The 106,999-nt window shown below is 53.7% G+C and carries 103 protein-coding genes; 40 read left to right on the forward strand and 63 right to left on the reverse strand.

What is annotated here, in order from left to right:
- Both RAC90_RS18395 and RAC90_RS18400 read left to right on the forward strand, forming a co-directional pair.
- The coding region (locus RAC90_RS18395) for an efflux transporter outer membrane subunit (protein WP_375124633.1) at positions 1-937 on the forward strand (937 nt) is incomplete at its 5' end.
- Between the two features lie 214 nt (positions 938-1,151).
- Complete coding sequence (locus tag RAC90_RS18400) at positions 1,152-1,730, forward strand: TetR/AcrR family transcriptional regulator (protein ID WP_054634153.1); 579 nt, start codon at positions 1,152-1,154, stop codon at positions 1,728-1,730.
- A 4-nt stretch (positions 1,731-1,734) separates the two neighbouring features.
- Here RAC90_RS18400 and RAC90_RS18405 read toward each other — a convergent pair whose 3' ends face one another.
- The 3 genes from RAC90_RS18405 to RAC90_RS18415 all read right to left on the reverse strand — a co-directional run bounded on the left by RAC90_RS18405 (position 1,735) and on the right by RAC90_RS18415 (position 4,009).
- Complete coding sequence (locus RAC90_RS18405) at positions 1,735-2,298, reverse strand: TetR/AcrR family transcriptional regulator (RefSeq protein ID WP_054634154.1); 564 nt, start codon at positions 2,296-2,298, stop codon at positions 1,735-1,737.
- A 133-nt stretch (positions 2,299-2,431) separates the two neighbouring features.
- Complete coding sequence (locus RAC90_RS18410; protein ID WP_054634155.1) at positions 2,432-3,631, reverse strand: FAD-dependent oxidoreductase; 1,200 nt, start codon at positions 3,629-3,631, stop codon at positions 2,432-2,434.
- 114 nt (positions 3,632-3,745) lie between these two features.
- Entirely contained in the window at positions 3,746-4,009 is a 264-nt protein-coding gene (locus RAC90_RS18415) for a hypothetical protein (RefSeq protein ID WP_054634156.1), read from the reverse strand.
- Between the two features lie 859 nt (positions 4,010-4,868).
- On the opposite strand from RAC90_RS18415, the gene RAC90_RS18420 reads away from it, so the two are divergent.
- The 6 genes from RAC90_RS18420 to RAC90_RS18445 are packed head-to-tail and all read left to right on the forward strand — an operon-like array spanning position 4,869 to position 11,363.
- Positions 4,869-5,423 carry a LuxR family transcriptional regulator gene (locus RAC90_RS18420; RefSeq protein ID WP_241492891.1) on the forward strand — a complete coding sequence of 185 codons (555 nt, stop codon included), beginning with the start codon at positions 4,869-4,871 and terminating at the stop codon, positions 5,421-5,423.
- 23 nt (positions 5,424-5,446) lie between these two features.
- Positions 5,447-5,986, forward strand: coding sequence for a fimbrial protein (locus RAC90_RS18425; RefSeq protein WP_375124634.1), 540 nt, complete (start codon positions 5,447-5,449; stop codon positions 5,984-5,986).
- A gap of 59 nt (positions 5,987-6,045) precedes the next feature.
- A complete protein-coding gene (locus tag RAC90_RS18430) occupies positions 6,046-6,804 on the forward strand; it encodes a fimbria/pilus periplasmic chaperone (RefSeq protein ID WP_375124648.1) in 759 nt (252 codons plus the stop codon).
- Positions 6,755-9,334 (forward strand): fimbrial outer membrane usher protein, encoded by a 2,580-nt coding sequence (locus RAC90_RS18435; protein ID WP_375124635.1) that lies wholly within the window; start codon positions 6,755-6,757, stop codon positions 9,332-9,334. The genes RAC90_RS18430 and RAC90_RS18435 overlap by 50 nt, the downstream gene beginning before the upstream one ends.
- A 3-nt stretch (positions 9,335-9,337) precedes the next feature.
- A complete protein-coding gene (stbD, locus tag RAC90_RS18440) occupies positions 9,338-10,669 on the forward strand; it encodes a fimbrial usher protein StbD (protein ID WP_375124636.1) in 1,332 nt (443 codons plus the stop codon).
- On the forward strand, positions 10,635-11,363 hold the full coding sequence (locus RAC90_RS18445) for a fimbrial assembly chaperone (protein WP_054687910.1): 729 nt from the start codon (positions 10,635-10,637) through the stop codon (positions 11,361-11,363). Before stbD ends, RAC90_RS18445 begins: the two co-directional genes overlap by 35 nt.
- 112 nt (positions 11,364-11,475) lie before the next feature.
- Here the strand turns inward: RAC90_RS18445 and RAC90_RS18450 are convergent, their stop codons facing one another.
- From RAC90_RS18450 to icd, 3 genes are all read right to left on the reverse strand, one after another.
- Complete coding sequence (locus tag RAC90_RS18450) at positions 11,476-11,847, reverse strand: hypothetical protein (protein WP_375124637.1); 372 nt, start codon at positions 11,845-11,847, stop codon at positions 11,476-11,478.
- Positions 11,848-12,948: 1,101 nt separating this feature from the next.
- Positions 12,949-14,031, reverse strand: coding sequence for a glycosyltransferase family 9 protein (locus RAC90_RS18455; protein WP_054687912.1), 1,083 nt, complete (start codon positions 14,029-14,031; stop codon positions 12,949-12,951).
- Positions 14,032-14,300: 269 nt separating this feature from the next.
- Positions 14,301-15,551, reverse strand: coding sequence for an NADP-dependent isocitrate dehydrogenase (icd, locus tag RAC90_RS18460; RefSeq protein ID WP_033737532.1), 1,251 nt, complete (start codon positions 15,549-15,551; stop codon positions 14,301-14,303).
- Positions 15,552-15,661: 110 nt separating this feature from the next.
- Between icd and rluE the strand changes: the two genes are divergently transcribed.
- From rluE to RAC90_RS18500, 8 genes are all read left to right on the forward strand, one after another.
- Complete coding sequence (rluE, locus tag RAC90_RS18465) at positions 15,662-16,321, forward strand: 23S rRNA pseudouridine(2457) synthase RluE (protein WP_054687913.1); 660 nt, start codon at positions 15,662-15,664, stop codon at positions 16,319-16,321.
- A 48-nt stretch (positions 16,322-16,369) separates the two neighbouring features.
- Positions 16,370-16,843 carry an NUDIX domain-containing protein gene (locus RAC90_RS18470; protein ID WP_033737534.1) on the forward strand — a complete coding sequence of 158 codons (474 nt, stop codon included), beginning with the start codon at positions 16,370-16,372 and terminating at the stop codon, positions 16,841-16,843.
- Positions 16,844-16,882: 39 nt separating this feature from the next.
- Positions 16,883-17,995, forward strand: coding sequence for a tRNA 2-thiouridine(34) synthase MnmA (gene mnmA, locus RAC90_RS18475; RefSeq protein WP_283787221.1), 1,113 nt, complete (start codon positions 16,883-16,885; stop codon positions 17,993-17,995).
- A gap of 34 nt (positions 17,996-18,029) precedes the next feature.
- Complete coding sequence (gene hflD / locus RAC90_RS18480) at positions 18,030-18,671, forward strand: high frequency lysogenization protein HflD (RefSeq protein WP_054687916.1); 642 nt, start codon at positions 18,030-18,032, stop codon at positions 18,669-18,671.
- A gap of 43 nt (positions 18,672-18,714) precedes the next feature.
- Positions 18,715-20,085: an adenylosuccinate lyase gene (gene purB / locus RAC90_RS18485; RefSeq protein WP_039341046.1), complete on the forward strand. Its 1,371-nt coding sequence runs from the start codon at positions 18,715-18,717 to the stop codon at positions 20,083-20,085.
- A 106-nt stretch (positions 20,086-20,191) separates the two neighbouring features.
- Positions 20,192-20,860 (forward strand): two-component system response regulator PhoP, encoded by a 669-nt coding sequence (gene phoP / locus RAC90_RS18490; RefSeq protein WP_033737538.1) that lies wholly within the window; start codon positions 20,192-20,194, stop codon positions 20,858-20,860.
- 2 nt (positions 20,861-20,862) lie between these two features.
- Positions 20,863-22,332 (forward strand): two-component system sensor histidine kinase PhoQ, encoded by a 1,470-nt coding sequence (gene phoQ / locus RAC90_RS18495; protein ID WP_033737764.1) that lies wholly within the window; start codon positions 20,863-20,865, stop codon positions 22,330-22,332.
- Positions 22,333-22,389: 57 nt separating this feature from the next.
- Positions 22,390-23,514 carry a cupin domain-containing protein gene (locus RAC90_RS18500; RefSeq protein ID WP_054634165.1) on the forward strand — a complete coding sequence of 375 codons (1,125 nt, stop codon included), beginning with the start codon at positions 22,390-22,392 and terminating at the stop codon, positions 23,512-23,514.
- A gap of 71 nt (positions 23,515-23,585) precedes the next feature.
- Here the strand turns inward: RAC90_RS18500 and pepT are convergent, their stop codons facing one another.
- The 5 genes from pepT to lolC form a co-directional block, all read right to left on the reverse strand.
- Positions 23,586-24,815, reverse strand: a complete 1,230-nt coding sequence (gene pepT, locus RAC90_RS18505) for a peptidase T (RefSeq protein WP_039341051.1) — start codon at positions 24,813-24,815, stop codon at positions 23,586-23,588.
- A 589-nt stretch (positions 24,816-25,404) separates the two neighbouring features.
- Positions 25,405-26,238, reverse strand: coding sequence for a Sir2 family NAD+-dependent deacetylase (gene cobB, locus RAC90_RS18510; RefSeq protein WP_033737540.1), 834 nt, complete (start codon positions 26,236-26,238; stop codon positions 25,405-25,407).
- Between the two features lie 121 nt (positions 26,239-26,359).
- Positions 26,360-27,604 (reverse strand): lipoprotein-releasing ABC transporter permease subunit LolE, encoded by a 1,245-nt coding sequence (gene lolE, locus RAC90_RS18515; RefSeq protein WP_033737541.1) that lies wholly within the window; start codon positions 27,602-27,604, stop codon positions 26,360-26,362.
- Complete coding sequence (gene lolD / locus RAC90_RS18520; RefSeq protein WP_033737542.1) at positions 27,604-28,308, reverse strand: lipoprotein-releasing ABC transporter ATP-binding protein LolD; 705 nt, start codon at positions 28,306-28,308, stop codon at positions 27,604-27,606. The genes lolE and lolD overlap by 1 nt, the downstream gene beginning before the upstream one ends.
- Positions 28,301-29,500: a lipoprotein-releasing ABC transporter permease subunit LolC gene (gene lolC / locus RAC90_RS18525; RefSeq protein WP_033737765.1), complete on the reverse strand. Its 1,200-nt coding sequence runs from the start codon at positions 29,498-29,500 to the stop codon at positions 28,301-28,303. Before lolC ends, lolD begins: the two co-directional genes overlap by 8 nt.
- Before the next feature lie 408 nt (positions 29,501-29,908).
- Between lolC and mfd the strand changes: the two genes are divergently transcribed.
- Positions 29,909-33,358 carry a transcription-repair coupling factor gene (mfd, locus tag RAC90_RS18530; RefSeq protein WP_054687919.1) on the forward strand — a complete coding sequence of 1,150 codons (3,450 nt, stop codon included), beginning with the start codon at positions 29,909-29,911 and terminating at the stop codon, positions 33,356-33,358.
- Positions 33,359-33,496: 138 nt separating this feature from the next.
- Here the strand turns inward: mfd and RAC90_RS18535 are convergent, their stop codons facing one another.
- From RAC90_RS18535 to hinT, 9 genes are all read right to left on the reverse strand, one after another.
- Positions 33,497-34,801, reverse strand: coding sequence for an MFS transporter (locus RAC90_RS18535; RefSeq protein ID WP_375124638.1), 1,305 nt, complete (start codon positions 34,799-34,801; stop codon positions 33,497-33,499).
- 425 nt (positions 34,802-35,226) lie between these two features.
- Complete coding sequence (locus RAC90_RS18540; protein WP_033737545.1) at positions 35,227-35,769, reverse strand: glycine zipper 2TM domain-containing protein; 543 nt, start codon at positions 35,767-35,769, stop codon at positions 35,227-35,229.
- Between the two features lie 276 nt (positions 35,770-36,045).
- Positions 36,046-37,350, reverse strand: a complete 1,305-nt coding sequence (locus RAC90_RS18545; protein WP_039341063.1) for an NAD(P)/FAD-dependent oxidoreductase — start codon at positions 37,348-37,350, stop codon at positions 36,046-36,048.
- Between the two features lie 202 nt (positions 37,351-37,552).
- Positions 37,553-38,095: an alpha/beta hydrolase YcfP gene (ycfP, locus tag RAC90_RS18550; RefSeq protein WP_006118847.1), complete on the reverse strand. Its 543-nt coding sequence runs from the start codon at positions 38,093-38,095 to the stop codon at positions 37,553-37,555.
- 39 nt (positions 38,096-38,134) lie between these two features.
- Positions 38,135-39,175, reverse strand: a complete 1,041-nt coding sequence (gene nagZ, locus RAC90_RS18555) for a beta-N-acetylhexosaminidase (RefSeq protein WP_039341068.1) — start codon at positions 39,173-39,175, stop codon at positions 38,135-38,137.
- 39 nt (positions 39,176-39,214) lie between these two features.
- Positions 39,215-40,027 carry a thiamine kinase gene (gene thiK, locus RAC90_RS18560; RefSeq protein ID WP_375124639.1) on the reverse strand — a complete coding sequence of 271 codons (813 nt, stop codon included), beginning with the start codon at positions 40,025-40,027 and terminating at the stop codon, positions 39,215-39,217.
- Entirely contained in the window at positions 40,011-40,613 is a 603-nt protein-coding gene (lpoB, locus tag RAC90_RS18565; protein ID WP_324028636.1) for a penicillin-binding protein activator LpoB, read from the reverse strand. The genes thiK and lpoB overlap by 17 nt, the downstream gene beginning before the upstream one ends.
- 10 nt (positions 40,614-40,623) lie before the next feature.
- Entirely contained in the window at positions 40,624-40,992 is a 369-nt protein-coding gene (locus RAC90_RS18570; RefSeq protein ID WP_033737550.1) for a YcfL family protein, read from the reverse strand.
- 20 nt (positions 40,993-41,012) lie between these two features.
- Positions 41,013-41,363 carry a purine nucleoside phosphoramidase gene (gene hinT / locus RAC90_RS18575; RefSeq protein WP_006118842.1) on the reverse strand — a complete coding sequence of 117 codons (351 nt, stop codon included), beginning with the start codon at positions 41,361-41,363 and terminating at the stop codon, positions 41,013-41,015.
- Positions 41,364-41,979: 616 nt separating this feature from the next.
- On the opposite strand from hinT, the gene RAC90_RS18580 reads away from it, so the two are divergent.
- Complete coding sequence (locus tag RAC90_RS18580) at positions 41,980-43,554, forward strand: methyl-accepting chemotaxis protein (RefSeq protein WP_324028637.1); 1,575 nt, start codon at positions 41,980-41,982, stop codon at positions 43,552-43,554.
- Positions 43,555-43,668: 114 nt separating this feature from the next.
- On the opposite strand, the gene ptsG is transcribed toward RAC90_RS18580, so the two are convergent.
- From ptsG to yceD, 14 genes are all read right to left on the reverse strand, one after another.
- On the reverse strand, positions 43,669-45,105 hold the full coding sequence (gene ptsG / locus RAC90_RS18585) for a PTS glucose transporter subunit IIBC (RefSeq protein ID WP_006118840.1): 1,437 nt from the start codon (positions 45,103-45,105) through the stop codon (positions 43,669-43,671).
- A 290-nt stretch (positions 45,106-45,395) separates the two neighbouring features.
- A complete protein-coding gene (locus RAC90_RS18590) occupies positions 45,396-46,187 on the reverse strand; it encodes a metal-dependent hydrolase (protein ID WP_039341084.1) in 792 nt (263 codons plus the stop codon).
- 11 nt (positions 46,188-46,198) lie between these two features.
- A complete protein-coding gene (gene holB / locus RAC90_RS18595; RefSeq protein WP_324028638.1) occupies positions 46,199-47,188 on the reverse strand; it encodes a DNA polymerase III subunit delta' in 990 nt (329 codons plus the stop codon).
- Positions 47,185-47,820: a dTMP kinase gene (tmk, locus tag RAC90_RS18600; RefSeq protein WP_039341090.1), complete on the reverse strand. Its 636-nt coding sequence runs from the start codon at positions 47,818-47,820 to the stop codon at positions 47,185-47,187. Before tmk ends, holB begins: the two co-directional genes overlap by 4 nt.
- Positions 47,810-48,829 (reverse strand): cell division protein YceG, encoded by a 1,020-nt coding sequence (gene yceG, locus RAC90_RS18605; RefSeq protein ID WP_006118836.1) that lies wholly within the window; start codon positions 48,827-48,829, stop codon positions 47,810-47,812. The genes tmk and yceG overlap by 11 nt, the downstream gene beginning before the upstream one ends.
- The gene (gene pabC, locus RAC90_RS18610) at positions 48,826-49,641 is read right to left on the reverse strand and encodes an aminodeoxychorismate lyase (RefSeq protein ID WP_375124640.1); all 816 of its coding nucleotides are present in this window, start codon (positions 49,639-49,641) and stop codon (positions 48,826-48,828) included. Before pabC ends, yceG begins: the two co-directional genes overlap by 4 nt.
- A gap of 121 nt (positions 49,642-49,762) precedes the next feature.
- Positions 49,763-51,004, reverse strand: coding sequence for a beta-ketoacyl-ACP synthase II (fabF, locus tag RAC90_RS18615; RefSeq protein WP_033737555.1), 1,242 nt, complete (start codon positions 51,002-51,004; stop codon positions 49,763-49,765).
- Positions 51,005-51,089: 85 nt separating this feature from the next.
- Entirely contained in the window at positions 51,090-51,326 is a 237-nt protein-coding gene (gene acpP, locus RAC90_RS18620; RefSeq protein ID WP_003849865.1) for an acyl carrier protein, read from the reverse strand.
- Between the two features lie 152 nt (positions 51,327-51,478).
- Entirely contained in the window at positions 51,479-52,213 is a 735-nt protein-coding gene (gene fabG, locus RAC90_RS18625; RefSeq protein ID WP_006118833.1) for a 3-oxoacyl-ACP reductase FabG, read from the reverse strand.
- Between the two features lie 10 nt (positions 52,214-52,223).
- On the reverse strand, positions 52,224-53,156 hold the full coding sequence (fabD, locus tag RAC90_RS18630) for an ACP S-malonyltransferase (RefSeq protein WP_006118832.1): 933 nt from the start codon (positions 53,154-53,156) through the stop codon (positions 52,224-52,226).
- A gap of 16 nt (positions 53,157-53,172) precedes the next feature.
- Complete coding sequence (locus tag RAC90_RS18635) at positions 53,173-54,126, reverse strand: beta-ketoacyl-ACP synthase III (protein ID WP_006118831.1); 954 nt, start codon at positions 54,124-54,126, stop codon at positions 53,173-53,175.
- Positions 54,127-55,167 carry a phosphate acyltransferase PlsX gene (plsX, locus tag RAC90_RS18640; protein ID WP_033737556.1) on the reverse strand — a complete coding sequence of 347 codons (1,041 nt, stop codon included), beginning with the start codon at positions 55,165-55,167 and terminating at the stop codon, positions 54,127-54,129.
- A gap of 25 nt (positions 55,168-55,192) precedes the next feature.
- Positions 55,193-55,363 (reverse strand): 50S ribosomal protein L32, encoded by a 171-nt coding sequence (rpmF, locus tag RAC90_RS18645; protein ID WP_003849870.1) that lies wholly within the window; start codon positions 55,361-55,363, stop codon positions 55,193-55,195.
- 14 nt (positions 55,364-55,377) lie between these two features.
- Complete coding sequence (gene yceD / locus RAC90_RS18650) at positions 55,378-55,899, reverse strand: 23S rRNA accumulation protein YceD (protein ID WP_006118829.1); 522 nt, start codon at positions 55,897-55,899, stop codon at positions 55,378-55,380.
- Between the two features lie 140 nt (positions 55,900-56,039).
- Between yceD and RAC90_RS18655 the strand changes: the two genes are divergently transcribed.
- Positions 56,040-56,627, forward strand: a complete 588-nt coding sequence (locus RAC90_RS18655) for a nucleoside triphosphate pyrophosphatase (RefSeq protein WP_006118828.1) — start codon at positions 56,040-56,042, stop codon at positions 56,625-56,627.
- Positions 56,628-56,639: 12 nt separating this feature from the next.
- Here the strand turns inward: RAC90_RS18655 and rluC are convergent, their stop codons facing one another.
- On the reverse strand, positions 56,640-57,596 hold the full coding sequence (gene rluC, locus RAC90_RS18660) for a 23S rRNA pseudouridine(955/2504/2580) synthase RluC (protein WP_039341117.1): 957 nt from the start codon (positions 57,594-57,596) through the stop codon (positions 56,640-56,642).
- A gap of 571 nt (positions 57,597-58,167) precedes the next feature.
- Between rluC and rne the strand changes: the two genes are divergently transcribed.
- Positions 58,168-61,437 carry a ribonuclease E gene (gene rne / locus RAC90_RS18665; RefSeq protein ID WP_375124641.1) on the forward strand — a complete coding sequence of 1,090 codons (3,270 nt, stop codon included), beginning with the start codon at positions 58,168-58,170 and terminating at the stop codon, positions 61,435-61,437.
- 300 nt (positions 61,438-61,737) lie between these two features.
- Here rne and flgL read toward each other — a convergent pair whose 3' ends face one another.
- The 11 genes from flgL to flgB form a co-directional block, all read right to left on the reverse strand.
- Positions 61,738-62,700 carry a flagellar hook-associated protein FlgL gene (gene flgL / locus RAC90_RS18670; RefSeq protein ID WP_039341120.1) on the reverse strand — a complete coding sequence of 321 codons (963 nt, stop codon included), beginning with the start codon at positions 62,698-62,700 and terminating at the stop codon, positions 61,738-61,740.
- A gap of 14 nt (positions 62,701-62,714) precedes the next feature.
- On the reverse strand, positions 62,715-64,355 hold the full coding sequence (gene flgK / locus RAC90_RS18675; RefSeq protein WP_375124642.1) for a flagellar hook-associated protein FlgK: 1,641 nt from the start codon (positions 64,353-64,355) through the stop codon (positions 62,715-62,717).
- 123 nt (positions 64,356-64,478) lie between these two features.
- Positions 64,479-65,423 (reverse strand): flagellar assembly peptidoglycan hydrolase FlgJ, encoded by a 945-nt coding sequence (gene flgJ / locus RAC90_RS18680; RefSeq protein ID WP_375124643.1) that lies wholly within the window; start codon positions 65,421-65,423, stop codon positions 64,479-64,481.
- Positions 65,423-66,532 (reverse strand): flagellar basal body P-ring protein FlgI, encoded by a 1,110-nt coding sequence (locus RAC90_RS18685; protein ID WP_006118822.1) that lies wholly within the window; start codon positions 66,530-66,532, stop codon positions 65,423-65,425. Before RAC90_RS18685 ends, flgJ begins: the two co-directional genes overlap by 1 nt.
- Before the next feature lie 9 nt (positions 66,533-66,541).
- The gene (locus RAC90_RS18690; RefSeq protein WP_170317968.1) at positions 66,542-67,246 is read right to left on the reverse strand and encodes a flagellar basal body L-ring protein FlgH; all 705 of its coding nucleotides are present in this window, start codon (positions 67,244-67,246) and stop codon (positions 66,542-66,544) included.
- A 65-nt stretch (positions 67,247-67,311) separates the two neighbouring features.
- A complete protein-coding gene (gene flgG, locus RAC90_RS18695) occupies positions 67,312-68,094 on the reverse strand; it encodes a flagellar basal-body rod protein FlgG (protein ID WP_006118820.1) in 783 nt (260 codons plus the stop codon).
- A gap of 17 nt (positions 68,095-68,111) precedes the next feature.
- Complete coding sequence (locus RAC90_RS18700; RefSeq protein ID WP_033737560.1) at positions 68,112-68,870, reverse strand: flagellar basal body rod protein FlgF; 759 nt, start codon at positions 68,868-68,870, stop codon at positions 68,112-68,114.
- Positions 68,871-68,890: 20 nt separating this feature from the next.
- Positions 68,891-70,138: a flagellar hook protein FlgE gene (gene flgE, locus RAC90_RS18705; protein ID WP_039341129.1), complete on the reverse strand. Its 1,248-nt coding sequence runs from the start codon at positions 70,136-70,138 to the stop codon at positions 68,891-68,893.
- Between the two features lie 26 nt (positions 70,139-70,164).
- Positions 70,165-70,836, reverse strand: coding sequence for a flagellar hook assembly protein FlgD (gene flgD / locus RAC90_RS18710; protein WP_006118817.1), 672 nt, complete (start codon positions 70,834-70,836; stop codon positions 70,165-70,167).
- A gap of 12 nt (positions 70,837-70,848) precedes the next feature.
- Positions 70,849-71,253 carry a flagellar basal body rod protein FlgC gene (gene flgC / locus RAC90_RS18715; RefSeq protein WP_006118816.1) on the reverse strand — a complete coding sequence of 135 codons (405 nt, stop codon included), beginning with the start codon at positions 71,251-71,253 and terminating at the stop codon, positions 70,849-70,851.
- 2 nt (positions 71,254-71,255) lie between these two features.
- Positions 71,256-71,669, reverse strand: a complete 414-nt coding sequence (flgB, locus tag RAC90_RS18720; protein ID WP_006118815.1) for a flagellar basal body rod protein FlgB — start codon at positions 71,667-71,669, stop codon at positions 71,256-71,258.
- A 153-nt stretch (positions 71,670-71,822) separates the two neighbouring features.
- On the opposite strand from flgB, the gene flgA reads away from it, so the two are divergent.
- From flgA to RAC90_RS18735, 3 genes are all read left to right on the forward strand, one after another.
- A complete protein-coding gene (gene flgA, locus RAC90_RS18725; protein ID WP_033737561.1) occupies positions 71,823-72,482 on the forward strand; it encodes a flagellar basal body P-ring formation chaperone FlgA in 660 nt (219 codons plus the stop codon).
- A 102-nt stretch (positions 72,483-72,584) separates the two neighbouring features.
- Entirely contained in the window at positions 72,585-72,887 is a 303-nt protein-coding gene (gene flgM, locus RAC90_RS18730) for a flagellar biosynthesis anti-sigma factor FlgM (RefSeq protein WP_006118814.1), read from the forward strand.
- A 5-nt stretch (positions 72,888-72,892) separates the two neighbouring features.
- The gene (locus RAC90_RS18735) at positions 72,893-73,324 is read left to right on the forward strand and encodes a flagella synthesis protein FlgN (RefSeq protein WP_006118813.1); all 432 of its coding nucleotides are present in this window, start codon (positions 72,893-72,895) and stop codon (positions 73,322-73,324) included.
- A 266-nt stretch (positions 73,325-73,590) separates the two neighbouring features.
- Here the strand turns inward: RAC90_RS18735 and RAC90_RS18740 are convergent, their stop codons facing one another.
- The 5 genes from RAC90_RS18740 to rimJ all read right to left on the reverse strand — a co-directional run bounded on the left by RAC90_RS18740 (position 73,591) and on the right by rimJ (position 79,622).
- Positions 73,591-75,285 (reverse strand): methyl-accepting chemotaxis protein, encoded by a 1,695-nt coding sequence (locus RAC90_RS18740; RefSeq protein ID WP_054687929.1) that lies wholly within the window; start codon positions 75,283-75,285, stop codon positions 73,591-73,593.
- A gap of 505 nt (positions 75,286-75,790) precedes the next feature.
- Complete coding sequence (gene murJ, locus RAC90_RS18745; RefSeq protein ID WP_375124644.1) at positions 75,791-77,329, reverse strand: murein biosynthesis integral membrane protein MurJ; 1,539 nt, start codon at positions 77,327-77,329, stop codon at positions 75,791-75,793.
- A 121-nt stretch (positions 77,330-77,450) separates the two neighbouring features.
- Complete coding sequence (locus RAC90_RS18750) at positions 77,451-78,371, reverse strand: Gfo/Idh/MocA family protein (protein WP_054687930.1); 921 nt, start codon at positions 78,369-78,371, stop codon at positions 77,451-77,453.
- Positions 78,372-79,016, reverse strand: coding sequence for a YceH family protein (locus tag RAC90_RS18755; protein WP_375124645.1), 645 nt, complete (start codon positions 79,014-79,016; stop codon positions 78,372-78,374).
- 15 nt (positions 79,017-79,031) lie between these two features.
- Positions 79,032-79,622, reverse strand: coding sequence for a ribosomal protein S5-alanine N-acetyltransferase (rimJ, locus tag RAC90_RS18760; RefSeq protein ID WP_033737566.1), 591 nt, complete (start codon positions 79,620-79,622; stop codon positions 79,032-79,034).
- 408 nt (positions 79,623-80,030) lie between these two features.
- Here rimJ and RAC90_RS18765 point away from each other — a divergent pair, with 408 nt between their 5' ends.
- From RAC90_RS18765 to RAC90_RS18800, 8 genes are all read left to right on the forward strand, one after another.
- Entirely contained in the window at positions 80,031-80,594 is a 564-nt protein-coding gene (locus RAC90_RS18765; RefSeq protein WP_006118807.1) for a lipoprotein, read from the forward strand.
- Between the two features lie 157 nt (positions 80,595-80,751).
- Positions 80,752-81,795 carry a dihydroorotase gene (gene pyrC, locus RAC90_RS18770; RefSeq protein ID WP_006118806.1) on the forward strand — a complete coding sequence of 348 codons (1,044 nt, stop codon included), beginning with the start codon at positions 80,752-80,754 and terminating at the stop codon, positions 81,793-81,795.
- 62 nt (positions 81,796-81,857) lie between these two features.
- Positions 81,858-82,103, forward strand: coding sequence for a DNA damage-inducible protein I (gene dinI / locus RAC90_RS18775; protein ID WP_375124646.1), 246 nt, complete (start codon positions 81,858-81,860; stop codon positions 82,101-82,103).
- Between the two features lie 142 nt (positions 82,104-82,245).
- A complete protein-coding gene (locus RAC90_RS18780) occupies positions 82,246-82,518 on the forward strand; it encodes a hypothetical protein (protein ID WP_006118803.1) in 273 nt (90 codons plus the stop codon).
- A 245-nt stretch (positions 82,519-82,763) separates the two neighbouring features.
- Positions 82,764-83,018, forward strand: a complete 255-nt coding sequence (bssS, locus tag RAC90_RS18785; protein WP_006118802.1) for a biofilm formation regulator BssS — start codon at positions 82,764-82,766, stop codon at positions 83,016-83,018.
- 96 nt (positions 83,019-83,114) lie between these two features.
- Positions 83,115-84,233 carry an N-methyl-L-tryptophan oxidase gene (gene solA / locus RAC90_RS18790; RefSeq protein ID WP_164483127.1) on the forward strand — a complete coding sequence of 373 codons (1,119 nt, stop codon included), beginning with the start codon at positions 83,115-83,117 and terminating at the stop codon, positions 84,231-84,233.
- 291 nt (positions 84,234-84,524) lie between these two features.
- Complete coding sequence (locus tag RAC90_RS18795) at positions 84,525-85,100, forward strand: cytochrome b (RefSeq protein WP_324028648.1); 576 nt, start codon at positions 84,525-84,527, stop codon at positions 85,098-85,100.
- A 1-nt stretch (position 85,101) separates the two neighbouring features.
- Positions 85,102-85,677, forward strand: coding sequence for a YceI family protein (locus RAC90_RS18800; RefSeq protein WP_006118799.1), 576 nt, complete (start codon positions 85,102-85,104; stop codon positions 85,675-85,677).
- A gap of 39 nt (positions 85,678-85,716) precedes the next feature.
- Here the strand turns inward: RAC90_RS18800 and RAC90_RS18805 are convergent, their stop codons facing one another.
- Positions 85,717-86,766, reverse strand: a complete 1,050-nt coding sequence (locus RAC90_RS18805) for a rhodanese-related sulfurtransferase (RefSeq protein ID WP_058701398.1) — start codon at positions 86,764-86,766, stop codon at positions 85,717-85,719.
- A 260-nt stretch (positions 86,767-87,026) separates the two neighbouring features.
- Between RAC90_RS18805 and RAC90_RS18810 the strand changes: the two genes are divergently transcribed.
- The 3 genes from RAC90_RS18810 (at position 87,027) to RAC90_RS18820 (ending at position 89,039) form a co-directional block, all read left to right on the forward strand.
- Positions 87,027-87,950, forward strand: coding sequence for a Kdo(2)-lipid IV(A) acyltransferase (locus RAC90_RS18810; RefSeq protein ID WP_006118797.1), 924 nt, complete (start codon positions 87,027-87,029; stop codon positions 87,948-87,950).
- A 170-nt stretch (positions 87,951-88,120) separates the two neighbouring features.
- A complete protein-coding gene (locus RAC90_RS18815; protein ID WP_006118796.1) occupies positions 88,121-88,471 on the forward strand; it encodes a DUF3147 family protein in 351 nt (116 codons plus the stop codon).
- 166 nt (positions 88,472-88,637) lie between these two features.
- Positions 88,638-89,039 (forward strand): MysB family protein, encoded by a 402-nt coding sequence (locus RAC90_RS18820; protein ID WP_033737574.1) that lies wholly within the window; start codon positions 88,638-88,640, stop codon positions 89,037-89,039.
- On the opposite strand, the gene RAC90_RS18825 is transcribed toward RAC90_RS18820, so the two are convergent.
- The 3 genes from RAC90_RS18825 to RAC90_RS18835 form a co-directional block, all read right to left on the reverse strand.
- On the reverse strand, positions 89,030-89,254 hold the full coding sequence (locus RAC90_RS18825; protein WP_033737575.1) for a YceK/YidQ family lipoprotein: 225 nt from the start codon (positions 89,252-89,254) through the stop codon (positions 89,030-89,032). The two genes, RAC90_RS18820 and RAC90_RS18825, sit on opposite strands and share 10 nt — an antisense overlap.
- 158 nt (positions 89,255-89,412) lie before the next feature.
- A complete protein-coding gene (gene mdoH, locus RAC90_RS18830; RefSeq protein WP_033737576.1) occupies positions 89,413-91,965 on the reverse strand; it encodes a glucans biosynthesis glucosyltransferase MdoH in 2,553 nt (850 codons plus the stop codon).
- Positions 91,958-93,496: a glucan biosynthesis protein G gene (locus RAC90_RS18835; protein ID WP_172677658.1), complete on the reverse strand. Its 1,539-nt coding sequence runs from the start codon at positions 93,494-93,496 to the stop codon at positions 91,958-91,960. Before RAC90_RS18835 ends, mdoH begins: the two co-directional genes overlap by 8 nt.
- 280 nt (positions 93,497-93,776) lie before the next feature.
- Here RAC90_RS18835 and mdoC point away from each other — a divergent pair, with 280 nt between their 5' ends.
- A complete protein-coding gene (gene mdoC / locus RAC90_RS18840) occupies positions 93,777-94,901 on the forward strand; it encodes a glucans biosynthesis protein MdoC (RefSeq protein WP_033737578.1) in 1,125 nt (374 codons plus the stop codon).
- A 32-nt stretch (positions 94,902-94,933) separates the two neighbouring features.
- Here the strand turns inward: mdoC and RAC90_RS18845 are convergent, their stop codons facing one another.
- Positions 94,934-96,394: a phospholipase D family protein gene (locus tag RAC90_RS18845; RefSeq protein ID WP_033737579.1), complete on the reverse strand. Its 1,461-nt coding sequence runs from the start codon at positions 96,392-96,394 to the stop codon at positions 94,934-94,936.
- 156 nt (positions 96,395-96,550) lie between these two features.
- Between RAC90_RS18845 and RAC90_RS18850 the strand changes: the two genes are divergently transcribed.
- Entirely contained in the window at positions 96,551-97,711 is a 1,161-nt protein-coding gene (locus RAC90_RS18850; RefSeq protein ID WP_033737580.1) for a beta-glucosidase, read from the forward strand.
- On the opposite strand, the gene RAC90_RS18855 is transcribed toward RAC90_RS18850, so the two are convergent.
- The 6 genes from RAC90_RS18855 to RAC90_RS18880 form a co-directional block, all read right to left on the reverse strand.
- Positions 97,702-97,875 (reverse strand): hypothetical protein, encoded by a 174-nt coding sequence (locus RAC90_RS18855; protein ID WP_006118789.1) that lies wholly within the window; start codon positions 97,873-97,875, stop codon positions 97,702-97,704. The genes RAC90_RS18850 and RAC90_RS18855 overlap by 10 nt on opposite strands.
- A 32-nt stretch (positions 97,876-97,907) precedes the next feature.
- Entirely contained in the window at positions 97,908-98,051 is a 144-nt protein-coding gene (locus RAC90_RS18860; RefSeq protein ID WP_006118788.1) for a hypothetical protein, read from the reverse strand.
- 115 nt (positions 98,052-98,166) lie between these two features.
- Positions 98,167-99,585: an efflux transporter outer membrane subunit gene (locus RAC90_RS18865; protein ID WP_375124647.1), complete on the reverse strand. Its 1,419-nt coding sequence runs from the start codon at positions 99,583-99,585 to the stop codon at positions 98,167-98,169.
- Positions 99,582-100,676 carry an HlyD family secretion protein gene (locus tag RAC90_RS18870; protein WP_033737581.1) on the reverse strand — a complete coding sequence of 365 codons (1,095 nt, stop codon included), beginning with the start codon at positions 100,674-100,676 and terminating at the stop codon, positions 99,582-99,584. The genes RAC90_RS18865 and RAC90_RS18870 overlap by 4 nt, the downstream gene beginning before the upstream one ends.
- A 2-nt stretch (positions 100,677-100,678) precedes the next feature.
- Positions 100,679-102,358, reverse strand: a complete 1,680-nt coding sequence (locus RAC90_RS18875; protein ID WP_033737582.1) for an MFS transporter — start codon at positions 102,356-102,358, stop codon at positions 100,679-100,681.
- A gap of 2 nt (positions 102,359-102,360) precedes the next feature.
- Positions 102,361-102,789 (reverse strand): MarR family winged helix-turn-helix transcriptional regulator, encoded by a 429-nt coding sequence (locus tag RAC90_RS18880; RefSeq protein ID WP_033737583.1) that lies wholly within the window; start codon positions 102,787-102,789, stop codon positions 102,361-102,363.
- Positions 102,790-102,951: 162 nt separating this feature from the next.
- Here RAC90_RS18880 and RAC90_RS18885 point away from each other — a divergent pair, with 162 nt between their 5' ends.
- The 4 genes from RAC90_RS18885 to RAC90_RS18900 all read left to right on the forward strand — a co-directional run bounded on the left by RAC90_RS18885 (position 102,952) and on the right by RAC90_RS18900 (position 106,513).
- Positions 102,952-103,797 carry an AraC family transcriptional regulator gene (locus tag RAC90_RS18885; RefSeq protein ID WP_033737584.1) on the forward strand — a complete coding sequence of 282 codons (846 nt, stop codon included), beginning with the start codon at positions 102,952-102,954 and terminating at the stop codon, positions 103,795-103,797.
- Positions 103,798-103,833: 36 nt separating this feature from the next.
- Entirely contained in the window at positions 103,834-104,241 is a 408-nt protein-coding gene (locus tag RAC90_RS18890; RefSeq protein ID WP_033737585.1) for a DUF2000 domain-containing protein, read from the forward strand.
- 372 nt (positions 104,242-104,613) lie between these two features.
- On the forward strand, positions 104,614-104,874 hold the full coding sequence (locus RAC90_RS18895) for a biofilm/acid-resistance regulator YmgB/AriR (RefSeq protein WP_058708512.1): 261 nt from the start codon (positions 104,614-104,616) through the stop codon (positions 104,872-104,874).
- 133 nt (positions 104,875-105,007) lie between these two features.
- Positions 105,008-106,513, forward strand: coding sequence for a SulP family inorganic anion transporter (locus tag RAC90_RS18900; protein ID WP_283787298.1), 1,506 nt, complete (start codon positions 105,008-105,010; stop codon positions 106,511-106,513).
- Positions 106,514-106,548: 35 nt separating this feature from the next.
- On the opposite strand, the gene RAC90_RS18905 is transcribed toward RAC90_RS18900, so the two are convergent.
- Positions 106,549-106,746, reverse strand: coding sequence for a DUF6404 family protein (locus tag RAC90_RS18905; protein ID WP_006118780.1), 198 nt, complete (start codon positions 106,744-106,746; stop codon positions 106,549-106,551).
- Positions 106,747-106,999: the final 253 nt, after the last annotated feature.

The following is a 106,999-nucleotide window of genomic DNA, read 5'->3' on the forward strand; positions in this document are numbered from 1 at the left end:
CGCACGAAGTACGCGCCTGACGGTGCTGTATAACACCATTAATTACTGGCTACAGCTGGCGGCGGATCGCAGCAATCTGGCCATTGCAAAAGAGACGGCAGAAAATGCGCGGCAGTCACTGGAGGTCACGCGGAAACGCATGCAAAACGGCGTAGATTCGATGGTCGATGTGGCTTCTGCGGAAACAACCTATCAGTCAGCACAGGCCGACGTGGCCAGTTATACCACTCTCGTGGAGCAGGATAAAAACGCGCTGGACGTGGTGGTAGGGAAAACCGTTCCCGACAGGCTGCTGCCGCAAAACCTTGAGTCGATTGGCCAGGCGTTGCGCGATGTGCCGGCGGGAATAGCGTCGGATGTGTTGAATAATCGTCCTGATGTCTTGCAGGCTGAGCACAACCTGAAGGCGGCGAATGCCAACATCGGGGCGGCGCGGGCTAACTTCTTCCCAAGTATTTCACTGACCGCCAGCGGTGGCGTCGGCAGTGCCGATCTTTCGTCGCTGTTTAGAAACGGGGTGGGCATTTGGTCGTTTTCACCGAGCATTACCCTTCCCATTTTCAAAGGCGGCTACAACGTTGCTTACCTGAATTACACTAAAGCGCAAAAAGCCTATTACGTCGCGGCCTACGAGAAGTCGGTGCAGACTGCTTTCCAGGAGGTCGCCGATGCTCTGGCCCGTCGGGGGACCCTCAAAGACCAGCTAAGCAGCCAGCGTAATAATGTGGCGGCCTCACAGACTTACGCCCAACTGGCAGACAGGCGTTATCAGGGCGGCGTGGATACCTGGCTGAACGCGCTAACTGCGCAGCGTACGCTCTACTCTGCCCGAACCAGTCTGGTCAGTGTGGAGCAGGCGTACTACCAGAACCTCAATACCTTCTACAAAGTGATGGGGGGCGGTTCGGCGCTAAAAGAGTCTGAACTGAAGCTATAAGCGTCCGACAGGCGAATGGGTTTACTGGGACACTCAGGTGCGCGTAATCACATCGCAGGGCTACGCGTTAAACGCATTACACCAGCAGGCCGTGATGCACGGCCATTCTGTATCAGAATGTGTGACGGCGATTCCTTCGCGCTGATGGCTCGCGTACCATGCCGTGATAAGTCAATAAAAAGGACCGCATGCCGGTCTGTATGCGGGAGATATTTTGAGTAAGCCCGATAATGAAACGTTCTTTAAGCAGCGGCAGCAGTTGATCATCTCAGCCGCGAAACACTGCTTCAGTCGTTCCGGTTTTCACGGTGCAAGTATGGCCGATATTAGCCGTGAGTCCGGTTTGGGTGCGGGTCAACTCTATCGCTACTTTAGCAGTAAAGAATTGATTGTCAGTGAAACCATAAAAAGTATCGCAGAAAACTGGCGGCTGTTTTTACTGACTCATTTACCCCGTCTGACCCATATCGCACCTGTTATCGATACGGCATCTTCGTTCTGGCAGGACTGGTCAACTGAGGACCGGTGTTTATTGCTTGAAATGTATTCCGAGGCCTCGCGTCATGAATCGGTGCGCGCCGTGCTGGCGCGCGAAGAAGCATTATTGATCACGGATTTAGACAGGCTTTTCAGACAAAAAATGCCCGACGAAAACCCACAACAGCGCAGCAACCGTATTCAGTTTTTGCTGATGCTGGTGGATGGCGTCGCCTGTCGTGCGTTTGGGGATAAAAGCGCTGACCAGCGGGAACTGAGCCGGATTTACGACGTTCTTGATCGTCATCTGTTGTGATGCATTACCCGGCGTTCGGGTGGTTGACGTCATGATTAATCGTCTCAAAGAACGACATAAAGCTGGTGTCGATATCACGTTGCTTCATGAAGCGACGAATGATCATGCCGTCTATCGCCAGCGAAATCACATATAACCGCGTATGAATGATATTCGCCTGCAGTGCCGGATCAAGCGCCTGTTGCTGCACAATGAAATTGTCTTTTAGTACTTGCCAGGCATGATGAAGAATCTGACGAACTCGCGCATTCCGGGTCGATTCTGATGATATTTCGATCAGCAACACAATGCTTTTTTCAACTTCTGGCGACGCGGTATCCCCGGGCGAATGCGTCAGCTTACCCGACTCCGCCATTTTCTCGAAGTCGGCCTTCAGTAAAACAATCATCCGTTGCACCACTTTCGTGACCAGCGCTTCAACGATCGCTTCCTTGTTTTTATAATATTTATAAATCAATCCGATGCTGACATTTGCCTGACTGGCGATACTCTGAATGGAGGTTTGATAAAACCCTTTTTGCCGCATGCAGTATTCGGCTGCATCAAGAATTTCTTCGCTGCGATTCATCAGAACACCTACAAGATAAAAGAAATGACTTTACTGTCTGCCACTGCCTGTGGCTATGACATACGGGCAGAAAATTGCGCGTTTGCTGCCTGAGCCGCGTTAGCGCCGACTGCTGCCGTCAGTCAGGCATCTGTCAACGGCATTCCCTCGGCCTTTCCGTTCTGAATCCTAAACCAATAAGCCGGCCAAATACGAAGCGCAGAAACGGGAATTTACGCATCATGGCGGGCATCTTACTTTGGCCGCTGGCACGAGGCTTGTTGCTGCTCATTTTAATTTGCAGGAACTGGGTCGCCACGGTAGGAAACTGACGGCGTTTCTGGACCTTGTGGAGATCGCTTAACTTCAGCGTTCCCCTGCGCAGTGGTCGCGTTAACAGGTTTGCCGCTGCCACCGCATCCTGAATCGCCAGGTTAACCCCAACCCCGCCGATCGGTGACATAGCATGCGCCGCATCGCCAATGCACAGCACGCCCGGTTTTGCCCACTGATCCAGACGGTCTATCCGGATAGACAACAGTTTGAGTTTTTCCCAACTGTCGACCTCCGCCAGACGTGAAGCGGCAAAGGGCGAAACCGCCGTAATAGTGTCTTTAAGCGCATCCAGCCCCTGCGCCTGTAAGGCCTCAAACTGGCCTTTGGGAATGGTAAGACCACACTGCCAGTAATCCCCCCGATCAATGACGATAAAATTGTTGCGCGGGCCGGTATGGCCCATGCCGGTCAGCGGATCGTCGGGCTGTTTATTGAGGTGGAACCAGAGAACGTCGCGCGGTGCGCCGAAATGCTGACTGCTGAGCCCGGCCTGGGCACGAATAACAGAATCCCGTCCGTCCGCTCCCACCACCAGACGGGCGCGAATTTCCATTGGCTGGCCTGCCTGCTCCGCCAGTACGCCGCACACCTGACCATTCTCGGTGATCAACTGACGACAAACGGTCGATTTAAGCAGTGTAAAACCTGAAAACTGCGCGCTTTTCTCCGCCAGGAAATTCAGAAAGTCCCACTGCGGCATAAAGGCAATAAAGCGGCAACGCACCGGCAGGCGGGAGAAGTCGGCCATCGTGACCTCTTCACCACCCATTTCTGCCTGCAGTTTTTCGACGCGCTGATGCGGCAGCGTGAGCAGCGCATCAAGTAAGCCCAGATGGTGCATAATTTGAAGGGTGGAGGGATGAATGGTATCGCCACGAAAGTCGCGCAGAAAATCAGCGTGCTTTTCCAGCACCACCACCTGCAAACCGGCACGTGACAATAAATATCCCAGCATCAGACCTGCCGGGCCACCACCGACAATACAGCAATCGGAGGTTATGTGTTTGATGGATGGCATCGCTTAGCCCTCGTTGTATACGTGGTCAGTGTATGCCAGCCGGGAAAATTTGAATACCGAGGAAGTACAGGGATACTGCGACCTGTCCCGGACAGGCTTTATGTATAGCGCCTGTCATCCGGCGCTATCTTCTTTTACCTCCACCAGCACCAGCGGACATTTTCGGACCTGGCAGGCGTGATGATAAGCCAGGGAACACACTGAACAATAATCGGCAGAATCAGACTGGTACTCATATTCCTGGAAATAGCGAAACCCGCCATTATCAGCATCGGTACGCGCGCTGTAAAAAGCGTGATCAGCAAGCTGCTCATCCAGTTGCATGAATGTAAGTGGAGAGGGGTTGTGGTAACCCACTTTAATACGATATGTCTTCATATCCCCATAGTCACGCTGACGGGCAGATGCGGCAAATTGTTATCATTGTTTAGTGTGATAGTCCGCGGTTATCAGAACTTTGCCTTATAATTCAGAACACACCATTACAGGCAATTTACATAAGCGCAACATAGCTTCTTATCGAGGCCTTAAAACGGCGATGCTGTCTTCTCATTATCATTGATCTGACAGGCCAAATATTGTGATAGCTTTTCATCAAGTTTGCATTTATGGTCTCATACCTTACAAACGAAGGCTAAACATTACAGCAGTGTCAAAAAGTTTAAGAAAACTTCTCCAATTGTAAATGAACACGTATGGATCAAACCCCATCGCGTATCTCGTGCATTATTGCGCAAAAATTAATCAAGATAACATTTAAGCATAAATTATAAACATAACATCAAAATTTCGGCATTATTAATTACCAACACTAGGGATTTTAACATCACACCATGATTTATTATCATTTAAATATAACCATAACAGGAAATTAACCAGAAAAGTGATTTTATCTTAAAGTGCGATAATTTTATTGACCGTTTAAAAAGAATTAATTGAAAAATCCTGGAAAGCGCGGAATTATCTTACTTTCGAAAAAAAGTGCCATCTTTGACAGTTCGTATGAAATTGCCCTGTTGTGAGAAAAATCTCTTTTCGACACCGCTCAAAAATGAAACATAACTCTTTCGGATTATTCCGCACATATTATACACTGCGCCTTTCCAACGCGTTGAGTTATAAAGCTTAATGATGCTATGTTTACCTCACCTTTCTTAAAGAGCATCAGAATCAGCTTATGAGAAGGATTACACGAGAAAGGATTTCCTGTTTTAGCTGCCGCTATCGATGCGAATTAGTGAATGAACTTACAGCAGAAATCAAACGCTGTCCGATACAGAAAGTAGCCATATGGCCAGCAAGGAATTCTTTTTTAGTTAAAGGAATTTTGTCAGTAGTCACTGGCCGTTATGAAAGCTTATATATGAAAGGTTGCATTTTTGTAGACTTTTCCGCACACAACATTCGCTACTTTACTAATCACAACTGGCTCGACTACCTGAAGTCTCCAGGTTTAATTATTATTCTGATTTGCGATCGCCGCCTGGCATCCTTAGCAGCCTTCTGGAAACAGCAGGATAAAAGCATCAATACGGTCATTTATCCGGGGACGGGCATTGTCGAGATTAAAAAATCTATTAACGCATGTTACTACGGTTTAAAAGGAGGTGAGAAAAAAGGTGTTAATCCGTTAACCAGCGATGAGGTTAATTTTTTGGAACTGGTGAATCATGGGTTATCTCTGGGTGAAATATCAAAAAAAATGCAACTTGGCGTAAAAAAGATCTACTGCATTAAAGATTCGGTGCGTCGTAAGACGGGAAGCAGCCTGAATCAGTTGTTCTCCAGTTAAAAATGTAAAAGGAAAATACAATCATGTTAAATACTAAAGCTATGACCTTACCTCTGTTGATTAGTGCAGCGCTGGTATCAGGACAAGCACTGGCGGATTCAGCTAACACTATTAATTTTAAAGGTGAAGTCAGTGATGAAACCTGTTCCGTTAGCGTGAATGGCAATGAGAGTGCACCGGTTGTACTCATGCCAACCGTAGGCGTAAACGAGTTGCTTAAAACCGGAGATATCGCTGGTAAGACGGATTTCACTGTCGCCATCAGTGGCTGTACCGGTTCAACAAATTCAACTCGCGTGTCCACTATTTTTATCGGTAACAACGTGAGCACTACCGGTAATTTGAAAAGCAATGGTAGTGCTGAAAACGTTGAAGTTCAGTTGCTGGACACGGAAGGTAAAGAAATAGATTTAACCGGAGGCTACGACGGTAATGGTGATTTAACCCTGAGCCCCGGCGAAACGGAAAAATCAGCGACCTATTCTGCCCAGTATCTGGCTACTGATGTGGCCACTGCGGGTACCATCAGCGCTTCACTTCAGTATGCCGTGACTTATCAGTAATCCTTACCCGGTGCACTCCCATAAAGCGGAGTGCACAATAAATGATTGAGAACCTGTCTATGTTTATTCGCCAACACTTATTTGCTTTAAAAGTTTCGCTGGCATTAGTTCCGGCATTATTACTTCCCATTTGTGCTAATGCCAACGTGACGATTATGGGCAGTAGGATTATTTATCCTGAACAGGCGCGCTCAGTAGATGTGCAGTTTAAAAATAATGATGCTATTCCTTATGTTATTCAGAGCTGGTTTGATAACGGCAATAAAGATTCTCAGCCGGATGGCCAGGTAAACACGCCTTTTATCATAACGCCGCCGGTATTTCGCATTCAGCCTAAAGCCGGACAAATTGCCAAGATAATATTAAAAAATGCCGTCTCACAAGCCCAGGATCGTGAATCCGTTTACTGGTTCAATACACTTCAGATTCCGCCTTCTAATATCGCCAAAGATAACGCGCAAAATGCAATGTTGGTGGTATTACGTAACCGCATGAAGGTGTTTTATCGCCCTAAAAGCATTGGCGCGCCTAAAAATATCCTTAAAGGTATAAAGGTCACATCCTTCTATCAGGCGAATAAGGGTATGGGTATTGAAATTGATAACCCCCAACCCTGGCACGCTTCATTAGTAGACGTTGTATTAAAAGTGGGTAATCAGTCTTTAAAGCGAGATGCGGATATGGTTTCGCCCTTTTCCCGGCAAACTTACTGGTTCAATAACAGTAAACGCCTTAAGGGCTCAGGGGTGATTACAGTCTCGGCAGTTAATGATCAGGGAGCTAAAATCAGTGAAAACTTTACGGTTGAAGTTAATTAGTCCGAAACTCATAGCTTTTACCGTGTCGGTCTGTTTCTCTTACGGTGTATGCAGCGAAGAATATTATTTTGACTCCTCGCTTTTTCAAGGGGCGACATTTGGGAAAAACCTCGAACAATTCAATCAAAATGAAATTGCGCAGGGAAATTACCTGGTTGATATTTACCTCAATAGTAAAATGATTAAATCTGGGGTAAAAATAAACTTCAGGAAATTTAACGACCAGGGCGGAGTAGAACCTTGTCTGTCTGAAGAAATCGTAACGCTATTGCAAATAAAAACCCTGCGCACCGGACAACCGACAGCATCTTGTCGGCCTTTATCCGGCTGGACAGAAGCGGGCAGCTGGCGTTTCGATCAGGCATCGCTTCGTTTGCACTTTACATTACCTATGGCAAGCCTGAACCGGACTCCGCGTGGCTACATCCCCGTATCGGAATGGGATGAGGGCGTTACGGCATTATTTTTGCGCCACAACACCAATTTCACCTGGTCAGAAAATCGCTCGTCAAATTACCGATATGAATATTTGTGGAGCGGAATAACGGCAGGCACCAATCTGGAAAAATGGCAGTTCCGTCATCAGGGCAATATGCGCTATTTGCGTAACAGCAGAACCGGAAGCCGTTACCAGTACAACCAGGTCAGAAGCTGGGTCCAGCGGCCTTTAGAGGGGATAAACAGTCAGCTTGCTTTAGGTGATAACTACACCAGTAACTCCCTCTTCGGTAGCCTTGCATTCAACGGTATCAAACTCGCCTCTGATGAACGCATGTGGCCACAGGGCAAACGGGGTTATGCACCAGAAGTTCAGGGTGTTGCCACTTCCGATGCCCGCGTTATCGTGCGTCAGCTTAATAACGTGATCTATGAGACAAGCGTTCCCCCCGGCCCTTTTGTCATCGACGACCTGTATAACACCAGCGGTCAGGGAGACCTTGAGGTTGAGGTCATCGAAGCTAACGGTAAGCGTTCCACCTTTACGGTGCCCTACTCTTCTGTACCGGATTCTGTTCGTCCAGGAAACTGGACATACGGTCTGGCGCTGGGACGTGTACGTCAGTATTACAGCGTAGAAAACACGTTTTTTGAAGGGGTTTTACAGCGCGGCATCAGTAACCGCTTCACGGCGACGGCCGGTTCACGCCTCGCAAAAGATTATCAGGCATGGCTGGCAGGCGGTGTATGGGGTTCACCGGTCGGTGCTGTAGGTATGAACACCATTTTTTCACAAGCACGCGTTGAGCAAAACAAAAAAACGACCGGCTGGCGTGCCGAACTGAGCTACAGCAAAACCTTTGAAACCGGGACAAATCTGGTTTTAGCCGCTTACCGTTATTCCACCAGCGGTTTTCGCGATCTGCAGGACGTTTTGGGCGTCAGAAGGCAGAATGACACAGGTATCAGCTACTACTCCGATTCGATGAACCAGCGTAACCGGTTATCCGCAACCCTGGGGCAGTCATTTGATGACGTCGGTATGTTTACCCTGAGCGCCAGCACAGCCGATTACTACAACAATAAATCCCGCATCACTCAGTTGCAGCTTGGCTATAACAACAACTGGAAAAAGATCAGTTACGGCTTCAACGTCGCACGTCAGCGCACGACCTGGAATACAACGCGATCCGATCTGGATCTCTTCAATCGCCAGGACGACACTCGCGCGCAACGTTATACCGAAAACACCTTTTCCTTTAATATCTCAATGCCTCTTGCCTGGAACAACACCTCTTCTGTTTCCTATTACTATAACCAGTCAAAACAAACACGTAGCTCATCGCTGTCCCTGTCAGGATCGGCGGGTGACAACAATGATATTTCTTATTCTGTCTATGGCGGCAGTGAACATTATCGCAATGGCAATAGTGGACAGGCACTGAACTTCGGCGGAAACGTTCAGCAAAATACGCGTCTGGGCGCTGTTCGCGCCAACTATGGTCAGGGCGAAAACTATCGTCAGGCTGGGCTGGGGGCATCCGGCACCGTGGTGCTTCACCGGGGCGGCATTACACTTGGCCCATACAGCAGTGAGACATTCGCCCTGGTTCAGGCCGATGGCGCACAGGGCGCGCTGGTACGAAATGGTCAGGGAGCTGTCATCGATCGCTTTGGCTATGCCATTTTGCCCTCACTCAGTGCCTATCGCGAAAATAACATCAGTCTGGACACGCTGGACATGAATGCCGATGCCGAACTGAGCGGCGGTAGTCAACGTGTGGTCCCCTATGCGGGGGCTGTTGTACGGATAAATTTCGCCACCATCAAAGGCAAAGCTGTCTTGATCTCGCTCACCAGTAATGCGGGGGAAACGCCCCCTATGGGCGCTGAAGTTCGTGATGCCAACAACACGGTTATTGGTGTCGTCGGTCAGGGTGGTCAGCTTTATGCACGTGTCCCCCACGACTCCGGCACACTTAAAGTCAGTTGGGATAACGATGGTCAACAAACCTGCCTGGTGAATTATCAAATTACCGGAAAGCAAGACGATCACCTGATCCAGCTTACCGGCTTATGTAATAAGGAGTAGCGCGTGTTCACAAGAATCCTGCTTTTGTTAATCACTACCCTACTGGTACCGCTTCCACTTCTGGCGAATTGCACAAAGGTCACGAGTCAGGGCCAGCTTTCCCAGGCCGCTAAAGATGCCGGCTATACCGCAAAGGGATGGGAAGGTGCCTGTGATGAGTGCACAGGGCGGCTGGCATTGCCTGCAATCATCAATATCAATTCGGGCAAGCTGTTTCAGCCCTCGGGGACGTTGCTGGCCAGTGCGGTCGGCCATCCGCTCAACAACCCGATGAGGGATGCGTTTACGCCGAATCAGATTCTGTACCGCTGCGACATGGGTGATGCGGATAAACTCTTTGAAATGTATTCCACGAATGGCGACAGAGAAGAAGCCGGTAAATATGCCACCAGCGAGGTTGAAGGCGCTTATTTTGATAAGTTCAAAAATGTGGCGGTCAGACTGACCAACCTTACCACGGGTGAATATTACAGCCGCTACTGGAAAGCACGGCAGCTTAGTGCCCGCGACTGGTATACCGATGGGCAAAAAATATACATCCCGGCCAGTATATTTAGCAGTGTGCTCTACGAAATATTTAAAATCGATGAAGGTAAACATTACGTCAATAGTGACAACTATTATTTTGAGACAAACAATCAACCCCGCGGATATATTGCATTTAAAGGTCCTGGACTGGAAAGTAATAATCTTTATCCCGGTGCGGATCATTCCACGGTGTGGAATGGCTGGCACTATGACTGGCCTGTTGGCTGGAGTTCGTGGAAGACAGTCACCTATGTTCGCGGCGCAGCCTGCGAGGTGTACGATTACCCCGCGGTCGTCTCTCTGCCATTAACCAGCGTGGGTGTTTTAGCCGCTGGAGGCAACAGCCAGGCGCCTTTTTCCATTACCCTCCGCTGCGAGACCGGGGCAACGTCCGGGATCAAGAATTCCACTGTGACATCAGCCAACGTCGCAATGGGTTTTCTGGTAAATCAGCCTCAGGCTGTGGCCATGGCTCAGACGCTGGGTCTCACCACCAGTAGCGGTGGATTAACCTGGCTGCTTGACACAAATTATGGGGAAAGCAACGGCAGTTCAGCCTCTGGCGTAGGGATAAAAATCTACAATAGTGCCGGTACTCCTCTCAACCTGTTGCCCGATATAAGCAGTACCGGCACAGGCAATACGCGTGGATGGTATGCCTATAAAGATTTAACCACACTTACGTCATCAGACAACGGTGAGATCTACAGCGGCGATTTTACTGCCTCCCTTGAGGCTATTCCCGGACAAGTTATCACTTCAGGAACCGTTAATGCACAGTTACAAGTGGTGGTCAGTTTTCAGTAGCAGCCTGTATTTACTCACGGCGTTATTGTCAACGCAGGCAGTTGCCGTTGTAAACATTGATAAAACCCGCATTATTTTCAACGCCAACGAGATTGCGCAATCCGTCAATCTGGTCAACAGTGAAAACAGCCCTGCCGTTTTACAAATCTGGACAGATGACGGCGATCTCTATGCCCCGCCAGAGAAGAGCAAAACACCAGTCATGGCTATGCCGCCGGTCTTGAAAATGCAGCCCGGCGAATTACGCTCTATAAAGCTGATGCTGACCTCACGTGCTCGCTTGCCGCCCGGGAAAGAAACCCTGTACTGGCTGAATCTCTACCAGATACCGGCGCTCAAAAAATCTGACAACCAACGCGATAAAAAAGTCGTTCTGCCGCTGCGTCTTCGCCTGAAGGTTTTTGTACGTCCGACAGGGCTGGGTGCACCCCGGCCGGAAGATGCACAAAAACTACGCTTTACCCGACAAAGCCAGCAAATCATGATTTCTAACCCTACGCCCTGGTATATGAGCCTGAACGCGAAAGTGGAAAAAGCGGTATTGAGAAATATTATGGTCGCACCGCTGTCTGATATTGTGGTTCCTGTCACCACTTCCGTTAATCCCGGTGCAAACGTCGAATATGAAGTGATTGACCAGAACGGTAACGTTGAGAAACATCGCAGCACGCTTCGCGCGACTGTTGGGAAGTAACCGAATTACCTATTTTTGGCACAAAGAGAGATGATATGGAACGCTGATGAGGCACTGAAATGCAGTGCCTCTGACAAGGTACGTTCTTCAATGAAGCGCATTTTCTATCTGTTTAATTTTTCGTAAGCGGGCAAAACACGGCATTCAACTGGAAACTTCCATATTCGATATTATCTCTCTCATCTTCTTCGTTTTCATACACAATAATTTCCATAATTGCTTCGGTAAACAGATAGCCATTAATGGGCAAAATAAACATGTTTTCATTAATTATACCGTCCTCGACAAGACTATGGTGAATTTTAACATTTTCCTTTTGATACTCCAGGAAGTCGCCGACAGTGTCGAACTTGTCAGCCGTAGTTCCATAAGGAGAAATATTTCGCGTACCGTTGAAGTTAATGAATACGTATCCAGGGCTGACAAATGGACCACCGGACCAGTGTATTATGCCAGTATCGCATCCGACTCGATAAAGGCGCATCGCTACCTTGTATTTTTTTGCTCCTCCGTAACGTCCGGATTGATTTCTACTGCCCCCATAGAAAGAACATCTCCGGGCTTATGACCGTTCAGACTCCATGGGATCATTTTTGCATTTCTGAAAAACCACATATATCGCTCCTTTGTGTTATTTTAAATTCACTCTGAAAAATTTAACGGCCATAACTGTGAATGTCTTTTGATTTGCTAATCGTGATTGAAATGAGACAGCGCACAAATAATACTCCACGATCAAACCGTTGAGTTATCAATTCTTGATTTAAAAGTGGCACCTACTGTGACATATCAACCATTCACTTTGAATGCCATCAATTCATGTGTATCATCGCTGATTAAGTTTCTCTGTCGTTGAATAAGTTTGGGAAAGGCGTAAAAACTTCACCCAATCAATCTACATCATCATCTTATGGGTTTATTGTTCAAAATCAGTAAAACTGTCGACCAGTCGAAATTAAACCTTAATATTTCAATGAAAACCCATGAAACGAAACCATTATAATTCAGTTACCCATCTAAGCATTTATTTAAAAATTGCTTTTCTAAAAGCCATATCGGATAGCTTACAGCCTATACATGAAGTGCAGTTTTATTTAAATATATATCCGTTTAAATTTCCGAAAAAAAATAACAGCGACCTATTTAAACTGAGGAGGAACTGACATTACGGCAGCCTTGAAATGCAATACAAGGTCAATATGAAAGAGGTAAAGATGACAGAGAAGAGATAAGGATTTTATGCCTGCCCGATTACAGTATGACCGGCGCATCACGTTATTGCCCTGGATGGGGCTATTTCATGAAAGAAGGAGTGAAAATTTAACCGTTACGCGTCATTAATTACGATCGCTGAACGGGTAGATGAGACTAAGCGTCGAAAGGGGTTATGAAGATCTTAAGGTTATATCGCGAGTGTTTATGTCTGTTTCATTCCCTTTATTTCTTCCGGCGATACGCTGCGTAGAACGCGATTCATATCTGCGGTAATGCGGACGCGATAGAGACTCACACAGCATTATAACACTGTGTGGTCCGGCTACGGCGATAAACGTACAGCCCGTGCCGGGCCCCCGAGACAGGATGACTACGCTGAAAGATTACGTTCAACAGCGGCTAAAACGTCATCACAACGAATCGCACGTAGCCCCGCATGTGCTTCTGCAGGGCGCAATACCTGATGCATTGTGCTGTCCTGAACAGGCGCAGCGCCATCAATCGCATTCTGATCACTGAACAACGCCACGGTCGGCGTTTGCACGGCCACAGCCAGATGTAAGGGGCCGGTATCGCCCACCACCAGCGTTTTAAAGCCGCTGATCTTTTCCGCCAGTTGAATGAGGTTTGTGGTGCCCGCCACATTTTTGACCCGCTCACTGGGCACCTTCATGCCGTCAATGATGCGTTGGTTCAGGGCCTTTTCGCCCGGAGCACCTACAAGTTCAATGGTCAGATCATCATGTCGGGAAATTAAGGTATCAATGAGCTGTGAATAGTAGCTGTCAGGCCAGCATCGCTCCATACTGGATGCGCCAGCATGAATACCAATAACCGGCGCGTGATTAACCTGACGCTTGAAAGGCGCCGGAATAAACATGGCTTCTGACGGCATCGGAATACCGACAGCACTCAACAGGTCTTTTTTCTGACGGATAAGATGAATATTGCCGTGCTTTCGGTTGTCATGAAACGCGGACAAACAATTTTCCAGAATAAATTTTTCTTTGCCCTGGTAGTCCGCGTAATAAACGTCTTTCAGTATATAGTCAGACCCGGCCAGCGAGGCGGCAACAATGTCATAGGGTGCACGCGAATGCAGGATAAAGGTCGCTTCAACCTGCTCTTTACGCAGCGATTTGACCAGTTGCATCATACCGCCGATTTTTCCGTCCCAGTATAATATCTTGTCAATCAGGGGGCTTCCTTCCACCAGCGCAAGATTACGTGGCTGAATCACCATGATGATTTTGGCATCGGGCCAGCGATCTTTTATCGCGCCAATTGCGGGCGTGTTAAACATGAAATCGCCAAGTGCCGTGTTCGAAATAATTGCGATGCTTTTGAGATCATGGTGCTCAGAAAAGCGGTCAATTTTTTTGACGCGATAACCCGTCAACTTCCATAGCGACAGGAACAATCTGGCGGCTTTTTGCTTTGCGATTTTACTCATAAGTGGTCCTGACTGACGCCTCATTATCCTTACTGTGCCCCCGGCCCCTTTTCCGTGTGGTCAAGGCAAGAAGCGCATGTTACTTAGTCACGCAGACTGGCGGAAAACTGCGGGCGCAGTATATAGCATAAAACGTGAAGGGCGAAGCCAGCGTTCCCCTCGGACGGCGTTTTATCGGCAACGCCACATGCAGCCGTTCATCCAACCTTGCTTTCAATAAAAAACGGGAACCAACCGGCTCCCGTTCTCGTTTAACCCAACATTCTGGATTACATATTCGCGATAATCGCGTCACCAAACTCTGAACATTTCAGCAGTTTAGCGCCATCCATCAGACGTTCGAAGTCATAGGTCACGGTCTTGGCAGCGATTGCGCCTTCCATGCCTTTAACAATCAGGTCTGCGGCTTCGAACCATTCCATATGACGCAACATCATTTCAGCGGACAGAATCACGGAACCTGGGTTCACTTTATCCTGACCTGCGTACTTCGGTGCCGTACCGTGGGTGGCTTCGAACAGCGCACATTCGTCACCGATGTTTGCGCCTGGTGCAATACCGATACCGCCCACCTGCGCCGCCAGGGCGTCAGAGATGTAGTCACCGTTCAGGTTCATACAGGCGATAACGTCATATTCTGCCGGACGCAGCAGGATTTGCTGCAGGAAGGCATCGGCGATCACGTCTTTTACGATGATCTCTTTACCGGTGTTTGGATTTTTGAATTTCATCCATGGGCCGCCATCGATCAGCTCACCGCCGAACTCGTCTTTCACTAACTGGTAACCCCAGTCTTTGAAGGAGCCTTCGGTGAACTTCATGATGTTGCCTTTGTGTACCAGCGTCAGTGAATCACGATCGTTAGTGATGGTGTATTCCACTGCTGCACGGACCAGGCGCTTGGTGCCCTCTTCCGAACACGGTTTAACACCGATACCGCAGTTTTCTGGGAAGCGAATTTTCTTCACGCCCATTTCTTCACGCAGGAATTTGATGACTTTATCCGCTTCTGGCGTGCCCGCTTTCCATTCGATACCGGCATAGATATCTTCGGAGTTTTCGCGGAAGATCACCATATCCGTGTCTTCAGGGCGTTTTACCGGGCTTGGTGTACCGGTGTAGTAGCGCACCGGACGCAGGCAAACGTACAGATCCAGTTCCTGACGCAGCGCAACGTTCAGAGAACGGATGCCACCGCCAACTGGCGTGGTCAGTGGGCCTTTGATCGCTACGCGGTATTCTTTGATTAAATCGAGGGTTTCTTGCGGCAGCCAGACATCCTGACCGTAGAGTTCAACCGATTTTTCACCGGTATAAATCTCCATCCAGGAGATTTTACGCTCGCCGTTGTAGGCTTTTTTCACAGCGGCATCAACCACTTTCAGCATCACTGGTGACACATCAACGCCGATACCATCCCCTTCGATGTAAGGGATAACCGGGTTATTTGGGACAACCAGTTTACCTTGATTCAGGGTGATTTTCTGACCTTCCGCCGGAACAACTACTTTGCTTTCCATTAACCTCTCCTTCGAGCGATTTTTTGTTAATGATTTGTAAGATGCGCGTCAATACTACTTGAATATTCACGCCACGCCAATCACCGCAATTTCGCGTTATAATGCGCTGAATGTTCCAGACTGCAAAGCGTATGCGAAAAACTAATCAGACTTCTCATCCAAATAAACGATTCAGCCGACAAACACGTCCCGTGCATCGCAAGGCGTCCTCGCCGCCTGCCGTCCGCCGCGTGCTTCTGTTCAACAAACCCTTCGATGTTCTGCCGCAATTTACCGATGAAGCCGGCCGCCGCACCCTCAAAGATTTTATCGACGTGAGTGACGTATACGCGGCGGGCCGACTCGATCGCGACAGCGAAGGACTGATGGTCCTGACTAACGATGGCCCGCTACAGGCGGCGCTGACGCAGCCCGGCAAGCGCACCGGCAAGATTTACTATGTGCAGGTGGAAGGCGCGCCTGAGGAAACCGATCTACAACCTTTGCGCGATGGCGTTAATCTGAAAGATGGCCCGACGTTACCGGCTGGCGTCGAAAAAGTGGCTGAGCCCGACTGGTTGTGGCCGCGCCAGCCGCCGATTCGCGAACGCAAAGCCATTCCAACACAGTGGCTGAAAATAACACTTTTTGAAGGACGCAACCGTCAGGTCAGACGTATGACGGCCCATATTGGCTTTCCAACCCTGCGTCTGGTGCGCTATGCCATGGGCGAGTTTACGCTGGGCGATTTGGCCCCGGGTGCCTGGCGCGATATCAGCGCACAAGATTGACTGCCATTATCATTTCCATAACTTTAAGTTAACAATTCAGGAGGATCGATGTTTAAACCGCATGTCACCGTCGCGTGCCTGGTGCAGGCTCGGGGTGCATTACTGGTCGTTGAAGAACGCGTCAACGGCATCGCCACCTGGAACCAGCCTGCCGGTCATCTTGAAGCCGATGAAACGCTGCATGAAGCCGCATCACGGGAATTGTTTGAAGAGACCGGCATTCGGGCCGAAATGCAGTATTTTATCGGCATAAACCAGTGGATCGCCCCAGATAATACGCCTTTTGTGCGGTTTCTGTTTGGCGTGGATCTGGACGATATCCAGCCAACGGCTCCGCAGGACAGCGACATTGATTGCTGCTGGTGGGTCGCGCCAGAGCAGATTCTGTCGGCCTCTAACCTGCGTTCGCCCCTGGTTGCCGAAAGCGTACGCCGCTGGCAACAGGGCGTACGCTATCCGCTCGACCTGATCAGCCCGTTCAACTGGCCGTTTCATGAAGGTGCGCACCCGCGTTCAGCGTGATAGAATGCGCCGCCTGTTTTACTGTTTTGCGAGCTTGTGATGTCTGATAACTGCCAGAAAAAAGTGATCGTCGGAATGTCCGGCGGCGTCGATTCTTCCGTTTCCGCCTGGTTACTGCAACAGCAGGGCTATCAGGTTGAAGGCCTGTTCATGAAGAACTGGGAGGAAGACGATGGCGAGGAATACTGTACCGCCGCTGACGATCTGGCGGATGCGCAAGCCGTGTGCGACAAGTTAGGTATTAAACTGCACAAAGTGAACTTTGCGGCAGAGTACTGGGACAATGTCTTTGAACACTTCCTGGAAGAGTACAAAGCGGGCCGCACTCCCAATCCCGATATCCTGTGTAATAAAGAAATCAAATTCAAGGCGTTTCTGGAGTTTGCCGCAGAGGATCTGGGTGCAGACTTCATCGCCACCGGGCACTATGTCCGCCGTCAGGATATCGATGGCCGCAGCCTCCTGCTGCGCGGTCTGGATGGTAACAAAGACCAGAGTTATTTCCTTTACACACTCAGCCACCAGCAAATCGCGCAGAGCCTGTTCCCGGTCGGCGAGCTGGAAAAGCCTGAAGTGCGTCGCATCGCTGAACAACTTGAGCTGGTGACGGCGAAGAAAAAAGACTCCACCGGCATTTGCTTCATCGGTGAACGCAAGTTTACCGAATTCCTGGCGCGCTACCTCCCTGCCCAGCCGGGTGAAATTGAAACCGTCGACGGACAGGTTGTGGGTGAGCACCAGGGCCTGATGTATCACACGCTCGGCCAGCGTAAAGGGCTGGGCATTGGCGGTCTTAAAGAAAGCAAAGACGATCCCTGGTACGTCGTTGATAAAGACGTGGCGCGCAACCGCCTGATCGTGGCGCAGGGCGGCGACCATCCCCGACTGATGTCAGTGGGTCTGATTGCCCAGCAGTTACACTGGGTTGATCGTCAGCCGCTAACCACACCGCTGCGTTGTACGGTGAAAACCCGCTACCGTCAGACCGATATCCCCTGCGAAATTATCCCGCACGGCGAGGATAAAATTGAAGTCCGGTTTGATGAGCCCGTTGCTGCGGTCACGCCGGGTCAGTCTGCGGTGTTCTACCTTGATGAAGTCTGCCTGGGTGGCGGTATCATCGAAGAACGTTTGCCTTGGGTTGCCGCATAAGACCGGTGGGAATAACGCGTAAACAGGAGTAACCGTGGCAAAAAACTATCAGGACATTACCTTTGCACTGGCGGGCATTTGCCAGACGGCCCATCTGGTGCAGCAGTTAGCCAATCAGGGACATTGTCAGCCGGAGGCGCTGACGGTGTCACTGCGCAGCGTACTGGACCTGAATCCTCCCTCGACCCTGGCGGTATTTGGTAACAACGAAGCCAACCTGCGCCTGGGGCTGGAAACCCTGATGGCCGTGCTGAACAGTACGCAACGTCAGGGCGCTGGTGCCGAACTGACCCGTTACACCTTGAGCCTGATGGTACTGGAGCGCAAGCTCAATGCGAACAAGCAGGCTATGAACACCCTGGCCCAGCGTATCAGCCAGCTCGATCGTCAGCTGGCGCATTACACGTTGGAATCCGACACTATTCTGAGCGCCATGGCGGGCATTTATGTCGATGTGATTAGCCCGCTCGGCCCACGTATTCAGGTAACCGGATCGCCGGCAGTGCTACAGAATTCCCTGCTACAGAGTAAAGTTCGCGCCACGCTGCTGGCCGGCATTCGTGCCGCCGTGTTGTGGCAACAGGTTGGCGGAGGCCGACTGCAGCTGATGTTTTCGCGCCAGCGTTTACTGCGCGAAGCCAAATCGATTTTATCCCGCCTGCCACTGACTTACTAAGTCAGTGAGGCAAACACCGTTAAATGAATCAGGAGTTGCACTGATGGAATTATCCTCTCTGACCGCCGTCTCACCTGTCGATGGTCGTTACGGCGATAAAGTCAGCCCGCTGCGCGCAATTTTCAGCGAATTTGGTTTGCTGAAGTTCCGCGTTGAGGTTGAAGTTCGCTGGTTACAAAAACTGGCTGCGACCGCAGAGATCAAGGAAGTTCCTGCATTTGATGCTGACGCAAACGCTTTCCTTGACGAGATCGTCGCCCGTTTCAGCGAAGCAGACGCCGCACGCATCAAAACCATTGAGCGCACCACCAACCATGACGTGAAAGCGGTTGAGTATTTCCTGAAAGAAAAAGTGGCGGATGTGCCCGCCCTGCATGCAGTGTCGGAATTTATTCATTTTGCCTGCACCTCTGAAGACATTAATAACCTGTCCCATGCGTTGATGCTGGAAACAGCACGCCGCGATGTCATTCTGCCTTACTGGCAGCAGCTGATCGCCGCCGTAAAAGGCCTGGCGCAGGAATACCGTGATATTCCCCTGCTGTCTCGCACGCACGGCCAGCCCGCTACGCCATCGACCATGGGTAAAGAGATGGCCAACGTAGCCTACCGCATGGAACGTCAGCTGCGTCAGCTGTCGCAGATTGAAGTGCTGGGCAAAATCAACGGCGCCGTGGGCAACTACAACGCGCACATTGCGGCGTACCCGGAAGCCGACTGGCACCAGCTGAGTGAAGAGTTTGTTACCTCGCTGGGCATCACCTGGAACCCCTATACGACGCAAATCGAGCCGCACGACTACATTGCCGAGCTGTTTGACTGTATCGCCCGCTTTAACACCATCCTGATCGACTTTGATCGCGATATCTGGGGCTATGTGGCACTCAACCACTTCAAACAGAAAACCGTTGCGGGTGAAATCGGCTCGTCGACCATGCCGCATAAAGTAAACCCTATCGATTTTGAAAACTCGGAAGGCAATCTGGGCCTGGCCAACGCGGTCATGCAGCATCTGGCCAGCAAACTGCCGGTTTCCCGCTGGCAGCGTGATCTGACCGATTCTACCGTGCTGCGTAACCTGGGTGTCGGCGTAGGCTATGCGCTGATCGCCTATCAGGCCACCTTAAAAGGTATTTCAAAACTGGAAGTGAACCGCGAGCGCCTGCTGGATGAACTGGATCACAACTGGGAAGTGCTGGCCGAGCCGATTCAGACCGTGATGCGCCGTTACGGCATCGAAAAACCGTACGAGAAGCTGAAAGAGCTAACCCGCGGTAAACGTGTTGACGCCGCAGGTATGCAGGCCTTTATCGACAGCCTGGCGCTGCCTGAAGAAGAAAAAACCCGTTTAAAACAGATGACCCCGGCAAATTATCTTGGCCGTGCGATTCAAATGGTTGATGATCTGAAATAATATCCCTTCTGCAGACCGGTTCCCGCCGGTCTGCGTTAACCTGCTGTTTAATTCATTTCGCTTATACTTATTTAAATTCGTTTCGATCTGATGCTAAGGAAATCCTATGCGTGTTCTGGTTGTGGAAGATAATGCCCTGCTGCGCCACCATCTTTCAGTACAACTGCGAGAAATGGGTCATCAGGTTGATGCTGCTGAAGATGCCAAAGAAGCCGATTATTTTCTCCAGGAACATTTACCTGATATCGCGTTGGTCGATCTGGGCTTACCCGGTGAAGACGGCATGTCGTTAATTCGTCGCTGGCGCAATGATGCCGTGCGTCAGCCTATTCTGGTGCTGACCGCCCGTGAAGGCTGGCAGGCGAAAGTCGAAGCGCTGGAAGCCGGTGCGGATGATTACGTCACAAAACCGTTTCATATTGAGGAAGTTGCCGCTCGCCTCCAGGCATTAATGCGCCGCAACAGTGGTCATGCGTCGCAAATTATTGCCATGCCGCCGTTTCAGGTCGATTTATCGCGTCGCGAACTGACGGTGAATGAAAGCCCGGTTAAGCTGACCGCCTTTGAATATACCATCGTGGAAACCTTAATTCGTAATGCGGGCAAAGTGGTGAGTAAAGATTCATTAATGCTGCAGCTGTATCCCGATGCAGAATTGCGTGAAAGCCACACGATCGATGTATTAATGGGCCGCCTGCGCAAAAAAATCCTCGCGCTGCATTCTGACGAAGTTATCGCTACCGTTCGCGGCCAGGGTTACCGCTTTGATCTCTGATGATGTCCTGGCTTAAACGTTATCGCCCTATTTCGCTGCGGACACGCTTTTTACTGGCCTCCGCAGCCATCGTTCTCATTCTCTCGCTTTCTTATGGCATGGTCGCCGTGATTGGCTATGTGGTGAGTTTTGATAAAAACACCTATCGCGTGATGCGAGGCGAGAGTAATTTATTTTTTACCCTAGCACAGTGGAAAGATAATAAGCTGACAATTGCGCAGCCCGAGCGCACCATGCTTAATTTCCCCACCCTGGTATTTATTTATGATGAACACGGCAAGCTGCTCTGGCAGCAGCGTGATGTGCCGGAAATTCGTGAGAAGATCCAACCCGAATGGCTGTTAAAACCTGATTTCTACGAGATTGATACCAACAACAGCACCAGCCGGGCCGCCATGGGCGACAATCTGACGGCACAGCAGCAGCTTCATGCGTGGGATGATAACGACGATGACGATCAGGATACGTTTACCCATTCGGTTGCCGTCAACCGCTACGATGCCACCACCAACCTGCCCGCCCTGACCATTGTCGTGGTCGATACCATTCCGCAAGAGCTACAGCACTCCGATGTGGTCTGGTCATGGTTCAGCTATGTTCTGGCCGCTAACCTGATTTTAATTGTCCCGCTGCTCTGGCTGGCGGCGCACTGGAGTTTACGGCCGATTGGGCATCTGACGCTTCAGGTACGCGAACTGGAAACCGGACAGCGTGAAAATCTGGACGATAAGCCGCCGCAGGAGCTGCGTTCGCTGGTGCGTAACCTCAATCTGTTGCTGACCAACGAGCGTCAACGTTACACGCGTTACCGCACGACGCTGGCCGACCTGACCCACAGCCTGAAAACACCGCTGGCGGTACTGCAAAGTACCCTGCGTTCGCTGCGCGGCGGAAAAGAGTTAACCATCGAACAGGCCGAGCCGGTGATGCTGGAGCAGATCAGCCGCATTTCTCAGCAGGTCGGTTATTACCTGCACCGTGCCAGCATGCAGGCCGATCATAATCCCCTGCAGCGTGATCTGCATTCGGTATCGGGTTTACTGGACAGCCTGTGCTCGGCACTGAATAAAGTGTATCAGCGTAAAGGGGTGGAAATTACCCTGGATATTTCCCCGGAAATCACCTTCTTTGGCGATCAGAACGACTTTATGGAAGTGATGGGCAATGTGCTGGATAACGCCTGCAAATACTGTCTGGAATTTATTGAGGTCAGTGCTCATCAGACCGAAGATGCGCTGCACATCTATATTGATGATGACGGTCCGGGCATTCCGGAAAGTAAACGCGACCTGATTTTCGTGCGGGGACAGCGCGTCGACACCATGCGACCAGGCCAGGGGCTGGGGCTGGCCGTGGTGCGTGATATCCTTGAGCAGTACGCCGGTAATGTCATCGCCTCCAGCAGCCCGTTAGGCGGTGCGCGCATGGAAGTCGTATTTCAGCGTCAGGAAATGGAACATCGCCGCGAGTAGTTCAGGCTGCGGGCTGTTATACTTGCAGGTATTTTCAGCCCTTAGCGGACTTTCTTTATGGATTATCAGCTCGATCTCAACTGGCCCGATTTTATTCAGCGTTACTGGCAAAAGCGCCCGGTAGTGCTGAAGCGTGGCTTTAAGAATTTTATCGATCCCATTTCGCCGGATGAACTGGCGGGCTTAGCCATGGAAAATGAGGTCGACAGTCGGCTGGTCAGCCAGCCAAACGGAAAGTGGCAGGTCAGCCATGGTCCATTTGAAAGCTACGATCACCTGGGCGAAAACAACTGGTCACTGCTGGTTCAGGCGGTCAATCACTGGCATGAGCCCTCTGCCGCACTGATGCGCCCTTTCCGCTTTCTGCCGGACTGGCGCATTGACGATCTGATGATCTCGTTCTCCGTGCCCGGCGGCGGCGTGGGTCCGCATTTCGATCAGTACGATGTGTTTATTATTCAGGGCACCGGCCGCCGCCGCTGGCGCGTCGGGGAAAAAGTGCCGATGAAACAGCACTGCCCGCATCCTGACCTGCTGCAGGTCGAGCCGTTTGACGCCATTATCGATGAAGAAATGGAACCGGGCGATATTCTCTATATTCCGCCGGGTTTCCCGCATGAAGGCTACTCCCTCGAAAATGCGCTGAACTACTCTGTAGGGTTCCGCGCGCCCAGCGGACGTGAACTCATCAGCGGCTTCGCCGATTATGCACTGGCCAACGAGCTGGGCAGCCTGCGTTATACCGATCCCGATGTGCCTTCGCGCGACTGCCCGTCGCTGATTTTGCCTGAAGAAGTGGAAGGCTTACGCAAGGTGATGCTGGATGTGGTGAATCAGCCTGCACATTTTGAGCAGTGGCTGGGCGAATTTATTTCACAATCACGCCACGAACTTGACGTTGCGCCACCGGAACCGCCTTATCAGCCCGATGAAATCTATGATGCGCTGCAACAGGGCGATGTATTGTCCCGTCTGGGTGGATTACGCGTCCTGACGCTGGGCGATGCGATTTATATCAACGGCGAGCGCGTCGAATGCGCCGATCCGCGCGTGATGTCAGTGCTGGCACATCGCGATGAAATTACCCTGGATGATCTGGGAGAGGCTCTTGACGATCCGGCCGTGCTGGCGCAGATTGCCGGGCTGATTAACGCGGGTTACTGGTATTTCAGCGCTGAATAAACCGCTGGAGAAGTGTTGTCCCCATCCGTTTACGCCGTCTCCTCGCCCGGCCCGGACGAGGAGACGTTGTTTTAACCTTTCTTCTGACCGGCCAGTTCTGCCAGGCGAACGATGACGTCAACGGACTGCGCCATGATGTTCAGCGAGGCAAACTCGTGCTTGCCGTGGTAGTTATAGCCCCCGGTAAACAGGTTTGGACAGGGCAATCCTTTCCATGACAGGGACGAACCGTCCGTACCGCCGCGAATCGGTTTCACCACTGGTTCGATGCCGCAGTCGCGCATCGCCTGCAAGGCCAGATCGATAATATGCGGGAAAGGTTCGACTTTTTCGCGCATATTGCGGTAGCTGTTGCTGATCTCTACCGTAATACCACAGCCGGGATGCAGGTCTTTATTGATCTCATCCGCAATTTGCTGCAGTGTGCGTTTGCGTTGTTCAAACGCCTCGGTATCAAAATCACGAATGATGTAGTGCAGCTCAGCGTGCTCAACCGTGCCTTTCATCTGGTGCAGATGAAAGAAGCCTTCATAACCGTCTGTCCATTCCGGCTTCTCTTTCGCAGGCAACGCTGCACTGAAACGCGTCGCCAGCTCCAGCGCATTGACCATGACATTTTTCGCAGACCCGGGATGAACATTGTTGCCCACGACTTTCACCAGCGCCGAGGCCGCATTGAAGTTTTCGTATTCAAATTCGCCCAGATCGCTGCCGTCGACGGTATAGGCCCAGTCAGCCGCAAAGCCTTCAACATCGAAATGCGACGTGCCCCGCCCAATCTCTTCGTCTGGGGTAAAGGCAACGCGAATGGCACCGTGCGGAATATCGCCTTCCGCCAGTCTGGCCATGGCCGTCATGATCTCGGCAATGCCCGCTTTATCATCCGCGCCCAGCAGGGTTTTGCCATCGGTGGTGATCAGGGTGTGACCGATAAGCTTATGCAACACGGGGAACATGACCGGTGACAGCACTTCATCACCATTGCCCAACGCGATATCGCCGCCCCGGTAGTTTTCGATGATTTGCGGATTAACATGTTTCGCGGTGAAATCCGGTGAGGTATCCATGTGCGAAATAAAGCCCACCACCGGCGTTGGCCAGTCCACATTGGCCGGTAGCGTGCCCATCACACAACAGTGATCGCTCAGGCTGACATCCACAAAACCCAGGGCCAGCAGTTCTTCCTGCAACTGGCGGGCCAGTACCCACTGACCTTCGCTGCTGGGCACCTGACGTGCCTGCGGTTTTGCCTGCGTCTCTACTGCCACATAACGCAAAAAGCGTTCTAATAGTTGCTTCATATGCCATCCTTAAAATTTACCGCCGGTCATTATTGATAAACCGGCAAGACATCGTGTTGCGTCAAATCATTATCGTTCAGGTTAAGGCTGCCGGGACATATTCCGCACGCCAGACTGCATAAAAAAACGGGTAATCGCTGGTTTTTGCGGCGGTTAACGCAATCCTGCCCTGCATCAGCCAGATTCAGAGTCAAAACCGGGGCGCGTTTTTTCCCGCTATCGCGGCCCTTTTCTTTGCTGACAGGCTGCTGGGTCAGCAGACAGAAATGGCAATAAGGCAAACACGCACAGCCGATTTCGGGCACCTGTAACCTTTGTGATGCCGATGTGATGCGCCCCGGGAAGCATCCGGCTGCGCTCAACCATACGGCGGCGGGATTTAACGCGGCTGAGGACGAGAGGAGGCAGGCAACAGCCGCATGCCGTTCGGAAACCGCACGCAGGCCGTTAACCCGTGCATCAACAGGCGGCCTGACTCCCTGCCGCCGCTGGGCTGCCGTGAACCCTGAAGCCGGCGTGTGGCGCGACCGTCTTACTGCTGAAAGTGTTTTCTTTCAGGTGTGCGGTGGCATCGGCATCACGCACAAGATTATTTGTGCAGCCCGTGCAACAGCTTATGTACGAAGGCGGGAACCACTTCACTTGCCAGCCCGTAGTGACTTTCAGCAAACTCATTGCCCACCTGGCTGGGCTCCAGATTCAGTTCCACCGTATGCGCGCCTTGCAGCTTCGCCTCATGGACAAAGCCCGCCGCAGGATACACGTGGCCTGAGGTGCCGATGGCGATAAACAGATCGGCCTGTTCCAGCGCCTGGTAGATGTCTTCCATACCCAGCGGCATTTCGCCAAACCAGACGACATGCGGGCGCAGGACAGAGGGAAACTGACAGCAGGTACACCGGTCGTTCTCCGTGACATCTTCCTGCCAGTCGATAACCTGTCCGCTGCTGGCACAGCGCACTTTTAACAATTCGCCGTGCATATGCAGCACACGGCTGTTGCCCGCGCGCTCGTGCAAGTTATCGATATTTTGCGTAACAAGGAAAAAGTTGTCGCCCAGCACCTGTTCCAGTTCTGCCAGCGCCAGATGCGCGGCATTGGGCTGGATCTCGGGCTGCTGAAGCTGCTGACGCCGCGCGTTATAAAAGCGCTGCACCAGCGCCGGATCGCGTCGGAAACCTTCTGGCGTGGCGACATCTTCAACCCGATGCTCTTCCCATAATCCGTCCGCGGCACGAAAGGTCCTGATACCAGATTCGGCGGATATCCCTGCCCCCGTTAACACGACGATGCGCGGCAACGGGTGCGCCGCCAGTTCGGCCTGACGATCGCGTTCGAAAATACGCTGGCGAAAGCGCTGATGCACTTTCCTGCGTGTTTTCTTCAGGCGGGCAAGTCGTATACGGCGACGAGGTGTACGCATAAAGTCTCCTGGTGCGGTGAGTAAAACGTCCGCGGGTCAATCAACAAAGTTTGGGCCAGTTGGCCCGACAATCCAAAGAACAGGGCCGACAGCGCAGCATGAACGGCGCTGTCCGGTACGACTACTGTCCACTCAGGACACGCGCCGGATCGATACGGCTGGCGCGCCGTGCGGGATACCAACTTGCCAGCAGGCTTAGCACAATAGCGGTAATCAGCACTGAAAACACGTCCAGCCAGTGCAATTCAGACGGCAGGAAGTCAATGAAGTAGATATCGCCGGCTAACAAATGGTGACCGGTCAGCGTTTCCAGACCTTTCATCAGCGATGTCAGATTCAGCGCCACCAGTACACCGACCACCACGCCGCTCACGCTGCCCAGCAGGCCTGCCAGCAGGCCGTACCAGATAAAAATTGCCCGAATCAGACCATCTTTTGCGCCCAGCGTCCGCAGAACGGCGATATCACTGCTCTTGTCTTTAACGGCCATCACCAGTGTCGACACAATGTTGAAACAGGCGACGCCGATCACCAGCACCATGGCCAGGTACATGATGGCGCGAATCATCTGGATATCGCGGTACATATAACCGTAGGTGCCAATCCAGCTTTTGATATACACGTAAGCGTGCGTCACTTCACCCGCCGCGCGCACCAGTTTGGCCGCCTGGAAGGGATCGTTCATCTTCAGCGCGATGCCGGTCACGCTGTCACCCATATCCAGATACTGCTGCGCGTCCGCCAGCGGCACCAGAGCCAGGCTGTGATCCAGCATTCCGCTCAGCTGCAAAATACCGCTCACCTGCAGGCGAATACGTTTGGGTTGCAGGAGCTTATTCTCACCGTCGTTGTTCGGGATCATGATGGTGATCCAGTCGCCCTGCTTCACGTTGAGCGCCTTTGCGATACCACCACCGAGGATGATTTGTTGTTTCCCTGCCGCAAAGGATGACCAGGCATTGTCGGTGACAAAAGAAGGTAAGGCACTCAGCCGTGGCTCCTGTGCCGGATCCACGCCTTTCACCTGCAACGCTTCCATCTTCGCGCCACTTTCAATCAGGCCGGTAAAGTTGACATAGGGCGCGGCAGCCGCGATGCCAGGCACCTGCTCAATCGGCGCGATCAATGACTGCCAGCGCTGAAAAGGCTGATTAACGGCTTCGATTTCACCGTGCGGGACCACGGCAAGAATGCGTTTATTCAGCTCACGCTCGAAGCCGTTCATGGCGCTCAGGCCAATGATCAGCACCGCAACGCCGAGTGCAATGCCCACGGTGGAAATCACCGAGATCAGCGACACCATGCCGCCGCGACGACGGCCACGGCTAAAACGCAGCCCCAGTAACAGTGATAGCGACGATCCCATCAGACCGCTCCCGCCAGGATAATCTGATCGCTGAGCTGGCCGTCGCGCATTTCCATCTGACGCGTCATGCGTTTTGCCAGATGCAGATCGTGGGTGACCACCAGAAACGCCGTGCCCTGACGCACATTCAGCTCCCCCAGCAGTTCAAAAATGGCATCCGCATTGCGGGCATCCAGGTTACCGGTAGGCTCATCAGCCATGACCAGGCGGGGACGATTCACCAGCGCACGGGCAATCGCCACGCGCTGACGCTCACCACCAGACAGTTCAGACGGACGATGGGCGGCGCGGTGTTCCAGCCCGACGGCGGCCAGCATTTCCCGCGCGCGTGCCTGGGCTTCGCCTTTAGCGGTTTTGCCAATCAGCAGCGGCATTGCGACGTTTTCCAGCGCGCTAAAGTCGGGCAGCAGGTGGTGAAACTGGTAGATAAAGCCCAGTTCGCGGTTACGCAGTTCGGCCTTATCAGAAGAAGACATGCTGTTCAGCGAACGCCCGTCAAACACCACATCGCCCGCAGTGGGCGTATCCAGGCCGCCCAGCAGGTGCAGCAGGGTACTTTTTCCTGACCCTGAACTGCCGACAATCGCCATCAGTTCACCAGGTTGCACATCAAAATTCACGTTGCGCAGTACGTCGGTCTGTACGCTGCCTTCCTGATAGCGTTTGCACAGGTCGCGGCACTGCAACAAAGGAGAGTTACTCATAGCGTAAAGCCTCAGCGGGTTGTACGGCGGCAGCGCGCCATGAAGGGTAAAGCGTAGAAAGCAGCGCAATCACCATTGCGCTGAAGGCGATAGTCACCACCTGCCACAGATTAATATCCACAGGCAGCGCGGCACCGTCCAAAAACAGGCCAATGACCGGCATCAGGTTATTAAGCTGGCTGGCTAACAGGACGCCAAGCAGCGCCCCGAGCAACGTGCCAATAATCCCGGCACTGGCACCCTGCACCATAAAAACGGCGACAATCTGACGGCGGGTTAATCCCTGGGTTTGCAGAATGGCCACTTCACCCTGCTTCTCCATGATCAGCAGGCCCAGCGAGGTGATGATATTGAAGGCCGCAACGGCAATGATCAGGCTCAGCAGCAGCCCCATCATGTTTTTCTCCATACGCACGGCCTGGAATAAATCCCCTTTGCGTTCGCGCCAGTCTTTCCAGACCATGCCCGCGGGCAGAGCCTGTTGGCTCACGCTGTCAACCTCAAGCGGCTTATCCAGCCACAGACGCCAGCCGGTGATGTTGCCCGCGGGATAGCGCATAATGCGCGACGCATCCTGCTGATTAACCAGAATCTGATAGCCATCAACTTCGCTGTTAGCCGCATACGTGCCCGCCACGGTAAACAGGCGCTGGCTCGGCACGCGCCCCATGGGCGTGAACTGGCTGACGGACGGCACCATCAGGCGGATCTGATCACCCCGTTTCACGCCCAGCTGCGAGGCCAGTTGTTCGCCCAGGATGACGTTATACTGACCGGGCTGTAACACGCTTTGCGGCGTGTTAACGAGAAAAGGCGTCAGGGGATCCTTTTCGTCCGGCTGGATCCCCAGCATCACCCCGACTGAGACGTTGTGTGCACTTTGCAGCACCACATTACCGGTGGTCAGCGGCGCGATGCGGTCAACGCCGTTGAGCTTGAGCGCAGAGGCAGGGAATTGCTGCGGATTGATGCTGCCCGTGTTGCTGGTGATCAGCGCCTGTGGCATCAGGCCCAGGATGTTGCCCTCAAGCTCGCGCTCGAAACCGTTCATCACAGACAGCACAGTAATCATGGCCAGCACGCCAAGCGTGATACCAATGGTGGAGAGCCAGGAGACAAAGCGACCGAAACGATCCGCTGCTCTTCCGCGCATGTAGCGCAGACCGATAAATAGCGCGACAGGTTGATACATGGTATCCAATGTGCAGTTGCTGGAAAATAAGTAGAGAGGATGATAAAGGAGCTGTGCACTTTATGAAACCTCTAACCCTCTGAGTCTGCTGCAAAGTTGTATCAGAATAGGTTAGCAGACGGTTTGATGCACAGGATTAAGCCACAAAGATGATGTTTATCGTACGATCATCCACGCCCCACATCGGTATACTTATTCGGGTAAAGCGGTGACGGCTATGACCGTGACTCTGATGTACCCGATTCACTTTCCTGCGAGCCCTGTTCGCAAAAAAGATTTACACACAGCAACCCTTCTGCATCGCCTGCATCAGGCGAAGCGGCAGAAAAAATCTGCCGCAGAGGTGATCCCCATGGCGTATTATGGAATGATGACGCCCTGGTAAAAATGGAGCAACCTCGAGATCACATGTCCGAACCGACTCGCTATACCCTGCCCGTGAAATCAGGCGACCAACGCCTGCTCGGTCAGCTGACTGGCGCTGCGCACGCGGTTGAGTGTGCCAGCATCACTGAGCGCCATGCAGGTCCGGTGTTAATGATTACACCCGATACGCAAACCGCCCTGCGTCTGCTGGACGAGATTCGTCAGTTTACCGATTTACCTGTTACCCACCTTGCGGACTGGGAAACGCTGCCTTATGACAGCTTCTCACCCCACCAGGATATTATCTCGGCACGTCTGTCCACCCTGTATCAGTTGCCCACGCTGCAACGCGGCATGCTGATTATGCCGGTCAACACGCTGATGCAGCGCGTTTGTCCTCACAGCTACCTGCACGGTCATGCGCTGGTGATGCAGCAGGGCCAGAAACTGTCACGCGACCGCCTGCGCGACCAGCTTGAACAGGCCGGCTATCGCCATGTCGATCAGGTGATGGAGCACGGCGAGTACGCCACACGCGGCGCCCTGCTCGATCTGTTCCCGATGGGCAGTGATCAGCCCTACCGTATTGATTTTTTTGATGACGAGATCGACAGCCTGCGCCTGTTTGATGTCGACAGCCAGCGAACGCTGGAAGCCGTTCCCGCCATTAATTTGCTGCCGGCCCATGAATTTCCCAGCGATAAAACAGCCATTGAACTGTTCCGTAGCCGCTGGCGTGAAAACTTTGATGTGCGCCGTGAGGCAGAGCATATTTATCAGCAGGTGAGCAAAGGCACCCTGCCGGCCGGTATTGAATACTGGCAACCGCTGTTCTTCGACCAGCCGTTACCGTCGCTGTTTAGCTATCTGCCTGACAACACGTTGATCGTGAACTGTGGCGATCTGGAAGGCAGTGCCGAGCGCTTCTGGCAGGATGCGAATGCGCGTTACGAAAACCGCCGTGTCGATCCCATGCGCCCGCTGCTGGAGCCGACCACGCTGTGGCTGCGCCCGGATGCCTTAATGGGGGAACTCAAAGCCTGGCCGCGTATCCGTATGACCCATGAGGTGCTGCCGGCCCGGGCCGCCAATACCAACCTGGGCTATGAATCCCTGCCCGATCTGTCCGTTCAGGCGCAGGCGAAAGCGCCGCTGGATCATTTACGTCAGTTCCTGGAACAGTTTACCGGTGACGTGGTGTTTTCCGTTGAAAGCGAAGGCCGCCGTGAAAGCCTGCAGGAGTTGCTGGCGCGCATTAAAGTACGGCCGAAACCCATTCGTCATCTGCGCGAGGCCCGGGAGGCACAGTATGGTCTGATGATCGGTGCCAGCGAGCGTGGCTTTGTGGATACGCAGGGGAAGCTGGCTTTCATCTGTGAAAGCGATTTGCTGGGCGAACGCATCAGCCGCCGCCGCCAGGATACGCGCCGCACCATTAATCCGGACATCCTGATTCGCAACCTGGCGGAACTGCATCCGGGGCAGCCTGTGGTGCACCTTGAACACGGCGTCGGGCGCTACATCGGCCTGACCACGCTTGAAGCCGGCGGCATTCAGGCAGAGTATTTGATGCTCTCCTATGCCAATGACGCCAAGTTGTACGTCCCGGTTTCCTCCCTGCATCTTATCAGTCGTTATGCCGGCGGTGCCGACGAAAATGCACCGCTGCATAAACTGGGCAGCGATGCCTGGTCGCGCGCGCGGCAGAAAGCGGCGGAGAAAGTGCGCGACGTGGCCGCTGAACTGCTGGATATCTATGCTCAGCGTGCCGCCAAGGCCGGGTTTGCCTTCAAACATGACCGTGATCAGTATCAACTGTTCTGCGAAAGTTTTCCGTTTGAAACCACACCCGATCAAACCCAGGCCATCAATGCCGTGTTAAGTGACATGTGCCAGCCGCTGGCCATGGATCGTCTGGTGTGCGGTGATGTGGGCTTTGGTAAAACCGAAGTCGCCATGCGCGCGGCCTTCCTGGCGGTGGAGAACAACAAGCAGGTGGCGGTGCTGGTTCCCACCACCCTGCTGGCTCAGCAGCATTACGATAATTTCCGTGACCGCTTCGCTAACTGGCCGGTGCGCATCGAAATGCTGTCACGCTTCCGCAGCGCCAAAGAGCAGAATCAGATTTTGCAGGAGGCCAGCGAAGGCAAAATTGATGTGCTGATTGGCACTCACAAGCTGTTGATGAGCGACATTAAGTGGCACGATCTGGGCTTACTGATCGTCGATGAAGAACACCGCTTTGGCGTGCGTCATAAAGAGCGCATCAAGGCGATGCGCGCCGATGTGGATATCCTTACGCTGACCGCCACGCCGATTCCCCGTACGCTGAATATGGCCATGAGCGGGATGCGCGACCTGTCCATCATCGCCACGCCACCCGCGCGTCGTCTGGCGGTAAAAACCTTTGTACGGGAATACGACGACTTAGTGATTCGCGAAGCCATTTTGCGTGAAATTTTGCGCGGTGGTCAGGTCTATTACCTGTATAACGATGTCGAAAATATCGAGAAAGCCTCGCAGCGGCTGGCGGAACTGGTGCCGGAAGCGCGCATTGCCATTGGTCACGGACAGATGCGCGAACGCGATCTGGAACGGGTGATGAATGACTTCCATCATCAGCGTTTCAATGTTCTGGTATGTACCACCATCATCGAAACCGGCATTGATATTCCGACGGCGAATACCATCATTATTGAACGGGCCGATCACTTCGGGCTGGCACAGCTACATCAGTTGCGCGGTCGCGTGGGCCGTTCGCACCATCAGGCTTATGCCTGGCTGCTGACCCCACATCCCAAAGCCATGACGACCGACGCGCAAAAACGTCTGGAAGCCATCGCCTCCCTGGAAGATCTGGGGGCAGGCTTTGCGCTGGCTACGCACGATCTCGAAATTCGGGGTGCCGGTGAACTGCTGGGTGAAGAGCAAAGTGGTCAGATGGAAACCCTGGGCTTCTCGCTGTACATGGAACTGCTGGAAAATGCGGTCGATGCATTGAAAGCCGGTCGCGAGCCTTCGCTGGAAGATCTCACCAGTAACCAGACCGAAGTGGAACTGCGCATGCCTGCCCTGCTGCCGGAAGACTTTATTCCGGACGTGAATACCCGTTTATCGCTGTATAAACGCGTAGCCAGTGCCGAAACGGAAGAGGAGTTGCAGGAGCTGAAGGTGGAAATGATCGATCGCTTCGGTCTGTTACCCGATCCGGCGCGTAATCTGCTGGACATCGCCGTGCTGCGCATGAAAGCGCGAGCGGTGGGCGTGCGCAAAATTGAAGCCAGCGACAAAGGCGGTTATTTTGATTTTGCTCCGCAGAACAGTGTCGATCCGGCCTGGCTCATTGGTCTGCTGCAGAAAGATGCAAAGCAGTGGAAACTGGAAGGTCCGACACGGTTACGCTTTACCCGTGAGCTGACGGAACGAAAGGTGCGCATGGACTGGGTGCAGTCATTTATGAACCAGTTACTGGAAAATCAGGTCGCGTCTTAACCGCGCTTATCGTTTTGCTTCATTGTGCTGACAAGCCGCCTTACGGCGGCTTTTTTTATGGTTGGCTGAGAAGTGCGTATCATGCGCCTGTTTCCGCTGCCACGCTTTTCATCAGGAGCGTGCATTCATGCCGTGGTGTCAGACAGGCTTTTTATGCGGATCACACGGTGACTGACGTCGGCCAATCAACAGCGCGCCAAGGCAGGCACAGGACGTGACCAGCATCAGGGGCGTCAGCGCATAGGTAAAACTCCCCGTGCTGGTGCGAATTAAGCCAATTAGCCAGGTGCCCACAAACACACCCAGATTATTAAGGGCATTGATTTGCCCGATGACCACAGCCGCCGCGCTGGCGGGGATCATCTCGGTTGCCATCGCCCAGAACGGGCCCTTAATCATCGACGCTGCGGTAATGGTCAGGCAAAGCACCATCAGCATCGGCCAGAGATGAGTAACATACATGCTGGCCGCAAGACCGGTCGCTCCCAGCAATAACGGAAAAGCGGTGTGCAGACGACGCTCGCCTGTCTGGTCAGAGTGACGTCCCCACAGATACATCATCAGGCTCGCCACCGCGAACGGAATGGCATTGACTAAGCCAATCTGAATAACGCTCAGGTTAAAGGTTTTAATGATTTGAGGTTGCCATAATGCCAGACCATTGGTAACGGCGGTTCCGCCCAGATAAATAAGCGTCAGCAGCAGCACGCGCGGACTGAACAACGTGGCGAACAGGCTGACGCGCGGGGTTGTCGGGGCGGTACTTTTCTGCTCTTCCGCCATCGTATGGCGTAACCAGCTGCTTTCCTGCGGGCTCAGCCATTTAGCCTCCAGAGGCTGCCTCGGCAACATCAGAAAAGTCAGGAAGCCCAGCGCGACAGCCGGCGCACCTTCAAGGATAAATAACCAATGCCAGCCACGCAGGTTCATCAGGCCATCGAAATTAAGCAGTGCGGCGGACAGCGGTGAACCCAGCACGCTGGACACCGGCAGCGCCATCATCAGGATGGCCACCATTTGTCCACGATAACGTTTGGGAAAACAAAGCGTAAAGTAATAAATGACGCCTGGGAAAAAGCCGGCTTCCGCGATCCCCAGTAAAAACCGGAGAAGATAAAAAGATACCGGGCCCTGCGCCATTGACATGCCCGCCGCCAGCAATCCCCATGCAATCATGACGGCAGACAGCCAGCGGGTTGCGCCCACTTTTGTCATTACCATATTGCAGGGCACGGCGAAAAGGCAGTAGGCAAAGAAAAACAGCCCTGCACCCAGGCCGTATGCGGCAGCGGATAAGCCGATGTCGCCATTCATTTGTAATGCCGCAAAGCCGACGTTGACGCGGTCCAGGGACGCCAGAAAATAGCCTACCGTAAACAGCGGCATCAGCCGCCATGCCATCTTGCGCACCGTGCTGTGCTCGACTGAGGTGTTATCACGCATTGAACTGTTCCCTTTTACTTTTGCACCGAAGCAAACCGGTTTTGTTATCAACGGTTAGCCTGCTTTCTCAATGCATTTGATAAGAAAGAGTAATTAAGCGTAATGCTCTTTCCCTGACTGTGCACTTTGTTCTAAATATGTAAAAATCCAGCAAGTAATGTGTTACAAAAACTGTCCTGACGTGACTGTCTGTGAATCGCGTGAATGAAAATGTCAGCCTGACGCCGCCGCTTTAACGCAGCCATATTTACCGGGCAGCGGGGATCTGATGCATAAGGTCAGCCACGCACGGCGAGCAGCCTGGAAGAGGCTATCGTTCGGTTGCGCGCTTTAGCGTTCGGATAAGCAAAAAAAAGCGCATCCGGAGATGCGCTTATCATTTTTGTTATGTGTGCTGTGTGACCGCAGTGCGGCAAGCTTTGCCCTTAAGCCTTGTCGCCGTTCAGGATCAATTGTCCGTTACGGTCAACCGGAATACGCGTACCCGGATCGTTTTCCATACGGATTTTACCCTGCTGGTCGCCGATCTTATAGGTTACGTCATAACCCAGCATCTTTTCTTGTTTGTCGTATACGGTTCTGCAACGCTGTTCAGACGTCGTATAGGTATCACGATCCTGCAGGCCGCCCTGAACCTGGTTACCGGCATAACCGCCTGCCAGCGCACCGGCTACCGTTGCGACATCGCGTCCGCGACCGCCGCCAAACTGATGACCCAGCACACCGCCCGCTACCGCACCCAGTACTGAACCGGCGATACGGTTTTCATCCTGAACCGGACGACGATGCGTCAGCGTCACGTTACGACATTCCTGACGCGGTTGTTTGATAGATTCTTTTATTGGTGTTGCTGACAGCACCTGTGCGTATTGAGGACCGCGGTCAAACACGTTAATGCTTGCTACGGCGGCAACACCCAGTGCCGCTGCCACGCCAATACCGATACCCGCTAACATTGATTTATTCACAGGAAGTTCCTCCTGAAAGTGTTACCGCGCATTCCTGCCGCTGGATATCCCTCACAGCACTGGCAGAACCGGCGTGCGCGACTCGCCGTTTGGTTGAGATAAGTTTTACAGATGTAAAGCTTTTGCAATATCGGAATTTGGGAAGAAAATCGCGCCAACAGTGGTACTACCACGTTTTCGGAGAGTTCTGAACAGAAATGACAGCGTAAAATCGTGCGCGGGTTTCGCCACCGGAACAGCACCGGTGGCGAAGTCAGACGAATCCGCCCCGTACTCTTAGTGCAGTTTCAGCCGGGGGCGAATCACCCGGTTCAGGCTCCCCACCACCATCATCAGGCCAGTTTTGATATAGCCATGCAGGGCGACCTGATGCATGCGGTACAGGGAGATATAGACAACACGGGCGATGCGCCCTTCAATCATCATAGAGCCGCGCATCAGGTTGCCCATCAGGCTTCCCACCGTACTAAAGCGCGACAGCGACACCAGCGAGCCGTGGTCTTTATAGACGTAGGCTTTCAACGGCTTGCCCCGGTACTGCAGCAGGATGTTATCCAGCGCACAGGACGCCATCTGATGAGCTGACTGCGCACGCGGTGGCACGAATCCGCCACCCGGCAAGGCACAGGAGGCACAGTCGCCGATAGCGTAGATATCCTCATCCAGCGTGGTTTGCAGCGTGTCTTTGACCACCAGCTGATTAATGCGATTCGTTTCCAGTCCACCGATGCCTTTCATAAAATCAGGCGCTTTGATGCCCGCAGCCCAGACCATTAAATCGGCTTCGATAAATTCGCCGCTCTTCGTGTGCAGGCCCTGCTTATCTGCGCTGGTGACCATTGTTTGTGTCAGCACGCGAACACCCAGCTTTGACAGTTCCTGATGGGCCGCCGCCGAAATACGCGGTGGTAAGGCTGGCAGGATACGTTCGCCCGCTTCCACCAGCGTTACGTTCAGCGCTTCGCTGTCGAGCGCCTTATAGCCATAGCTGTGCAGTTGCTTCACGGCATTATGCAGCTCCGCCGACAGCTCAACGCCTGTTGCTCCGCCCCCGACGATGGCGATATTGACCTTCTCCAGCGCCCCTTCACTGGCCGAGAATTTCAGGAACAGGTTGAGCATTTCGTTATGGAAACGGCGAGCCTGTTGCGGGTTATCGAGAAAAATGCAGTGATCTTTGACGCCCGGCGTCCCAAAGTCGTTTGAGGTACTGCCCAGCGCCATCACCAGCGTGTCGTAGGCCAGTTCGCGCTCGGGCACTAATACGTCCCCCTGCGCATTGACCACTTCGGCCAGCTGAATCACTTTCTTTTCGCGGTTGATGTTAGTGAGCGAACCCAGCTGGAACTGGAAACCGTGATTACGGGCATGCGCCAGATAACTCAGCGCATCAATCCCTTCATCCATCGATCCGGTAGCGACTTCATGCAGCAGCGGCTTCCACAAGTGACTGTGGTTGCGATCGACCAGAATAATCTCGGCTTTCTTTTTACGCCCCAGCTTGTGGCCCAGTTGCGTGGCCATTTCCAGCCCGCCGGCACCGCCGCCAACAATAACAATTTTCTTAACAGATGCAGTCAACAAGGACCCCCTCAAATTGTGAACCAAAAGTTAATCAATGGTTAAATTAAACCTTAATAAACATAGGGTTGGCGACATAACATCGCTATCTGAAGGCAGAATACCATGACGGCCCCGGATGGGCCTCAGAAAATTGATGTACATCAAATTTAGCAGACTGTTCCTGGCATAGAGCCCGGCATCGTGCGGTTGCCGCGTTGTGTTAAACGGTGGTTTTGAAGGCGTTGATTCGCTGGAGATGGGGCGAGAGATTCCTGAACTTATGGCTTTCGCTTTCGTCCCAGATAAGGGGGTAATAAGGCTGGAGCAGCGTCGCGGTGCGCTGGCTGTCAAGCGCCTCATCATGACGCGCTAAAATGGTCAGGCAGCGGTCACGATTACGCTCGCGAAAATCGCTGACGCACTTGGTGGCTATATCCAGGTACTCTTCAGGACGATCAATCCTGCCTTCCATGGTCTCGAAGGGAAAGAGGTTGGGGTTAAACAGGACCTGACGGATACCGCATAAAAAACCAATACGCTCGGACCAGTAGCCTCCTAAGCCGACCCCGCAGATCAGCGGACGGGGATCATCACTGAGGCCCAGCATTTTATCCGTTTCTTTCAGCAGAAATTGCATGTCGTGTTTAGGATGACGGGTGCTGTAACTGATGAGTCTGACATCAGGATCGATAAACTGCAGTTGCAACACTTTTTCGTGGTTGCCCGGGCTCGTCGCGTCAAAACCGTGCAGATAAATAATCATGTTTATCCTCTATGGCTGTCGCGCCGGGCAACCTGATGGCTATAACGCGGCTTTATGTGCCAGCCAGCGCGCCTGTAGCGCACTGAGCTGCTGCGCATTGTCTTTCCAGCGGCGACTCGCTTTCAGGCTCTCCCGGCTCAGGGTTCCACGATGATACAACTGCATGACAGGCTCCGCTTCGATCAGGGTCAAATTATCTATGACACTGACGGCGCCCTTGCGATCGTTACAAACCAGAACCATGTCACAACCGGCAGACAGTGACTGCTGCGCACGCTCCGCATAGCTGCCCATCACGGCGGCACCTTCCATGGAGAGATCGTCAGAGAAAATCACGCCCTTAAAGCCCAGTTCCTGGCGTAACACCGTTTTCAGCCAGTAGGGTGATCCGCTGGCAGGAAGCGGGTCCGCTTCGCTGTAGATCACATGGGCAGGCATAATGGCATCCAGCGCCTGTTCATGAATCAGCGTACGGAAAATGGCCATATCGTGCTCGCGCACCTCGGCTTCACGGCGATTGTCGCGCGGGGTTTCTTTATGGGAATCTGCGCTGACCGCACCATGACCGGGGAAATGCTTACCGGTCGTCTTCATTCCCGCCTCATGCATACCGGCAATAAAGCGGCGCGCTATCGCGAGAGCGATCTGCGGATCCGCGTGAAATGACCGGTCGCCAATGGCCGCACTGATGTGGCCGATATCCAGCACCGGCGCAAAGCTGATATCGATATCCATCGCTATCATTTCGGCGGCCATCTGCCAGCCTGCCTGCTGGGCCAACTCCCCTGCCGTGCTCATATCGTGGAGCGCAGCAAATGACTGCATCGCCGGTAGTGTGGTGAAGCCGTCACGAAAACGCTGTACCCGACCACCTTCCTGATCGACGGCCACAACCAGACGAGTGTGCGACGCGGCGCGGATCTGACGGACCAGCTCGGCCAGTTGCGCCGGATCGTGGTAATTGCGGGCAAAAAGAATCACGCCACCCACCAGCGGATGGCGCAGTATGTCGCGCTCTTCGGCATCCAGCTCGAAACGCTCAACGTCCAGCATGAGTGGGCCGGGAAAACGTGTTGTCATAACCTGTATCCTGTCTCTCTGCGCCTCTGCGCAAAGCCGTTAAATCTGTGACCAGCTCTGTTGAGCCAGCTGTTGTAATTGGGCATCGCCACTCTGTTCTGCGCGCAGTTGATACCAGCTGGCCACTAGCAGGTGCAGCCATGGTTGCCAGCGACGAACCTGACGCTGAAGTGAAGCCAGCGGTAACTGCATCCGCTCAGCATAGTCGGTTAGCCAACCGGTTTGCTGATCCGGCACGGCTAAACAGACGGCGGCCAGCTCCAGCGCCACATCCCCGTCCGCGGCATATTCCCAGTCGATAAGATGCAGCCCCTGCGATGACTGGATCAGGTTGGCAGGATGAACATCCATATGCAGCGGGGCAAGGCGCAACGGACGCGGCTCCCCCTGCTCTGTCAGCCGTTTTAGCTGGCGCAGCCAGCAATACTGACGCTGCTGGCACTGCTGCCAGTATTGCCACAGCAGGGGTAACAGCACGACACGATAACCGGTCAGCGGCTGGTGATGAAGCCGCTGGAGGAGCGTAATCACCTCGTACTGCTGTGCACGAAAACCCGCCTCATCCAGCACCTCACCTTCCTGCCAGGGCAGGATAAGGCCATGGCGGTTACCCGCCAGCGGCGCGTTCACCAGCCCGCTGGGCTGCAACTTGCGCAACACACGGTGCTCGCGCTGGCGATTAACGAACGGTATCGCGGGATGCGGTGCCGGGCGGAGAAGATAGCGTCCCTGTGCGGTCAGGATGCGACAACTCTGCCCGGTTAAGCCCGCGAGTGAGGTCAGGTTGACCGGCTGCTCACCCGTTGTAGCCTGAATCAGCTGTAAAAAAGCGGTATTAATTCTGGGCGACACCGTTGCCCGACCAGATAATTTCGCCCGTCTGCACCAGCATGAGCTGCATCTGGATGGTCGGCGTTTTGACGTCACCCTTCGCCGTGCTGTAAAGCACATACTGGGCGTTAACGTTACGCGCCAGGCCAATCGCTTTACTGCGTGAGTTAAGACTGTCGTCCGGCGAAAGCCCCAGCGCCTGTTTGGCCTGCGCCAGCTGCTCCGGCGACACCAGGCTGAACTTACCATTGTTGTTCAGCGCCGTCTGAATGGCACTGGTTGCCTTCTCCGACTGGAGTGAACCGTTGGTGTTGTTTTTGATACGATCTACCAACAGCACGCTGCCCGGCTGCACAGTTGCGGCACGCACCATTTGGGCGACCAGCGGCTGTACGGTGGCATCCCAGTTAATTGTCACCAGCTTTGGCGGCTGCGGAACGGGTTGAGGCTGAGGAACCGGCTGCGGCTCAGGCTGAGGAACGGGCTGAGTCTGTTCCTCGGGCTGAGTTTGCTGTTCCACGGGGGCAGGCTGCTGCTGTTTCAACACACAGCCCGAAAGAATAAGCGCCATCATCAGTGCGCCAATACGATTAACACTGCGAATCACGTAACAGTCCTCAGAGATAGATATAGAGACGAACCTTGCTGGCCGTCAGGTTACCCAGTTGCGACACCGCAGCGACGCTGCCGTCAGGCGGCACCGTGACAATCTGCGCGGGTTCACGCGGCGTTATTTCCAGCCCTTTATCGTCGTACCAGTAATAACGATAGTGCACCACAACCGGCGTTTCACGCTGATTGTAGAGTATGCTGCTGGCACGTTTCTGACCGTCGTGGTCATCCAGCGTGGGCTCATCGGTAATAATGCCCGCTGAAAGCACGGATGATTCCATCACCAGCGACTGAGACGTATTGATCATCGGTTTATCACTACTGCAACCGGTCAGACTCAGCAAAACGGCCAGTCCTGTCAGCCATGAACGCATAGCAAGGTCCCCTTCAGGGATCAATGTGACAGCATCGGACCAAGCGGTTTACCGCCTACCAGATGCATATGAATATGGTAAACTTCCTGACCACCGTGCTGATTGCAGTTGACGATCAGGCGATAACCCTCTTTATCAATCCCTTCTTCACGCGCAATCTTCGCCGCCGCCGTGAACATCCGGCCAAGCGCCTGCTCATGTGCCGCCTCAACATCGTTGGCGGTCGGGATAAGAATGTTAGGGACAATCAGGATGTGCGTGGGGGCTTTAGGCGAGATATCGCGAAACGCCGTGACCAGTTCATCCTGATAAACCACGTCGGCGGGAATTTCGCGACGGATGATTTTACTGAAAATCGTTTCTTCAGCCATAGAGAGCAGTTCCTTTAGCCTGGGTAGATAATCTCTCAGTATGCGGGAGAAATTCGTTTTCTTTCAACCTCGCGCCGCTCTTTCTTACATTAAGTGGCGGTGTTTAACGCATTTCCGCCCTTATAAGGGCACGAAACGGGCCTTTCCATTTTTATCACCCCACAGTCAGTATCGTCTCCTTTCCTGCGACCTGCCGGGTAATGAAACGATCACGTATCTCTGGTTTTCACGCGCAGCAGCCCTGCAAACGTTGGGTCGTTGCCACAGTCTCCGCTCCCCTGCTGTCCTGGCCGGGTTGACGGATATCACCCGCTGTCTTTCCGTGCAACAACAGCCCTTTCTGCTCTACGCACTGTTGACCCCAACAGTCGGCTCATCCACAGCGTGACGGGCGTTGCTTAAGTCCCTGCATTACTGAGCGGGGGTAACAGCAAAAGGTTGCAACATTTGATCATTAAAGCCCTATCATTTCTTGCCGAAACTATAAATAACGTGTCGGATTAGTTTGATCCCGAGCCCGTCGCGTTTTACACCGCTTCAGGCCGTTAAATCTTGATGCGCAATAACGTGCCTGAATGAAAACGATTACAATTAACCGTTAAACAGGATGTTAATTATGCGATTCTTACAACGCGTTAAACTGTCACACCGACTGATTTTTCTCACCGCTTTTTTCCTCATCGCCATGGTCATTATTGCCGTTATCTGTCTTCATTCTCTCAGAACACTGGCGGCGTCAGAACAGCAGTTATACACATCGCGGCTTGAACCGGTTCAGATGATGAACGTGGCGGCCCGCGAAATGGCGACCCACTTTCGTCGGGGCTATGCGTATGTTTTTCCGGGTGGCAACGTCACCGCGGCCGAATCCCGTCAAAATACGGTAAAATTTAACCAAAAATCACAGCAGTCGGTCCAGACCGCAGTGGATTTTCTGAAACAGTCCCAGGATCCCGCATTGGTCGCGATTACGCAAAAAGTGTTGCAGGCCTGGCCGGACTATCTGGCCTCTATGCAGCGGGTTTATGCGCTGGCGAACAATAACGACATTCCGGGCGCCCTGAAGGAAATTGCCACGCACACCGACCGTCTGCACGTCGCTGTCAGAGATCCGCTGCTGGAGGCCGTGAAGATTTACAACGCCTCTGTGCATCAGGTCATTGATGACAATGTTTCCCACATAGACAGTACCTCGTTCACGCTCATTCTGTTAATCGGTCTGACCTTCCTCGCCGGCGGCGTACTCGGTACGCTGATTTTTATCTCCGTCATGAAGCAACTGGGGGCGGAACCGGAAGTGGCGGTCCACATGGCGGGACTGATTGCGCGTGGTGACCTTCACGGGCACAACGAAACAAAACCCGGTGATACCTCCAGCCTGATTTTTCAGTTGTCTGTGATGCGTCAGCACATCCGCGATCTGATCAGTGAAGTTCAGGACGCCGCTGAGCAGGTGGCAAAATCCTCCGCAGAAATCGCCAACGGCACGCAGGATTTGTCACGCCGTACCGAGTCTCAGGCATCTGCACTGGAAGAAACCAGCGCCTCAATGGAACAGCTCTCTTCGGCAGTACAGAGCAATGCAGATAATGCGCGGGTGGCCAATGATGTCGTCAAACACGCGTTTCAGATTGTGGCCAGCGGCGGCCAGTCCGTCTCGGATGTAGAAGAGACCATGCACGCTATCCAGGACAGCAGCAGCCGGATAGGGGAAATCATTAGCGTGATTGACGGCATTGCTTTTCAGACCAATATCCTGGCGCTTAACGCGGCGGTCGAAGCGGCCCGGGCGGGCGATCAGGGACGGGGTTTTGCTGTGGTAGCCGGTGAGGTTCGCAGTCTGGCACAACGCAGTGCCGTGGCGGCTCAGGAAATCAAAGCGTTGATTACGGAGAGCCACTCGCGGGTAGCAACCGGGGTGAATAATGTCAGCGTGGCGGGCGAGACCATGAAGGCGGTGGTGAAAGAGATTCATCGCGTTAACGATCTGGTTGCCGAAATCAGCACCGGAAGCCATGAGCAGAGCACCGGCGTGAAACAGGTCGGCATTGCCGTGGCGCAGATGGACAGCGATACGCAGCAGAATGCGGCACTGGTTGAAGAAACGGCGGCGGCCACAGCTCAGTTGCAACGGTTGTCCGATCTGCTGTTGCAGACGACCTCTAAATTTGTGACGCGTCAGGCCAGCTAAAGCCAGCCCAAAACAGGTTATCGCCGTCATGCCGTTATGTCATGCCATAAAAAAACAGCGTTGAGTCGGAACTCAACGCTGTTTATGAAAGGCAAAAACGTACGCTACGGCCTGTTACATTTTACGGATATAGTCATCCATATCGGTTTTCAGGTTATCAGATTTGGTGCCGAAAATGGCCTGAACCCCTGAACCTGCCACGACCACACCGCGTGCACCCAGGTTTTTCAGTTCTGTTTGATCGACCTTGCTGACATCCGCCACGCTGACGCGCAGACGGGTAATACAGGCATCCAGGTTGGTAATGTTATCTTTACCGCCAAACGCCGTAACCAGTTTGCCCGCCATTTCGGTGCCGGTTGCTGATGACGACTGCTCGCTGGCGCTGTCTTCACGGCCTGGCGTTTTCAGATCCAGCTTAACGATCAGCACACGGAACACGGTGTAGTAAACCGCCGCATAAATCATCCCGATGATCGGGAACAGCCAGATTTTGCTGCTGTTACCACTCAGAACGATAAAGTCGATCAGTCCGTGAGAGAAGCTGGTGCCATCACGCATGCCGAGCAGAATACAAATCGGGAACGCCAGACCGGCCAGGATCGCATGGATGACATACAGGACAGGCGCAACGAACATGAACGAGAATTCGATCGGCTCGGTAATCCCGGTCAGGAACGAGGTCAGTGCAGCCGAAATCATGATGCCGCCCACTTTCGCCCGGTTTTCTGGTTTTGCCGAATGCCAAATCGCAATGGCGGCCGCAGGTAAGCCATACATCTTAAACAGGAAGCCCCCCGACAGTTTACCTGCGGTTGGGTCACCCGCCATATAGCGCGGAATATCGCCGTGGAAGACCTGACCTGCCGCATTGGTATATTCACCAATCTGCATCTGGAAAGGGACGTTCCAGATGTGGTGCAGACCAAATGGCACCAGCGCACGTTCAACCACGCCGTAAATACCAAAAGCGACCACAGGGTTCTGATAGGCTGCCCACTGTGAGAAATCCTGAATCGCTGAACCGACCGGCGGCCAGATAAATGACAGTACCAGGCCCATCGCGATAGCCGCCAGACCGGAAATAATCGGCACAAAGCGCTTGCCCGCAAAAAAGCCCAGATACTCAGGCAGCTTGATGCGATAGAAGCGGTTGAACATGTAAGCCGCGATGGAGCCGGCAATAATACCGCCCAGCACACCGGTGTCCGCCAGGTGTTTGGCCTCAATTTCTGCCGCAGGCAGATGCAGCACTAACGGTGCCACCACGGCCATGGTTTTCACCATGATGCCATAAGCCACTACCGCCGCCAGGGCCGAAACGCCATCGTTATTGGTGAAGCCCAGCGCAACACCGATGGCAAAAATCAACGGCATATTCGCAAAGACCGAGCCGCCCGCTTCCGCCATAACATGTGAGACGACCACAGGTAACCAGCTGAAATTGGCGGAACCTACTCCTAATAAAATACCGGCGATAGGCAGAACCGACACCGGCAGCATGAGCGATTTACCAACTTTTTGTAAGTTGGCAAAAGCGTTTTTGAACATAACGTGAAACTCCTGAGTATGAGTGCGTTTTTCGCGCAGTGCGCGTGGTAAAGAGGGAGGTTCTTTACCGGTTGACGTTATCCGCCATTTTGATTTATTACGAAGGGTAAAATAAATTACGCCTCGTTACTTTGACGGCTATCACGTTTCGCAAACCAGAGCGCTCAGACGGGTAAACATACGTGCATAACCGCCTATTTTTTCAGCGAAATCCTCTGACTCTGTTGGACAAAAACAGAGTCAGCAGCGGATATTTCGTATTTATTACAAAGCCTGAAATAAACTAACTGTCAGGCGCCGAGGCGGCTCATGGGGATATGGAAAAGCGTGGAGAAATTCTGCGTGGTGGTTGCCGCCAGCGTCTCGATATCCACGCCTTTCAGTACCGCCAGATAGTCCGCTACATCGCGTGTATAGGCCGGTTGATTCTCCTTGCCGCGATAAGGTACAGGTGCCAGATAGGGCGAATCGGTTTCAACCAGAATACGATCAAGGGGAACATAGCGTGCCGCCTCGCGTATCTGCTCAGCATTGCGGAACGTCACGATCCCTGAGAAAGAAATGTAGAACCCCATATCCAGCAGCTTCGCCGCTGTCGCCTGATCTTCCGTAAAACAGTGTAGTACACCGCCGCAGCGTTCAACCTGTTCTTCACGCAGAATCGCCAGAGTATCTTCACGCGCATCACGCGTGTGCACGATGATCGGCTTGTTCAGCGCGATCCCGGTACGGATATGCTCGCGAAACGAGTGCTGCTGCTGCGCTTTGGTTTCCTGCTGGTAATAATAATCCAGTCCGGTTTCACCCAAGGCCACCACCTGTGGATCGGCGGCCAGCCGACGGAATTCGTCGACATCGTAAGGTTCCTCCTGGTTCAGCGGATGTACACCGCAGGAGAGTGCGATATTTTCGCGACCGCCTACCAGCGCCTTTAACGTGCTAAAGCCAGGTAACGTTGTGGCAATCGCCAGCATAAACCTGACGTCGCGCGCTGCCGCTTTGGCGATCACGTCATCAAGATCCTGATGGTTTTTTTCATAGTCAAGGCCATCAAGATGGCAGTGGGAATCAACAATAAACATAGTTTTCTCAGTCAGCCGGGTACTGCGGGCTTCAGGTTGTCCGCCCAGCTCAGTAGCCTGTCAGTTAACAAAAGTTCACGATTCACTGCCGCAACCTCTGACAGCGTTTCGCGGCAGCGCATCCAGTCCTGAGCGCTGTTGTTCAGCGCCGTTTGCGAGAAATGCTGCGCCAGCATCGCCACTACATCCTGACGATCCACATTGATCAGCCACTGTGTCGCACCCTGCTGCCACTTGATGGCATCCAGTATCAACGCCAGCAGCCAGCCTATGCGCGTGCCTGGGTTATCAGTATTCAGTACTGGAAGCAGTTGCAGGATGTCCTGTTGCAGGGCGCTGGCAAGGGCATCACAGAGTGCCTGCCTTGCCTGCCATGCTCGCTCATCCAGCAGCGCCAGGGCGGCACCGGGCGCGCCCGCACTCAGGCGCAGCGCAGCCAGTAAGTGTGACTCGTCATACGCTCCCTGCTTTCTGAGCCATGCCAGACTGTGGGCTTCGTCTGGCGGTGCCAGCGTTAACACCATACAGCGGCTGCGCAGCGTCGCCAGCAAACGCGAAGGTTCACGACTGCTCAGAAAGAACCAGCTGTTTGCCGGCGGTTCTTCAAGGGTTTTCAGCAAGGCGTTCGCTGCCGCATCACTGAGCTGCGACGCATCGGGCAGCCAGACGACTTTAGCCCCGCCCTGCTGTGCATGGTGGTACATTTTTTCCGTCACCTGGCGCACGGCATCAATGCCGAGCGTGGCTTTGCCTTTTTCGGCTTCCAGCCGGTACCAGTCAGGATGCGTGTTTGCCTGCATCAGTTGACAGCCATGACAGTGACCGCAGCTTTTCAGTCCGTCGCGGCACTGACACATCAGCCAGCGGCTCATTCCCCACACCAGGGCATCATCGCCCATGCCTTCCATGGCATTCACCAGCAGCGCGTGATGCGCGCGATCCGCCTGGTGCTGTGCAATCACCTGCCGGTAAGGCTGGTTTAGCCAGGGATACCAGTTCATGCCCGCTGTTCCGCCAGCCAGGCAGACAATGTGGATTGCAGCGCGGTGGTCACCTGTTCCAGAGGCTGCGTCGCATCGATTGTCCGAATCGTCGCATCTTCCGCCGCCAGGGCCAGGTAGCGGTCACGCGTGCGTTCGAAAAAGCGCAGTGACTCCTGCTCGATGCGATCCAGCGCACCACGAGCGCGGGCACGTTGTAATCCTGTTTCCGGTGTGACATCCAGATACAACGTCAGGTCAGGACGAAAATCCCCCAGCACCGTATCACGCAATGTACGCATCAGTCCGGCATCAACCCCACGGCCGCCGCCCTGGTAAGCCTGAGAGGAGAGATCATGCCGATCGCCCACCACCCAGGCGCCGCGCGCAAGGGCCGGTTTAATCACGGTTTCGACCAGCTGGACACGGGCGGCGTACAGCATTAACAGTTCCGCTTTATCGGTCACCTGCTCGCCCTCAATGCCCTGCTTCACCAGAATACGGAGCTGTTCAGCCAGCGGCGTACCGCCGGGTTCACGGGTAAAGACGATGTCTTCAATCCCGTGTGCCTGTAACGTTGCCACAATGGCCTCACGGGCCGTGGTTTTTCCCGCGCCTTCCAGGCCCTCAATCACAATAAACTTACTGTCCATTTTTTTCCTTTAACGCAAGCCGGTAAGCCTGGACGGCCTTGTTGTGGCTGGCAAGATTGGTCGTGAACGTATGTCCACCTTTGCCATCCGCCACAAAATAGAGGTAGTTGGTTTTTTCCGGATGGGCGGCGGCAATCAATGAAGCCTTACTCGGCATCGCAATCGGGCCTGGCGGCAAACCACTGATGATATAGGTATTGTACGGCGTCGCTGTTTCCAGATCTTTGCGTGTCAGCGTGCCATTGTAGGCTGCGCCCATACCGTAAATCACGGTCGGATCGGTCTGCAGGCGCATGCCCGTCCGCAGTCGGTTAATAAACACAGAGGCCACTTTCGCCCGCTCTTCACTGACGCCCGTCTCTTTTTCAATGATCGACGCCATCGTCACCATCTCCTGCTCATTCTTGTAGGGCAGGTTGTCCATGCGGCCTTGCCAGACTTCATCAACCATCTTTTGCATTCGCTGATGCGCACGCGTCAGCAACGCAATATCCGTTGTATTGGCGGTATACAGATAGGTATCCGGGCAGAAGCTCCCTTCCAGCTGATTTTCATCCAGCCTGAGCGCCTTTGCCACGGTGGCATACTTATCATCAGGCAACGTATGTTTTACATAAGGTGCCTGGCGTAATTCACTCAGCCACTCCTGCAGGCGTTGTCCTTCTACAAAGCGCAGCGGGAACTGGGCCTCTTTGCCGCTGGCCAGCAACGCCAGTAGCTCGCGCACCGTCATTGACGGTTCCAGACGATAGGTCCCGGCTTTGAATTTTGCCAGTTCAGGCTCAAACTTCAGCAACGCGCCAAACCAGATGCTGTGGGGAATAATATGCTGACTTTCCAGCTGGGCTTCTAACGCCACACGGCCCGTCCCGGCGGGCAGCGTGTAAATCGTTTCCTGGGAAAGGGTCAGACGGCTGGCAGCAAGTTGCTTCACCTGCCAGTAGCTGACGCCTGCGGCCGCCAGCAGCACTGCCAGCACACCCGCAATAATTTTTTTGCTTCGACTCATTCTGCTTCCATTATCGTTTTACAGCTTGCCTGTAGCTGGTTAAACAATGTGCGTTGATGAAAGGTCACCGCATCAAGTTGTCGAACGGGCAAGACGGGCATGAGCGTATTACAGATGACAATTTCGTCTGCGGCTAACAGCGCCGCCAGCGTCGCCTGCACCACCTGACAACTCTGTCCTGCTGCACGTATTTGCGCTATCAGATTCTGCCGCATAATGCCGTCAACGCCAGCCTGATCCAGCCGGGGCGTAAAGATCGTGTTGCCGCTCCGCCAGAATAAATTGGCCGCACAGCATTCCACCACCCAACCTTCGGTGTCAAGCACCAGGGCTTCATCCGCGTCTGTCTGCTCAAGATGGGCACGAATCATCACCTGTTCAAGCCGGTTGAGATGTTTTAGCCCGGCAAACTGGGAGTTGCGTGCCAGCCGGACCGGACTGACCACCAGCCTGACACCGGTATTTTCTAACGCAGCATAGTGTCCGGGCCAGTCAGAGACCGAGACAATGCGCGTCGGCCCGCTACAGCCCGCACGACTGTAACCGCGTCCCCCACTGCCTGCGCTGATAATGACTTTAAGCACCGCGCTGTCATGGCCCGAGGCCGCCTGCAGCATTTCCCCCGCCAGAGCCTGCCAGTCAACATTCTGTAACCACAGGCGTTCGCAGCTTTGCTGTAGCCGCTGAATATGCCAGTCAAACAGCGCGATATTGCCCTTGATGATAGCGGCCGTGGTAAAGCAGCCATCGCCAAATTGTACGGCGCGATCGCGGGCCGTGAGATGAGATTGTTCGATGCCGTTAATCCACATTACCGCGTCTCCCGTATCGATATCGTGGTTGTCATGACGGTGATTTTATCGGTTTCTCTTCGTCGCTGGACAGAAAAAAGGCCCGCATAGCGGGCCTTTTAAGCAATCATAAACGCCAGGTTTAGATTTTACGGAAAATCAGTGAACCGTTAGTGCCACCGAAACCGAAAGAGTTACACAGCGTATATTCCAGTCCAGACACCTGACGTGCAGTGTGAGGAACGAAATCAAGATCGCAACCTTCGTCCGGGTTATCCAGGTTCAGGGTCGGTGGAACCGCCTGATCGCGCAGCGCCAGAATCGAATAGATCGATTCAACCGCGCCTGCCGCACCCAGTAAATGGCCGGTCATTGATTTAGTTGAGCTGACCATAACCTTGCTGGCAGCCTCACCAAACACTGATTTCACCGCCTGCGCTTCGGCTTTATCGCCTGCTGGCGTTGACGTGCCATGCGCGTTGACGTAACCGATCCTGTCAGGCGTCATCTGTGCATCACGCAGCGCATTGATCATCGCTGCGGCTGCGCCAGAGCCGTCTTCCGGTGGCGAGGTCATGTGGTAGGCATCGCTGCTCATCCCAAAGCCCACGATTTCCGCGTAGATTTTAGCGCCACGCTTCTTAGCATGCTCGTACTCTTCCAGTACGATAATGCCCGCGCCGTCGCCCAGTACAAAACCATCACGGTCTTTATCCCATGGGCGGCTTGCCGCCTGTGGGTTGTCGTTACGTGTAGACAGTGCACGCGCCGCGCCAAACCCACCTACACCCAATGGTGTACTGGCTTTTTCCGCGCCACCTGCCAGCATCACATCAGCATCGTTATAAGCGATGATACGTGCCGCATGACCAATGTTGTGAACGCCAGAAGTACAGGCGGTCGCAATGGAAATGCTGGGGCCTTTCAGGCCATACATGATGGTGAGATGTCCCGCCACCATATTGACGATTGTTGAAGGCACGAAGAAAGGGCTGATTTTACGCGGACCGCCGTTCACCAGCGAGGTATGGTTTTCTTCAATCAGACCCAAACCACCAATGCCCGAACCAATTGCCGCGCCAATCCGGCCTGCATTTTCCTCGGTCACTTCAAGACCGCTGTCCTGCATGGCCTGAATGCCTGCCACGATGCCGTACTGAATGAAGTCATCCATCTTGCGTTGATCTTTACGGGAAATAAAGTCATCGCAATTGAAATCTCTTACCAGACCTGCAAAGCGTGTTGCATAGGCGCTGGTATCAAAATGGTCGATCAGGTTAATGCCGCTCTGACCGGCAAGGAGAGCACTCCAGGTAGACTCTACGGTATTGCCGACAGGAGACAACATGCCAAGACCAGTCACAACTACACGACGCTTAGACACGTTCGTCCTCCAGGGAGGGAAAAAAATGACTATTGTGGGGCAAACATAAAACTCAGGCGGTCAATTGACCGCCTGAAGATATTCATTAGCCTTTGTGGCTATTGATATAGTCGATCGCTGCCTGAACGGTAGTGATTTTCTCAGCTTCTTCGTCTGGAATTTCAGTATCAAACTCTTCTTCCAGAGCCATTACCAGCTCAACGGTATCAAGAGAATCGGCACCCAGGTCTTCTACGAAAGATGCAGAGTTGGTCACTTCTTCCTCTTTCACACCCAGCTGCTCACTGATGATTTTCTTAACGCGTTGTTCGATATCGCTCATACTATTTAATTTCCTATCAAAACTCGCTTTCGCGATGGTTTTCGTAGTGTATAAAATGTTGAAAAAGATGCAACAAAATCCCGGCTGGTCTAACCACGATTTACGCTATTGTGCGGTTTTATACGCAAATAATGCAAATGATTTCGTGATTATCAGACCATATACATGCCGCCATTGACGTGCAGCGTCTCACCCGTGATGTAGGCTGCTTCGTCAGAGGCTAAGAATGCAACAGCATTAGCAATTTCCTGCGCTTCGCCTAAGCGACCCGCAGGCACTTCTGCCAGAATACCGGAACGTTGATCTTCGTTCAGTGCCCGCGTCATGTCGGTCTCTATGAAGCCCGGAGCCACGACGTTGACGGTAATGCCACGTGACGCGATTTCCCGCGCCAGTGATTTGCTAAAGCCAATCAAACCCGCTTTTGCTGCAGCATAGTTTGCCTGACCCGCATTACCCATGGTTCCGACAACGGAACCAATGGTGATGATACGTCCCATGCGCTTTTTCATCATGGCACGCATCACCGCCTTAGAAAGACGGAAAACTGATGTGAGGTTGGTATCAAGGATATCCTGCCACTCATCGTCTTTCATACGCATCAGTAAATTATCACGCGTAATGCCTGCATTATTGACCAAAATGTCCACTTCGCCAAATTCAGCGCGAATTTTCTCTAAAACGCTGTCGATGGAAGCGGCATCTGTCACATTTAACAGCAGGCCCAGTCCCTTATCGCCAAGGTAAGCACTGATCGCATCGGCACCACTTTGGCTGGTTGCAGTTCCCACCACTTTTGCACCACGTGCAGCCAGGGTTTCTGCAATCGCACGGCCAATGCCGCGGCTCGCGCCCGTTACCAGCGCTACTTTACCTTCAAAGCTCATGATTTTCCTCTTATTCCTGTGCAAGTGCCGCAGTCAATGACGCAGTATCGTTCACCGCTGCCGCAGACAGGCCATCTACGATACGTTTGGTCAGGCCAGTGAGCACTTTACCCGGACCCATTTCAATCAGTTGCGTCACGCCCTGCGCAGCCATCGCCTCTACGCTTTCTGTCCAGCGTACCGGGCTGTAAAGCTGGCGAATCAGCGCCTGACGAATCGCGTCGGCATCCGTTTCGGCTTTCACGTCGACGTTGTTAATCACCGGCACCTGGGGTGCCTTAAAGGTGAGCGTTTCCAGCGTCAGTGCCAGTTTTTCCGCCGCAGGCTTCATCAGTGCACAATGCGAAGGTACGCTGACCGGCAGCGGCAACGCGCGCTTGGCGCCCGCCGCTTTACAGGCCGCGCCTGCACGTTCTACCGCATCTTTGTTACCTGCGATAACGACCTGGCCTGGCGAATTGAAGTTCACCGGCGAAACGACTTCACCCTGCGCACTTTCTTCACAGGCTTTCGCAATGGCCGCATCATCAAGCCCGATGATCGCCTGCATGGCACCGGTGCCTTCTGGCACGGCTTCCTGCATTAGTTTACCGCGCAGTTCAACCAGTTTGATTGCGTCCGCGAAATCCAGTACGCCCGCACAGACCAGCGCAGAATATTCGCCCAGGCTGTGGCCCGCCATCAGCACAGGCTGTTTGCCCCCCTGCTGCTGCCAGACACGGTAAATCGCCACGGATGCGGCCAGCAGCGCAGGCTGCGTCTGCCAGGTTTTGTTCAACTCTTCCGCGGGGCCCTGGCTCACTAACTGCCACAGATCATAACCGAGGGCCTCAGAGGCTTCACGGAACGTCTCTTCAACCACCGGATAAGCGGCAGCGAGTTCTGTCAACATGCCCACAGACTGTGAGCCCTGACCTGGGAAAACAAAAGCAAGTTGCGTCATTTTCAGTTCCTGTCAATCAAAAGCGAACCAGCGCAGAACCCCAGGTGAATCCACCACCAAAGGCTTCCAGCAAAATAAGTTGTCCGGGTTTGATGCGGCCATCGCGCACGGCTTCATCCAGTGCGCTGGGCACCGATGCGGCTGAGGTATTTCCATGACGATCCAGCGTGACCACCACTTTTTCCATGGTCATGCCCAGTTTTTTCGCCGTGGCGCTGATAATGCGAAGGTTTGCCTGATGCGGCACCAGCCAGTCCAGCTCTTCACGCGCAATGTTGTTCGCCTGCAAGGTCTCATCAACGATGTGCGCCAGTTCTGTCACGGCCACTTTGAAGACTTCATTACCTGCCATTGTCAGGTAAGCGGGTTGATCCTGATGCGCGCGATCCTGATAAGGCAGCGTCAGCAATTTGGCGTAACGGCCATCAGCATGCAGATGGGTAGAAATGATGCCCTGCTCTTCACTTTGACCCAGTACCACTGCGCCCGCACCGTCACCGAACAGAATGATCGTGCCACGATCTTCAGGATCGAGCGTACGCGCCAGGACATCAGAACCGATGACCAGCGCATGTTTCACTGCACCATTTTTGATGTATTGATCGGCAACGCTTAACGCATAAGTAAAGCCTGCACAGGCCGCAGCCAGGTCAAACGCGGCGCAATCTTTGATTTCAAGCATCTGCTGAATCAGGCAGGCAGAGCTGGGGAAGGCATGACTGGAAGACGTGGTCGCCACAATGATCAGGCCCACGTCATTGGCATCGACGCCCGCCATCTCCAGGGCACGTTGTGCTGCCTGGTGGCCCATACTTGCAACAGTCTCATCCGGCGCAGCAATACGGCGCTCACGGATGCCGGTACGGGTAACAATCCACTCGTCCGAGGTCTCCACCATTTTTTCCAGGTCGGCATTGGTGCGGACCTGGCTGGGCAAATAACTGCCCGTACCGATAATTTTGGTAAACATCTAGGCTTTGTCACTCCTGGCTAATACAGCGTCCAGACGGGCGGCAATGTGTTCAGGAACCTGCCGCCTCACCGCCTGCTCGGCCTGATTGATCGCCATGGCAAAGGCATGTTGATTTGCTGCGCCATGACTCTTGATCACTGTCCCGCGCAATCCTAACAGACAAGCGCCATTATACTGGTCGGGGTTGAGATGGCCGAAACGCCTGACCAAACGCTTTTTAACCCAGCGCCCCAGCAACGTCAGCCACCACGACCGCTTTTCACCTTCTCCCGATGATTTCAGCAGAGAAAGGAACATTCTTACCACGCCTTCCATTGTCTTCAGTGTGATGTTTCCAGCGAAACCATCACAAACCAGCACGTCCGTTTTGCCGGTCAGCAAATCATTACCTTCAAGGTAACCAATGTAATTAATTTGCGGTAATGCCTTCAGACTTAACGCCGCATCGCGAATGCTTTCAAGCCCTTTATGCTCTTCATGGCCAATATTGAGAAGTGCCACGCGGGGATGCGCTATGCCCAACACTTCTTCGGCCATGACCGCGCCCATTACCGCAAACTGCACCAGCATCGCACTGTCAGAATCGACGTTGGCACCTAAATCCAGAATGACCGTCTTTCCCTGATGTTGGTGGGGTAAAACGGTCATCAACGCCGGACGCTTAATGCCGTCCAGCGGCTTCAGTAATAATGTCGCCAGCCCCATCAGCGCGCCGGTATTGCCGCTGCTGACGCAGGCCTCTGCCCGTCCTTCTTTCACCAACTCTAACGCCACTCGCATTGAACTGCCGCGGCTGTTACGTATGGCTTGTGCGGGTCGCGCATCACTTGCAATAACGGATTCGGCAGGGACAACCTGCAAACGCGCCAGCAGGGCGGAATCAGCTTTGGCAAGCAATGGCGTGAGAATGTCGGGGTCTCCGACCAGAAGAAGGATAAGTTCCGAATGAGAGGCCAGTGCCTGCAATGCTGCAGGCACCGTCACGCAGGGACCGAAATCCCCGCCCATGGCATCGATAGCCAGGGTCAAACGTGTCAAGGTATCGCCTTGCTAAGCAAAGATCTTACTTAACGATAACCTTGCGACCGCGGTAGTAACCATCCGCAGTGATGTGGTGACGCAGATGAGTTTCACCAGAAACTTTATCTACTGACAGAGCAGCAGTGGTCAGCGCATCGTGCGAACGACGCATACCACGCTTAGAACGGGTGGGTTTATTCTGTTGTACGGCCATGGACCTTACTCCTATTACTTACGCTTTAAACTGGCTAATACGGCAAATGGGTTTGGTTTTTCTGCCTCTGCAGGCAATTGGCCAAAGACCATGTCCGCCTCGGACACTTCACAGTGTTCAGAATCGTGCACCGGAACCACAGGCAGCGCGAGAATAACTTCATCCTCGATAACCGCCAGCAAGTCGATCTCACCGAATTCGTTGACATCAACCGGCTCGTACGCTTCCGGCAACGCCTCGGCCTGCTCATCAGATGAAACAGGACTGAAGCAATAGCTTACGTGAACATGATGTGGAAAAACCTGGTTGCAGCGCTGACAACGAAGCGTAACCTCAACATCAGCAGTACCCGTCAGTACTGCCAGACGCTGGTTATCAACCGCGAACGACATGGCACATTCAACATCACTGTCCACACTGACGACCGACTCAGCCACACGCTCTACCTGTTGCGAGGTATAAACACCCTGGTAATCAAGGCGTTTTTGAGCGGTGCGGACGGGGTCCAGCGTCAGGGGTAATTTTACCTTTTGCATAGGGCGCGCATATTAACTTTGTAATCACATAGAGTCAAAGAAAAAGGCCGTTGGACAGCATCTTTCAACCACTATTCGCATCCAGTGCGGCGCACAGTTTAAAATGACTGCCACCAATTCGCTATCAATATTGAAAAAAAATGACAGCATCGATTCTTTTAGCATCAACCTCACCGTTTCGTCAGGCGCTGCTGAGCAAGCTTGGCCTGCCTTTTACAGTAGATTCACCCCAGACAGATGAAACGCCGTTAGAAAATGAACGCGCAGAGGATCTGGTTACGCGCCTGGCCATAGCCAAAGCTCAGGCGCTGGCTGAGCGTTATCCACATCACTGGATCATTGGTTCCGATCAGGTTTGCGTCCTTAACGGCAGGATTACCGGAAAACCCCATACGGCGCAGAACGCAGAAGCACAACTGCGCGCTGCCAGTGGCAACCGCGTAACCTTTTACACCGGCCTCGCCCTCTACCACCCTGCCAGCCAGCGGCTGATGCAGTGCTGCGAACCTTTTACCGTGCATTTCCGCACGCTGAGTCAGGCCGACATCACCAACTATATAAAGAAAGAGCAACCGCTACAGTGCGCCGGCAGTTTCAAAAGTGAAGGACTGGGCATCTGCTTATTTGACCGGCTTGAAGGGCGCGATCCGAATGCGTTGGTGGGACTGCCGCTTATCGCGCTCAGCGCGATGCTGCGTGAAGCGGGCATCAATCCCCTGGGAGCGTGATGCCGCCCTGCGTCAGTTTTTTTGCTGGCGCAGCTTCGTCAGGCACTGCTGTAACGTGTCATCCAGCGGCGCTTCCATACGCAGGGTTTCCCCTGTATTCGGGTGCGTAAATGTCAACGCAGCCGCGTGCAGGAAGAGCCGATCCAGCCCCGTAGAGGCCAGTTTGCTGTCAAAGTCGCGCTCGCCGTAACGATCGTCAAAGGCGATGGGATGACCGGCGTGCAAGGTGTGTACACGAATCTGGTGCGTACGCCCGGTTACCGGACTGGCTTTGACCAGCGTGGCAAACGCAAAACGTTCTTCCACTTTAAAGCGGGTTTCCGACGGTTTGCCGTCACTGCTGACACGCACCATACGTTCACCGCTTTGCAGAATATTTTTCAGCAGCGGCGCCTGAACCACTTTGATATGGGAGGGCCAGTTGCCCTGCACCAGCGCAAGATAATCTTTCTGCATGCCCTTCTCACGCAGCTGTTCATGCAGCGAACGCAATGCTGAGCGCTTTTTGGCCACCAGTAAAATGCCGGACGTATCGCGGTCAAGGCGATGTACCAGCTCCAGAAAGCGCGCTTCCGGACGCAGGGCGCGCAGTCCTTCAATCACACCAAAGCTTAAGCCGCTGCCGCCGTGTACGGCTGTACCGGACGGTTTGTTCATGACCAGCAAATGATCGTCTTCAAAGAGGATGGCGTTAGCCAGTGAGGCAACTTTGGCCAGTTTGGGCGAGACAGCGTCCTCATCACGCTCCGCCACACGTACTGGCGGAATGCGCACCTCATCGCCCTCTTCGAGTTTATATTCAGGCTTGATGCGTTTTTTATTCACGCGCACTTCACCTTTTCGCACGATGCGATAAATCATGCTCTTCGGCACGCCCTTTAACTGGGTGCGCAAAAAGTTATCAATACGTTGTCCGGCGTTTTCAGCCGTGATGGCGACAAACTGTACGCCGGGATTCTCTGTTTTCATGGCGGCGATTCTAAATAGTGTCCCCTGATAGCGCCACCCCTTTTTATGTGCTTAACTCTCTGCGTAGCGTCGGGATGAGCAATCAGATTGCTGGCATTTTCAACAGCCTGAATGCGCTTTCTGTCGCAGGGTTCTTAAAATGTAAAGAAAATTGATCAGTCAGTTAAAGTCACCTTGCTATATGAAGGTTAGCAGTGGAATAATGCTTAGGTTTCTTAGCTGAGGATTCAGATAAGAAAAAAAGCGAAATTAGTTATTTTGTCGGATTGAGCAGACACGCAGCAATGGCGTAAGACGTAATGCGAAATCAGGCACTTAGCGGGCTGCGGGTTGCGGCCTGGACATGAGATGGAGTGCACGGGTTTACAGAATTATCTCTCGCATTTCCACTATCTGGTGCTGTTGTTCCTTATGAAAAACAGGCCACCGACGTTATTTGCGCCCCTCGCGCGGTCGATAACCGTGAGGTTGACGACATTGCACTAAGTCACGGGGCCATCGGTTGATACTCGTCCAGGGTAACTATGCCCGCAGCTTTAATCACTCATGAAAGAATAACGAGTACGTTACGATGAAAAGAATGTTAATTAACGCAACTCAGCAGGAGGAGTTGCGCGTTGCCCTGGTTGATGGTCAACGTCTGTACGATCTGGATATCGAAAGTCCCGGACACGAACAGAAAAAAGCCAATATCTACAAAGGTAAAATCACCCGTATCGAACCCAGCCTTGAAGCGGCTTTCGTCGACTACGGTGCAGAACGTCACGGTTTCCTCCCTCTCAAAGAAATTTCTCGCGAATACTTCCCTGCTTCCTACAACGCTCACGGTCGTCCAAACATTAAGGATGTGCTGCGTGAAGGCCAGGAAGTTATTGTTCAGATCGATAAAGAAGAACGGGGTAATAAAGGCGCCGCCCTGACCACCTTTATCTCGCTGGCAGGAAGTTATCTGGTATTGATGCCGAACAACCCGCGCGCGGGCGGCATTTCTCGTCGAATTGAAGGTGACGACCGTACCGAACTGAAAGAAGCGCTTTCGGCACTGGAACTGCCTGATGGTATGGGGCTGATTGTCCGTACCGCAGGTGTAGGCAAATCAGCCGAATCGCTGCAGTGGGATCTCAGCTTCCGTCTGAAACACTGGGAAGCGATTAAGAAAGCCGCTGACAGCCGTCCTGCGCCCTTCCTGATTCATCAGGAAAGTAACGTAATCGTGCGCGCATTCCGCGATTACCTGCGCCAGGACATCGGCGAAATTCTTATCGATAACCCGAAGGTCCTGGAACTGGCGCGTCAGCATATTGCGGCTCTGGGCCGTCCGGACTTTACCAGCAAGATCAAGCTCTACACCGGCGAAATCCCGTTGTTCAGCCACTATCAAATCGAGTCGCAAATCGAGTCCGCTTTCCAGCGTGAAGTGCGCCTGCCTTCCGGTGGCTCGATTGTTATCGACAGCACCGAAGCACTGACCGCCATCGATATCAACTCGGCACGCGCTACGCGTGGTGGCGATATCGAAGAAACCGCGTTTAACACGAACCTCGAAGCAGCAGATGAAATCGCCCGCCAGTTACGCCTGCGCGACCTCGGCGGTTTGATCGTTATCGACTTTATCGATATGACGCCGGTTCGCCATCAGCGCGCGGTAGAAAACCGTCTGCGTGAGGCGGTCCGTCAGGATCGCGCCCGTATTCAGATCAGCCATATTTCACGTTTTGGCCTGCTGGAAATGTCCCGCCAGCGTCTCAGCCCGTCACTGGGCGAGTCAAGCCATCATGTCTGCCCGCGCTGTAGCGGTACCGGCACCATTCGTGATAACGAGTCGCTGTCACTGTCTATTCTGCGCCTGATCGAAGAAGAAGCGCTGAAGGACAACACCAAAGAAGTGCATGCTATTGTCCCGGTGCCTGTGGCCTCTTACCTGCTGAATGAAAAACGTGAAGCGGTCAATGCTATCGAAAAACGCCAGGGCGGCGTGCGTGCGGTTATCGTACCGGACGACCGGATGGAAACGCCGCACTACTCCGTGTTGCGCGTGCGGAAAGGTGAAGAAACGCAGACGCTGAGCTATCACCTGCCTAAGCTGCACGAAGCCGAAATGGCGATGCCTTCGGAAGAAGAACATGCCGAACGTCGTCGTCCAGAACAACCGGCCCTGGCGGCATTTGTGATGCCTGATGCGCCACCGGCACCGACGGAAGCAGCGCCGGAAGCGACCAAAGCGCGAACTGCGCCGGTTCCTGAAACCGCCCCTGCAACGCCATCCAACGGAACAGGCTTTGTTGGTCGCCTGCTGGCGGGCCTGAAAAAAATGTTCGCCGGTGAGCCTGCGCCTGCCACGGCAGAGCCCGTTGCTGAAGTGACCGAACCGCAGAAAACCAGCGGTGAGGAGAACGGCAATCAGCGTGGCGATCGTCGTAACAACCGCCGTAACAATAACCGCCGTGAGCGCACGCCACGTAATGGTGACACCACTCAGCAGCGTGAATCTCGTGACAACCGCGAAACCCGTGACAATCGTGAACCGCGTGAAGACAACCGTCGTAATAAGCGTCAGGGGCAGTCTAATGAGGCGCGTGATGAACGTCCGGCGCTGAGCGATGAAGCTCGCCAGCAACGCGATGAGCAACAGCAGCAGCGTCGTGAACAGCGTGCTGAACGTCAGCGTCGTCGTCAGGAAGAGAAACGTGCCCAGCAGGAAGCGAACAGCGCGGTTGATCAGGCCGTTGAAACCGCTGAGCCCGTTGCGGCTGAAGCACAGGACGATGAGCGCGTTCAGGCTATGCCACGCCGCAAACCGCGTCAGCTGACGCAAAAAGTGCGTGTTGTCGACAACAATGATCAGCCTCAGCATGCTGCCGTCGAGTCAGCAGAATCTGTTGAAGCCCGCAAGATTCAGCCGGTTGCAGAAGCCTCACAGGTCGACGACGCGGACGAAACCGAAGCGCGTGAGAACGCCAACATGCCGCGTCGCTCTCGTCGTTCACCGCGTCATCTGCGCGTCAGTGGTCAGCGTCGCCGTCGTTACCGCGATGAGCGCTACCCAACACAGTCTGCTATGCCATTAGAAGCCGCTTCGGCCTCACCTGAGATGGCGTCAGGCAAAGTCTGGGTGCGCTATCCGGTCGCACAGACGAACGAAGAGCAGACCACACAGGATGCCGTGAAAACCGCACAGGACGACAGCCATGCAGACACAGCACCTGCTATCGCCCTGCCTGTGGCAGCGGCCGTAGACGAGGCGCCGGTTTCACAGCCCGATCCAGTACAGGTTGCTGAACCCCAGACAGACACGCCGGTTACTGTGGTGAATACGGATGACACGCAGGCGATTGATGCTCCTGTGCATCAGGAACCCTCTGTGATTCCTGCGGCTGCAGAAGCCCGCGCCGACGCCGTCGCGCAGCAGGCACAACCTGCCGATGTTACGGCTGAAGACGCGCATAAGTCCGACGTGACCGCCGCGCCTGAGGTTGCCCAACACGAGCACGTTGAGCCCGCAGAGCAGGCCGGTACGGCGGTGAGCCCGACAACCGAAGCTCAGGTTGACGCAGTGTTAAATGCACCGGTTGCTGCAGAGGAAACCGTTGCACCCATCACCGAACCGCATGCGCCTGTGGCTGCGCGCGACGTTGCTGTAGAAGCCCTCCAGGCCAATGCGGAAACGCGCTGGAAGCACTTTGCGTCAGCCCCAATGACCAAAGCGCCTGCGCCAGCATGGCAACCAGAGCCTGCGCGTCACAGCGACTGGCAGCGTCCTTCCTTCAATTTTGAAGGCAAAGGTTCTGCGGGCGGCCATAGTGCTACCCACCAGGCAACGGCCCCTGCGACCAAGCCATAAGCACGGTTCGCAGACGTGATAAACCCGGCTCCGGCCGGGTTTTTTATTGTCTGTTACGGACATTTCGGGTGAGGTATGCGGGCAGAAACACCACGGAGGGATCATCCTGAGGTATGTAATCAGCGCTACATTAGCCTGATCCGTGCAGCGCGGCGTCAATCATGCAGCAAAGGTTCTCCGCACAGGTCGCCATGTTAATTGAGCAGCGAAAGAGGCATTACGCAGACAAAAAAAATCCCACCGTCCCTGTAGGACGATGGGAAAAACTAAGCGCACCCGGTTAAAGTACGCCTAAAATTTTTATGAATTTAACTGGAACAATGACATCTGAGACATATCAGTGAAGGTCTTATAAGAAGCCTGCAGCGCCTGTTGTTGCATGGTGTAGCTGGAAATCGCCTGGGTGTAATCCACATCCACCAGGCTACTCATCTGCGAGTCATAAATCACTTTGCGATCGTCACCCTGCGCATTCAACGTATCCAGCTCTTTCAGTTGTGTTCCGATCTCGGAACGCACGCTGAGCACGTTGTTAAGCGAGTTGCTCAGACCACGGTTGGTTTTATCCATTGCCGCTGAAAAGGTCGCTTTGGTGGCATCATCCGCGCCATTCTGGGGCACTTTTAGCGCACTGATAGCACTGTCCAGCATATTGAATAAATTCGTTTCACTGGTGCCACCGTTCGGTTCTTTCACCGCGTTGCTGGTGATCGACATTACGATGCTGTTACCGGTATGACCGATCGTCATCGTACGGTCCGTATCGACTTTTTGCGTAATCGCGTCGGTTCCGCCCTGATAGGTCACGCCGCCGGCACCATCCACAAACGGTGGTGTATCGGTCTTATAGCCGGCAAAGATATAACGCCCGTTGGCGTCTTTGCTGTTGACCTGGTTCAGTAACTGCGCACGCAACCCTTCCAGCTGCGTCGCATACGAGGCGCGGTCATCGTCGCTCAATGAGCCGTTTGAGGCGGCCACAATCATCGACTGCGCGCTCATAATGCTGTTTGTCACACCGTCCAGCGTGTTTTCTTCCAGGGATAAGCCCTGGTCGGCGAAGGTACGGGCAACCGCATACTGGCTTGCCTGCGCCTGAGTTTGCGATAACACCACGGCACGGGAAGCGGCGATCGGATCGTCAGAAGGGTTAGATACTCTGTATCCGGTAGACAGCTGTTTGCCTGCACTCAACCAGGAGGATTGCGCATCACTTACGCCGCGAACCTGCTGGTCAAAAATCATATTTGTACTGAGTCGCATGATGTCCTCTGCTCTTAGTTAATGCTAAGCAGGGCGTCAAAAACGGTGCTGGCCGCTTTTAAAACCTGCGCATTCGCCATGTAATATTGCTGGTATTTGGTCAGGTTCGCATACTCTTCGTCCAGGTTAACGCCGGAGACAGACTGCTGACGGTTTGTTAACTGCGTCACAACGTTCTGCTGCGTTGTACTGGCCGTTTTCAGGGCCTGTGTTTTGTTACCAACGGTACTCACCATCGCGCCATAGGCCTGGGACAACGTAGAATTACCGTTGACGATTTTGGCATCCTGTAGCGCCAGTAAATTTTGGGCATTGCGGTTATCACTTTCACCGCCTGGTGCCGCCGCCGCCGCAATCTGCGAGCCGCTGGTAATCGCCACTGACATCCCGTTAACCACATTTTGAACGGGTTTTACCAGGAAACTGTCTTTGGCGTTTGGTGTACCATTGACCGTCAGGCTCATCCCGTCCAGGCTGAGCGTGGTGACGCCGCCAGAAGTAGTGGGCGTGAGCGTCGTTTTGGTGTTGTCTGACAGACGCGTGGCTGACCAGTTTGTTCCGTCATAAGTCACGGTATAATTGGAAGCCTGCAGCGCATTGGTATTGCTCCACGCCGCGGTTAAGGTGGCGGAAGAGGTATTTTTGCTGTTGCCCTGCGCTGTTGGGCTGCCGATAGTAAAGAAGTCGACGCCCTGGTTACCGTTGCTGTCATAGCCTTGCTTGTGCACGGTATTGAAATTGGTGGTGAAGGCGGCGGCAAGCTGTCCCAGCTGGTTTTGTGCCAGGTCCAGATCCTGCGAGCGGAAGCTTAACATCCCGCCCAGTGAGCCGGTGGTAATGGAAGATTCCGGAATCTGCACATTGCCAGCCTGCGGATCAACATAGCCCACCGTGGTGCGCGTCAGATCGCTGCTGGATGGCATTGCCACCAGCTTGGTTGACTGGAAGCCACTGACCAGAGAAAGGCCGTTGGCCATGGAAACCGTGTAGCTTCCATCCTGCTGTGACACTGTCACACCGACGATATTATTCAGACCATTAACCAACTGATCACGTTGATCCAATAAGTCATTGGGAGCGGCGCCATTACCGGTTGTCAGTTTGGCAATCTGCTGGTTAAGACTGGAGATCTGGCTGGTAAAGGTATTGATCTGATCTACGTCAGAGGTCACGTTGGTATTCACGCTGTTTTGCATGTTGGTCAGGTATTGCGCCTGGGTCTGAAACTGGTTGACCAGGCCCTGGGAGTTGCTGAGCAAAGACTGACGCGCTGCAGGATCGTTGGCATTACTGACCACGTTCTGCATGTTGCTAAAGAAGCCCTGAATCGCGCTCGACAGGTTTGTCGTCGAGGTTGACATCAGATCGTCGATATTGGAGACCTGCGAATACTGCGTATTTGCCGCATTGTAGGTGGCTGAAGACCCACGTAGTTGCGCTGCGATAAAACTGTCGTATTCACGCTGAACACCGGTTACGTTAACCCCGTTACCGTAATAACTTTTTCCCTGCAGGGTACTGTTGGCTTCTGCCAGAATCGTCGTCTGACGTGAATAGCCGGCAACGGTGTAATTGCTGATGTTATTACTGGTGGTGCTTAAGGCGGCCTGTGCGGCACTGAGCCCGCTCATTGCGGAGTTAATTATGCTGGACATCTCGGTTCCTTACATTCCCCGCTACACGGGTCGCTGTCATCAGTGTGGTCGCCAGCGTGCGCTGGCGCGCCTGGCTCTTGCTGCTATTATCGGCATGCTTAAGTGAAACTTGAGGCACAATTCTCAGAACAATGTGCTTAAATCCTGGCTATAAGCTTTCACCACTTTTTCACCCATGCTCTTGAATTGCTGAATCATTCCCATCAGTTTTTGCGCATATTTCGGATCGGTGGCATAGCCCGCAGCCTGCAATGCCTGGGCGCCCTGCTCCGCGCTCTGTGCATTGGTGACAGCCGCATAACGTGGGTTATTTGAAAGCAGTTTGACGTAGTCGTTTAACGCTTCGAAATAAGAACTGTAAACCCGGAATGTCGCACGCACCTTTTTAGCTTCACCGTGCTCATATTCTGTGGTCATGATATCGGTCGTTTCGCCTTTCCAGTTCCCGCTGGCTTTGATGCCAAAGACGTTATAACTCGGCTTTCCATCACGGGTCAGGATTTGACGTTGCCCCCAGCCTGACTCCAGTGCAGCCTGCGCCAGAATCAGGTGATGAGGGATACCACTCTGCTGACTGGCGGCCTGAGCGGGCTGAGTCAGTTGGGCAATAAAGTCACGACTGTCGCTCGGCAGGCCGGTGAGCGAAGGCGCGGGCAGGCGCGGCATAGCTTTGCGCACCATTTGCTCCAGCGGCGTGGCGCCAATGGTGCTCATGATGAAACTGTTATCCAGCTTCATCGGCACCGTACCGGCGCGCTCGTCCGGGGCTTTGGCGGGTTCCATCTGTTTAACGATGATATCCGCCAGGCCCAGGCCACGTTTACCGATGTCCTGCGCAATCTGCTGATCGTACATTGATGTGAAAAGCTTGGTCTGTTCATTGCTGAGAATGCCGTCCTGCGGTAACGCTTCACGCATACTCTTCAGCATCATCTGAACAAACATCCCTTCAACCTGCTGCGCGACCTGCAGTGCTTTCCCTTTGGGATCGGCAGTGACATCGCGTTTCAGGTCGTTCAACGAGCGGCTGTCAAAAGCCGCATTCATCAGCGATTGCGTATCGTTCATCAGATAATTTCCAGTTTTGCGCGCAGGCAACCCGCGCTCTGCATTGACTGCAAAATAGACATCAGTTCGATAGGCGATGCACCCAGCGCATTCAGCGCACGCACCACGCTGTTCAGGTTGGCGCTGGAGTTAACCCGTTGCAACGCACCGCCGCTCTGACGCAGATCGATCTGCGTATTGGTAGTAGCGACAGTCTGTCCACCCGCCAGCGGCGTGTTCGGCTGACTCACGTTTTGCTGCTGATTGACCGTGACAGACAGGTTGCCCTGAGCGACCGCACAGGTGTTCAGTTTCACTTCACGATTCATCACAACAGAGCCGGTGCGTGAGTTAATGATGACTTTGGCATCCTCAACCGGCACGGAGACATCAATGTTCTGAATCTCTGCCAGTAAACGAACCTGCGCACCATTATTCGGAGACACGCGGACCTGGACCGTACGGGCGTCCAGCGGCTGGGCCGAACCGTATCCGCCACGGGCGTTGATCGCATCAGCAATTCGTTGCGCCATGGAGAAATCTTCGGTGTTCAGCTGCAGGTTAATCGTATTCTGCGAACCAAAGTTGCTCTGCAGTTCACGTTCAACCGTTGCCCCATCGGTAATCCGTCCACCGTTAAGCTGGTTGACCTGAACGCTGCTGCCGCCTGCTGCGGCACCCGCGCCGCCGACCAGAATGTTACCCTGGGCCAGCGCATAAACCTGGTTATCCACGCCTTTCAGTGGCGTCATTAACAGCGTGCCGCCGCGCAGGCTTTTCGCGTTACCCATGGACGACACCACGACATCCAGCGTCTGGCCCTGGCGGGCAAACGAAGGCAGCCTGGCGGTAACCATCACGGCGGCGACGTTTTTGAGCTGCATGTTGGTGCCCGGCGGCACGGTAATGCCCAGTTGCGACAGCATGTTGCTGACGGTTTGGGTCGTGAACGGCGTCTGCGTTGTCTGATCGCCTGTTCCGTCCAGGCCCACGACAAGGCCATAACCCAGCAGTTGGTTATCACGCACACCCTGTACGGTGGTTAAGTCGCGGATCAGATCGGCACGCGCCATCAGGCTTACGCCTAACAGTAATCCCAGACCGACACGCCATAATGTTAGCTTTTTCATTACAACCTCTTAGAACGGCGAGATATTCAGGAAGAAGCGCTGCAACCAGCCCATATTTTGCGCTTCATTGATATAACCATTTCCGACGTACTCAATACGTGCATCGGCCACGGCTGTAGACAACACGGCGTTACTCGCACTGATGGTGCGTGGGTTAACCACGCCCGAGAAACGAATAAACTCGGTGCCCTGGTTGATCTCAATTTGTTTTTCTCCGACCACGTGCAGGTTGCCGTTCGACAGAACCTGATCCACCGTGACGGTGATGGTGCCGGTAAAGGTGTTGTTAGCAGATGCCCCACCTTTGCCTGCGAAATCATTTTTGCCACCCGCCGCAAAGTTGGCTTTTTCGCCCGTTGCGCCGGCTAAACCTTCTAAACCGGTAGGCACTGCAGTGATACCCAGACTGCCGCTGCCGTTACGGCTGGCATTCGAGGTCGAACTTTTGCTGGCACTGACGTTTTCCTGCAAGGTGATAGTCAGCGTATCGCCGATATTACGTGGGCGGCGATCTTCAAACAGCGGCTGATAGCCGTAGTTGAGCGGCGCAACACCCTGAAAAATGGACCCATTTACCACAGGTGGCGCAGAGGGCAACGGCTGAGCCGTGGTCGCTCCTTGCACCAGTGGCGTGCGTGGCACCAACGCACAACCGTTAAGCGTCAGCAGTGCGGTGACTACTAACCAATGTCCAGGCTTAAGAATATGTTGCATCGCCACGGAGTTACGACCTTATTCATGACTAGTCTTCAGGCCAGCCTTAGCTGGCCCTGTTCGTGTTACAGCTGTGTCAACTTCGCCAGCATTTGATCGGAGGTGCTGATCGCTTTGCTGTTAATTTCGTAAGCACGCTGCGTCTGGATCATCGTAACCAGTTCTTCCGCGACGTTTACGTTAGAGGTTTCGGTATAACCCTGATACAGCAAACCGGCACCGTTCTGGCCAGGCGTACTGTCCGTCGGCGCACCCGATGCCTGCGTTTCCTTGTAGAGGTTTTCACCCACGCTATCGAGACCCGCATTGTTCATGAAGGTGCTCAGCGTTAACTGTCCGACCTGGGCGGCCTGCGTCTGCCCCTGCTGGGTTACGCTCACCACACCATCACGCGACACGGTGATACTTGTGGCGTTGGCTGGAATGGTAATACCAGGCTGCACAGGGAAACCCGCGTTGGTCACCAGTTGGCCGTTCTGGTCAACCTGAAATGAACCATCACGTGTATACGCAGAAGTTCCATCTGGCATCTGGATTTGGAAAAAACCCTGGCCATTAATGGCGATATCTTTTGAGTTGTTGGTTTGCGACAGGTTGCCCTGCGTATGCAAACGCTCGGTCGTCACCGGACGTACACCAGTACCGATTTGCAAACCTGACGGCAGCGTCGTCTGCTCAGATGACTGCGTGCCTGGCTGACGCATGGTCTGGTACATCAGATCTTCAAACACGGCACGTGAGCGCTTAAACCCGTTAGTACTGACGTTGGCCAGGTTGTTGGCGATCACGTCCATGTTCATCTGCTGTGCATCAAGACCGGTTTTGGCGATCCATAAAGAACGAATCATGTATTTATCCTCGCGCCTTAGCTGCCGATGCTGAGCAACTGGTTGGCTTTCTGTTCGTTTTGGTCAACGTTGTTAATGACCTTCATCTGCATCTCGAAACGGCGGGCATTGGCGATCATATCGACCATCGTTTCCACCGGCTTCACGTTACTGCCCTCAAGCACACCCGGCATGACCTGCATAGTCGGATCGGCCTGCAGGGCTGCGCCACGTGTCGCCTGCGTCGCGGCGGTGGGACGGAACATGCCATCGTCCCCACGCTCTAACTCTTTACCGGTTGCCTGGACGAGCTTCAGACGGCCCAGTTGTACAGTCGCATTAGGTGAGTCGCCAGCGTTCAGCCCGGTAATAGAGCCATCAGCCGCGATGGTGATCTCAGAACCTTGAGGGATCACAATCGGACCACCTTCGCCCATTACGGGATTGCCCTGCACCGTCAGCGTACCGTCCGAACGAATTTGCATGTTGCCGTTGCGGGTATAGGCTTCGCTGCCGTCGGCGGTGCGTACAGCCAGCCAGCCATCCTGCTGCATTGCCACGTCCAGTGGGCGCTGGGTGTAATCCATGGCCCCCTGACTCATGTCGGCACCCGGCGTAGATGCCGTGACCAACGTGCGCGTGGGCAGTGACCAACCAGTGACCGGTACAGCACGCAACGCGTTCAGCTGCGCCCGGAAACCGGGCGTTGAGGCGTTGGCGAGGTTGCTGGCGGTAACCGCCTGCTGATCCAGTGTCTGACTGGCCGCGCCCATCGCGGTATATATCGCGTGATCCATAGAGCAATCCCGTTAGCGAATTAACGTAAGTTGACCAGAGTGTTAAGGATCTGATCCTGCGTTTTGATGGTCTGCGCGTTCGCCTGGTAGTTGCGTTGCGCGACGATCATATTGACCAGCTCTTTACTCATATCGACGTTCGAGGACTCCAGCGCGCCCGCGGTCAGTGAACCAAAGGTGCCGGTGTTTGCCAGGCCAACCGCTGCCTGACCAGACGCATTGGTTTCCGCCCAGACGTTATCGCCCTGCGATTTCAGGCCTTCGGGGTTAGAGAAACTGGCCAGGACGATCTGTCCCAGTAACTGCGTGCGTTGGTTTGAGTAACTGCCGGTGATGGTGCCGTCGTTGTTGATGGCATAGCTGGTCAAATCGCCAGGCGCATAACCGTTTTGCGTGGCGTTACCAAAGGTGGTCGCCCCGGTATTTTGCTGCAGACTGCCCACAAAGTTTAACGCGACAGTCGTGCCGTTCGCGCCATTTACGCCAGGAATCGTGACGGTCGCGGTGCTGGCTGTTGTTGAGCCTGCCACCACGTTGCCGTTTGCATCCAGTGAAGATACGCCAGTCAGCTGACCGTTGGCGTTATAGCTCATCTGGTAATTCCCAACGTTTGAACCCGCAGTGGAGTCAATGCCGTGAATTTTCCAGGTGTTGTCTGCGGTCTTAACGAAATACAGGTCAAGCGAGTGCGCATTACCCTGCGTATCGTACATAGTGATAGTGTTCTTCGCGCTGTACGTCGTCGGATCGGTGGCAGAAAACTTGGTGTCGTCTAATACCGCTGAAGTCGAGTTCAGTTTCGCCACCTGGTTTGCCGTGGTAGTGGCATTAGCAGGCATCTGCGTGGTAGGAATTTTCAGCGCAACCGGGTTCGCACCCGTCTGGATAGTCGGAGGCACGCCTGAAGCCGGGTAACCGGTTACGTTCAGACCCTGGGTATTCACCAGGTTACGGTTCTGGTCCAGAGTGAACTGGCCATTACGTGAATAGGACACCGCACCCGCCGAGTTGGTCAAACGGAAAAAACCGTTACCGCTCAGTGCCACATCCAGCCCACGGCTGGTGGTGGTGGTAGAACCATCGTTGAAGTTCTGGATCACGGCAGCGACTTTAGTCCCCAGACCCACGTTTGAACCAGCAAACATGTCGGCAAACGCGATGGTGCTGGACTTAAAGCCTGCTGTGGCGGAGTTAGCGATGTTGTTACCGATAACGTCCAGGTTACTTGAGGCAGCGCCGAGACCGCTGACCGCTTGTGAAAATGACATTTAAATCTCTCCTGTCTACAGGTGAATCAGAGAATCTGACGTACGTCGTCAAGGGTGGCGGAGCCCATGGTGCCGAGATCCAGTTTTGCGGTATTACCCGCTGTGCTTACGCCATTGACGTAGGCATAGTTAAGTGGCTGAGCCACCTGTTGACCGCTGCTGTTACTGGCAGCAATCGCAACTTTGTATTTTCCATCTGGCGCGACGCTGCCATCCGGTAATTTGCCGTCCCACGAGAACGTGTGAACGCCGGCGGTCAGTGCGCCCAGGTCCTGGGTGCTGACCACATTGCCCTGTGCATCGGTAATCGTCGCCGTGGCGGTGGTGGCTGCGTTAGTCAGCTCCACGCCAAACGGCGTTGTCGTGCCTTTACCGACCAGAATCTGTGAACCATTCACCATCACGCCATGACCAATCAGCGTCGAACTTTGCAGTGACTGGCTGGTGCTGATCTGACCCGAAATCGATCCCAGTGTGGTGTTCAGTTTTTCAATACCGCTCAGGGTGTTGATCTGTGCCAGCTGTGTTGTCAGCTGACTGTTATCCATCGGATTGGTGGGATCCTGGTTTTGCAGCTGCGTCACCAGCATGGTCAGGAACTGGTTTTGCAGATCCTGGGCGCTGTTACTTGTGCCGGTGCTGGATGAGCTAAGGACCGTGGGGTCCAGCTTTTCATTAACGCCTACCGCGATAGTCATTATTTTTCTCCGTTACTGACCCAGGGTCAGCGTTTTCATCATCATCGACTTCACGGTATTCAGCACCTCGACGTTCGCCTGGTAGCTGCGTGATGCCGACATGGTGTTGACCGTTTCCGCTACCACATCCACGTTAGGCATCTTCACGTAGCCTTTGGCATCCGCCATCGGGTTACCCGGGTCATACACCAGTTTCGCGGGCGTAGGATCATCAACAACCTGCGCCACTTTTACGCCACCGGTGGCCGCACCCGGCGCAGCATCGGTCTGAAAAACGACCTGCTTTGCCACATAAGGCTGCCCGTCCGGGCCGGTCACGCTGTCGGCGTTTGCCAGGTTACTGGCACTGACGTTTAATCGCTGTGATTGCGCGGTCATCGCTGAGCCGGCAATGTCAAAAATATTCAGCAATGCCATGATTATTGCCCTTGTAACACGCTCATCATGCCTTTGATTTGGCTACTGATAAGTGTGAGATCGGTTTGATATTTCAGGCTGTTATCCGCGAACTGAGTACGTTCGCGGTCCATATCGACGGTGTTACCGTCCGCAGATGGCTGATCCGGAATGCGATACAGCAAATCCATCGACGGTGCCGTGTTCGTCTGCGCTTCGATGTGACGCGACGAAGTAACTTTGAGCGCCAGGCTACTGCCTTCAGCACGTCCATTCGCCATTGCCCGATTCAGCTCGCTGGCAAAGTCGATATCCCTGGCCTGATAGCCTGGGGTGTCGGCGTTGGCAATGTTGGATGCCAGAATCTCCTGACGTTGAGCTCGCAGGTTGAGGGCTTCGGTACCGAAATGTAGCGCCGCATCGAGTTTGTCGAGCATGCTTCCTCCGCAAATGAGAATTTCGAGCTGGCAGCATAATTGGGAAAAAGCAAGAGCCATCGTCTGAATAACGCCTCAAATCGTCGCTATTTTAACTCTTGAGTTTTTTTTCAAACGCGTACACTCATTGCCATCATCAGTGAGGAAAAGCACATGCGTGGATATCCAGCCCTGTTAGCCAGCCTGCTGGCCCTGTTTGCCTTACCCGTTATGGCAGGCGATTTCAGCGCCCAACTGAACCAGTTTTTTAAAGCCCGTGATCCTGAGCATGCCACGGGCATGAACGTCGTCATTCGCACGCCACAGGCACAGTGGCCCTTATGTGATACGCCGCAATTTACGTTGCCCGGCAACAGCCGCCCGTGGGGCAATATGAGCGTGGCAGCCAACTGCGGAGAAAATCGACGTTATATTCAGGTCCAGGTTCAGGTCACTGGCCGTTATCTGGTGGCGAAAAATTTAATCGCCCGCGGCGCAACCGTGAGCAAAGACGATTTCCGCATCGAAGAGGGACGTCTGGATACGCTGCCGCCGCGCACCCTGCTTAACGATGAGACCGTCGCCGATTCTGTGGTGCTGCGTGACATTCAGCCGGGACAGCCGGTGAGTCAGTCGATGCTGCGCCAGCCGTGGCGTGTAAAAGCAGGTCAGGATGTCATGGTGGTTGCCAGTGGCGACGGATTTGATGCCAGCGGCGAGGGGAAAGCCTTAAGCAATGGCACTATTGCGCAATGGGTTCGTGTACGTATGGGGAACGGTCAGGTTGTGAGCGGTAGGGTCAGTGATGATGGGAAAATTCTCATAACACTATAAAACATTAAAGAAGCCTGTTTATTTGCCGATAGAAGAATCAGCAAAGCGATTACGCTATTATGATTCAGGTGGCAGACCCCCTGACCTTACAGGAGCCCGAATATGAGCATCGAAAGAACACAACCGTTAAAGCCCGCCAGCACCGTGCAAACACGTGACAGCAGCGAGCCGCAAACTGCGCGTGTGCGCCAGAGTGACAGCGCAACAGCGACCACACCAGCCGCCGCTCAGGTGAGCCTGAGCAGCGCCCAGGCGCAGCTGATGAAGCCAGGCAGCCAGGACATTAACGTCCAACGCGTTGAACAATTGAAAACCGCTATTCGTAACGGCGAGTTGAAGATGGATACCGGCAAGATCGCCGATGCGCTGATTGCCGACACTAAGGCGTATTTAGAGGGTAAATAATCCCCATGAGTAATTTGCTGACCACATTAGATAAGATGCAGGAAGTGCTGGTGTCTCTGGCGACCGTTCTGGATGAAGAAGAACAACAGTTGTCGTCCGGAATGATTGACAGCAACAATTTGCAGCGCATTACCGAAGATAAAAGCGCGCTGCTGACGACGCTGAACTATCTGGATGAGATGCGCCGTAGCAACGAGAAAAGCCTGGGGACATCTGCACCTTATCGTGGTCAGAGTGACATGGCGCGCCGCTGGGAAGGTATTCAGCAGCATACACGCCGGTTACACCGTGCCAACACGCACAACGGCATCCTGTTACAGCACCAGATTACCTTCACGCATGATGCGTTAGACGTGCTTAAGCCGCATCAGACGCAAGCGTTCTACGGACCGGATGGAAAAGGTCAGGGCCAGGCGACGCTGAGCCGTAAAATCTGATAACGTCAGTCTGGTGATCACGCTGTCCATTTTTGAAGAATCCGTCATCACGCGTGGATGACGGATTTTTTCATGCTGTCGTCACAGGGCGGCGGGTCTGTTATGCAGAATATCTGTCCTCTTCGCCCAACAGATGCAGTGTCCAACGCGCTTTAAATCCGGCATCCCGGATAACGTCTCTGCTCCAGCGCATCCCTGCGCACACTGCCTTTTCTGATAATAAGCGGACGCCGATTTAGCCTGTCACGATCTGGCAGGCATTCGTCTTAAAACGCTTCCCAGTTGTCATGACCTTTCTTCGGTGCCGCTGCTGCAAAAGCAGGAACGGCGGGAGCAACGACTACAGTGGGGGCGTCAGACGGTGTTAACGGGGCTCGTTCAAGTTTAAAGACGGCCACGGCTTTCGTCAGTTTATCCGCCTGATCCTCAAGGGAGGCCGCAGCGGCTGAAGCCTCTTCAACCAGTGACGCATTTTGCTGGGTTACTGCATCCATTTCTGTAATCGCGTGGCTGACCTGCTGAATGCCTCGGTTCTGCTCGTCTGAAGAGACGGCAATTTCAGAAATGATGTCATTCACACGCTGGAAAGCGTCTACCGTTTTCATCATGGTGGTGCCGGCATCGCTGACCAGTTCCGTGCCGTTGTTAACCAGTCCGACAGAAGTGGCAATAAGCCCTTCGATTTCTTTTGCAGCCTGCGCGCTGCGCTGAGCAAGACTGCGCACTTCGCTGGCGACCACCGCAAACCCGCGTCCCTGCTCCCCTGCCCGCGCGGCTTCGACCGCGGCATTCAATGCCAGAATATTCGTCTGAAAGGCGATACTGTTAATGACGCTGGTAATTTCAGCGATCTTTTTCGAACTGCCGGAGATATCGTCCATGGTTTTGACGACGCGATTAACAATCTCTCCACCCGACTGGGCTTTTTCGGACGCATCGGACGCCAACTGGCAGGCGTGATGCGCATTGTCGGCATTCTGTTTCACCGTCGCGGTCAGTTGTTCCATACTGGCAGCCGTCTGTTCCAGCGACGCGGCCTGCTGTTCCGTGCGGGAGGAGAGATCGGTGTTGCCGGAGGCAATTTCCCCCGCGCTCTGAAAGATAGCAATGGCCCCATCGCGGACAGCGCCGACTGTTTGGGCAAGCGATGACTGCATACGTTGCAGGTTCGACAGTAACATACCCGGCTCGTTACGACCGCAGGCCGACGGTGGTACAGTCAAATCGCCGTGGGCAATCAGGTCGATACGGTGAAGTGACTGTCTTAAAGGCTTAATCACCACTTTTCTCAGCAGAGCAAAAGCCAGTAGCACAATCACTACGGATGCGATAAAGGCCACTAACATTGTGGTATAGCCTGTTTTAACCTGTTCAACCGCCTGCTGTTTAATGTCCATCGAGCGCTGATTGCGCATCTGAATGGCTTTCATCAACACGTCTTTATACGCTTTGTCGAGTTTGTCAGCCGCCGTTTCATCCGCAATGATCTCTTCAAAACTGTTCTGTTTGGCTGCCTCAATCATCGGCATCAACCCTTTTTGCAGGTAATCCTTAAATCGCGCCTGCAGTTGTTTATCGAGTTCGATGCCGACTGGCGTCCTGACCGGACGGTTAAGGTAAATATTCAGCCCATTTTCTGCCTTTTTAATGCTGACCTCTGTGGCGCTGAGGAAAGCGGCGTAGTTATCCGTGTCGGCAATACGTGCCGCTGCGCCGGCCTGAATAATATTGAGCCTGGCAGAGCGCATATGCGTTGAGCTGTCGAGTAATCCCTGCCTTACCGAAATTTCATCCGTTGACACGTCAAGGGAATGTTGCCCCTGCGTCAAAAACCAGGCAGATATCGTGCTACTGCACACGAACAGAAATAAGATGCCGCCAAAAATCAGGCTGAATAAGGGAATAAGATTGAGGTTGTACCAGAAACCTGGCATCGCGTTTTCATGAGCGCGGGTATGCATTTTGATCTTCCTCTCAATGATGGACTAAAGGTACTCATCGGCAGGAAGAAGACAGGATTTACGCCAAAACGAACTTTTGAATCAGTTTCTTACAACATTATGGGCTTACCGTGCGAGGCGATGTCAGACGCTAAATAGCAATGAAAAAAACATGAATTTTTTATGACAATACGCTGTAAACAGGCTTTTCGACGCACCGTATTAACGCCTTGCGCCTGATGAGTCAGTAACGGCGTGCCCCCATCCATTATTGGGTATCGTCTCTTTGGCAACCCGCTGAGCGGATTATTCACCTGAAGATGCCTACAGGTCTGCTGCGATAGCTGTTCCAGGCCAGCAAAAGGGATGACAGAGGTTCGTGGCATCGCCGGGCGTGATGAAATGACCGGTCTGGCACAGAATCCCTTGTTAGTCCGGCCTGCACTGCGCAGGTTTATGACAAAAAGGCCGTAATGTTATTCATTACGGCCTGGATTACGGCATTAACCGTTGGAGGGTTTTATGGTCAGACGGCGGTACGGCGGGCATAATCCCGCAGTCGGAAGCCCATCATGCCCAGGGACAGGAAATAAGCGCCGCCGCCTACCGCACAGACGAGAGTCAGCCGCAACAGGCGCCATAGCATGTTGCCCTGCTCCCAGTCAGGCATCCAGTACAGCATGCCTGACAGCGCGGCCGCCATGACGATTACCGCCACCAGTAAGCGAATCAGAAAACCGGCCCAGCCAGGCTGAGGTTGAAAGATTTTCTTTTTACGCAGTTGCCAGTAGAGCAACCCAGCATTGAGGCAGGCACCCAGACCAATGGAGAGTGACAGTCCGGCATGCTTCAGCGGGCCAATAAAGGCCAGATTCATTAGCTGGGTCGCGATCAGCGTAACAATCGCAATTTTTACCGGCGTTTTAATGTCCTGACGGGAATAGAAGCCCGGCGCCAGGACTTTCACGACGATCAGGCCCATCAATCCCACCGAGTAGGCAATCAGCGCACGCTGCGTCATAGCGGCATCAAAGGCAGTAAATTTTCCGTACTGGAACAACGCGACAGTCAGCGGACCGGACAACATACCCAGCGCCACCGCACTGGGCAACGCCAGTAAAAAGCACAAACGCAGGCCCCAGTCCATTAAGCGCGAATACTCTTCATGGTGGCCACTGGCGAAACTTTTTGCCAGAGAAGGCAATAAAATCGTGCCCAGCGCCACGCCTAACACGCCGGACGGAAACTCCATCAGGCGGTCAGCGTAATACATCCATGAGACAGAGCCCGAAACCAGGAACGAGGCAAAAATCGTATTGATGATCAGTGAGATCTGACTCACTGAAACCCCAAGAATTGCCGGCCCCATCTGGCGCATCACGCGCCACACGCCAGCATCACGCAGGTTGATCCGCGGCAGGACCAGCATGCCCAGCTTTTTCAGATGCGGTAACTGATAGCCCAGTTGCAGCAGTCCGCCGACCACCACCGCCCACGCCAGCGCCATGATGGGCGGATGGAAGTGCGGTGCGGCGAACAGCGCAAAGCCGATCATGCTGATATTCAGCAGCGTGGGGGCAAACGCCGGCACCGAAAAACGGTTCCAGGTGTTTAATATGGCCCCAGCCAGCGAAGCCAGCGAAATCAGGAGAATGTAGGGGAAAGTGACGCGCAGCAGCGCGCTGGTCAGGGCAAATTTATCGGCTGTATCGGCGAAACCCGGTGCCGTCACCAGGATGACCCAGGGGGCGGCAACCATGCCTGCGACGGTCACGAGCGCCAGCGCCAGGGTCAGCAGACCGGAAACGTAGGACACAAAAAGCCGCGTAGCCTCTTCGCCCTGCTTACTTTTATACTCGGCAAGAATAGGAACAAATGCCTGCGAGAAGGCCCCTTCAGCAAAAATACGCCGCAGAAGATTAGGTAGTTTAAACGCAACAAAGAACGCATCGGTCGCCATGCCGGCACCAAACACCCGTGCCACAATGGCATCCCGGGCAAAACCCAGCACGCGGGAAAACAGGGTCATTGAACTGACCGCTGCCAGCGATTTCAACAAATTCATAATTGACGGGGCATCCTGAAAAGAATCGGCAAAATGAGTGACTTAGCACGGGTCCTGTCACACGTCGGGCGATAGTCTACTGCGATCGCGTGAAATGACCAGCACTGAGTGTTACAAGGCGTTATTCCCGTTCCGCGTCACGCCACATGGATTCGACGATACGTTGCGCCAGCAGTGCCTGCTCACCACTCGTTTCCGGCTTTGTCTGATTTTCGATGCAGTGAACAAAATGTTCTGCCACGCCCACAAATCCGCGCTGAGCCAGATGGCTCTGCCAGGCGGCAGGCGGCGTGAGCACTACGCCTGCACCGCACTCTTCCTGCCAGTCGCGCATGTCATGAATATCAATGCACTTGCCATCACAGATGGCGCTGATACGTTCGCGCTGGCTGCCTGCCCGACGATGCATACTGGTGGTTACCTGCAATCCACCCGCATTGAAATGGTGCTCGGCGTAAAGCATCTGTCCCTGTTCATTGGTCGCAATATGGCCCTGACGGGGCAGCGCACGGCCTCCTGCCAGCCACAGAGCCGTATCAACGACATGCAGGTAATCATCTAACAGTGTAAAGCGCAGATCCTGTGGACCCACGCTGTCGCTGCGGTGTTTTTCGATACGCAGCGCAGCGGCGGAGTGCATTTGTGTTTTCAGTTGCTGATAGCAGGGCGCGAAACGCCGGTTAAACGCCACCATTAGCTTTCGTTGTTTCTTTTCGGCCAGCGCGACCAGCGCCTCTGCCTGATTCAGGGTTTCTGCCAGCGGTTTGTCGACACAGACATCCTTGCCAGCCTGAAGCAGTGCTTTGACCACGTCGTAATGGCTGGCCGTACTGCTGTGCACAAATACGGCGTCACAGGCGGCAGCCAGATCGGTCAGTGAAGGGAAGCAGGTGATACGGTAGCGGTCACAGACGATGCGGGCGTTGGCCTGATTCGGCGAAAATGCGCCGACTAACTGCCAGTTATTTGCCTGCGATAACACAGGCAACCAGGCCTTTTGCGCAATACCGCCCAACCCAACAACACCAATGCGAATCGTCATTTATTGTTCTCTTTCCAGTAATTGCGCCAGTTGTGCCTGAAGATCGGCAACCTGTTGCTCAAGCGCCTCAACCCGATCCCGCAGCGCGGCATCGTCCGCCGTGGCTGGGTGTTGCTCCAGCGCCCCGAGTTCGGCCTCATCAGCAAACATGTGCATAAAACGGCTTTCACGTTTACCCGGCTCCCGCGCCAGGCGCATGACCATGGGCCCCTCAGCGCGCGACATCAACGTGTCCAGCGTCTGTTCAACGTCGCTGACGTCGGCAAACTCATGCAAACGCCCACTCCGGGTCCGCAGTTCACCAGGGGTTTGTGCGCCACGCAGGAACAGCAATGTGAGAACGGCAACTTCTGCGCTACTGAGCTGTAAATTACCGAAGGCGGAATTGCAGAAGCGTTGCTCGTATTTCACCACGCGCTGGCCGAACCCGCTGTTGGCGGTCACCAGATGCTTTTTAATCAGGAGATCGAGCTGATCCTGCACGTCGCTTTCGCTCAGCGTCATCACGGGCTCGCGATTAGATTTTTGATTACAGGCGATAAGCACGCCATTTAATGAAAGAGGATACTGTTCCGGTGTGGTGATTTGCTTTTCCAGCAGGCAACCCAGCACGCGCAACGCATGCGCCGACAAGGTCATCTTCATTGCGAACTCCTCATTTTACCCACGACGATTGGGTGTCCATTCCTTGCTGGTCAGCGCAGTCAGGACATGATCCTGCCACTGACCGTTAATCATCAGGTAGTTTTTAGCATAGCCCTCTTTTTCGAATCCCAGGCGGGCCAGCAGGTCACCACTGCGCTGGTTATGCGGCATGTAGTTTGCCATGATGCGGTGGATATATTGCTGGCGCTGCATATAGCGAATCGCCGACTGCAGCGCTTCAAACATCAGGCCCTGCCCTTGCCACTTCTCGCCAAGCGAATAGCCAAGATAGCAGGCATGAAAAGCACCGCGCAGGACATTGCTAAAATTCGCCACGCCACGCACTTCCGTTTCATTGCTGTCCATTAAAATAAAATAGAACGCCGAGCCCTGTTTATGCATATCAGCGATCAGGCCCAGCCGGGCTTGCCAGCCAGAGGGATAACAGTGGCTGTCATCACGCACCGGCTCCCAGGGTTTAAGGAAGTCACGGTTTTCCGCGTAATAGTCGGCTAAACGCCATGCATCGCGTTCATGAACCAGTCTTACCACCAGCCGCTCGGTCGTGAGTCGCACCCTTGGTGCGGCAGAACGATAGCCAAACATCATCTCTCCTGAAGTCCATGGCGGGAAGGAAATGCCAGTCATTGATAACTTTCACTATAACCGCCGCCAGGTCTGCGGTAAAACGTTACGCATATCACAACAGCCAGGTCGCTGAATTATCGTCCGGCCCACCGTGCAGCGCAGACGCGTCAAAAGACCTGTTCATATCTCCGATCCAGAAAACTGGTTCGGTAACCACATCGGTTTCTTAACCCTGTGCGCTGTCACTGCCCCGCCGCGTAAGAAGCCGTGGGTGCCGCAAGCCGCCCGTTTTAACAGCGGAAGATCGGGACACTTTCTTCCGGAAGGCATTTTCGGCAAATCCATATCATCCCATTCCTGATGACAGACGGTTTGCATTCAGGCAGGCTATGCCACGAGCGAGTTTTTCAGTTAAACGAGGGAAGTATGAAGACGGTTTTTCACGGGCTGGTTGCCCTGTTTTTAGCGGTTTTACTGAGTGGCTGTAATCAGTTAACGCAATACACAATTAGCGAACAGGAAGTCAATCAGGCCCTGCAAAAACATAATAACTTCGAAAAAGACATTGGCGTATCAGGTCTGGTCAATGCCCATATTGTGTTAACTAACCTGAATAGCCAGATTGGTCGGGACGTGCCAGGCAAAGTCACCTTATCGGGCGATGCCAAAATTAATGTCTCCTCACTCTTTGGTCCGCAACAGGCCGATATGCAGCTCAAAATGCGTGCGCAGCCAGTGTTTGATCAGCAGCAAGGAGCCATATATTTGCGCGATATGGAAATCGTCGATGCGCAGGTTCAGCCCGAGAAAATGGCCTCTATTATGAAAACCCTGACGCCTTATCTGAATCAGTCGTTAAAAAGCTACTTTGATCAGCACCCGGCCTACGTGCTGAGCGCCGATCGCAGTAAAGCGGAATCGCTGGCGAAAAAATTCGCGAAAGGGCTGGAAGTGAAGCCTGGTGAACTGGTCATCCCCTTCACCGACTAACCGCCTGACAGGCAGCTTTACCGTCATCTTATCCGCGCCTTCAGGCGCGGATTTTTTTTAAAAAAGAAAAACAGGTGCAAACGGTTGCCTGAGTCCTTATGCTTATAACCCGGCCTAAACACGCCTTTCGTTTATTCTACTTGCCGGAGCCGCATTCATGACCGCACACCCTCAGCAACTTACTATCCGCCGTCCAGATGACTGGCATATCCATCTTCGTGATGATGATATGCTCAACACTGTGCTGCCCTATACCAGCGCAGTCAATGGTCGTGCTATCGTCATGCCCAATCTGGTTCCGCCGGTAGTCAGCGTCGCGGCGGGCGAAGCTTATCGCAATCGCATTCTGGCTGCCTTACCTGATGGGCACGCTTTTACCCCCCTGATGACCTGCTACCTGACCGACTCGTTAGAGGCCGATGAGCTGGCCCGCGGTTTTCAGTCGGGATTGTTCACGGCCGCCAAACTGTATCCCGCTCATGCCACGACCAATTCAAGCCATGGTGTCACCAATATTGCTTCGATTGCCTCAGTGCTGGAGCGGATGCAAACGCTGGGAATGCCGCTGCTGGTGCACGGTGAAGTGACGGACTCGCACATCGATATTTTTGACCGCGAAGCCCGCTTTATTGAAACGGTGATGGAACCGCTACGCAAACAGTTCCCCGCGCTGAAAGTGGTGATGGAACACATCACGACCAAAGATGCAGCTGACTATGTGGAAAGCGCCAATGAAAACCTGGCGGCAACGATTACGCCGCAGCATCTGATGTTTAACCGCAACCATATGCTGGTCGGGGGTATCCGCCCTCACCTGTACTGTCTGCCGATCCTGAAACGCAATACGCATCAGCAGGCGCTGCGCAGGATTGTCGCCTCCGGTCATCCCCGTTTCTTTCTGGGTACCGACACCGCGCCTCATTTGCGCCATCTGAAAGAGAGCAGCTGCGGCTGTGCGGGTGTGTTCAACGCCCCTACCTCCCTGCCCGCGTACGCCACCGTATTTGAAGAGCTCAATGCCCTGCAGCATTTTGAGGCATTTTGTTCTGAAAATGGTCCGCGTTTCTATGGCCTGCCGCTGAACGAAGGCACCCTTACGCTGGTGCGTGAGCCATGGACGGTAGAAGAAAGCATTGCAATGGGCTCTCATACGCTGGTGCCTTTCCTGGCCGGGGAAACCCTCAACTGGCGTATAAAATAATTTCGCTTGCCTCCGCTATATTTATACTGTAATTATATACAGTATCTTATACGGAGGCTTTTATGCGTGTTGAAATTACCGTTGCCAAAACCCAACCTCTTCCCGCTGGTGCGATGGAAGCCCTGAGCCATGAGCTGTCGCGCCGGATCGATGAACAATTTCCGCAATTCACCAATCAGGTCAAAGTGCGTTACGCCACGGCGAATCAGCTGAGCGTAATGGGCGGTGACAAAGACACGCGTGAACAAATCAGTGAAATCCTGCAGCAAACGTGGGAAAGCGCTGACGACTGGTTCATTACCGATTAACCGCCACTGTGCTGTTTTTACCGGGTTTCGCCACCCGGTTTTTTTATCTTCATTTATGCCTGACTAACCGCTTGCCCATCTGGACTCCGAATGACCAATGCCCTATGCTGGCGCTGATCATGCATAAAAGGAGTTTCATCCCATGACTACAGATAAACCCGAAGAAGCCATGACCTTTGGCGAGCTGCTGACACTCATTGGTGAACAGCAACGCCGCTTGACGGTGCTGGAAAACGCCTTTTCCAGCCTGATTTTCTGTCTTGATGATCGGGCCAGTCAGTTGCTGGTGCATAATCTTTCGCTTGAAGCGCAAAATCAAAACCATGATGAGCAATTGCAGCAGCAGTTTGCGCGCCTTGCAGAGACATTACAAAAACGTAGCGGTTCAGCAGGCGTTGAAACTTCCCCTCTTTAACCCTGTTTAACGACCTTAATAAGCCTTTTTTATTGTTCAATTAGGACAATTGCACGCCCGGTATTCAGGTATTATATCTTCTCAGCCTGACTGTTTTAGAGATAATCATTCTGCATTCAGGCTTTCCATGATACGTTTTAATCAGTGAATCGCCATTTTGCTGTTATAATTGTTTCGCAGTGGAAATTAAAAGCCGCATTGAACCTCATCATGCACTTCGTTTAACGAGTAATAAGGAGGTTATAATGGACAGTCGGAAAGATGTAATTCAGACCCATCCTCTGGTGGGCTGGGATATCAGTACTGTTGACAGCTATGATGCGATGATGATCCGTCTGCACTCACTTTCGTCGCAGGATCAAACTGAAGAAGACGCGGACGTCGGCCCGACCTACTGGCTGACGACAGATGTAGCCAGGCAATTTATCTCTATTCTCGAAGCGGGTATCGCTAAGATTGAATCTGCCGAGCAAGTAGAACGACTACGAAAGAAGCATTAATACTGCTGCATCAGCGAGGCACCCACTCGGGTGCCTTTTTTCATGGACTTTCTGGTATGCTATTGATTATGTAACCCTTTCAGGAGTTCCATTTTCATGATTTACGATCTCATTGTGGTCGGTAGCGGTTCAGTGGGTGCAGCGGCTGGCTATTATGCGACCCAGGCTGGCCTTTCCGTGCTGATGATTGACAGCGCACATCCTCCCCATCATCAGGGTGCTCATCACGGAGAAAGCCGTTTGATTCGTCATGCCTATGGCGAGGGCGAACGCTATGTACCGCTGGTATTGCGTGCGCAAACGTTGTGGGATGAACTGGAACAGCAGGCGGGCGAGCGCATTATGCATCGTTGCGGTGTCCTGAATCTTGCGCCTGTCCAGTCTGAATTTATTCAAAACGTCGTAAGCAGCGCCCAAACCTGGCAGCTCCCTGTCGAGGTGCTGCAGGCGGCTGACGTGCGCAAGCGCTGGCCACAGCTGGCGGTTCCTGACGGATATCTGGGCGTTTTCGAACCAAACTCTGGCTTTTTAAAAAGTGAACAGGCGGTTCGAAGCTGGATACAGCTGGCAGAAAAACAGGGCTGCGCGCAGTTGTTTAACTGCCCGGTTACTCAGATCCGGCGTGACGGCGAATTGCAACAGGTTACCACGCTCGATGGCCTTTACCGCGGGCGCAAACTGTTGGTCAGTGCGGGCACCTGGGTGAGTAAACTGGTCCCCGATTTGCCCATCGCCCCTACGCGTAAGGTGTTTGCCTGGTATCAGGCTGATGGCCGCTACAGTGAAAACAATGCGTTTCCTGGCTTCACCTGCGAAATGCCGGATGGCAGTCAGTATTATGGTTTCCCGGCGGACAACAATGCCTTAAAAGTCGGTCGTCATGATGGTGGTCAGCTAATGACAACACCTGAAGACCGCAAGCCGTTCGGCAGCCTTTCCGCCGATGGCAGTGAAGCCTTCCGGTTTCTCCGTCAGTTTTTACCGGGCGTTGGGGTTTGCCTGCACGGTGAAGCCTGTAGCTATGACGTGAGTCCTGATGAGGATTTCATCATTGATACGCTTCCGGGCGAACCGAATCGTCTGATCATCACCGGTTTAAGCGGACATGGCTTTAAATTTGCCAGCGTGTTGGGTGAACTCGCCAGTCAGTTTGCACAGAATAAACCGTTCAGTTTCGATCTTACCCCTTTCCGTTTATCGCGTTTTCACGCCTGACCGTACGGCGCGCGTGCAGTGCACCGCGCCGCATTGACACAGATTTACACGCCAGCCCGTTTTACCGCTTTTTCTTCTGCCATCCAGGTGTTTCAGAGATGTTTTCTCCATCAGTCACATCATGCCGCCGCCAGACAAGGGCGTTTATTCAATAATCCTGCGCTTAGTCAAATCGGTTCACCAAACCCATTGCACCAGCAACAATAAATTTATAGAAAAGTAAGCATCATTGATTTTGTGTTTCATTCTGTAGATTCTTGTTTCCACGTATTCCTTTGGTGCTGTAGCACAATGTCGCTGACAAATTCCTCCACCCGTTACGGTTTACTCACGATTTTTCTGCACTGGTCAATGGCCGTGGTTATTTACGCCATGTTCGCGCTGGGCCTGTGGATGGTTGGCCTGAGTTATTACGACAGCTGGTACCATAACGCGCCTGACATTCATAAAAGCATCGGCGTGTTATTAATGCTGGCGCTGGTCATCCGACTGGTATGGCGTGTGCTTTCGCCGCCCCCTGAACCGTTGCGTAGCTATTCTCCTGCGGTGCGCTTCGCGGCAGTGTTCGTGCACTGGCTGCTTTACAGCCTGCTTATTGCCCTTCTGTTAAGTGGCTATCTGATCTCGACTGCGGATGGCAAACCCGTGTCTGTTTTCGGTTGGTTCTCGTTACCGGCATTATTCAGTGGAGCGGGTGAACAGGCGGATTTAGCAGGAAATATTCATCTGTGGCTGGCGTGGAACATCGTGGTGCTGTCGGTGTTGCATGGTCTTGCCGCGTTAAAACATCACTTTATTGACCGCGATATCACCCTGAAAAGGATGCTGGGACGGCGCATCCACTCTCCCTCTGAAAAGGAAAAATGATATGTTCAAAAAAACGCTTCTGGCTGTTACCGCTACTGGCCTGCTGCTGGGATCACTGACCGCTAATGCCGCCGATTACAAAATCGATAAAGAAGGCCAGCACGCCTTTGTTCAGTTCCGTATTCAGCATCTGGGCTACAGCTGGCTGTATGGGACGTTTAAAGATTTTGATGGCTCATTTACCTTCGATGCAGACAATCCCACCGCCGATAAAGTCGATGTCACGATTAAAACCAACAGCGTGGATACCAACCACGCCGAGCGTGACAAACATATTCGTGGCCCTGAATTTCTGAACGTGGCGAAACATCCCACCGCGACGTTCAAATCGACTTCCGTGAAAAAAGACGGTGACAAACTGGCGGTCACCGGGGATTTAACGCTGAATGGCGTGACAAAACCGGTGACGCTGGAAGCCAAAATGATGGGCGAAGGAAAAGATCCGTGGGGCGGTTATCGTGCCGGTTTTGAAGCTGAAGGCGAGATTGCGCTGAAAGACTTTAATATCACCCATGACCTGGGCCCTGCCTCGCAGAACGTCGAGTTAATTATCTCTGTTGAAGGCGTCCGTCAGTAACAAAACACCCGCCTGAAGTCGGCCTTCAGGCGGGGTCGGTTATTTCCGCGTCGGTGCCGGAATGGTCATATTCAGCAAGCCACGCGACTTGTTAAAGATTTTATTACCATTCTCACGTCCCGCCCGACGGGCACGCTGTTCTTCAGGCGACAGACGGGCTTCTTCCTGGCACAACGGGCTACAGCAGTGCTCATACTTCTCGGCACAACTTTCGCACTGTATAAACAGTAAGTGACAACCATCATTGACGCAGTTGACGTGCGTATCGCAGGGCTCACCACACTGATGACAATGCGCCAGAACATCATCCGATATACGCTCGCCCATGCGTTCATCAAAAACAAAGTTTTTACCTTTAAAACGCACCGGTAAATTTTGTTCCCGCGCCCGACGAGCATATTCAATAATCCCACCCTCGACATGATAAACATCCTGAAAACCGTTGTGTCGCATCCAGGCGCTGGCTTTTTCACAGCGAATCCCCCCGGTGCAGTACATCACGATTTTTTTGTCTTTCTTGTCTTTAAGCATATCCACGGCCATGGGCAGTTGATCGCGGAACGTGTCGGCAGGCACCTCTAATGCGTTATCGAAACGCCCGACTTCATACTCATAATGATTGCGCATATCGACAAAGACCGCATCAGGATCGTCGAGCATGGCGTTAACTTCGGCCGCTTTCAGGTAGTTGCCGACATTACTGGCATCAAAGCTGTCGTCCTCAATCCCGTCAGCCACAATGCGATCGCGCACTTTCAGGCGCAGCACCCAAAACGACTTGCCATCATCATCCAGCGCAATATTCATGCGCAGATTGTCCAGCGCGGGATCAAAGCCGTACAAAAAGGCTTTCATAGCCTCGTACTGGCTGGCTGGCACGCTGATCTGCGCATTGATGCCCTCATGGGCAACGTAGATGCGACCAAACACCTTTAATGCGGTTAACCCGACATAGAGCGCATCGCGAAAGGCTTTGGGATCGGCAATGGTGAAGTACTTGTAAAAAGAGACTGTGGTGCGCGGTTCGGTTTCGGCCAACATGCGCGCCTTCAGCTCTTTATTGGAAACAAGGTTGTGTAACACTGGCATGGTGTTCGTTCCTGTTATCAATAGAAGAAATTTAGCGCGCACATGATACCTGAAATGAAAAAAATGCGAAGCGTATAAGAAAAATTGATAGGTAAAACGGTAAATTTCGTTGCGCGATGGTGTTGTGCCCTCATTTTCATCTTCTGCAACACCCGGAGAAATGCTCTAACATTTCAGCCGCGGGGAAAAAAATGGCACAATAACCGCAACTGACGAATAACAGCACCGCAGGTGCACGACGCAGGATAACAGTATTCAAGATGACCCAATTGCCTCAATTTTCACGTGCACTTTTTCATCCCCGCTATTGGTTGACCTGGTTGGGTATCATTTTTCTCTATATTTTGGTCCTGTTACCTTATCCCCTGCTCTACGCGCTGGGTAGCGGTATTGGCCGTATCGCTATGCGGTTTATGAAGCGACGTGTGGCCATTGCTCGCCGCAACCTGGAGCTGAGCTTTCCGGATATGCCGACCAACGATCGTGAAGCCATGATTAAGCATAATTTTGAATCTGTTGGCATGGGTCTGATTGAAACCGGCATGGCGTGGTTCTGGCCCGACTGGCGGATTCATAAATGGCACACACCTTCCGGTCTGGAACATATTCAGCAGGCCCATGATACCCAGCGCGGCGTGTTACTTATCGGTATGCATTTCCTGACGCTGGAAATTGGCGCGCGTATGTTTGGCATTCATAATCCCGGTATTGGCGTTTACCGGCCGAATGACAATAAATTAATCGACTGGTTACAAACCCGCGGTCGTATGCGCTCCAATAAAGGCATGCTGGATCGTAAGGACCTGAAAGGCATGATCCGGGCCTTAAAACGTGGGGATATCATCTGGTATGCGCCCGATCATGATTATGGTCCCCGCAGCAGCGTGTTCGTCCCCTTCTTTGGCGTCGACAAAGCCGCCACCACCGTAGGGACACATATGTTAATGCGTACCGGAAAACCGGCGGTTATCCCGTTTGTGCCGCGCCGTCTGCCGGAAGGACGCGGTTACGAGTTGATCATTTTGCCTGATGTCAGCGCTGATTTTCCGCTGACCAGCGAAGAAGACACCGCCGCGCGCATGAATAAAGTGGTGGAAGAAGGCGTACTGCTGGCACCTGAGCAGTACATGTGGCTGCATCGCCGCTTTAAAACCCGCCCTGAAGGCGAACCCTCGCGCTATTAACCTCACCGCTGCCCGACACCGATGCGGGCAGCGCTTTTCCCTTACGGGGTGGTAAACCGTTTGTTCTGCACCCGACCTGGCGGTACGACCTCGCCCTGCCCCCATTCCACCGTCGGGCATGCCCTTCATGTTAAGTTGGATAATGCGTTGCGGTTGAACAGGAGAAAACGATGCTCTGGCTGCTTTCAAAATATGCAATAACGGCTCTGATGGTGGTGGTGATCTCGGAAGCGGCAAAACGCAGCGATCGTCTTGGCGGCCTGCTTGCGGCGCTGCCACTGGTCACGATTCTGGTGCTTGTCTGGATGAAACTGGAAGGACAAACGCAGACCAAAATTGCCGCCCACGCCTGGTACACCTTCTGGTATGTGGTGCCGACCTTGCCCATGTTTATCCTGTTTCCTTTTCTGTATCAGCGTACAGGCTTCTGGCTTACCCTGGGACTGAGCTGCGTCCTGACGCTTATCGTATTCGTTCTCTGGGCCGTTCTGCTGAAACGCTGGGGCATCGAACTGCTGTGATGACCTTCTCCGCGAGACAAGCCAGCACGATGTACCGCCTGATTTCATCACATCATTTTGCCTGCCGAACCGCCAGACATATTCGTCCTCTGACGCACTGACTTTCTCTCCTGCGATTTTGGTCTATCCTTCACTGAAATCACGTTAATCAGGCAAGGAGAGAAGCATGAGTATGTTCACTACACTGGAAGAAGCGATTGACGCTGCGCGTGAAGAGTTTCTCGCCAACCATCCAGACCTTGAGCAAGATGATGCAGCTATCAATCAGTTCGGTCTGCAAAAATATGTTATGCAGGATGGCGATATCATGTGGCAGGCAGAGTTCTTCGAAGACGAAGGGGATTCAGGCGAATGTTTACCGATTCGCAGTGGTGAAGCCGCTCAGGCAATTTTTGACGGTGACTTCGATGAGATTGAGTTGCGTCAGGAGTGGTTAGCGGAAAACACGCTGCATGAATGGGACGATGGCGAATTTCAGCTTGAGCCTCCACTGGACAGTGAAGAAGGTAAGGCTGCCGCCGAAGAGTGGGAAGACGATAACAGCGATTCCGATCGCGGTTACGTGTAAGGTCCATGGCTGGCGTCGACCGGAATAAGCAACGTATCGACGACCAGTGATAACGGCAGGTCGAGAATGGTGATAATCCGCCATGCCCCCTCCCTGACGTCCCACTTTACGCCGGGATAAAACTGGTTACCGTGTCCCTGTCCGGGCACGGTACGGCTGATAATACTGCCACAGCCGCTCAGCGTAACGATAGCGAGGGACAGCAGCGTTAACATAACGAGTTTATTCACAATAGCGACTCAGGTTAGACAGCCGTCATTTTAATCACGACTCAGGTGGCGTTACCATCCTGTTTACGTAAAACTGCAAAATAATGTTGCTGTCTGTGTCGGGCCAGGGGCAAAAAAAAGCGGCATCTCTGCCGCTTTTTTCATTATGCCTGATGCGGAAGCGCGTCAGGATTGAGCGAAAGTTTTTGATAACTCTCTACCCACTGATGGTATTTCTCGCCACTTTCCCACAAACGGGTGTGAACGCGCGCCAGTACCACCGGATCGCTGATCAACTGCAAACGTTGTTCACGACCCAGCTTCTCGGGCGCATCGCTCAGTGCCTGATCAACCCGCCGATCGCGCGCATGATCTAACAACTGGCTGTGCTTGTGCCGTGAGGTCGCCAGCGCTGTCGCCAGTGCGTTAAACGCCGGGTTAAACAACGCGTGCATAAAGCCGTTTTTCAGGACGCGCTGGCGGTTCAGCTCGACGTAACGGTCAGTATCGATCAGCTCTTTTGGCGGATCATACTCTTCCGGAATCAGGAACAGCTTCGCCTTCTTGGTCTTCAGGCCCAGCCCCGAACGGCTCGACATCACTGAGACAAACGGTGACAGAATCAGTGAGAAGACAATAGGCGCCAGCCACCACAGGAAGTTGAGATCGAGCCAGCCCATTCCGGCTGCCCATACGATACCCAATGCCATCTGCGAGCCATGACGTTTAAAGGCCTCGCTCCAGGGCGTTGCATCATCATCACGCTGCGGTGAGTTCCAGACGACTTCCCAGCCCAGGAACGCGCTGACCACAAATACGGTGTGGAACAGCATGCGCACCGGTGCCAGCAGAACCGAGAACAGCATTTCCAGCAGCAGCGACACAAACAGACGCAGTGCGCCACCGTAAGGTTTCGCGCCTTTACACCAGATCAGCACCACACTCAGCAGCTTCGGCAGGAACAGCAGCACCAGCGTGGTGGAGAACAGCGCAATCGCCAGTTCAGGACGCCATTGCGGCCAGACCGGGAACAGCTGTCGAGGCTGCAGGAAGTAGGTCGGTTCCATCAGCGTGTGGACCACCTGTAGGGCGGTGGACAGCGCCAGGAACATAAACCACAGCGGGGCTGAAAGGTATGACATCACGCCCGTCAGAAAGACCGCACGGTGGACCGGATGCATCCCTTTAACGAGGAACAGCCGGAAGTTCATCAGGTTACCATGACACCAGCGGCGATCGCGTTTAAGCTCATCCAGCAGATTCGGCGGCAATTCCTCGTACGAGCCAGGCAGATCATAGGCAATCCATACGCCCCAACCCGCACGGCGCATCAGTGCCGCTTCCACAAAGTCGTGAGACAAAATGGATCCCGCAAAAGACCCTTCACCGGGCAGCGGTGCCAGCGCACAGTGCTCAATAAACGGTTTCACACGGATGATGGCGTTATGGCCCCAGTAATGCGATTCCCCTAACTGCCAGAAATGCAGACCCGCGGTAAACAACGGCCCATAAACACGCGTCGCAAACTGCTGGCAGCGCGCATACAGCGTATCCATTCCGGACGCTTTTGGTGACGACTGAATGATCCCGGCATTCGGGTTCGCTTCCATCATGCGCACCAGACCGGTCAGACATTCCCCGCTCATGACGCTGTCCGCATCCAGTACGACCATGTAGCTATAGTTGCTGCCCCAGCGACGACAGAAGTCATCAATGTTGCCGCTCTTACGCTTCACACGACGACGGCGACGGCGGTAGAAGATCTTTCCTGCCCCACCGACATCACGCACCAGCTCCATCCAGGCCTTTTGCTCAGCAATAGCAATATCGGCATCGTAGCTGTCACTCAGGATATAGACATCGAAGTGCTCAGCGTTGCCTGTACGCACAACGGATTCCCAGGTGGCGCGCAAGCCTGCGAACACACGGCCCACATCTTCATTACAGATGGGCATGATCAGCGCGGTACGGTGCTCTGGATTCAGCGCCTCATCCCCGACTGTCGAGTAAGAGATGCTGTATTTATCCCGACCGATCAGCAGTTGTAAAAAGCCCATCAGTGCTGTCCAGAAGCCCGCCGACACCCAGCAGAACAGAATCGCAAACAGGAACAAAATCCCCGTCTGCAACACATAAGGCAGAATCTGCATGACAGACTGCTGCCAGTTCTGGTTGATCATGTCCATCGGATCCAGCAGCGTCCAGCCCTGGTAAGGCAGAATGGTCTTCATGTACCACGTTGCCACCACGGTTTGAAACACCGTAAGAATCAGGAGGATATAGCGGCGAACAGAACCGACATGGCGCCATTTTTCTTCTGCGCGCTGCTCTTCCGCCGTGGCATAACGCGGAACCGCCTTATGACCCCGTAATGAGTCCCAGGCACGTGCCAGCGGATTAGTGCGCCAGGCTTCCGGAAACATCAGTGAACGCTTCACCTTTGGCATCGCTTTCAGGGTGGTACGTTCCAGATAGTCTTTGCCTAGCTGTGCACCACCCGCGAGGGAATCAGGCCAGGCCATTTCAACACGTGATGAAACGGACTTAAGCGGTGCATCGTCAGGACGATCGCTGGCGGCCACATCCTGACCCAGCGATTCGTGCAGTTGATGGAACGTCTGGGCATTCTGTAAAGACGCCGCCAGACGCGCTTTTCCTGCCGCATCCAGCGGCAGGGCTTCTACATAGCGTTGAGGTGTAAAAGTCAGATTATTCATTGGCAGGTAACTGATAGCTCCAGGTTTCCGTCAATGTTTTGTCACCGCTTACCAGCGCGGCACGCATTTCAGTCGCCTGCTTGTTATCTTTAACCCGGATACGCAGAACCAGGCGCCAGCCTTTGGTAACCGGATTGTAGCGAACGCTCTGTTCCACCACTTCCCCGTTTTTACCTACGCTGACCTGAGGCGCAACCTGGCTGTCGGCCGGCATTTCACTCATGTCTTTCCCTACGAAATCGATGGTGAAGGCCACGGTGCCATCCGGCTGACGAACCAGGTTTGACTGCTTCACGTCGCCCGCCGAGCGCAGCGTATCTTTGACCCAGGCAACATCATCTGAATGCAGCTTGTTTTCATTACGGCCAAAGTGCAGACGGTAGTCAAAGTCCATGGCTTTGCCGGGTTCCGGCAGATTTTCCGGTGTCCAGAACGCCACGATGTTATCGTTGGTTTCGTCAGCGGTAGGGATTTCCACCAGCTCAACATGGCCTTTGCCCCACTCGCCTAATGGCTCAACCCAGCCGCTTGGGCGCAGATCGTAACGATCGTCCAGATCCTGATAATTATTGAAATCACGTCCGCGCTGCAGCAGCCCGAAGCCTTTCGGATTTTCAATCGTGTAGGTACTGACCGCCAGATGGCGCGGGTTGTTGAGTGGACGCCAGATCCATTCACCATTGCCGCTGTGGATCGACAAACCGTCCGAATCATGCAGTTCAGGGCGGAAATTCGAGACCGTCGATGGCTGATTGCGGCCAAACAGGAACATGCTGGTTAACGGCGCGATGCCCAGTTTACCGACCTTGTCACGCAAATAGACCTGCGTCTTAACATCGACGGTAGTCTCCTGGCCTGGGTGAATCGTGAAACGGTAGGCACCGGTGGCACGTGGAGAATCCAGCAGCGCATAAATCACTAACTGCTTGTCCTGAGGTTTTGGACGTTCAATCCAGAACTCTTTGAAACGCGGGAACTCTTCACCTGACGGCAGCGCGGTATCGATCGCCAGACCACGGGCAGACAGACCATAAACCTGGCCTGCACCAATCACACGAAAATAACTGGCCCCCAGGAAGCTGGCGATTTCGTCATCTTTCTTATTCTTGCTGTTCAACGGATACAGGACTTTAAAACCGGCAAAGCCAAGGTTTTTAACCGCATCAGCATCGTGCTTCACGTTGCCAAAGTTGAAATAGTCAGGATTGTATTTGATCTCACGTACGGTATTGGCGGTGATTTCATTGATCTTCACCGGCAAATCAAAGTACATGCCCTGATGGTAAAACTCGAGCTTAAACGGCGTACGCAGTTTGCCCCAATACGCTTTATCGTGGTTGAACTGAATCTGCTGATAATCAGCAAATTTCATGTCACGAAACTGAGAGGGTAAATTACTTTTTGGCGCTTCAAAGCTTTTTCCAGACAACTCTTTCGCTTGTTTCGCGACATCATCAAAGTTAAACGCCCAACTGTTGTTGGCATACAAAGCCAGCAGGACCGCTGCGCCAATCCAGCGCATTTTCGTCAGCCCCACATTATTTTTTACATTAGTCAGCACATCCCCCCCTTTCGTGTGCTTAATACAAACCCGCTTATCTTAATGGATAATTCGGCTTTCCGACAGCATATGCACAACAATGTTCCCGATAATCATCTACTCGCGAGGTGATTTTAGGACAATTAAACGTTACGGGCTCAACTGAGATTCAACTGATAGTATACTCTGTTATCTCCAGCTAGAATTTCCCTCCAACATAAAACGGTTTCAGGGCGAAACCGCCTAAAACGTACTAACGAACTGGAACTTTATGAGTACAAAAAAACCTGAGCGTGAATATTTTCTCGACTCCATTCGGGCCTGTTTGATGTTGTTAGGCGTGCCGTTTCACGTCTCCCTGATCTATTCGTCTCAGTCATGGGCCGTCAACAGCCACGATGCCTCACTGTGGCTCACTACCCTCAATGATTTTATTCATTCGTTTCGTATGCAGGTGTTCTTTGTTATCTCGGGCTACTTCTCTTATATGCTCTATCTGCGCTATCAGCCTCAGCGCTTTCTGAAAGTCCGCTTAGAGCGCGTCGGGATTCCGATGCTCACCGCGGTTCCGCTGATCACGCTGCCGCAGTTCTTTATGCTGAAAGCCTGGACACCGAAGCTGTCGAACTGGAACAATTTATCGCTGTATGACAAGTACAATACGCTGATGTGGGAGTTGATCTCGCACCTGTGGTTTTTGCTGGTGCTGGTGCTGCTTACCACACTGGGCATGCTCACCTTCCGCTGGCTACGCGATCAACAGCGCAATATTGACTACCAACGTGTCGGCTGGACAAAGCTGGCTCTGGGGCTGTTATTGTGGGCCGTGCTCTGGGGAGCGGTACGGCGGGCGATTTTTTACGCCCACCCTTCCCTGTTGGGCGATGCGCTGTTTAACTTTGCCGTTATGCAGTGTCTGTTCTTCCTGCCGTTTTTTATGCTGGGTGCCCTCAGCTGGAAACATCAGGCGCTGAAAACGCTGTTTGTCCGGGCAAACCCGCTGCTGTACGTCGGGGCCGTCGTGATGCTGGTCGCCTACATTGCAAACCAACGGCTGAACAGTGGTGAAGGCTGGCTGTATGAAACCGACGCGCTGATCAGCAGCATGATGGGGCTTTGCATGCTGAACGTTTGTTACAGCCTGGGTCATAAATGGCTGAATTCTCACTCTCCTCAGATCATGTACCTGGTCAATGCCTCCCTGTTCATTTACCTGGTGCATCACCCTTTGACCCTGCTGTACGGAATTTTTATGACGCCGCATCTGCACAACAACACGTTTGGCTTTTTTCTGGGCCTCTTAATGGTGTTTGGTGCCTCCTTCATTTTGTATGAGTTGCACCTGCGCATTCCTCTGCTGCGCTTTCTGTTCTCCGGTAAACCGCAAAAGCGTTAAGGTAAAGGCGACCATCCGGGTCGCCTTTTTTATTACAGTAGCCACTCAATAGGCAGCCGCCAGACCAGCCGGACCTGCAGACGTTGCCACCAGCTACAGCCGGGCTCATGCTTATGCACAACCTGCTGCGCTTCGCCCGGATATTCCAGCCAGTTTACCCGGCCCCACTTATCCAGTTGCAATGTCCAGGCTCTGTCACGCATGGATTCACTAAAGCGCCGGTGGGTTTCCGTGGCCAGGGTTTCACTTTCGATCACCAGTCCCATCTCCGTGTTTAACACGGCGGAACGCGGATCAAAGTTAAACGAGCCAATAAAAAGGATGGCTTCGTCTACCGAGAAGGTTTTCGCATGCAGGCTTGAACCAGAATTCCCGGTTAACCCGCGATCGTGCGGCGCATCGTTTACGCCCGCCTGCGGCTTTAACTCATACAGCGCGATGCCATGACGCAGGAGCTTTTTGCGCCACTTGGCATAACCGGCATGCACAACAGAAACGTCGTTCGCTGCCAGAGAGTTCGTCAGAATCGCAATTTTCACGCCTTTACGCTTTAGCGACAATAACTGCGCCACGCCCGCGCGGGTGGGAACAAAGTAGGCGGAAATGATATCAAACTGACGCTGGGGTGAACCGATAACCTCCAGCATGCGCTGGGGCAGAAGCGATTTGCGACGGGCTTTACCCAGCCCCTTGCGCGGATCGTCACTCAACAGCCGGGCTTTTGCCCAGACAAACGGTAAGCTGTCCTGCGTCAGTTGCTGAATCAGTGGCGAATGGCTCAGTCGCTTCAGATAGTGCTGAACGCCCTCGTTCTCACGCCATTCGGGAGGCAGAACGACCTCAGGATGTGCCGTCACGTCCTGTTCCAGCACATCGTCCAAAGGGGAAACCGGTTTACTGTGCCAGTAGCGTTCAAAATCCTCCGCCACTTCCTTGACCACGGTCCCAATTGCCAGCACGTCGAGATCGGCAAACAGCGGTTCGTTACCTGTCCCAAAGTATTCATCGCCAATGTTGCGCCCACCCACCACCGTGGTGATGCCATCGGCGGTAAAGCTTTTATTGTGCATACGACGATTGAGGCGTGCAAAATCAGTGAGGTAACCCAAGGCGCGCAACGTGCGAAAGGAAAAGGGGTTGAAGAGTCTGACGGTAATATTTGGATGATGATTAAGCTGCGCCAGCGTATCGTCCAGCCCTGGCGTATTGTTATCATCGAGCAGGAGCCGGACTTTCACGCCGCGATTGGCTGCATCCAGCATGGCGCTGAACAGGAGCCGACCAGACATGTCGTTTTGCCAGATATAGTATTGAATATCCAGCGTCTTTGTCGCTTTTTCCATCAGCAGGTAACGGGCAGCAAAGGCATCCAGCCCGTCACTCAGCGGATGAATACCGCTTAGCCCCGGATGACGCAGCCCGGGCGGAACAAGCCGTTGCTCAAGCCAACTCTGGCTCGGTGCAGGCTGGGGAAGATTAAACGCTTCGGTCATGGAGAGTCCCTGAATCTTACGGTCATTTATTATTATTCCTTCGCGCGGCACGGGATGCCAGTCGCGGTTGCTCAGCAGCAAGACTGAAAGCAATGTTTTTTAGTCTAGACTTACTCCAACGATCTGTGACCGACATTTGTCCGGCAGGAGAGGAATATGCGCAACCAGCCTATCACTGACGATCACGTACACCATCAACCCCGTCTGTTTCAAAGCTTTTTTCAGGGCAGTTTTCCCTGCTCTACCGCCTGCCGCACGCCAGGTAAGCGCCTGGATATGGTGATCAGCAGTGGCCACGATATGTTGTTCAGAAAAGACTATGCCGCGCTGGTCGATTTGCACCTGTTGACCGCACGTGACGGTGCGCGCTGGCATCTGATTGAGAAAACGCCAGGCCAGTACGACTGGCGTAGCTTTTTACCCATGGTCGATGCGGCGCGGGATCAACAGTTGCAGGTCATCTGGGAGCTGGCCCATTTTGGCTATCCGGACCATCTCACTATCTGGAAAGCCAGCTTTGTCGATCATTTTGAACGTTATGCCCGTGCGATGGCGACATTGCTGCGCGATCGGGGAATCGAACAGCCCTTTTTTACCCCGATTAACCAAATATCGTTCTGGTCCTGGGCGGGTGCGGAGGTGGCCTGGTTTAATCCTCACGTCAGTCAGCGCGGAAAAGAGTTAAAACGGCAACTGGTCCGTGCCTCTCTGGCAGCGATACAGGCGATTCGCGACGTGATTCCCGCGGCGCGATTTGTCCTTACCGATCCGCTGGTACAGATTGCCCATCATCCTGATAACCCCGACAGTAAACCCGGGGCCGATGCCCAACATCAGGCTCAGTTTGAGGCCTGGGATATGCTGGCCGGTCGCCTTGATAAGGAACTGGGCGGGCGCGAAGAGTATCTGGATATTCTGGGTCTGAATTATTACCCCGATAACCACTGGTATTTTCCCGATCAGCCCATGGACAGAGACGATCCCGTACGGGCCCCACTCCACCTGTTACTGGCCCAGTACTGGCAACGCTATCAGCGCCCCATGTTAATCGCTGAGACGGGCGCAGAAGGCGAGGCACGGGCCCCCTGGCTGCAGGAAGTCAGTGAAAATGTTATGGTCGCGCTGGATCAGGGTATCGCGATGGAAGGGATTTCTCTGTACCCGGTGGTTGAGTATCCGGCCTGGGCCGATGACAGACGGTCGCCAGGCTCACTGTTAGGGCTGGCCGATCCGAACGGCAACCGAACGGTACACGAGAATCTGGCACTGGTACTACGAAGCCAGCAGATTAAATTCAGTCAGCGCGTTCAGCGTTGACCGGTGGGCGGTTTAGGATAGCAGGTTTGTGCATCGACATGGTCGACGGGCGTGGTAAGACGGCTGTCGTTAAACCATGTCATCAGAAACAGAAAGGTGACACCAATCAGGCAAGCCGTCAGCAGCCCAATAATCGCAATCAGTTTATCATCGCGCGATTCCATCCCTCACTCCTTTCAGGTCCGGTTGATAAACACTAGCTCATCCAAAGCGTGACGATCAGAACGAAAATTATAAGCGTTACCGACGTCACTGCAAGCACCACAATCGCGAAGTGCGCATCGGCAAGCGGCTGAGCCACGGGTTCCTCATGCTCTTCTGGTGGGTGGGGTAAGAACATGCTCTTCCTGGTCAAAACGGCATAATGGGGCGATAGTGCGCGACAGTGTAAAACAGCCCCGTCGCGTTAGCCGTGATTTTACAAAACAGACCGCTGGCAAACTGATGGGCGACGATTACGGCCCCCTGGCGTCAGCCTGATGCCGTGCCCTACTCTGGTTTTCGCCCGACCAGCCCCCGCCGAGTGCACTGTATAACGCGATTTGGGCCTGCAACAGATTATTCTTTACCGTTACCAGATTTAGCTGCGTGGCAAACAGGGTGCGTTGCGCATCCAGTTCGTCCAGATAAGAAGCATAGCCATTTTGATAGCGATTCGTTGCAATACGCAGTGCCTCGGCGACAAACTGCTCTTGCTTCTGGAGCGCTTCACGCTGTGCTTCGCCCTGGCGAATGGCATCCAGCGCGTTATTGACTTCGGAGAACGCGTTTCTTACCACTTTCTCATAGGTGTAAAGTGCCTGATTGCGAGAAGCCATAGCGACATCGACCTGGGCAGTCAATGCTTCACGGTTCAGCAACGGTGCCAGAATACTGCCTCCTACGCTCCAGAGGCGGAACGGATCGTCCACCAGCTGATGCAAAACGGAACGCTGTAATGTGCCCGACGCTGTCAGATTAATTCCCGGCAGTAACTTCGCCTTTGACGCAGCCAGGCTGGCATCGGCGGCCAGCAGCTGGCGCTGCGCCTGGACGATATCCGGGCGACGATTCAGTAAGGCTGACGGCAAAATGCCCGGTATCGTCTGTGGCATCAGGACAGTAAAGTCGCGGTGACGGGCTACCTCCCGAGGGTTCATGCCGACTAAAATACTGAGCGCGTTTTCCTGCTGAGCAATCTGATGCTGTAACTGCGGCACCTGGGCTTGCGCGGACTGATACTCCGATGAGGCCTGCATCCACTCCAGCCGGGACGTATAACCTGTTTCAAACTGACGCTGCGCCAGTCGGAGCGAGTTACGCCGTATGGCCAGCGTCGCTTCGGTCACGCGCAGTTGTTCATCCAGCGCGCAGAGCGTCATATAACCCGATGCAACGGAACTGGCGATGGTCAGTTCTGCGGCCGACGCGGCCGCCTGCTGCGCCTCCAGCGTGGCGCGGGTGGCATCAATCGTATCGGCCCGTGCGCCCCACAAATCGACATTGTAACTGGCCTGAAGCTGCCCCTGAAAAACGGAGGTTTCATAAGGCTGCCCGGTCACAGCCGACAGGGCACGTTGACGCGTTGCCGCAACCCCGCCACTGAGCGTGGGAAAGTTATCGCCCTCAGCGCCACGCAGTTGCGCACGATATTGATCCACCCGCGAACGGGCTATCAAAATATCGGGATTATGCTGTAATGCCTGCTCCACCAGTCGGTTCAGATCCCGATCGCCAAACGCCTGCCACCAGGCCGCCTCTGGCGGCGCGGAAGGCCCAACCTGTTCGCGCCATTGTGACGGAATGGGTAACGAGGCCGGGGCTTTCTCAACCTGGGTGCTGCACCCTGCTAACAGGGCGGCCAGCATGCCTGCCACTAACCGAGCGCCCTTCATGGTGCGGTCTCACTGACTGGTGAGGCCGCCGTATCGATACTGACCTCGACTGACATGCCGGGCCGTAACTGTTGCTGCACCTCCGGCGCGACGTCAATGCGTACGGGAATACGCTGGGCGATTTTCACAAAGTTACCGGTCGCGTTATCCGGTGAGATAGCGCTGAATTCTGAGCCTGCCGCTGGCGAGATATCGGCAACGCGACCGTCGAAACGTTTACCATCCAGCGCATCGACACGAATCGTCACCGGCAACCCCACGCGGATATGCGCAAGCTGGGTTTCTTTATAGTTTGCGATGATCCACTTATGTGCAGGCACCACGGAGGTCAGGCGCGTCCCGGCCGTCACATAGGCGCCTTTACGCACCGATAACTGCCCTAACTGACCCGCATCGGGCGATATAATACGGGTGTTTGCCAGGTCGATTTCAGCCAGCTCCAGCGCCGCCTGCGCGCTGGCAACGTCCGCCTCCAGCGACGCCCGGTTTACGATCACCGTTTGCAGATTTTGCTGAGCGACTGCAACCTGGGCTTCCGCCTGATGAAGCTGAGCCAGCCCCTGCGCGTTCGCTGCGCGTGCGGCATCCCGCTCACGCACGGAGAGCGAACCATCCGCGGCCAGATTCTCTACCCGCTTCAGATCCAGGCCACTTTTCACCGCCTGCGCTCTGGCGTTTTCCAGAGCGGCTTTGTTGCTCTGGATCGTGGCCTGCGCGCTGAGACGCTGCTGTTGGTTGTTGCTCAGAGCGGCCTGCTTCATGGCCAGTTGTGCCTGCGCCTGATGCACTCGCTGGCGATAAATACGATCGTCAATCGTCATCAGCACCTGACCTTTTTTGACCGGCTGCAGATCGGCCACGTTCACAGCAGTCAGATATCCGCTCACCTGCGGGCTGATAAAGGTGACCTGGCCGCGTACATAGGCGTTTTCCGTGCTCTGGACCGGACTGGTAAAAGGCCATAGCTGCCAGGCATACAGAATAACCAGCACACCAATGACCGCAATGCCGCTCCCTAGGGCGATGGAGAGAATACGACGACGATTGGCCCGATCGCGTTCTGCTGCCTGAAGTTCATCCTGCTGACTCATACTTACTCCGTTCGTTCTTGTGCGGCGGCGAGCTGACGCTGCTCTGCCAGATGAAATTTGGCCTGTCGCCAGTCAAGGTAGCGTCGACGTGTTAAACGCCATAACACCCACATCAGCGTAACCAGCGCCAGAGTTGCGGTCAGCAGATAGGTGTCGTTGTAGGCCAGGACGTTCGCCTGCAGGGTGGCGACGGACTGAAGCTGGCTGGTGCTTTGGGCACTCAATAATACGCTATCGCCAATCTGGCTGCTAAAGAGCCCACCATATTGCGTAAGCCGATCGCTGACGTTGGGATCCAGTAACGATAATTGATCGCCGAGCAGGCTGGAGTGATATTTTTCACGCCAGACCTGAAAGGTTCCCAGAATCGCTGATCCGATTAAACCGCCCAGGTTTTGGCTCATGCCGAACAGGACCACGAAACTGACCAGATTTTTAGGCTGCGTGACGACGCTGCCAATCCCCATCAGCATGGCCGGCGCCATGAAAAAGGCACTGCCGAACCCCAGCAGAAACTGACTCAGGTACATATTGTTCGCGCGCGTGACCGGGCTGGATTGCGCATCCATCAGTGAGGCGATAATCATGACGACCAGCGATGCGACGATCGGCCAGTTAAGATGGGTAGGCTTGATAGTCAGCGCGCTGGCGGCAATGCCCGCCACCACACCGGCCATGATGGCAAGCGCCAGGCCGTGCATTTGATCATTCTGTAATCCAATCTGCTGCAGGAAGCCAACTGCCCCCGTATTCTGCTCTGCCAGTACAATGCGAATCATGATCATCACAATGCCTAAACGCACGATCATTCCACTGCTGAGCCAGCGCGTGTTAATGAGTGGATTGCGGCGATTGTGCTCAATCACAAAGGCACTGACGATCAGCACCAGCGCCAGGGCTGAACAGATCCCCAACCAGGGCGTACTGAACCACCACTCAATACGGCCCAGCGACAGCACGCCACACAGCAACGCCATGCCCGGAGCCAGCAGGATAAACGTCAGGAAATCCATCTTTTCAAAAGCTTTAATACGATCGCCCGGCGGCAGCTTAACCACCAGCACCGCTCCTAATGCAATCAGCGCTAACCCCAGCTCAAACAGATACAGCCCTCGCCACTCGTCCAGTTGTAGCAACTCACTGGAGAACAGGCGCGCCAGCGGAATAGCGAGCTGTGAGGCGGTGAGACCAATGACCAGCGCTTTTAAGCGATGCCTGGCAGGCCAGGCCTGAACCTGGTAATAAATGCCCAGCGAGCTTAGTGCCGCACCGACCATGCCATGGGCCGTGCGCACGATAATCGCTGAACTCAGATCGTTGGCAAACAGATGGAAAAAGGCGACCAGGACGTACAGCACCAAAAACGCTTCGGTAAATACGCGTAAACCAAACTGCTGGCGAAATTTTACCAACAGCAGGTTGATGGAGATGTTCCCCATCACATACACCGCGGGCAGCCAGGCAATTTCGTTGGAATAAGCCGCGAAGGTGCCTTGCAGATTGGTCAGATTAGCCGTAACCAGCGCATTACTTAACGCGCCGGTCAGCGAGATCAGCAACCCTATCAGCCCAAAGGCAACACGCTTGGGTGGGGAATGGATTGGCGTCGAAGGCGAGCCCGGCAGCATGGGTTTTTCATGAGGCAACCATTCACGCGCAGCGTAGGGATTGCGCCGGGCCATACTTACATACTTCCCATTCGGGTCAGCAGCGTTTGTAAAACGCGCTCTACCAGGGCGATTTCCTGAGGATCAATATCCGCCAGCAGTTGCGTGCGCAGCGCATCGGCCTGCGTCTTTACTTTTGCGAACGCTTCATTGCCCTTCTCGGTCAGCACCAGATGACGCTTGCGGCGATCTTCGGCGGGCTGGACCCGGGATAACAGGTCCTGTTTCACCAGGCGATCCACCAACGGCACCATACTCGCATCTTCCAGGCCCATTAACTGCGCCAGTTCGGTTTGCGTGAGGCGTTGAGGTTCACTGGCGATAAGCCCTATCGCCATCCAGCTACTGGTGCTCAGACCGCTGTCTTTAAGATGGCGGTCAACGGCCAGGCGCCAGGCATGGGCGGTCAGGTGCAGCAGGTGGGTAAAGGTACGGTTAGATGACATTTATAAGTAGCTGCCTAATGATTAGAGTTCTAATTAATTGATTAAGTTATTATACGCAAAGCAAAATGCGAAAGAAAAGCATCTGTACTGTTAAATACTGGATAACAACGTCAAAATGTCCAGTCATGATCCTGCTGTCAACACCTCGGGGAGGACAAAAGCGTGAACACCTCCACCCATAACTGGGTCGATCTGCGCCGCGACGCGCGTAGCGGCATCGAAGCAATACGGGCACATTTTACCGGACATGCTTACGATCCTCACTGGCATGACAGTTACTTAATTGGCGTGACGGAGCAAGGCGTGCAGCAGTTCCACTCCCGTCAGAAACGTCATCGGAGCCGACCGGGCACGGTCTTTATGTTGGAACCTGAAGAGCTTCACGATGGCGATGCCATTGATGCACAGGGCTTTACCTACCGCATGCTCTATCTGTCACCTCATCATCTGCACCAGCAGTTTGCACCTGGCTGTCTGGACAGTGCGCCCGGCAGTGAACTGCGTTTTGCCACCACGCTTCAGGATGAGAAATGGCTCTCCTGGGCGGTCTGGCACGCCTTCGACGCGCTCTGGCACAATCACCCGCAGTTAATCAAAGATGCGGCGCTGGAGCGGCTATTCCGCCATCTTCGTCACTTGCCTGTCTGGCGCAATACGCGGCCGGATGTGGCACCGACACTGGCCCATCAGGCACGAGACTGGCTTATTGCTTACCACGTCGATAACCCCGGCATTGCCCAGATGGCACAGGCGCTGAACGTGGATCGTTTTCGGCTTTCCCGCCTGTTCCAGCAGCAGTGGGGCCTGCCGCCCCACGCCTGGTTGGTACAGTGGCGGCTCAGTCAGGCACGCCGACGGCTGGCTATGGGCCATTTACCCGCTGAAGTGGCTGCCGATCTTGGCTTTGCAGACCAGAGTCATCTGGGGCGCTGGTTTAAACGCGCCTGCCAGCTGACGCCTGCACGTTACCAGCAACTGTGCACAAATCTTCCAGACGCTGATCACTAGCCTTGCCACAATGGCATTTTGTGTCAGGAGAAGATAATGAGCGACTTACGATGTGTCATGATTTTGAACAGTGCGTTACCGGCCGGCAAAGCCACCAATGCTGCCGCCGTTATCGCTCTGACGCTGGGACAACGTCATCCCAGTCTGGTCGGTGAAGATCTGGAAGATGCGACAACGCAGCGCTATCCGGGACTCATCCCCGTTGGCATTCCTGTCCTGGGGGCCGATAGTGCGCAACTCAGCACCGTGTGGCGTCAGAGTGAACAGACAGACTGCGACATTGTGGTCTTTCCCGAGCAGGGTCAGTCAACCACCGACTACCAGGCCTTCAGTGACACGATGAAGACGCTGCCCGCCCCGGAATGGCGCCTGCTTGGGATGGCGATAGTGGGCGACAAAAAAGCGGTTCGCAAACTCACTGCAAAACTCAACCTGTTTAGTTAGCCCTCCCGGGAAAGCACGCTGCTTTCCCGTCGGCCTGGCCCGCTTGTACACATTTCCTGTACAGGAAAGCGACAAACAAAATTCTTAACATCCTAATTGTTAAGGATTAGCATTTTATGCTTAATAATCTACTTGTACAAATAAACTTTAATTGTATAACTTTACATACAACGAGTTGTGATCACGACTCTGTAACGAATGATGCATCTGCGTCGCCTCTGAAGGTGTAATGGATTTCCACCCTCAGAGGTTTCTTTTTTGATTTTGATGACCTGCTTGTTGAGTTTGGCGCCATTGTATTTTTATGCGATGGCTTTTAGGTCTGTTTGTCGCGCACTCTACCGGGTAGCCGACTTTTTCAAAGGCTGACACATGCAAAACACACTGCCCCAAACGGATAAAGAGATCGCGGATTACTTCACCGCTGCGGCGAATAAACCCGACAGCGATATGGAGATTCTTGGTCTCGTTGTCGCGGAAATCTTACAGTCAGGTATGGCCGTCAATAATAAAGCCATTATTTCGAAACTGATTCATCGCCTCGAGCTGGAGCGCGACGAAGTCTCACTGGACGTTTATCGTCATCTGCTTGAGATGGTGGTGTATAAAACGCCAGACGACCTGACGGTATAATCCTTTCTCCATGGATGGAGTCATTTCGCTTTTTCTGGCTTCTTCTCTGAGCTGTCGGTAACATTCGCCCTTCACCAAATCCTGTCTTCCTTGCCTTTCGCGCAAGCTTAAAATAAAAGAGCCTGTTTACACTATGAATCAACAACATGATGTCGCCACAACAGCCGTTGTGGAAAACGATGTCAGTGTCGGCCGCGTCTTACGCTCGCCTGCACTGCTGACGCGAGAATGCCTGGCCGGCGTGATCACGGCGCTGGCGCTTATTCCGGAAGTGATCTCGTTTTCGGTCATCGCCGGTGTCGATCCGAAGGTCAGCCTGGTGGCCTCTGTCGTACTCTGCCTGACGCTGTCTTTGCTTGGCGGCCGCCCTGCCATGGTAACCGCCGCAGCGGGTTCGGTTGCGCTGGTGATTGGGCCTATGGTCCATGTGCATGGCGTGGCCTATATTCTTCCTGCCGTTGTGATGGCCGGGATCATTCAGATTCTGTTCGGCGTGACAGGTATGTCACGTGCGATGCGTTATATTCCCCGTTCGGTCATGATCGGCTTTGTGAATGCGCTTGGCGTTTTAATTTTCTTTGCTCAGGTCCCGCATGTCTGGGGTCAATCGCCGCTGGTGTGGGCACTCTTCACCGTGACGCTGGCCATCGTGCTGCTCCTGCCCCGCGTGCTGAAAAGTGTGCCCTCTCCCTTAGTGGCCATCGTGGTCGTGACCGCCGTGGCGCTGGCGATGGGCTATCGCGTCCCGACGGTGGGTGATGAAGGCCCCATGAGCGCAGGTCTGCCAGACTTTACGGCACTGACCGTTCCGCTCAACTGGCAGACCTTATCCATCGTCTGGCCCACCGCGCTGAGCGTGGCGTTTGTAGGACTAATGGAATCGCTACTGACCGCCAAGCTGGTGGATGACCTTACAGATACGCCGTCCAGCAAACGTCGCGAATCCTGGGGGCTGGGTATAGGTAATATTTTGGCCGGTTTTTACGGTGGTATCGCCGGATGCGCCATGATCGGACAGACCATTGTCAACGTGGAACTGGGTAAAGCACGTAGCCGGGTTTCAACGGTTGCCGCCGCCCTCGTGCTGTTACTGCTGGTGACGGGCCTGAGCCACATCATGGCGCAGATCCCGATGGTGGTGCTGGCTGGCATCATGATGATTGTCGCCGTCAAGACGGTCAACTGGCACAGTTTGCAGCCCGCGACGCTGAAACGGATGCCCTGGTCAGAAACGCTGGTCATGCTGTTAACGGTAGGTATTACCGTATTAACCAGTAATCTGGCGCTGGGGGTGCTGACGGGTGTGGTGGTGGCAATGATGTTGTTTGCCCGGCGCGTCGCGCATGTGATTCATGCGGAAAGAACGTTGAGTGAGGACGGACAGTCTGTGCGCTACGATGTTCGCGGACCGCTGTTTTTTGCCAGCAGCAACGATTTGTTTGAGCACTTCGATTACGCACATGACCCTAAATCTGTCACCATTGATTTAACGCACGCACAGATATGGGATGCCTCCACCGTCGCTGCACTGGATGGTATCGAATACCGTTATCAGCGTCATGGTGCCAGCGTCACCATTGAAGGGCTGGATATGCGCAGCAGCGATTTTCATCGCCGCCTGAGCGGTAATCTGAGCTGAGACACTGGCCTGCTGCGGCACGCAGCAGGCCCCTCTTACGCCTGCTGTCGCCGTGCCCGATAGCGCGCGACCATCGTTATTAATGCCTGGTATAACAGGCCAGCATAAAGACTCATCAAAACAGCCAGGCCAATTTCTTTGCCCTGCGCCTGCCATGACATAAACCACATGAAGACGCCCCATAACACTGAAAAAATCAGCCAGCCGCGGACGAATTTCAAAATGCCATTCATAAACGCCACTCCTCTTTTGTGATGCGCTACTTTAGCTGGCGTTGAAACAAAAAACCGGATTAAACGCGCGAGATGAGAAGTATCTCAAAAAACGGATAGAGGGCGGAATCGCTTCGCTTTTCTGCTTTACCCCCGTTATGTTTAGTAACAGCTAACTACAATTAGCTTACTGTTAATTTCACAAGGGAAATAGCATGAATCGTCGTCTGACTTTTTTCGCTGCTGTTGTCGCTGCCTCAACATTGACCGCGTG

The organism is Pantoea sp. CS_6, from assembly GCF_041954745.1.
In the GTDB taxonomy this organism is placed as follows: Bacteria; Pseudomonadota; Gammaproteobacteria; order Enterobacterales; family Enterobacteriaceae; genus Pantoea; species Pantoea stewartii.

Bases quoted from the DNA above. Each gene is read 5' to 3' on its own strand.
- RAC90_RS18405 (WP_054634154.1), bottom strand. From the start codon at position 2,298: ATGAATCGCAGCGAAGAAATTCTTGATGCAGCCGAATACTGCATGCGG.
- RAC90_RS18410 (WP_054634155.1), bottom strand. From the start codon at position 3,631: ATGCCATCCATCAAACACATAACCTCCGATTGCTGTATTGTCGGTGGT.
- RAC90_RS18415 (WP_054634156.1), bottom strand. From the start codon at position 4,009: ATGAAGACATATCGTATTAAAGTGGGTTACCACAACCCCTCTCCACTT.
- RAC90_RS18425 (WP_375124634.1), top strand. From the start codon at position 5,447: ATGTTAAATACTAAAGCTATGACCTTACCTCTGTTGATTAGTGCAGCG.
- RAC90_RS18430 (WP_375124648.1), top strand. From the start codon at position 6,046: ATGTTTATTCGCCAACACTTATTTGCTTTAAAAGTTTCGCTGGCATTA.
- RAC90_RS18435 (WP_375124635.1), top strand. From the start codon at position 6,755: ATGATCAGGGAGCTAAAATCAGTGAAAACTTTACGGTTGAAGTTAATT.
- RAC90_RS18445 (WP_054687910.1), top strand. From the start codon at position 10,635: ATGCACAGTTACAAGTGGTGGTCAGTTTTCAGTAGCAGCCTGTATTTA.
- RAC90_RS18450 (WP_375124637.1), bottom strand. From the start codon at position 11,847: ATGCGCCTTTATCGAGTCGGATGCGATACTGGCATAATACACTGGTCC.
- RAC90_RS18455 (WP_054687912.1), bottom strand. From the start codon at position 14,031: ATGAGTAAAATCGCAAAGCAAAAAGCCGCCAGATTGTTCCTGTCGCTA.
- icd (WP_033737532.1), bottom strand. From the start codon at position 15,551: ATGGAAAGCAAAGTAGTTGTTCCGGCGGAAGGTCAGAAAATCACCCTG.
- rluE (WP_054687913.1), top strand. From the start codon at position 15,662: ATGTTCCAGACTGCAAAGCGTATGCGAAAAACTAATCAGACTTCTCAT.
- RAC90_RS18470 (WP_033737534.1), top strand. From the start codon at position 16,370: ATGTTTAAACCGCATGTCACCGTCGCGTGCCTGGTGCAGGCTCGGGGT.
- mnmA (WP_283787221.1), top strand. From the start codon at position 16,883: ATGTCTGATAACTGCCAGAAAAAAGTGATCGTCGGAATGTCCGGCGGC.
- purB (WP_039341046.1), top strand. From the start codon at position 18,715: ATGGAATTATCCTCTCTGACCGCCGTCTCACCTGTCGATGGTCGTTAC.
- phoP (WP_033737538.1), top strand. From the start codon at position 20,192: ATGCGTGTTCTGGTTGTGGAAGATAATGCCCTGCTGCGCCACCATCTT.
- phoQ (WP_033737764.1), top strand. From the start codon at position 20,863: ATGTCCTGGCTTAAACGTTATCGCCCTATTTCGCTGCGGACACGCTTT.
- RAC90_RS18500 (WP_054634165.1), top strand. From the start codon at position 22,390: ATGGATTATCAGCTCGATCTCAACTGGCCCGATTTTATTCAGCGTTAC.
- pepT (WP_039341051.1), bottom strand. From the start codon at position 24,815: ATGAAGCAACTATTAGAACGCTTTTTGCGTTATGTGGCAGTAGAGACG.
- cobB (WP_033737540.1), bottom strand. From the start codon at position 26,238: ATGCGTACACCTCGTCGCCGTATACGACTTGCCCGCCTGAAGAAAACA.
- lolE (WP_033737541.1), bottom strand. From the start codon at position 27,604: ATGGGATCGTCGCTATCACTGTTACTGGGGCTGCGTTTTAGCCGTGGC.
- lolD (WP_033737542.1), bottom strand. From the start codon at position 28,308: ATGAGTAACTCTCCTTTGTTGCAGTGCCGCGACCTGTGCAAACGCTAT.
- lolC (WP_033737765.1), bottom strand. From the start codon at position 29,500: ATGTATCAACCTGTCGCGCTATTTATCGGTCTGCGCTACATGCGCGGA.
- mfd (WP_054687919.1), top strand. From the start codon at position 29,909: ATGTCCGAACCGACTCGCTATACCCTGCCCGTGAAATCAGGCGACCAA.
- RAC90_RS18535 (WP_375124638.1), bottom strand. From the start codon at position 34,801: ATGCGTGATAACACCTCAGTCGAGCACAGCACGGTGCGCAAGATGGCA.
- ycfP (WP_006118847.1), bottom strand. From the start codon at position 38,095: ATGATTATTTATCTGCACGGTTTTGACGCGACGAGCCCGGGCAACCAC.
- nagZ (WP_039341068.1), bottom strand. From the start codon at position 39,175: ATGACAACACGTTTTCCCGGCCCACTCATGCTGGACGTTGAGCGTTTC.
- RAC90_RS18570 (WP_033737550.1), bottom strand. From the start codon at position 40,992: ATGCGTTCATGGCTGACAGGACTGGCCGTTTTGCTGAGTCTGACCGGT.
- hinT (WP_006118842.1), bottom strand. From the start codon at position 41,363: ATGGCTGAAGAAACGATTTTCAGTAAAATCATCCGTCGCGAAATTCCC.
- RAC90_RS18580 (WP_324028637.1), top strand. From the start codon at position 41,980: ATGCGATTCTTACAACGCGTTAAACTGTCACACCGACTGATTTTTCTC.
- ptsG (WP_006118840.1), bottom strand. From the start codon at position 45,105: ATGTTCAAAAACGCTTTTGCCAACTTACAAAAAGTTGGTAAATCGCTC.
- RAC90_RS18590 (WP_039341084.1), bottom strand. From the start codon at position 46,187: ATGTTTATTGTTGATTCCCACTGCCATCTTGATGGCCTTGACTATGAA.
- holB (WP_324028638.1), bottom strand. From the start codon at position 47,188: ATGAACTGGTATCCCTGGCTAAACCAGCCTTACCGGCAGGTGATTGCA.
- tmk (WP_039341090.1), bottom strand. From the start codon at position 47,820: ATGGACAGTAAGTTTATTGTGATTGAGGGCCTGGAAGGCGCGGGAAAA.
- yceG (WP_006118836.1), bottom strand. From the start codon at position 48,829: ATGAGTCGAAGCAAAAAAATTATTGCGGGTGTGCTGGCAGTGCTGCTG.
- pabC (WP_375124640.1), bottom strand. From the start codon at position 49,641: ATGTGGATTAACGGCATCGAACAATCTCATCTCACGGCCCGCGATCGC.
- acpP (WP_003849865.1), bottom strand. From the start codon at position 51,326: ATGAGCGATATCGAACAACGCGTTAAGAAAATCATCAGTGAGCAGCTG.
- fabG (WP_006118833.1), bottom strand. From the start codon at position 52,213: ATGAGCTTTGAAGGTAAAGTAGCGCTGGTAACGGGCGCGAGCCGCGGC.
- fabD (WP_006118832.1), bottom strand. From the start codon at position 53,156: ATGACGCAACTTGCTTTTGTTTTCCCAGGTCAGGGCTCACAGTCTGTG.
- RAC90_RS18635 (WP_006118831.1), bottom strand. From the start codon at position 54,126: ATGTTTACCAAAATTATCGGTACGGGCAGTTATTTGCCCAGCCAGGTC.
- rpmF (WP_003849870.1), bottom strand. From the start codon at position 55,363: ATGGCCGTACAACAGAATAAACCCACCCGTTCTAAGCGTGGTATGCGT.
- yceD (WP_006118829.1), bottom strand. From the start codon at position 55,899: ATGCAAAAGGTAAAATTACCCCTGACGCTGGACCCCGTCCGCACCGCT.
- RAC90_RS18655 (WP_006118828.1), top strand. From the start codon at position 56,040: ATGACAGCATCGATTCTTTTAGCATCAACCTCACCGTTTCGTCAGGCG.
- rluC (WP_039341117.1), bottom strand. From the start codon at position 57,596: ATGAAAACAGAGAATCCCGGCGTACAGTTTGTCGCCATCACGGCTGAA.
- rne (WP_375124641.1), top strand. From the start codon at position 58,168: ATGAAAAGAATGTTAATTAACGCAACTCAGCAGGAGGAGTTGCGCGTT.
- flgL (WP_039341120.1), bottom strand. From the start codon at position 62,700: ATGCGACTCAGTACAAATATGATTTTTGACCAGCAGGTTCGCGGCGTA.
- flgK (WP_375124642.1), bottom strand. From the start codon at position 64,355: ATGTCCAGCATAATTAACTCCGCAATGAGCGGGCTCAGTGCCGCACAG.
- flgJ (WP_375124643.1), bottom strand. From the start codon at position 65,423: ATGAACGATACGCAATCGCTGATGAATGCGGCTTTTGACAGCCGCTCG.
- RAC90_RS18685 (WP_006118822.1), bottom strand. From the start codon at position 66,532: ATGAAAAAGCTAACATTATGGCGTGTCGGTCTGGGATTACTGTTAGGC.
- RAC90_RS18690 (WP_170317968.1), bottom strand. From the start codon at position 67,246: ATGCAACATATTCTTAAGCCTGGACATTGGTTAGTAGTCACCGCACTG.
- flgG (WP_006118820.1), bottom strand. From the start codon at position 68,094: ATGATTCGTTCTTTATGGATCGCCAAAACCGGTCTTGATGCACAGCAG.
- RAC90_RS18700 (WP_033737560.1), bottom strand. From the start codon at position 68,870: ATGGATCACGCGATATATACCGCGATGGGCGCGGCCAGTCAGACACTG.
- flgE (WP_039341129.1), bottom strand. From the start codon at position 70,138: ATGTCATTTTCACAAGCGGTCAGCGGTCTCGGCGCTGCCTCAAGTAAC.
- flgD (WP_006118817.1), bottom strand. From the start codon at position 70,836: ATGACTATCGCGGTAGGCGTTAATGAAAAGCTGGACCCCACGGTCCTT.
- flgC (WP_006118816.1), bottom strand. From the start codon at position 71,253: ATGGCATTGCTGAATATTTTTGACATTGCCGGCTCAGCGATGACCGCG.
- flgB (WP_006118815.1), bottom strand. From the start codon at position 71,669: ATGCTCGACAAACTCGATGCGGCGCTACATTTCGGTACCGAAGCCCTC.
- flgA (WP_033737561.1), top strand. From the start codon at position 71,823: ATGCGTGGATATCCAGCCCTGTTAGCCAGCCTGCTGGCCCTGTTTGCC.
- flgM (WP_006118814.1), top strand. From the start codon at position 72,585: ATGAGCATCGAAAGAACACAACCGTTAAAGCCCGCCAGCACCGTGCAA.
- RAC90_RS18735 (WP_006118813.1), top strand. From the start codon at position 72,893: ATGAGTAATTTGCTGACCACATTAGATAAGATGCAGGAAGTGCTGGTG.
- RAC90_RS18740 (WP_054687929.1), bottom strand. From the start codon at position 75,285: ATGCATACCCGCGCTCATGAAAACGCGATGCCAGGTTTCTGGTACAAC.
- murJ (WP_375124644.1), bottom strand. From the start codon at position 77,329: ATGAATTTGTTGAAATCGCTGGCAGCGGTCAGTTCAATGACCCTGTTT.
- RAC90_RS18750 (WP_054687930.1), bottom strand. From the start codon at position 78,371: ATGACGATTCGCATTGGTGTTGTTGGGTTGGGCGGTATTGCGCAAAAG.
- RAC90_RS18755 (WP_375124645.1), bottom strand. From the start codon at position 79,016: ATGAAGATGACCTTGTCGGCGCATGCGTTGCGCGTGCTGGGTTGCCTG.
- rimJ (WP_033737566.1), bottom strand. From the start codon at position 79,622: ATGTTTGGCTATCGTTCTGCCGCACCAAGGGTGCGACTCACGACCGAG.
- RAC90_RS18765 (WP_006118807.1), top strand. From the start codon at position 80,031: ATGAAGACGGTTTTTCACGGGCTGGTTGCCCTGTTTTTAGCGGTTTTA.
- pyrC (WP_006118806.1), top strand. From the start codon at position 80,752: ATGACCGCACACCCTCAGCAACTTACTATCCGCCGTCCAGATGACTGG.
- dinI (WP_375124646.1), top strand. From the start codon at position 81,858: ATGCGTGTTGAAATTACCGTTGCCAAAACCCAACCTCTTCCCGCTGGT.
- RAC90_RS18780 (WP_006118803.1), top strand. From the start codon at position 82,246: ATGACTACAGATAAACCCGAAGAAGCCATGACCTTTGGCGAGCTGCTG.
- bssS (WP_006118802.1), top strand. From the start codon at position 82,764: ATGGACAGTCGGAAAGATGTAATTCAGACCCATCCTCTGGTGGGCTGG.
- solA (WP_164483127.1), top strand. From the start codon at position 83,115: ATGATTTACGATCTCATTGTGGTCGGTAGCGGTTCAGTGGGTGCAGCG.
- RAC90_RS18795 (WP_324028648.1), top strand. From the start codon at position 84,525: ATGTCGCTGACAAATTCCTCCACCCGTTACGGTTTACTCACGATTTTT.
- RAC90_RS18800 (WP_006118799.1), top strand. From the start codon at position 85,102: ATGTTCAAAAAAACGCTTCTGGCTGTTACCGCTACTGGCCTGCTGCTG.
- RAC90_RS18805 (WP_058701398.1), bottom strand. From the start codon at position 86,766: ATGCCAGTGTTACACAACCTTGTTTCCAATAAAGAGCTGAAGGCGCGC.
- RAC90_RS18810 (WP_006118797.1), top strand. From the start codon at position 87,027: ATGACCCAATTGCCTCAATTTTCACGTGCACTTTTTCATCCCCGCTAT.
- RAC90_RS18815 (WP_006118796.1), top strand. From the start codon at position 88,121: ATGCTCTGGCTGCTTTCAAAATATGCAATAACGGCTCTGATGGTGGTG.
- RAC90_RS18820 (WP_033737574.1), top strand. From the start codon at position 88,638: ATGAGTATGTTCACTACACTGGAAGAAGCGATTGACGCTGCGCGTGAA.
- RAC90_RS18825 (WP_033737575.1), bottom strand. From the start codon at position 89,254: ATGTTAACGCTGCTGTCCCTCGCTATCGTTACGCTGAGCGGCTGTGGC.
- mdoH (WP_033737576.1), bottom strand. From the start codon at position 91,965: ATGAATAATCTGACTTTTACACCTCAACGCTATGTAGAAGCCCTGCCG.
- mdoC (WP_033737578.1), top strand. From the start codon at position 93,777: ATGAGTACAAAAAAACCTGAGCGTGAATATTTTCTCGACTCCATTCGG.
- RAC90_RS18845 (WP_033737579.1), bottom strand. From the start codon at position 96,394: ATGACCGAAGCGTTTAATCTTCCCCAGCCTGCACCGAGCCAGAGTTGG.
- RAC90_RS18850 (WP_033737580.1), top strand. From the start codon at position 96,551: ATGCGCAACCAGCCTATCACTGACGATCACGTACACCATCAACCCCGT.
- RAC90_RS18855 (WP_006118789.1), bottom strand. From the start codon at position 97,875: ATGGAATCGCGCGATGATAAACTGATTGCGATTATTGGGCTGCTGACG.
- RAC90_RS18860 (WP_006118788.1), bottom strand. From the start codon at position 98,051: ATGTTCTTACCCCACCCACCAGAAGAGCATGAGGAACCCGTGGCTCAG.
- RAC90_RS18865 (WP_375124647.1), bottom strand. From the start codon at position 99,585: ATGAAGGGCGCTCGGTTAGTGGCAGGCATGCTGGCCGCCCTGTTAGCA.
- RAC90_RS18870 (WP_033737581.1), bottom strand. From the start codon at position 100,676: ATGAGTCAGCAGGATGAACTTCAGGCAGCAGAACGCGATCGGGCCAAT.
- RAC90_RS18875 (WP_033737582.1), bottom strand. From the start codon at position 102,358: ATGGCCCGGCGCAATCCCTACGCTGCGCGTGAATGGTTGCCTCATGAA.
- RAC90_RS18880 (WP_033737583.1), bottom strand. From the start codon at position 102,789: ATGTCATCTAACCGTACCTTTACCCACCTGCTGCACCTGACCGCCCAT.
- RAC90_RS18890 (WP_033737585.1), top strand. From the start codon at position 103,834: ATGAGCGACTTACGATGTGTCATGATTTTGAACAGTGCGTTACCGGCC.
- RAC90_RS18895 (WP_058708512.1), top strand. From the start codon at position 104,614: ATGCAAAACACACTGCCCCAAACGGATAAAGAGATCGCGGATTACTTC.
- RAC90_RS18900 (WP_283787298.1), top strand. From the start codon at position 105,008: ATGAATCAACAACATGATGTCGCCACAACAGCCGTTGTGGAAAACGAT.
- RAC90_RS18905 (WP_006118780.1), bottom strand. From the start codon at position 106,746: ATGAATGGCATTTTGAAATTCGTCCGCGGCTGGCTGATTTTTTCAGTG.